The sequence below is a fragment of the Acinetobacter sp. GG2 genome (assembly GCF_000292385.1).
In the GTDB taxonomy this organism is placed as follows: Bacteria; Pseudomonadota; Gammaproteobacteria; order Pseudomonadales; family Moraxellaceae; genus Acinetobacter; species Acinetobacter seifertii.
Genome location: NZ_ALOW01000032.1, coordinates 57,672 through 154,198, shown reverse-complemented (window position 1 = coordinate 154,198; position 96,527 = coordinate 57,672). Strand labels below are relative to the sequence as shown.

Here is a 96,527-nt window from a genome sequence, read left to right as displayed (position 1 = left end):
GGTGGGAGAGCCAAGATTCTTAAAAACCCACTCATTACGAGTGGGTTTTTATTTGTATGATGTTGTCACATGTTCGAATCGAGTCATTTATTTTTTATTGTTTTAGGCTGCTTAAGCACCTGCATTTTTCTTGTCGTTTGTTTACGTCCCTATTTATTTCAAAAACAAAAATTCTTTGCCCGCCCTGTCATTACTAACTTTGAAACTCAGATGTTTATCCGTTTGAAACAGAGTTTCCCTAGTTACCATGTTTTAGCTCAAGTGGCTTTTAGTGCTTTGATTACAAGTAATGATTATAAGGTTCGTAGTCAGTTCAACCGTAAAGTTACCGACTTTGTTGTGCTAAACGACAAAATGGAAGTCATCGCAATCATTGAGTTAGACGACCCTACCCATCTTGAGAAAGTAGAAGAAGACCGTATGCGTGATCAAATGCTTACAGAAGCAGGATATATCGTAAAACGTTATACAAGCATCCCTAGCGTACGCCAGCTACAAAAGGATATTCATTAACAGCACTGCTATTATTTCTTTTCAGAACCTGCAGCTTCTTTCTCCGCTATTCTTTTTTCCATTTCTAGACGTTGCTGCTCATACTGCTTTTTATTCTTAGCATCACTCTTTGCAGCAAAGAAAAGTATCCCAATAATCAAAAAAGGAATAAGCAAACCTAATCCCATTAATAACCAAGGAACAGACTTTTTTTCAACAGGTTGCTGGCTCATAAGTGTTTTAAACTCGAACGGTATCAATTTTCAGAATGCGTAACAATATAACAAAAAGGGCCCTCTTTTGGACCCTTTTAATTTGAATATTTTAAATACACACTTATTGTGCTAATCCTGTACATTCAACATTTTTACTAGCATCTATTACCGATGGATCAAGCACTATATTTGTTTTAGCTGGCATCTTAGATTGAACAAATTGATAAATTTCAGCATTTCTACATACAATCGCTTGAGTGTGAGCAGCCCCTAGAACAGGTACAAACGTCACATCAGTTCCCATTTTTTTAAGACCATTTTGCAAGGCATCTGTAACTGGATATGGTACAGCCATATCAGCAGTACCTTGAACGATCATGACAGGTGAATTAATTTTTTTAGTCGCAGGCTGGTTATCAGCCAAGAATTTTTTCACAGTTGGATTTTCTTGGAAATTACCCGCTAAACCTGGATAATCTGTAACTATTTTACCAGCATTAGTCGCAAGATAATCACGAATATCAGCCGCAAATTTATTATGTAAATCGGTTAAGCACATACCATTTTCGCCTGTAGTACCTTCTGCGAACTCAGCTATACTTTGTGACCTTTGTTGGAAAATCTCACGATAATTAAATTTAGGCTCATAAGCCGTAATACCTACTGTGGTATATGCAGCATATGCAAGTAGCTCAGCATAAACTTCGACAGCCGTACCAATAGGTGCTGTACCAGCTTGCTCTTTTTTAAGAATATCTTGAATTGCTTGTGGTGCAACTACAGAAATAATATAGCCAAGACTAGAAGCTGGTGCCGTTGCAACTGCACCTTTATAGTTGGTGTCGTTATTTGCAAATTCCGCAGTACCTAGAGAAGCATGCCCACCTTGAGACTGCCCAATCGACATCCATGCACCGTTTAGCTGATTACCATAGTGATCTTTTGCCGCTTTAACTGCTGCAATTGCAGATTTAGCTTCACTTCCCAAATTAAGGTATGGATGCATTCCACGCGTACCTAAACCTTCATAATCTGGGGCAATCACAACATAGCCTGCTGCCAATAATGTATCCGCTAAAATTTTGAAACGTGGATTAATTGTATTATTGCTTGGTGCGCAGCCATCTCCTACACCTACTGTTCCATGCTCCCACACCACCACCCGATAGCCATCTTTAGGTTGTGCAATTTTAGGGAACATAACAAGAGCTGTTGCTTGAGCAGTTTTGCCTTGTACATTCTCCATGTTATAAGTCATAACTTTAATAGATGCGGCACCGCTTAAACTATCTTGAGAATAAGTTTTCTCAGAAATATATGTTTGATCAGGATTTACACCAATATAGTCATCATTATTGTCATTACACGCTGTAAGAAATAATGCTGAAACTGATAATGTTATAGCTAAAGCAATGTTTGACCGTTTCATAAAATATCCTTTTTATGTGTTATTTATTCCGCATATTTTTTATGCACAAATATTAAGACATAAAAAAAGTGCTCTGCATAGAACACTTTTCAACCTTACGGTCATTTTTACTATATGAAATTTAAAAATATTCCTAGAAAAATGATTAATCCAACCCAGCGATTGTGACGGAATGCCCAGAAACAAACCTGAGGATTGCGGTCTTTGGTTTTAATTGTTTGATATACAAAATCGAATGCCACTAAAACCAAAGCAATGATCGCCCATGGAAATAAAATATTTTCTAAATATAATGCGCTTCCAATCAAAACAAGGCTGGCTACTTGTAAAAGTGCAATAATTTGGATGTCATAACGCCCAAAAAGAATAGCGGTAGATTTCACGCCAATTTTTAAATCATATTCACGGTCTGTAATTGCGTATTGAGTGTCATAAGCCACTGTCCAAGCCAAATTTCCAAAATAGAGCAACCAACAAGTTAGATCTGGAGTTTTACCTACAGCAGTAAAAGCCATAGGAATCGACCATGAAAATGCCGCTCCTAAAAATACCTGTGGCAAGTTGGTATAGCGTTTCATAAATGGATAAATAAACGCTAAAAATAATGCTCCAAATGACCAGTAGAAAGTTTCTATAGGTAAAAAAAACAAAAGACATGCGCTTGCTAAAACAAGGCCCAAGAAGACATATACAGCTTCCCTTGCACGGATAACACCCGTTGCTAAAGGACGTGTTTTTGTACGCTCTACATGACCATCTACTTTACGATCAGCAAAGTCATTAATAGCACATCCAGCAGCGCGCATAAAAATGACGCCTAAAATCATGACGAATAGAATATCTAAATGAGGTATTCCTTTTGATGCAACCCAAAGTGCCCACATGGTTGGCCAAAACACCAGTTCGGTTCCAATTGGCTTATCAAATCGACATAGATAATAATAAGCTTCTAAACGCTGACGCCATGTTGTACCTGTTGCAGTCGTCATAGTAATTCCTTGTCGTGCTGCTGATATAAAAAAGCTTCAAAAGCTGGTAAGAATGTTTCTTGAACAATAAATTTACACCCATGCCAAGTATAGCAACTTTGTCGCGTCCAGCCTTCTGGTAAGCGAATAACACGGCGATCACACAGTGGAGTTGTTCTTTGAAATAAAAACCGGCCTATCGGTTTAGAACCAATATGCTGAAATATACGGGCTTTTTTTTGTAAGCTTTGAATTGGAAAAATACTTTTTGCTTTAACCCACGGCTCTACTTCACAACCATATAAATAAGTTTCCCTCACCCATGAAGTGTGGGTATGAGGCATATTCATCCATTGACTGTCTGCAAAAGTTAACCGTTGAAAATGTTCTTTGAAAGGTTTTACGCTGAACTGTCCACCGCCAAGTTCAGTCAATTGTTGTGTCAGAGAACCAGACGCATACAACCATGTTTTCAATGCAGGATTTAAAAATTGTTCCTGTTTAAGTACTGGTTGACGTTTACGCATAATCTGCTCACATGAAAACTCGCACCTAGTTTACCCCAATTTTTTGATAAAAAACGTAGAGAATTCAATCAACATTCCAAGCAATAAAAAAGCCTGCATAAGCAGGCTTTTTTACGAAATACGTATTACAAGCTGTAGTACATATCGAATTCAACTGGGTGAGTAGTCGTGTTAAGACGACGTACATCTTCAGTTTTAAGTTCGATGTATGCATCAAGCATTTCTTTAGTGAACACGCCGCCTTTTAACAAGAATTCGTGATCTGCTTGAAGTGCTTCAAGAGCCATATCTAAGCTATGAGCAACTGTTGGGATTTTTGCTTCTTCTTCTGGAGGAAGATCATACAAGTTCTTGTCAGCAGCTTCGCCCGGATGGATCTTGTTTTGGATACCGTCGATACCAGCCATTAACAATGCAGCGAAACCTAAGTACGGGTTCATCATTGGGTCTGGGAAACGAGCTTCGATACGCTTACCTTTAGGGCTAGAAACGTATGGAATACGGATAGACGCAGAACGGTTACGTGCTGAGTAAGCAAGCATAATTGGTGCTTCGAAGTGAGGAACCAAACGCTTGTACGAGTTTGTAGATGGGTTTGTGATTGCATTCAATGCACGAGCGTGCTTGATGATACCACCGATGAAGTACAACGCCATTTCTGAAAGGCCTGCATATTCATCACCAGCAAACAAGTTCTTGCCATCTTTAGAGATAGACATGTGAACGTGCATACCAGAACCGTTATCACCTACCATTGGTTTAGGCATAAACGTAGCTGTTTTTGCATATTGATGTGCAACGTTCCAAACAGCATATTTGAACTGTTGAACTTCGTCAGCTTTACGAACAAGAGTATTGAAGCTCACACCAATTTCTAACTGACAAGAAGCAACTTCGTGGTGATGTACTTCTACACGACCTGGACCCATGATGTCTTCGATTTTTGCACACATTTCTGCACGCATATCTTGTGAAGAATCAACTGGAGGAACTGGGAAGTAACCGCCTTTCACACGTGGACGGTGACCAGAGTTACCAGACTCATAGCTGTTACCAGTAGACCAAGCAGCTTCTTCAGCGATTAATGTATGACGAGCGCCAGACATATCGATGTCCCACTTCACTTCGTCAAATACAAAGAATTCTGGTTCTGGACCGAAGAATGCAGTATCACCGATACCTGTAGATTTTAAGTATTCTTCTGCACGGCGAGCAATCGAACGTGGGTCACGCTCATAACCTTGACCAGTTGAAGGTTCAATAACGTCACAAGTCACAACTACAGTTGGTTCAGCAAAGAACGGGTCGATGAAACCAGTTTCTGCATCTGGACGTAAGATCATGTCAGACGCTTCAATGCCTTTCCAACCAGCGATTGAAGAACCATCAAACATTTTACCGTCTTCAAAAGTATCTTCATCAATAGAATCAGCTGGGTAAGTTACGTGCTGTTCTTTACCCTTAGTATCAGTAAAGCGAAAATCGACCCATTTTGCGCCACTTTCTTGTATGAGTTGAAGGACCTTGTTCGCCATGCTCATTTTGCTCCAATGAAATTTTGTTGCACTTGTTAAGTGCGTGTTAGTTGCTGGTATTTATTAAGCAATTCTCATACCAACTTCATAAGACTTACCTAAAACATTGAATTACTTATATCTATTCATGATTTAGGCCCCTTGTCTTGAACCCATTATACTGTTTGCTTGTGCAAATGCACCATATTCACACATTTTCAAATTATGGCATATTTAAACAGCTCATTATTGCCCTAATTTAGTGCAAAATTGTTGCACTGATATAACCCACTGCATCAATTTCTAACAGTCATTTCTGATCATAATACTTTCTTATATATAATGTTGAGATTGTTATCAGATTACACAAAAAATTTTACGGGTCTTAAAGTCACAGATCTCACTCATTTTTACGATGCTTAAATGAGTCAAGCTAACTCATTAAGTAATCCAAATAATCTTTCTGTTGTTTACCTACAATCTTATAAATAGTTTTCATTTTTATGAATTCTTATCTTTCATTTCAGCACTATACAGTTCTTTGATTCAGCAAATGAACACTGATCATAATTAACACCTAATAACTAACTCCACTATTCATGTTCTTTTTCATTCACTTTTTTTATACAAGGTAAATTTGCTTTTATTATTAAAAATAACTAAAAAATAAAATATAAATTTTGGTTATAAATAATCAAACTAAAAGTTATGTTTATAAAAAAACAGAAAATCATTCAAGGATTTGAATAATGAAACATGAACTTAAACAGCCAGATAAAGCATTTTTTGGTCATCCTAAACCGCTACAAGGCTTATTTTTTACAGAGCTTTGGGAAAGGTTTTCTTATTATGGTATCCAGCCTTTACTTATTCTCTACATGATTGCTATGGTCAATGAGGGTGGCCTAGCACTCGACCGACCAACGGCTGCCGCTATTGTTGGGTTATTTGCAGGTTCAATGTATTTAATGACCGTCTTTGGTGGATGGGTTGCAGATAACTGGTTAGGGCAAGCACGTGCTGTCTGGTATGGATCAATTATTATTGCCTTAGGTCATTTATCAATTGCACTTAGCTCTCTGTTTAATCAGTCTTTCTTTTACTTAGGTTTAGTACTGATTGTTTTAGGTACCGGATTATTTAAAACCTGTATTTCAGTGATTGTAGGAACACTATATAAAACTCATGACGCAAGGCGTGATGCAGGTTTTTCTATTTTTTACATGGGAATTAACATGGGGTCTTTTATTGCCCCACTCATAACGGGACTGTTGGTACAAAATCATGGCTGGCATTTAGGCTTTGGTATTGGTGGCATCGGGATGTTAATTGCTTTATTAATTTTCCGCTTTTTTGCACTCCCGCAACTTCAAACTTTTAATGAGTTACGTCAGGAAACCAACACCTGTAATAAACCTGTTGTAGATAATAAAAGTGCACCCAAAATTGTATTTAGTTTTTTATTCGTAGTTGCGATGATTATTGCGTTAACTTTGCTTGGGATTATCCACATTAACCCAGTCGTGGTAGCAACCTACTTAACCATAGGAATTGGCCTAGGAATTATTGCTTACTTTGCTTATTTATTGCTTTTCCTTAATTTAGATCAAAACGACAAATTTAAAATTATTATTTGTTTTGTACTATTGATCACTTCCGCTCTTTTTTGGTCTGCTTTTGAACAAAAGCCAACATCTTTTAATTTATTTGCTCAGGACTATACAAACCGCAATGTTTTAGGCTTTGAAATTCCAACCGTATGGTTCCAGTCTATTAATGCCTTTTTTATCATTATTTTTGCCCCAATTGCCGCATGGCTGTGGGCAAAACTAGGCAAATCGAATAAAGACCCCAATTACATTTCAAAATTTATTATTGCGCTTTTACTTGCGGCAGGCGGATTTTTAGTAATGTCGTTTGCTAGCCGTTTTGCGATTAGTGATGGTTTGGTTTCGCCGTTTTGGATTGTAGGCAGTTTATTTTTACTTACACTAGGAGAACTCTGCCTAAGTCCGATTGGTTTATCGACCATGACCAAACTTGCACCAAATGTAATTCGTGGGCAAATTATGGGACTATGGTTTACAGGTACTGCTTTAGGTAATCTCATGGCAGGTCTAATTGGCGGACAAGTTTCAGCAGACGCGATCGAACATTTACCTAGTTTATTTATGCGCTGCGTATTGGCGTTGGTTATTGGCGCAATCGTGTTATTTTTATTAAAGAAACCCCTGAATAAATTAATGAATAAAACTAGCAACAAAGTTCAACCTAATTTGGAAACGATATGACCGACTTAACTGTTCCAGAAAAACTAGCAAAACTTCGTGAACTCATGACCACTCAACACGTTGATGCTTTGATTGTTATGAGTGCAGATCCTCATATGTCAGAGTATTTACCTGACTACTGGAAAGCAAGGCAGTGGTTAAGCGGTTTTAGTGGCTCTGTTGGCACCTTAGTTGTGACCCAAAACTTTGCTGGACTGTGGGCTGATGGTCGCTATTGGGTGCAAGCCGAACAACAACTCGCTGGAACTGGATTTCAATTACAAAAGCTGACCAGTGATGAGTCTTCAACACATCTTGCATGGATTGAGAAAAACTTATCAACTAGTTCGGTTATTTCAGTAAACGGTCAAACGCTTTCAATCCAGCAATTTAAGGCTTTAGAAGCTACAGCAAAACAACGCGGTTTTATACTTGAAACACACCAAGATTTAATCGGTTCAATCTGGTCCAACCGCCCTGAACTTCCTTCAGAGCAGATTCATTTAATGCCCGAAGACTTAAATGCACTATCTCGTAAAGAGAAAATTCAGGCTATTCGTGAAACTTTACATAGCAAGAATATTGCGGGTCATTTTATTTCATCTTTAGATGATATTGCATGGGTCTTAAATGCACGCGGGCAAGATGTAGAATATAACCCAGTATTCCTTTCGCATTTATATATCAGTGCTCAACAAGCTGTTTTATTTGTTGATAGCAACAAAGCTGATTCAACCACTCAACAAGCTTTCAAAGCAGATGGCATTGAGATTCGTAACTACCAAGATACGACTCAGTTTTTAGCGAATATTTCAGATGTCTCGGTACTTTTAGATCCAGCCAAAGTATCGGTTTTTCATGAACAAGCCATCGCAAAAGATATTCGGATTGTCTACGACATCAACCCAAGTACACTTTTTAAATCGCGTAAACATGAAAGTGAGATAGCTCATATCCGTCACGCCATGGTGAAAGATGGGGTTGCACTATGTCACTTTTTTCACTGGTTGGAAAAAGCACTTCATCATGGTGAAAGCATTTCAGAACTCACTATTGATGAAAAGATTACAGCTTTCCGTGCGCAGCAAGATGGATTTATAGGGCCGAGTTTTTCAACGATTGCTGGCTTTAATGCTAATGGTGCTCTACCCCACTACCGTGCAACTGAAGAGCACTATTCATTTATTGAAGGTGATGGTCTGTTACTGATTGACTCTGGCGGGCAATATGTTGATGGAACAACCGATATTACTCGTGTTGTTCCTGTAGGCACGCCAACAGAGCAACAAAAACGTGACTATACTCTGGTTTTAAAATGTCACATTGCTTTGGCAAAAACGATTTATCCAGAAAGTTTAGCTGCACCGCTACTCGATTCAATTTGTCGTAATACTTTATGGCAACATGGTTTAGATTATCGACATGGAACAGGCCACGGCGTAGGCTTTGCACTTAACGTTCATGAAGGTCCGCAAGTGCTTTCTTATTACGCGCCTATTCATGCCTATAGTAAGTTGCGTAAAGGAATGATTATTTCTAACGAGCCGGGCTTATACCATGAGGGACAATACGGTATTCGTATTGAAAACCTCGTTGCAAACCGTCTCCACTCTGGATTTGAAAAAACTTACGGTGAATTTTTAGAGTTTGAAACACTAACCCTTTGCCCGATTCATTTAGATTGTATCGTTATTGATCTGCTAACGAATGAAGAGAAAGATTGGTTAAATGGTTACCATCAAACTGTTCAAGAAAGACTAGCTGAACACGTGTCTGGCGATGTTTTAGATTGGCTAATTTATAACACACGTAAGATTTAAATATTTAATAGCATTAAATCAAAGCCTTGAAAGAGTCAAGGCTTTGATTTAAATCCTATAAGATATGTGAATAATCAAAAACCATACTAAATACTTATTCTAATCCGTTTATTATTTTTGATTTAGTTACAGTTTCTGTCTAATAGAATTTTAGGAACTTTTTTCTTATAGAGTTCAAACTTTTTTGTAATTTGTCTGTCTCTGTTTCCAACAAATGACTTATTAGCTATTAATTCCATATCACCTTTATTTGATTTTTTACTATCATCAGCAATAAGATCATCCAAGTCATCATTAGTTTCTATCAAACCATTCTTATATCTATATTTTAAATAATTTGTATTAATCAAATTATCCTTCTTAAAATTGAACTTATATTTTTCTTGTCCAGATTCTCCATAAAGACTCAATATAAGAGAACAATAATTTTTCTCTTTTTTCAATTCAATCCCACCACCTTCAGGACTAATTCCCTGATCGGTTAAATCCAGCTCATAGATTTTCTTTGGAGACATGTTAGTTTTAGCAGATAAGTTGCATCCTGTTAAGAGAAAGAAAAAGCTAATAATAAGTTTTATTATGGTACCTTGTTTATTTAACATCATATATTACCTTTAATGGATCACTACCTCATTTGATCTATAATTACATTCGTGTCAGACAGGTCAAAGGCTTGCTTTACATATTGAAAATCTGCTTTTAATTTCATCTACTATGTTTAAATGACTAAACATCTAATTTAGAAGTACTTATTTTGGTATACTTCTATGTAAAAGATAAAGTCGAAGAATATAAAAATTCTGATATAGTAGCTATCTATTGATGGTGGCTTTATTTTATACATGAGTACTTTAGCAATCCTGAGTACCAAATTGAGTATCAAAACCACATCAAAATAGAATCCCCTTATTTATTAGCGAGTTGAATCTAAAATGCTTCTAATGATCGACAATTACGACTCTTTTACCTACAACATCGTCCAGTATTTTGGCGAGTTGAATCAGGAAGTAAAAGTAGTTCGCAATGATCAAGTCACATTAGAGGATATTGAACGATGGCAACCTAAATATCTGGTTATTGGTCCTGGTCCTTGCTCCCCAAGTGAAGCTGGTATTTCAATTCCTGCAATTAACCACTTTGCTGGAAAAATTCCTTTGCTTGGCGTGTGTTTAGGACATCAAAGTATTGGGCAAGCTTTTGGCGGAAACATTGTAAGAGCCAAAACAGTGATGCATGGACGTTTATCTGATATGTACCATAGCAATAAAGGTATTTTCAGTAATCTCCCTATCCCATTCTCGGCAACTCGTTATCATTCATTGGTGATCGATCAGCAAACTCTGCCTGACTGCCTTGAAGTAACGTGCTGGACTAATGAAGCAGATGGCTCAATGGAAGAAATTATGGGTGTTAAACATAAGACATTGCCTGTTGAGGGCGTGCAGTTCCATCCTGAATCAATCTTGAGTCAACATGGCCATCAAATCTTTAAAAACTTTTTAGATATTTATGCATAAGTGATCCCTATGAATATTCAACAAGCACTTAACCATATAACAAAAAATATTCACCTGACTCAGCCGCAAATGGAAGACATTATGCGTAGCATCATGCAGGGTGAGGCAACCGAAGCACAAATTGGTGCTTTGATGATGGGCCTTCGCATGAAAGGTGAAAGTATTGACGAAATTACTGCTGCTGCACGTGTCATGCGTGAATTTGCCATCAAAATTGATGTCAGTGATATCAAATATTTAGTTGACATTGTCGGCACGGGTGGCGATGGTCAAAACTTATTTAATGTCTCTACCGCTTCGAGCTTTGTAATTGCGGCGGCAGGTGCAACCATTGCCAAACATGGTAACCGTGGCGTTTCAAGCAAATCAGGTTCATCTGACCTACTTGAGCAAGCAGGTATTAATCTTGATTTAGACATGCAACAAACTGAACGCTGCATCCGTGAGATGGGTGTAGGGTTTTTATTTGCTCCAAACCACCACAAAGCAATGAAATATGCTGTTGGACCACGTCGAGAGCTTGGTGTTCGCAGTATCTTTAATTTACTTGGCCCGCTTACGAATCCGGCTGGTGTAAAGCGTTTTGTGATTGGGGTATTTTCAGATGAACTTTGTCATCCAATTGCCGAAGTGATGAAGCAACTTGGTGCTGAACATGTGATGGTGGTTCATTCAAGAGATGGGCTTGATGAAATTAGCCTTGCAGCGCCGACAACTGTTGCTGAACTCAAAGACGGTGAAATTACTGAATGGACACTTACCCCTGAAGATGTCGGAATTGAGTCACAAACTTTAAACGGTTTAGTGGTTGCGGATGCTGCTTCCAGCTTAAAGCTGATTAAAGATGCATTGGGTAAAAATAAAACTGATATTGGTGAAAAAGCAGCAAATATGATTGCGCTTAATGCAGGCGCAGGAATTTATGTGGCGGGTATTACCAAAACTTATGCTCAGGCTGTTACCTTCGCTCAAGATATTATTTACGGCGGACAAGCTTTAGAAAAAATGAGTGTTTTGGCTGAATTTACCAAAACATTAAAACAATGTCAGGCAGATTAAGGATTTCTCATGATTAATATTCAAAATACCATTTTAGGTAAAATTGTTGACCGTAAACATGAGGAACTTGCTGCGCGATTAAAACAACGTAATTTGCAAGACGTTGAAGAATTAGCAAAAGCTGCGACTCCAATACGTGGCTTTGCAAATGCTTTACAACATAAACGTCCGGGGGTGATTGCTGAAATTAAAAAAGCATCTCCATCAAAAGGAGTTATTCGCGCAGACTTTAATCCTGCTGAAATTGCCCAGCAATATGAACAAGCTGGAGCTGCCTGTTTATCGGTACTGACTGATGTTGATTTCTTTCAGGGTGCAGATGAAAATATTGCGATTGCTCGCAATCATTGTGCTTTGCCTGCTTTACGTAAAGACTTCTTGGTTGACCCATACAATGTAGTTGAAGCACGTGCTTTGCATGCTGACTGTATTTTATTAATCGTTGCTTGTTTATCTGACCAGCAACTCGAAGAAATGTCAAAAACTGCGTTTGAACATCAACTAGATGTATTGGTTGAAGTTCATGACGAAGAAGAAATGGAACGCGCGTTAAAGCTTTCTGAACAATGTTTATTAGGTGTGAATAACCGTAATTTAAAAACGTTTGATGTAGATTTAAATACGTCTATCCGATTGAAAAAATTACTTCCAGCCTCACGTTTATTAATTACTGAAAGCGGTATTGCGACGCCAGACGATGTGCATATGATGCAAGAGCATGATATTCACAGCTTCTTGGTCGGCGAAAGTTTTATGAAACAACCACGTCCAGATCAAGCTTTTACTGCTCTTTTTGGACAACCTCAAACGGTTTAATGAAGATATATGAGTAATAAAGATTCATCGCTTTCTAAAGAGCAACAAAAATTATTGAAGCAATTTAAAAAGCAAATCTCCAATCCTCATTCAAGCAAAATCGCAAATCAGCCTGAGACTAAAAAATCTCAGGCTGAGCCTGAAGAATTGGAAGATACACATTTGTTTCAACAAGCTGTTGCAGGTGTTAAACGCATCAACAATAGTAATGTGGCTAATGTCAAACCACCTCGTGCCAAAAAAGTCGATGCACAAACACTAGCTAAACGTGCAGCTGCCGAAGGTGGCCGTGATACCGAACATGCTGAATTGTCAGACACTCAAGCTGCTTTAAATCCAGTCGCAAGCCAAGCTTCATTAAGCTATCGCATTGCAACACTTCAACATAAGGTGTTTGAAGACTTAAAAGCAGGCAAGATGCGTTGGTTTGAAGCTGTAGATCTACACGGCTGTACCATTGAACAAGCGCGTGACGCAGTTTTACAAATTATCCAGATGGCAAAAGATGAAAATCAAAATGTCATTAAAATTGTGCATGGTAAAGGCCCAGAAGCGGTCTTAAAAACCTATGTCAACGGATGGTTACGCCAGCATCGTGATGTTTTAGCTTTTGTAAGTGCTCCAGAAAATCAAGGTGGCACAGGTGCAGTTCTCGTGCTGCTTAAACGCGCAGAAAAAAATCCAAAGTTCGAACAAAAAAAATGATCCTTTGGGATCATTTTTTTACATCAAACACCTGCAATAATTGAGCAACTACTGCAATGGCAATCATTGCAGGTTGTTTCGATGAAATTCCTTCTACCCCGATCGGGCAAACCAAACGTTGTAATGTTTCTGGGGTATAACCACGTACTTGCATACGCTTTTCAAAAATAGCTCTTTTACTTTTTGAACCAATCATTCCGACATAAGCAAATGGTTTCGCCGTAGGTTTTAAGGCTGTAAAACACAATTGCAAATCTAGTTGATGATCGTGCGTTAAAATTAAAATTGCCCCCGAACGATCAAATTGCTCGATCTCGGCGTCTAAGGTATCAGTCGTTATACATTGTACCTGTTGCAGTAAATCGGATGGAAAAATATCATCACGCGGATCAATCCATTTCACCCGAACTCCAATAGGCAATAAACAACGAACAATTGCTTCACCCACATGCCCGGCGCCACAAATCAGCACTTGCATAGCATAAGGTTTTATCTGCTGGCTAAATTGCCATTCTTCGCTGCTGCCAGAATGAAACTCGAAACTTGGTTGTTGTTGTATATCCATAGTCTGCCAAGTGGACACATATTGATGTGAGACCTTACGCCCTATACGCTGACCAGCTCGCCATGCTTGCAAAATCTCAGATAAATCCGATGCGATCGCAGCGGGTGATATTTTTTCAAATAATAACCACATCACTCCGCCACAACACTGCCCTAGCCGAGCACTGAGGTTAAAGCGTTCAATACGCCTCACGCAAGTTTCCATTTCACTTAATATTGCTTTAGCAATTTCAATGGCCTGAAACTCTAGATGCCCGCCACCAATCGTATCTGACTGCTGCCATTGCTGTTGAAAATTAAACCGCAATAACATGGTTGCACCCACTTCTCGTGGTGTTGAACCATTTGCACGTACCACTGTGACCAATACCATAGGCAGAGCTTCGACTTGCCACGTCACAAAATCAGTCCACCATTGTAAATATTGCATAATCTTCTACATTTTAGCTTGTGGGCGGTCAGCCAAAGCTTGTCCGCGTCCAATCGCAATCGCGCGTAAAATTTCTTCGGCAGTTGCTGGAGCATTGAGTACGAGCGGTGCTTTTTCTGGAATAGCCGCCTGTACTGCCTGACGAATTGCAGAGAACACTGATAATGCCAACATGAATGGAGGTTCGCCTACCGCTTTTGAGCGATAGATGGTGTCTGCCTGATTTTGGTTATCAAACAGTTTGACATTAAAAATATGAGGAATGTCTACACTGGTCGGGATTTTATAAGTTGAAGGCGCATGGGTAAACAAACGGCCTATGTGTGGCCCCTGCGGCTGCCAATACAACTCTTCTGTCGTGAGCCATCCCATCCCTTGTACAAAACCACCTTCAATTTGCCCAATATCAATTGCTGGGTTAATTGACTGCCCGACATCATGCAAAATATCGGCACGTAATACTTTCATTTCCCCAGTTAGCGTATCTATTGCGACCTCACTGACCGCTGCACCATAGGCATAATAGAAAAAAGGACGTCCTAAATGGTTGACCTGATCATAGTGAATTTCAGGCGTTTTATAAAAACCGCTGTCCCATAGTTGTACACGCGCCATATATGCCCGTTGAACCAAATCAGGAAAAGTCCATGAATGACCATTTGCTGTTGAAACCATACTATCTTCAAACTGGACTTGATGAGCAGCACTTTGACTTATTTCTGCTGCAAGTTTTGCCAGACGCTCACGAATTTTAATACAGGCATTTTGCACAGCTTTACCATTTAAATCTGCTCCACTCGATGCTGCAGTTGCCGAAGTATTTGGCACACGAGAAGTATCCGTTGCAATTAAGCGAACACTATCGATTGGTAGACCCAGCTCATGCGCAGCAACCTGACGTACTTTGGTATATAAACCCTGTCCCATTTCTGTACCGCCATGGGTAATAGAAACAGTACCATCCATATACACATAGACCAGTGCACCCGCCTGATTGTAATGTACAGCATTAAACGAAATACCGAACATTAATGGGGTTAACGCAATACCACGTTTAATGATGTCATTGTTCTGATTAAAAGTATGAATGCGCTGTTTGCGTTTCGCATAATCACTACTTTGCAATAATTCAGCTACTAATTTTGGCGCAACATTATCACGGACTTCTGCCCCATAGTGCATACGGTCACGTCCAGCACCGGGCTGCTCGGCAAAGAAATTACGTTGACGAATTTCAACTGGGTCACAACCTAAATAACGAGCAATGTCATCAATAATATTTTCAATGACAAACATGCCTTGCGGCCCACCAAAACCACGATATGCCGTATTAGAAACAGTATTGGTTTTACAACGTAAGTTACGTAGCTCAACTGCATTTAAATAATAAGCGTTGCCAATATGGCAAATTGCTCGTTCATTTACTGGCCCAGAAAGATCAGCCGAAAAACCGCAGTTTGAAGCCAGTTGCACCTTTAAGCCTTGCAGAACACCACTGTCATCAAAGGCTACAGACCACTCATAGGCAAAACCGTGACGTTTACCTGTAGCGCTCATATCATCATCACGATCTAAGCGTAATTTACACGGACGGCCTGTTTTTTGTGCTGCCAAAGATGCAATGCATGCCCACTGCGCCGACTGCGACTCTTTACCACCAAAACCACCACCCATACGGCGGCTTTCCACACTCACCTGATGCATATTCATGCCTAATGCATGACAAATCAGTAGCTGCATTTCGGTTGGATGTTGCGTTGAGCAATAGACTTTTAAGCTCTGATTCTCTTGTGGAATCGCATAGGAAATCTGACCTTCTAAATAAAAATGCTCTTGCCCACCCAGCTCAATAGCACCTGAAAGATGATGTGATGCATTTTGAAATGCCTGTTCAACTTCACCATGACTAAATTTAACAGGTGGTAACACCCACGATTCTTTTTCAATCGCATCTTGAATGGTTAAAATTGGAGTTTCGGCCACATATTCAATTTTTGCTAAGCGAACTGCCTGACGGGCTTGCTGATAACTGTCAGCAACAACCACAAACAGGGCTTGTCCATAAAATTCAACCTGATCTTCGGCAAAAATTGGATCATCTTTAACAATGGGTCCCCAATTATTTTCAACATCAATATCCTTTGCCGAAAAAACTGCATGCACACCATCGGCCTGACGTACTGCATCCAAATCAAAATTACTAATTTTGCCTTTTGCACAACTTGAAAATCCGACAGCTAGATGCATGGTATTTTCAAGCTCAGGTAAATCATCAATATATGTTGCCTGCCCCGTTACATGTAAGTGGGCACTCTCGTGTGGAATCGAGTCGCCAGCTTTAGCTGATTTTTTAGAAATGCTTAAGTTAATGGTTTGATTCATGTCAGATCTCCACCATAGCAATCAAGTCATTCACACGAGTGATCATTTGAGACAGGATTTTTTCTACATAGAAACGCTGTACGCAGTTTTTCGCGACGTATAAACGATATGCCGAGCTAGCCCGTCCATCATCTAAAGGTTGATAGTCTTGCGACAATGCCTCCTGTGCCTTAGCTATCAATTCTGCTGTAAGTTGTTGGCCTTCTAATATAGCTTCTGCATACTTTGCGCGTTTGGGAATAGCAGCCATGCCACCAAAAGCAATTCTGACATTGTGAGCGACATGATGAGTATCTAACTCGCATGAAATAGCCGCACATACCGCAGAAATATCTTGTTCAAAACGTTTAGCAATTTTATAGCTGGCAAATTTAAAACGTGGCTGCCCTTCACGAAGTGGAATAACAATCGACTCTACAAACTCACCAAGCTGTAATGCTGTTTTTTGATAATCTAAATAAAAGTCTTCCAGTCCAATTTCACGAGTCTGTTCACCTAAGCGCAAAATTAAGCGTGTACCTAGCGTAATTAATGCTGGCATTGAATCGCCAATCGGCGAACCATTGGCAATATTTCCACCTAAAGTTCCAGCATTTTTAATAGGCATGGAAGCAAAACGGCGCTGTAATTCTTGAAAGTCAGTATAAAACTCTGAAATTTTGATGAGTGCATCACTCAAACTGACATTGGCCCCAATTGTTAAAGCATGGTCTTTGACTGCGATCTTTTTCAGTTCTTCCACCTGACCGATATAAAGCATATCTCCTAAATCACGGCCCTGCTTTGTGACCCACAAACCAACATCTGTACTACCTGCAACAATACGGGCTTGTGGCAACTGTAAACGTAGAGCGGCAAAATCCCGCAAAGTTTTGGGTGCAAAAAATTGCTGAACATGATGATTTAAATGCAATGCTGGTAATGCTTGAATGTCTTTTAATACATTAAGTACTTTTTGACGTTCTAATTGAACACGCGGATAGTCATATGCTTTTTTTGCTGCATCTAAAATAGGTCGATAGCCCGTACAGCGGCACAAATTTCCAGAAAGATAATCACTGATTTTATCTTTGCTTGGTGGTTCTTGCTCATTTTCATACATTGCCCATAACGACATAATAAAACCGGGCGTGCAAAAACCACATTGTGAGCCATGCATATCCACCATTGCCTGTTGTACAGGATGCAATGTCCCAGCTTGTGTAGGTAATAAATTATGAAGATCTTCTACTGTAAATAAAGCTTTACCATCTAAAGTCGCTAAAAACTGAATACAGGCATTCACGCTCCGTAATTGCAGGTTGTCATTAATCAACTCACCAATCACTACTGTACATGCACCACAATCGCCCTCAGCACAGCCCTCTTTTGTACCAGTCTGACGAGTCTTACCAGTTTGGGTATATTCTCGGAGAAATTGTAAGACCGTCATGGTGGGTAATACATTTTCTACTTGTTGCTGACTGCCACGAAAAAAAAAGGTAATTGGACGTTCTGACATTTTTTATCCTTATGCTCTATAGTACGGCATATTTGCAAATATGATGCCATGAGGCGATCATTTATAACTTAACTGTATTAGTCGCACATTTCATGTTCAAATACTTGACTATTAACGATAAAAAACATGAAATTTATTCACCATTTATCTAATGCGTGCCGAACAGGATAAATATAGTGCGACGAGTTATGAACATCAGGTCATGTTTCTGATACAATGCCGAGCTTGTCTAATAGAGTAAATTTATACGCCTTATGTCAATGCAGCAATCGTACGCAAACATTCTGACTGCCGTCGGTGAAGACCTTAATCGTCCCGGCCTTAAAGATACGCCTGTGCGTGCGGCTAAAGCTTTTTCATATTTAACTTCTGGCTATAGTAAAACTTTAGAAGAAGTCACCAATAATGCTGTTTTCCCATCAGATAACCATGAAATGGTATTGGTGAAAAATATTGAATTTTATTCGCTTTGCGAACATCACCTCCTTCCATTCTATGGCCGTGTTCATGTTGCCTATTTACCAGAAGGCAAAGTTCTTGGCTTATCTAAATTTGCACGTATTACCGAGATGTTTGCTCGTCGTTTGCAAATTCAGGAAAATCTAACTCAGCAAATTGCTGAAGCTGTGGCTGAAGTGACTGGTGCTCGCGGTGTTGCTGTCGTAATTGACTCTGCACATATGTGTATGATGATGCGTGGTGTAGGTAAACAAGAGTCTACAACCCGTACAGTTTCATTTGTCGGAGATTTTAAAACTGACAAAGAAGCACGTCGTGAATTTTTAAGTGCAGTACCAGAAAGTTACTAATTTGGATTTACTACCAAAATAAGAGCCCGACGAAGTTGGGCTTTTTTATATCTAGTTAAATCACTTAACCTATAAAACATAACAGTTAAATTAGGTGATTTTTGTTATAAAAGCTCGCATCTTTCTTTTTAGATAATTTATGAGTTAATCATGCGACTTAAAAAAATTTCTTACTTACTTTTACCTTCTCTTGTTATTTTGAATACTTCAATTTATGCAGGTAATACTGCTAAAGACCAACAAATTAAACAACTTGTAGATCAAAACTTTAAACCGTTATTAGAAAAATATAATGTGCCGGGTATGGCAGTAGGTGTTATTCAAAACAATAAAAAATATGAAATGTATTATGGCCTTCAATCTGTTCAAGATAAAAAAGCTGTGAATAGCAGTACCATTTTTGAGCTAGGTTCTGTTAGTAAACTATTTACCGCTACAGCAGGTGCTTATGCTAAAAATAAGGGAAAAATCTCTTTTGAAGATAAGCCAAGTAAATACTGGAAAGAGCTAAAAAACACTCCGATTGATCAGGTCAATTTACTTCAACTTGCTACTTATACCAGTGGTAATCTTGCGCTACAGTTTCCAGATGAAGTACAAACAGACCAACAAGTTTTAACTTTTTTCAAAGACTGGAAGCCTAAAAATCCAATTGGTGAATATAGACAATATTCTAACCCAAGTATTGGCCTATTTGGAAAAGTTGTAAGCTTGTCAATGAATCAGCCTTTTAGTCAGGTTTTAGAAAAAACCATTTTTCCAGACCTTGGCTTAAAACATAGTTATGTCAATGTACCTAAAACTCAAATGCAACATTATGCATTTGGCTATAACCAACAAAATCAGCCGATTCGAGTCAACCCTGGTCCCTTAGATGGTCCAGCTTACGGCGTTAAATCGACTCTTCCAGACATGTTGGGGTTTGTTCATGCCAACCTGAACCCGCAGCAATATCCTGCTGATATTCAACGTGCAATTAATGAGACACATCAAGGTTTCTATCAAGTAGGTACCATGTATCAGGCGCTTGGTTGGGAAGAGTTTTCTTACCCTGCAACCTTACAAACTTTATTAGACAGTAATTCTGACCAGATTGTGATGAAGCCTAATAAAGTCACTGCTATTTCTAAAGAACCTTCAGTTAAAATGTTTCACAAAACTGGTTCAACCAATGGCTTCGGAACATACGTTGTATTTATTCCTAAAGAGAATATTGGTTTAGTCATGTTAACCAATAAACGTATTCCAAACGAAGAACGCATTAAGGCGGCTTATGCTGTGCTGAATGCGATAAAGAAATAATCATCTTTAGCTAAAACAAAAAAGAGAAATAGATGAAATCTATTTCTCTTTTTTTATGAATATACGATTTAAAAGAACCAGACATATCCTAAGCTTGATTTCATCCAGTCCAGATGATTTTGTTTTTCATAATCCCAATTCAGGCGAATAGCATTATTGCTATTAATGGCATATTGCCACTGGGTATTTAAGCGTAAGTTCCATTGGTTTTGGTCTTCCCAATAGGGTAGTTCAACTTGTATTAATGAGTTAAACTTTTCAAACCACTGATTCATACAGCCTATAGTTGGCCCCATTCCTACACGCCAACCTTTATCTAAATTTGAACCTGCTTGAACATAAGCTTGGACTTGTCCATAGCACACATGTTTACGCTCATAGTCCGCAACACTATAGCCAACTTGGGTATTAAAACTCGCTACGCCATGCTGTTTTTCATCACTATAAACGCCATCATGAACTGCTTCTTGACGCCAGCCTAAGTTAAATCCCCAAGTGAGAGGTGTTTTGAATGGTTGGATTGGGTTGTAGGAGTTCACTTCTAGTAGATCAAGACGTTCTAGCTTTAAATGATCATCTCTCCACTGGGCATTACCATTTAAAAAAAGCAATTGAGTACCAGCACGATACCCTCCTTGAGGGTCAATCAAGTCATGGTAAGCCTGTCTATGCCCAATCTCAATAAACTTATCACCTTGTACTTCGCCCAATTTTAGCGAAACATTACGTGCATTATGGCCTTGTGTTGGCTCGGTAGAAGGTCGTTTAGGTTCTTGACGTTGTTTATCTAAATCAATCTGACTTCTTAAAGCCAAAAGCTGCCTTAGCTGTGGTTGAGCAAAACTTTCTTCAACTTTTCGACTAATGAATTGTAGATATAAATCATCGTAAGCCATCTCAAGAATTTTGGCCTGATCTGGCTGACTATACGACTTAAGTATTTCGGAGGACTCTTTAGTTGGCATCATGGCTACCTGATGAGCAACTTTTGCCAAAGACGCGCCATGCTGATGAGCTTGAGCTAATAATTGAGTCTCTAAAGCTGGTCGATACACAGGAGGATTCGTAAGCCCTTGCTGCTGCATCGCTTTAATCGTTTCCATTGGAATAGAAGCGTAATTAAACTTTTCTTGTAAGTTAGACTCAGGTTTAACCAAATCAACCAATCCCAATAAACGATAGGCGCAGTTGTCACTCACAAAGTAATAAGGGAAGCTCACATGTTGCATTTCCCAAATATGAGACACTAAAAAGCGTGTTTCCTCAGGAGATAGATTTAACTCATATTCCCATAAATCACGGCTTTCAAAATCACCATACTCTTTTACCTTACGATAATAAGGCATTAGTGAATATTCACCCGGATACTGCCCTGTTAAGCCTTTCCAAGCATATGACCAGTTGTCATTGCCTGCGACAGTGGCTGCATAATTTACAGCGTAAGAAACGAGGTTTAACTGTTTTTGATCTTTAGGGTCTAAGCGTAATAAGGTATGTCCAAACATTGAGCTTGGATTTCCCATAAAGTCTGTAGCGTAAATTAGCGTCGCTTTATAAGGTTTAATCTGGCCAATCCAGTTTTCAAACTCTGAACATTTTACTTGCGGTAATTCATTTTCTTGAATGCCTAATTGCTTTATAAGCCATTGACTTCGTGCAGGAAACTTACAACGAATTGATTGATTGTCTGGAGCTGGTGCAAATAATGCTGTGATATCTGCTTTCTGTTCTTCTTTTAAATTATTTTTCCCATTTGGCGCCATAAAGTAACCAGAGTAACTTACTTCACTCTTCTGGTTTTTATTGGCATACATCAGACGTTGCCATGTGATGTCTTGATCTAACTTTTTTTGTTCTGCAATAGACCAGTAGTTTTGAATAGATGGATTTATTTCTGCTGAATACGCAATATTAACTGCCAATGAGGCAAAAATTAAAACAACCGATTTCATTAAGCTCATCAATTTTTATCATTAAATATAAGAAAAACCCTGCCAAATGACAGGGTTTTCAATTTCAAACTTATACGTAAGCTTTTAAAACGTCGTCTTTAGCCATTACGTTTTGTAATGATGCTAATACTTGAAGTGTGTTTTGGTTGTCTGCTGAATAGATTTCACCAAAGTTTGCTTTTGAAACTTTGAAGAAACGATCTTTGTCTTGTGGTTTAATTTGCATTAACTCAGCAAGTACATTCAGGCTTTCACCTTGGCCTACAGCCATATCACGCGCTAAAGTTTCTGCATTTTCATTTGTGAAAGTAACAACTTGAGCTGTTACTGTTCCGCCTTGACGGCAGCCTAAAGTACCAAAAGTAATACCTAATAATTGGTTAGTAAAAATACCGTTTGTTGTTGCAGCAAGAATTTTAGGCACCACTCCTTTTTGGCCAGCCCATACTTGCGTACCCACACCACAACCTACATCGTTATCAGCCATAGCAACACTTGAACCAGCTGCTAACAAAGCAGCTAAAGCTAATTTTTTTAACATAGATGTATATCTCCAAAAATCATTATTGATTTGTTTCTTATGTATTGTTATGTGTAACTATTATTACACCCTTTAAAGATAGCGATAAGCCAGTCATTTAGCAATTAAAAATTAAATAATATGATAAAAAGTGAAAATGAAATTTTTACTTTAAATTCCAATTACCTTGATTATCTCGATGACCTAATATTTTAAGAACTAATACTAAACTTAGCAGTAATAATAAATACCACGAACCCAGTTTACCCCATCCCACCATATGCCAAGCATTAATCTGACTTGGGTAAACCCAAATTTTATAAAATGTACTAATATTTTCAGCAACCCAGATAACAAATGCGAGTGTCACCAACACAGGGAGCATTGGCGTTTTAAACTTACGTTCATTTATTTGAAAATAAAGTGTAGTTTTCCAGAAAATATAAACACTAAATGCAAATAAAATATAGCGAATATCAGGAATAAAGAATTTACTCATAAAGTTAATATATGAGAAAAATGCGAGAAAAAGCATGCTTCTAAAGCTTGGCAGTTTCTCAAAGGAAACTTGAAACAGTCGTATTGAGCGAGCAAAGAAACTACCTACAGCAGAGTACATAAAGCCTGCAAATAAAGGCACAGTAATAATTTTAAATACCGCAGGCTGCGGATATTGCCATGAAGCAATGCCGGGATGTGTCAAAAAGATTTCCATGACCATTGCCATGATATGAAATAAAGCAATGACTTTGGCTTCTTGCCATGACTCCAGCTTTAGATATAACAAGCAAATTTGAATAATGAGTGCATAGATGAGTAAATAATCATAACGATAAAAACCCATATATTCATGGCTACCCATCGGTGCTGTCAGGGCAAAAGCTATTAAAAGCAAAATACCAAACAAGGCTGCCGAAACAGCCTTGCCGATAAAATGAATTGGTAAAGTTAGGTGGCGCACAAAGAACTATCCTAGATATTTAGCACTATACTCATGCACTGTATCTACAAAGATTTTTGGTTGCGCAGGATCTACCCACTGGGTAATGCCATGACCCAAGTTTGCAACATAACCAGTCTTCTCACCATTTGCGTAAGCGTCATCTAACATCGCTTTTACGGCTTTTTCAATCGTAGCTGCTGAACCATATAAAACAGCCGGATCAAGGTTCCCTTGTAGAGCAACACGACCTGCTACAGTTGTACGGGCTGTATTTAATGGTGTAGTCCAGTCTAAACCTAATGCATCTGCACCTGTTGTGATCATTGGTTCTAACCACTGACCGCCACCTTTGGTGAATACAATGACAGGAATACGGCGCCCATCTTTTTCACGTTGCAGACCCGCAATAATCTTTTTCATATAGTTCAAAGAGAACTCTACATATTCACGGTGTGCTAAAGCACCGCCCCAACTGTCAAAGATTTGAATTGCTTGAGCGCCCGCATCAATCTGAGCATTTAGATAGTCAATCACTGAATCTGCTAAATGGTCGAGTAGCGCATGCAAAACTTCCGGCTGTGCATACATCATTTGCTTGGTAAAACGGAACTCCTTACTTGAACCACCTTCAACCATGTAAGTTGCTAGCGTCCAAGGACTACCCGAAAAACCAATGAGTGGAACCTGACCACCCAAAGCAGAACGAATTGTACTTACTGCGTTCATGACATAATCAAGATCAGATTTAGCATTTAACTTTGGTAAATTTGCTACATCTTGTTCAGTACGAACCGTTTTATGAAACTTAGGGCCTTCGCCTGTTTCAAAGTAAAGACCTAAACCGAGTGCATCTGGAATAGTTAAAATATCTGAAAATAAAATTGCTGCGTCTAAATCATAACGACGTAAAGGCTGTAAAGTTACTTCACAAGCAAACTCTGTATTTTTGCATAAAGATAGAAAGTCACCCGCTTTTGAGCGTGTTTCGCGATATTCAGGCAAATAACGTCCTGCTTGGCGCATCATCCATATCGGTGTGGTGTCTACAGGCTCACGTAATAAAGCACGTAAGAAACGATCATTTTTAAGTGTCGTCATTGCCGATCTCTATCTTTTTCATGTGGCAGCATCATATCAAAACGTAGATGTTTTTATAATTTCAATTTCATACAAAAAACTTGTCAATCCACTAAAAAATGCATATTTACACAAAAGTCTACTGCAAGAAGCTCGGTTTTCTGCAATACTTGCAACATGTTACATCGGGTTTATTGATATTCCTTTAATGATTAAATTCACCAATATTGAATGCGCAAAAATTGCGTTGTTGGTGATTTTATAAACGTTAGGATCAGTCTCCTTGCCCTATTGCTTATATGAAAATTCTTAAGGTTGAATTACATGTTTGTTCGCTCATTACTCGCTATGAGTTTAAGTTGTATTATTGCTAATGTTGCTTTGGCTGCGTCAACAACTGAGCAACCACTGAACCCTAAAAAAGTATCTGCTCCTGTAGAAGATCCAATTGATCCGCTTGCTGTAGATGCTGCTTCAACTGCAAAAGCCCAAGCGCAGACACAGATTACTGCTCAAGAACAAAATGATTTAAATCGAGCGTCTACAACATTACAAAATTTGCAAAAAGCTGAAGATCCAAATGCTGATTCAGGCATTGCTGCTTCAGAACCAACTGCACCAGCTAAAACAGCGACAGCTACTAAGACTTCTGCTCCTGCTCCAGCTGTTTCATGGACATTAGATAGCTTAAACAATGCTGACTGGTACGAAAACATTGGCAAAGGCCAACTTCCAGTTTATGCACGTGCTCACGTTATGTTGAACAATGCACATGCTTCGCCGGGTGCGATTGATGGCATGAGCGGTAAAAATACCCTAAAAGCAATTGCATCTTTCCAGCAAATGAATGGTTTATCTCCTACTGGCGAGTTAACTAAAGAAACTTGGGATGCACTTGTTGCAAAACAAACAAAACCAGCATTTATTGAATACACGATTACTGATGCAGACCTAAAAGGTCCATATGCCGAGTCAATTCCTTCTGACTACGCATTACAAGCCAAAATGAAAGGTTTGTACTACACACGTGTGACTGAAATGTTGGGCGAAAAGTTCCATATTGATGAAGGTTTCTTAAAGAAATTAAACCCGAAAGCAACCTTCAAAAAAGTTGGTGAGAAAGTTATTGTTCCAAACGTACGCAATGACTTACCAGAAGACATTCATTTAATTATTGCGCATAAAGGTGCTAAACAGTTGTATCTGTTTAATAGCCGCAATCAAATGATTGCCTCATTTCCTGCAACAATTGGCAGTACTGATACGCCATCTCCGACCGGTACTTATAAGGTAGTTGGTGTTGCGCGTAACCCTTGGTATAGCTACTCACCTTCGAACTTCGTACAAGGTAAAAACTTAAAACCACTTTCTTTACCACCAGGTCCTAACGCTCCTGTAGGTAATATCTGGATTGGTTTAAGTAAAAAATCATTCGGTATTCACGGTACGCCAAACCCGTCTTTAATTTCTAAAACTGCATCACACGGTTGTATCCGTTTAACCAACTGGGATGCTAACGATTTAGGTAATAAAGTACGTTCTGGTGTTACTGTTAAATTCTTAGAATAATCTTTAAAAAAAAGAAAGCCTGCTTTATGCAGGCTTTTTTTATATCTTAAATTTAAAACGAATATTTATAGACATTTCATCATATTAAAAACGCAACAATATGTTGCATCTACTCTATTTTTAGCTTGATTCTACAGGTTTAACATAGTCCTCAAGAGATCAATAATAATTTGAGGAGATCAAATCATGAATGCTTTTTTGCATCGTAGTGAAGATCGTGGTCATGTTAAAGCGGGTTGGTTAGAGTCTTATCATAGCTTTTCATTTGGTAACTGGTATAACCCTAAATATATGGGTGTCAGTGCATTACGCGTTATTAATGATGACCGAATTGATGCCCATAATGGTTTCGGCACGCACTCTCATGACAACATGGAAATTTTAACCTGTGTGCTGGATGGTGCAATTTCACACCGTGATACCATGGGAAATGAAGGCCAAATTAAGGCTGGTGAATGGCAACTCATGAGTGCTGGTACAGGCGTGGCGCACAGTGAAATCAACAACACTGATACCCCCGTACATCTATTACAAATCTGGATTATTCCAGATGTAAAAGAAGCCGAGCCAAATTACCAACAAATTAATTTGGACCCACGTAAAGATCCAAATAAATGGCATTTAATTGCAGGCCCAGATGCAAATGCACCGATGCATATTCGCCAAAATGCAGAAGTAAAATCTGCTGTATTGGAAAAAGGAAATGAACTTCCTGTTGAAACATCAAAACGGGTAAATTACGTTCATGTGATTTCAGGTGTAATTCGTATTGGTGATCAAGAAGTTAAAGCTGGTGATGCTTTAGTGTTTGAAGATAATGCCGTGATTCATGCACTTGAAGACAGTCAATTTATTTGGTTTGATTTACCTTAAACAGCTAAAAGCCCTTTTATATAAAAGGGCTTTTTAGTCACTACCACCACCACTATCGCAGCTGCTTGAGTCCGAAGATGACGAACAATCATTTGAATAGCTTGAGCTATGATGATGGCTATTGTCATAAACATGATGGTTTGCTGACGATGAATAATCATGCTCACTCGATGATGAATAATTCTTTCGATAGCGAAGAGCTGCAATTAACAGAAATAATCCCACACTGGAAAAAATGGTAATAAATACAATAAAAAATACCTTCAAATAACGACCTCCTAAATAAATCTATATAGATGATTGCTGTATCACCTACTTCTTTATTTAAATGAGCCATGCTGATTAAACAAGTTATTTTTTGATAAATACCATAAAACTTTTAAAGCAAAAAACTGGATGAGTAACCTTTCAAAAAGCACGAAGGTTACGCAGTACCTAGTTCAACACACACTATGTCTAATCTTATAAATGATGAAAAAGCTTTTAAGTTTCCTTTACATATAAATAAGCACTTGCTCTAGATATACCTAAATGCTGAGCAACCGTCTCGACAGCCTTTTTAATGTCTAATAAGCCATTATTCTTGAGTTCATGTATTAACTGTTTTCGCTCATTGAGTTTTAGCATACGCGGTGTCGTAGCATGTTTTGAGGCAAATTGATCGATATATCTTCGAATTGCTTCTGTACCATTCGGTTCCAGATTTTCAATAATGTTGTCAGTTTCAATTTTAGTGAACTGGTCTAAAGCACTTTGCATTCCCCTAAATAGGGTTAAATCTATATTCATACATAAAGCGGCCACATATTGCCCTTCTTCATCTTTAATTCCTATAGACGTACTTTTGGCAGGACGACCATCTGCAAACTGGTTTGCGTAGTTTGAAATGAGGTTTGGAAATTCTGGAGACATGATTCTAGCCAGCCCTAACTCGGTTGCTGGATCACCAATTTTTCGACCAGATAAATTGTTATGTATAGAGAGTATGGCATGCTCAGGATTTGTTAAGTCATGGACAACAACTTCGCAAAAAGGAAATAGCGTTTCACTTAGCCCCTTCGCGATAGTATCTAGTTGAGTGAGTAAATGTTTATCACGATTGCCCAATGTATTTCCTCCTAATGACTTAGTTACTATTTCAAACCCTAACGTAAAGCATGCAATAGTAATTTAGACTTTTTATCTAATTTTAAACTTAATGTAAATCAAAATCTTATATCTCATTGTTATCACATTAGAAAATAAAATTAGACATTTTATCTAAAAATATATATTTTATCTAAACAAGGTCAGTATATTGTGCGTTGCTTGAGCAATAGTAAATCTTGCATCCGAAAACATTGAATAGAATTAGGTTTAATTATGAAAAATTTAACCCTTCCCACTTATGACGATGTGGCAGCCGCTGCTGAACGTATAAAAGGTTTTGCAAATAAGACTCCTGTTTTAACTTCACGTACTGTGAACAATGAGTTTGAAGCAGAAGTATTTTTTAAATGTGAAAATTTTCAGCGTGTTGGCGCTTTCAAATTTCGTGGTGCAATGAATGCGCTTTTGCAATTTAGTGAAGCTCAAAAAAAAGCGGGTGTGGTTGCTTTCTCTTCAGGAAACCACGCGCAAGCAATTGCACTTTCAGCAAAAACTCTTGGTATTCCAGCCATAATCGTTATGCCACAAGATGCACCTGCCGCAAAAATGGCAGCAACGCGAGAATACGGCGCCGATATTGTTGAATTTGACCGCTATAGAGAAGATCGAGAAAAAATTGGAAAAGAAATAGCTGAAAAAAATGGCCTGACACTCATTCCATCTTATGACCATCCTCATGTAATTGCAGGTCAAGGAACGGCTGCAAAAGAGTTATTTGAAGAAGTCGGCGAATTAGATTACCTGTTTGTATGTTTAGGGGGCGGTGGTTTATTGGCAGGTTCTGCCCTGTCTGCTCACCATCTCTCTCCAAACTGTAAAATATATGGTGTTGAACCTGCTCTAGGAAATGATGGACAAATGTCTTTTAGAAAAGGAGAAATTGTCCATATTGATACGCCACAAACCATTGCCGATGGCGCTCAAACTCAATATTTAGGTAAATTAACATTCCCTATTATTCAAAAGAATGTTGATGACATTTTGACAGTAGAAGATGAAGACCTCATTAGCTGTATGAAGTTCTTTGCTGAAAGAATGAAAATGGTGGTTGAACCGACAGGATGCCTCGGATTTGCTGCTGCACGTAATTTAAAGCATGAGTTAAAAGGCAAACGTATAGGCATCATTATTAGTGGTGGCAATGTCGATATTTCTAAATATGTAGAGTTTTTATCTGCTTAATAAAAGTTAGTGCCTATCTATGAGTTCAGTTAATACATCATAGATAGGCATTACATGCTACTCGCCTCTCAACATGTTCGTGTCTTAATTTAAATAAACTTTTGGAGATATGATGAGATTTATTTCTGAGTCTGAATCTGCTGCTCTCATCAATCATGAACTGGCTTATGGCGCCATTTACCAAGCTTTAATTGCTGCAACTCAACCCGACACTAAAAGTTTTCCTGTGGTTCACGGTCAAGGTTCCGATAGTAAAAATACCTTTAGCGTTAAGTCATCGGCGACCGAGCATTTGGCTGGCCTTAAAGTTGGTTCTTTTTGGGAAGATAACCCTAAAAATGGTTTGCCTCGTCATAACGCGCTCATTTTATTATTTAATCAAGCCAATGGAAAAATGGCAGCGGCCATCGAAGCAGGCAAAGTCAACGCGTTTCGTACAGCGGCATCTAATGCTGTTGCAACCCACGTACTTGCAAGAAAAGATTCAAAAGTCTTGGCGATATTTGGTACAGGAAATCAGGCCAAATATGAATGTGAGGCTTTAGCGAGAATTAGAAATTTCGAGCAGATTTTGATAGTTGGACGTGACACAACGAAAGCTGAAAAAATGGCAGAAGACTTAAAACCATTAGGTATTCAGCTTCACATTACGAGTGCAAAAGAAGCCTGTGAACAAGCCGATATTATTGTGACCGCGACTTCTTCAAAGACTCCCCTTTTTAAAGCTGAATGGGTTAAAGCTGGCACACATATTTCATCTATGGGTTCAGATAAACAAGGCAAACAAGAGCTTCCGCCAGAACTATTTTCACATAGTGATTTATTTTGCGACCTTAATGTTCAGTCTAAAGTCATTGGTGAATTTCAACATGCGTCTGAGACTGCAACCTTAATCAATATAGGTGATGTGCTTTTAGCAAACGCTCAAGGTAGACAGTCTCAGGAACAAATCACAATTTATGATAGTTCAGGCTTATCTATACAAGATTTATATATCGCTCAGAAAATTTTAGAAATTTCTTAATATTGATCATTTAACTGCATCGTTCAGGCTGATGCAGTTAAATTAAAATCATGTTCCTTTTTATAATGCTTTACTGAATTTTGTTTTTAAAATCAGAATGAATCTTAAATAAAAACTTTGGCAAAAGACGCTATATATTGCTCGGCCTTGACCTCATAATTTTGAAAACCCGAATCAAAAACCCATCTTTCAATTTCAGATTTTTTGACTAAATTTTGCAAATAAAGCTGATGATGTCGGTCTAATTCTTCTTTTAAACTTCTTAGCATGAGTTCATTTAAACCAGTGGGAGGATTGAGACCTGTATCTAAAAGACTCGGCGCAAATGCCACACTTTTGAGTTCCAATTGATGCGCTGTTCTTACAACACTTTTTATCGCAGTCTCGATTCGCTCTAACGTGAAATCTTCTGGCGCTCCCATGCCTATAAGCAAAACTTTAGAAGCTTGTATGGTTGAGGGAGTTTGATTTATTAAAAGAGAGTCATTGAGTTTCGCACTAAACCAGTTATTTTTCCGTATTTCATATAGTTTGCCGTTTAGAGCTTCATCTAAATGTGCCAAACCACCCGAAAAAGAACGGTTATTCATTTCATGTTCAAAAATACAAGCACAGGAAAGCTCAACCACAGCCGTGGCGCAGTCCCAAGTCACGAGTTCAATGTTTAAATTTTGGTAACGCCCAATTTTAGTTTGCTTTATATCTGTGCTCATATTTTTACTCTTCTCGTTTTACCAACCATATTTCAGCTCAAGGCCTAAATAGTTTGCGTCTTTACCACCCGCTTTCTTAATGGTATCTCCAACCTCAAAGTGCACGCCTTCGGCCGCCACAGACAGATTGGAATTAATTTTTCGATCTGCTCTGAGTTGAAGATATGCCCCAGTCCAACTTGAACCTTGCCCCGCAGTATTTGCCATGCTGTTATTGCCTTGGAAATAAATCGCATCTTGGGTGGTTTCACGCCACTGAAAACCTAAGGCACTTAACAGAGTAAGCTTCTCGGAAGGCTTGAGCGTCAAAGAAGGTTTTAGGTGAATAATATTGCTATAACCACTATAACCCGCCAAAGTAAAATATGAGCCATTTGCAAAAAGCTGGTTAAAGGTATTAAGTTGATTATCGTTGGTACTTTTGTCGCCTGTGGCAATATCAAACTGCACCCCTAAACGAGGTGACCACGGTTGATCAGCAAAAGTGTATCCCGTAATACTACTGAGCGCCCAAGCCTGAATTGTTTGTCCACCAATTTTTCCATGCTGAAGCATGCCTTCAACATCCCAATCGACATTATTCTTTTTACCCATATGACGAAGGTCATATAAGTCTCGAACCTCATTCCCTTTAACACTTGGAAAAGACGCATTATCTCGTTCATAACGCGAGTAATAACCTGATAACTCACCATCCCCTACATTTTGTTTATCTACACGAAAGCCGCTAAAACTTAAATTGCTTTTTGAGTGGTCATTAAACGTTGAATCTTTTTCTATCTGAACAGGTCTGGTGAGATAACCTAAAATTCTCCAGTCGCCATATTCATAACCTGACCATACGCCATCAAAGGCTTGCCGAACGTTTGGGCCTTCTCTATTTGAAATAAAGCGCTGTAAGTCAAAAGCCATTTCTTGACGGCCTACTCTAAATTTAAAAGTTCCATTGTTTAAAGGACTCACCCATGCAATAAAGGCTTGCTCTATATCGATTCTATTTTGGTCGGTACTGGAAATATTTTTTTTATCAAACGCGCGGGCATCACTTAGCTGAGTAAATAATTGTAAATGATCACCTATTCGTACATCTGCATGCGCTTGTAATCTTTGAATTAAATAACTATCGGCCTGATTATTTCCAGTACCAAACTTGGCATTATTATTGACTTCAAAACGTTCACGAATATTTGCCCCCAGTGATAAATAATTATTATCACCAAAAGGTATATATTTGAAGTCGTCCCCTATTTTCTTTGGCACACACGGATTTTTTAAAACATCCCAATTTTCTTGCCAACGATTCGTTGAGATTTTTGGACGAGTTGGACATGCATTTGTATTTGAGGCTTCATTTTCTGCATAAGCAGATTCGTAGAAAAATAAACTGCTGGTTAATAACAGACTCATTTTTATTATTTTCAGGTAAGTCTCTGAGTGCTTAGTTCGATATGTTCTATCTTTAAAAACATGCGAGGCCATCAAGTGTTATCCATGGTAATAAATAGGTCGTTGCAGAGACTTGGTTTTTTGCACTCATACTGCTCTTAGGCAACATAAGTGCAAATTTCAATCCATCATTTAGGCTATAAATTATTTGATAGACGCATGAATTTCAGCGATATAACCGCCCGGGAACTGTACCATTGCTGACTCACGACCATCCGACTTATAAGCATTCACCAAAACAGATGCACCTGCTTTTGTGGCTTTATCTAAAGTTTCAGATAAGTTTTTAACTTCATAACCCGTCATATCACGCCCATACGGATAAGGAAGATGACCATTGGTCACGAACACTGTCATTTTGCCGAAGTCAGACTCAACGCGAATACGTCTATAGGTTTCGTTTGGGCGACCAATTTCTATACCTGCAGCTTTAGGATTATCGGAAACGACTTTACCGTGCGAGAAACTCACGAACTTCTTAACAAACGAGTCGGCACTTTGTTTTGAAACATAAATACGATTTTCTGGAACAGTCTCTAACTGGTTATAGTTAGGCTTAGTCGTGTGCCAATAGAGTTGCATATTTACGCCACCCGGCCATTGGACAATCGCATCACGCCCAATTGGGTCTGGGAAAGCATCTACAATGACATCTGCCCCATTTGCTTTGGCAGCCTGCACTGCTGCATCCATGTCTTTGACTAAATAGCCTGTTCTTTCCAAACCAAACGGATATGGAATTGGGGTTTTAAAACCAAATACAGACAATGTGCCTACTGGGGTCAATACAAGCTGAGACATCGTCTGGCTCGGGGTTGGTGTGACTTGGAAAACACCTTGTTTCGACTTGGTACCACCGAATGTTGCGACCAAGCTATCGGTAAATTTGTCAAAGTCTTCAGGGTTTACATAAACATGCGTTGTATCGTATTGGGCGGCTACACCAGGCGCCTCACTTTTTATAATTGTTGTTGTTTTGGCAAAAACTTGAGGAACTAGGGCAACATTTGTGCCCACTAGCATGGTGCTTAAAAGCAATGCTGATAATGATTTACGCATAAAATGCTCCTGTTTAAATGAGATGCTTAAACTTATTGTGATTTTGAAGATTGATTAGAAAGAATGGTGACCATCACCAACGCAGCGATGAGCCCAAGATGTTCGAAGAAACTATTAAATGTACTAAAAAATGCTGGGCCTGTATGATTCCAAAAGTCGTTTGCAACGAGCATCGCAACTCCAGTTAGACAACCTAAAGCCCCTGCTCCTAACCAGACAAAACGATTAAAAATAACTAAGAGCGAACCAACAATTTCAATAAAAATCGCTGTAGCTGCCCAGAGCCAAGCAGGCTGTAAACCAAAACTCGCCTGCTCTTCAATAGCCGCATGAAATCCGATGAATTTATTAATTCCCCCGACTAAATAGGCTGAAACAAGTGCAAGTCGAAGTAGCGGAAGCAATCCATGAATTGATAAGATCTTTTTTACCCATACTGGGTTATTATTAATCAAGTCACTCATCTATTTACCTTTTTGAAATCTCATAGTTTTAATATTTAAAAAATATAAGTTTCATGCATTAATAAAAGTTTATAAAATATGCAATATTCATGATCTAATTTATAAAATTATCTTTATATAAATAAGACAATTTAAATAATTTTAAATATCTTATTAACCTTTAAAAAACCAAATAACTTACGATATATAAAATCAAAAATCCGTGTAAACTACTAGATATTTATTTAAATACAAACTGTATTCTAAAAAGATACAATGATTGATATACAGATATTCCTCATATAATTTAGCGGCAAGATCATTTAGCCTTTAAAATTTGATGGATAAAATAGACTGTATTAATACTTTTATAAGTGTGGTTGAGAATGGAAATTTTAGTCATGCTTCTAGAAATCTAGGCATTACGAGAGATCAAGTTTCAAAAAGAATTTTTTATTTAGAAAGTCTATTTAATACATCATTATTTATACGCAACACCCGAAAGATGGACCTGACTCGCTCTGGAGAAAAGTTCTATGAGCGATGCAAAGTGATTGTAAAAGAGTTAGATTTAGCAGCTCATGACTTTGTATACGACCAGAAGTACCCTGAAGGCTTACTCAAAATTAGTGCTCCACATGCCTTTATCCAAACGTGCTTTTCAGATGTTATTTCTAATTTTCTAATCAAATATCCTCATATTGAAATTGATCTTATGTTTTCAGACCACTCCACTCATATCAATCAGCATAAGTTTGATGTGATTTTAAAAGTTGAAGAAAATATTGAAGAGCAAAATACTTTTATTTTAAACACGTATAAAAGAAGCTTTTATGCAACAGATGCATATTTAAATAAATATGGAAAACCGAAAAATATAGAAGAGCTTAGAGAGCATAGCATTTTACTATATTCTAAAGATGACTTAAAAAATAATATTATTAACTCAATACCAAAATTAACATGTAATAATATAGAAATTCTTTTAGAACTTTGTAAGAGAAATCAGGGTATTTTATTTGCACCTGACTTTTTAGCAAAAAAATATGAAGATGAGGGAATTATTATTAATTATTCAAAAACCCTTTTAAACTCGGATCTTTATTTTTATGCAACCACACCTTATGGATCGAGAGTTCCAAAGAAGGTAGAACTTTTTTTAAATTCTTTAAAGCAGCATTTTTCAAATTATCATTAAGTTAATAAAACTTTAGCCGCTAAATTACTCTTTTCCTTTATCTACATTTCTCAAAAACTCTATTTATCTCTGCTCTAAAAAGCCTTAAATTACTTTAATTTAGGGCTTTTCAGTCATACAAAGCTATCAAGTTTATTTGTTATAAGTTAGAGTCCGCAGAAAATATTCAAGCATCTGCTCTTTGTCGTCTGCTCCATCCGAACCTAAAAGTTGAATAATTCCGCCTTCAATCATATATAAAAAGAGTTTGGCATCGGTAAATGAAACATCGGTTTTAACTAATCGAAGCTGGCTATAAATTTCATTGGTGAGCCATGTTCTGTACCTCACGGCTGTTAGGTACGCGTTTGGGTAGCTATTTTTAGTTTCAAAAATGGCCTTAAATAATAGGTAATACGGCCCTTCTATATCACTATGTAGATAATATAGTTTCTTAAGTTTATCTAACGCGCTTGTGGCATGGTCATATTCGACCATTTCAATGACTTGGTCTTGGAGGCGTTCTTTTTGCACAACTAGACAAATGTCAATAAACCGCTCTTTAGAGTGAAAGTAGTTATAAAACGTCATTCTCGTTATTTCAGTTTCTCTCACGATTTTGTCGACACCGACTGTGTGAAAGCCACCATGATGAAATACCTGAATCCCGTTATTTATAACTTTTACAGCACGTGCTGGGAGAGTTAAATTTGGCATAGTTTTACCGTTATAAATTAAATTTTTGTTGTATATAAATGAGATATAAAAGCCTTTCACTTTTTTAAAGCTGAAAAAAGGCATAGCAAAACCATAAAGACTGTGCTTGGCACATCTCAAGTTTTATAGTGAATGCAAGTTTTTTGAGCCGTAATGACTGAAAGCCCGAAAACCCTATAGGTCATCAAGCTGCTTTAAATTTTTAAGTGGTGTCGTTATAGCTTTTGGCAACGGCTGCCAAGAAATAATGGATGTGCAAAGCCAACTCCTTTTTATTGGGAGTTCTGCCAGACATTTATAGAATTATGGTGGCAGAACGGAAGAAGGTTGACAGACTAGTATTATCTCAAACTAGCACACCCGAAGGTGTCCCTCTCCCGTCCTACCGCTACGGGAAAGAGACGAGTGGCACACCACACACAAAACTATTCCTCAGAAGGAAAAGCTCTGATGCGGGAGATAATATTCAGCCTGTCAAAGCCGGCTGGCAATGTGGCCAGCAGGCAAAGAATAGTGCCCAACCCTGTTGCAGTCAAGCACACAAAATGACATTTGTTTTAAATTAGATCATTAAAAAGTAAGAATAAATAATGAATAAGTGATTGTTTAAGTGGGGTTTATAAAGGGGGGTTTTTAAGGAATTAAACTTTAAAAGAGTAAGCTTTTGAGGGTGTAACCTTTCTTAAAGGTGAGAAGGTTACACACCCAATTAAGTTATAGATAGAAATTAGACTTCATCTATTTTCATAAAATATAAATCAGTGCCTTTTGCAATTGTTTGTTCTTGAAAAGGAACCATCACAATACAATTCGCTTTAACAAATGGCTCTATCTGATATGGCTGCTGTTGGTCGATAATTTCTAATATATATTCCCCATTTTCTTGAGCCTTATAATGCCCCCATAACAACTTTCTGTTTGTCATATCAGGAACAATCTCTATATCAACTTTACCCTTAAAGTAAGCATGATCAAAAAAGTCTGAGATATGCTTATTCAAAATATATTTCACGAAAGCATGCATCAGAATCGCAATATCTTGGATATCACCCGGTAAGTTAATAATAGTCGCTTTGTCTTCTGTAACGACTACTCTCATACCTTTATGATTACCGCTTTCATCATAAATTTGCACTGTCTCACGACTAGGTGGAGTCCTATCTTTACCTTTAAGAATTTTAATTTCATGGGCTGGTATACAACGTGTATTCAAAGCCGATGACATGCTGCTTTGATCAAAGATTGGAAGTTTTTCAAGCTGGAATAAAGAAGAACGATTATTTTGATATGTGCAGCAAAGAATGACATCAAAGTTTGAGGTTTGTTCTTCAAAGAAGTTTATATAATCGTCCCTGCTCGTCGTTAATGAGTCATCTAAAGCTGGGTCATTATCTTTTTTAAGATTATTAAATGCAGCATCATAACGTTCAGGTTTAAGTGATTTGATTTCTACCTGTTCATAGCCCCATGTTTTCAAGAGATCTTTAACATATAGACTTTCCTCACTCATTTCATTTTTATCGAAGGAATGCATACTTACAACGAGAATTCTGGGATTTGTATATATAGATAATTCTTTGATTCCCGCTCGTCTTAAAACAATTAATTTTTCAGGAGTCAGTTTCTCATCTTTTTTTAGAATCACATCGCCTTGTTTAAATATACTGCCTTTAGAAATGACACCATGCATGGCTGGAATGGAGCCAGTAATTTTTTTAGCCTCGGTATCAGAAAGATCTAATCTTTCATCTTGTTCGTCAACGACTGAATCTAAAGAGTCTGGCAATTTTGTATAGGCAGGAATTTCTAACAAGCTCGGAGCTTTTAGGTCTAATTTATATGGATTAATAGATCTATAAAGTTGTTGCCCCCAATAGTACCAATGAGTAATTAATAAAGGGCTTTCTTTACTTGCAGATTGAGTTATTTCTGAGTTAATAGCCCATCCTGAATAGGCTGATAAATTATGTAGAGGATAATCCTGTAAAGCATATACATCACTTGCGTTAACTTGATTTAATGCTTCATCAAGCTCTACAGTTTCTTTTAAATCACCTTTAGGCAAATTTATATTGATGTGGTAAAAAATGTCCGTTAAATGATTTGGTAAGTTATCTGGTATTGGAAGTTTTTTTTGCATAAATATAGTTCCTAGAAGTACCTCAAATAAGAGGTACTTCGCTAATTTTAATTATTAATCCACATTAATAAAGAACTTATCGCCATCTAAGACGCGTTCGGTATTAAAGAAAGACCTTCAAAATACCTCACTCATTACATTATTTGCTCTAAAATCTATTTTCTAAAAATTGGCTGTATAGCAAATTATAAGAATCAGAAATACACCTCTTTATTTTGCTTTAGCAAAGACTTTATAACGTCAATAAAAAAACCCTAAACCATTATAGTTTAGGGCTTTTTAAGTCATGTAAAACTATTTGAGCTTATATAAAAATAGGCAGATCTATATATTTTTATTTACCCAATTCATGAAAATAAAAAGCTTAAATCTTCTAAATTTAAGCCTTAAAAAAGCCTCTTATTTCCGCGCATATAAAATCAATCAAGACATCCCTAAATCTCTACTTGGCTCCCCATTTCTACCACTCGGTTAGCTGGTATCTGGAAGAAATCACTAGCAGGACTCGTATTAAGTTGCATAGAAATGAACAGTTTTTCACGCCATGAAACAATACCGTCACCTACGTTATGAATTACACGTTCACGTGATACAAAAAAGCTTGTGTCCATAATGTTATACGGTTGATTCAACTTAGTTAAAGCTTGTTCTAATGCTTGAGGTACATTTGGCTGCTCTTTAAATCCATAATAAGCAGTGACTCGTAAAAAGTGCTTATCTAACACTTCAACATCAATGCGTTCTGATTCATCTACATATGGAATGTCACGAGTATTTATAGTGATCAAAATATTACGTTCATGAAGTATTTTGTTATGTTTTAAATTATGTAGTAAAGCATGAGGAACAACTTTTGGACTACTTGTCATAAATACAGCCGTTCCACTCACCATATAAGCACTAGACTCCAAGCTCTTAATAAATAAATCTAATGGCATAGTGTCATTTTGCAACTTGCTCAGTAGTAATTCACGTCCACGGCGCCATGTTGTCATAATTATAAAAGTGATTGCCCCCATCATTAATGGGAACCAGCCGCCATCTACAATTTTTAGTGAAGTTGAAGCAATAAAGAGGAGATCTGGAATTAGCAAAGGTATCGCAATTAACAACATAACCCACGAAGGCCATTTCCATAAGTGATACATGATGAAAGCAACTAAAATCGTATCGCAAAACATAGTCAAAGTTACTGCAATACCATAAGCTGAAGCTAGATTAGCGCTAGATTGAAACATAAGCACTAAACTAATAATCATGCCAAGCAACATCCAGTTCAATGCTGGTATATAAATCTGACCAATTTCAGATTCAGAGGTATGGTCAATCGCAAAACGTGGTAAATAACCTAATTGCATAGCTTGACGTGCCATAGAAAACACACCTGAAATAACTGCCTGAGAGGCAATTACTGTCGCAGCCGTTGCTAAAGCAATCATAGGATATAATGCTATTTTTGGTACCATCATGAAAAAAGTATTCTCAATGGCCTGCGGGTTTTGCAGAATCAATGCACCTTGTCCTGCATAGTTTAATACCAAGCATGGTAGCGCAACCAAAAACCAAGCTAATTGAATTGGTTTACGACCAAAATGGCCCATATCCGCATATAGCGCCTCTCCACCTGTAATCGTCAATACAACTGCTCCCATAACTACAAATGCAGTCACGGGGTTATTTTCAATGAAAGGAAAAGCCCAATACGGATTAAGCATATTCAAGATAAAAGGGTTCTTGATAATGTGAGATAGGCCAATAAAACCTATTGAGAAAAACCAGAGTAGCATGATAGGTCCAAAAAAACGGCCTACGGATCCAGTTCCCTTCTTCTGGATCATAAATAATCCAATTAGAATCACGATCGTAATTGGTATCACATACGGTGTAAAAATAGGGGTTGCTACCGACAATCCCTCTACTGCTGACAATACTGAAATAGCGGGGGTAATAATGCCATCACCAAAAAATAATGAAGCACCAAATAAACCAATTGTAATTAACCCAAAGCGCACTTTAGGTCCAATTTTCTTATTGTGCATGTTAAGAGCTAATAAAGCTAAAATGCCACCCTCACCATGATTATCAGCACGCATAATTAACATACTAAATTTCAAGGAAACCACGATCATCAGTGCCCAAAAAATCAATGATAAAATGCCTAGAACATTCGCTTCATTTATAGGAACATTATGTGATGTATGAAAACATTGGGTAAAAGCATACAGTGGACTAGTACCAATATCCCCAAAAACCACCCCTAAAGCACCCAATGTCATTGCTGACATTTTTTGACGTCCAATCTCATGTGAACTCATCCATATCTCCTTGATATGAAATTATTATTCTTATTTAAAAAGTACTAACACCTATAGCCCACTATCATTGATCAAAATATAAAAATCAAGAGCATTAATAATCAATAAGATATTACTTCCTATAATAAGGGGGACTATAAACACATTTAGACTCCAAACTTTTTAAATAAGCTTCATGCTCAATTTCATTACGCTTATGCTTCTGTTTAGCGTGATACCAGTCCATTAGAAAACCGCCGATACCAATGATGATACTGACCTAGAAAGTGAGGTCGATTGAACCAATCCGACCTGAAGCAGCTCCTACCATATTTCCTCCATATGTTGCAGCTTTATTCGTCGCCAATGCTGTCGACTTATCAATAAATTGCTGATTATCTATCATGACCAATTTCTCCAAAATTTAAGCAATAAAAAAGCCTGCGAATGCAAGCTTGGTGTCAATATTGTTAACTTAAATAATAAAATCATCTCTATTTAATGGAAATTTACATCAAATATTTATATATCAATATATCCACTACAAACAAAAGTATTGAGATAATAATAAAAAATTCGCCACCCCCAACAAAAAAAACAATAATTGAAAGTAATATCAAAGCAATAGAATTTAAATCACTAATCTGTTAGCTTTAACGAAATTTTAACTTTAACCAAAAGAGCAATGGATAAATTACATTCAGCCGAAAGTATACGCGGTCTAGCTTGTATAGCAGTTGTTTTCTCACATCTATTCGGAACTTTCTATCCACAATTACATAATTTTTATGAATCAGCTTTACCAAAATTTCAGTTAGCAGAGACAATTTATAACTCACCTTTTACTTTTTTATACTCAGGCACTGGTGCTGTTTTTGTTTTCTTTGTATTAAGTGGTTATGTCTTAACCCTTTCATCATTGAAAACTACAGATTACAAAAAGCGTTTCTCAGTTTCTATCACAAAAAGATATCCGCGCTTAGCTATACCTGCCCTATTCTCTTGTTTGTTAATGTATTTAGTACTACAGGTCAATGTAGACGTTTCAAATATAGCTGAAGCAATGCAAAAGATGAAAATACAACCTAACTTTTTTGACGCGGTTTACAATGGCACCATTGGTGCATTTGCCACAGGAGATCAACGTTATAATCGAGCATTGTGGACTATGCGAATAGAGCTTATCGGTTCATTTATCATCTACATTGCTTGCTTGTTGCAATATAAACCTGCACTAAGACATCTGTTTTTATTAATTATTGCAGTAGTTTCTACTAAAATACCTGAACAAATACAACTAGGTTTCTATAGCTTTATTATTGGTCATTATTTTTATTTCTTTCGCAATAAAGTCCCTGAAATTATAAGTATTGGAATATTTGTACTTGGCCTATATTTCTGTGGAGCACATAATACTAGTACTAGCTATACTCTTTTTAGCAAAATATTAGGTGAAAAAACATATGAATACCTTAACTTTTTAGGGGGAATTCTTATTGTCTTAGCTGTATTAAAATCAAAAATTATCGACAAGATTCTGGATAAAAAACCATTAATATGGCTTGGTAAAGTTTCTTTTGCAATTTACCTAATACATATTTCAATTATTTATATTATATGTGTACCTATATTTAATCTATTAATGAATAATGGTTTTTCATTTGTATTTTCCTCACTGCTATCCAGCTTAATAACATTTATTGCAATTCTATTTTTCTCTAATTATTACAGCAAGTATGTAGATGATTTCGCTATAAACTTCTCAAGCAAATTTTCAAAATTCATCTTAGGACTACTTAGTAGAGCAACAAGAGTATTTGCTAAAAACTAAAAACAGGGCTCATAAAGAGCCCTGTTTTATAGGACACCAGTACAGAGCATATTCGTAAAGTTGACAGCTTCTTTGAAGTTTTTAAGCTTCCCAAGAAAAATTAGAAGATCCGAAAATCGTTCAAAAACTGGAGGCGCTGCTAGCTGGACACATCATGAGCATCTATAGAAATGCTAGCCTTAATCCACCTCCACGCGTTTTACATGATGGAGGTTTTATATATGCGGATCCTGCGCCAGAGTAATACGCGAATCATTTGCACGAAGGTATGAAATTGTTTGCTCAAGCAATAGATGAAATGTCGGAAAAAGATGGAGGGAATAATGGCTGAATTTATCGTAACGATTGAAGCGGATTCAGCACCTCAAATCGTTCTCGATCAAATGCTTCTTTGGCTATACTGTTACTGCCCTGAAGCTTGAAAAATGCAAACTCGTATCTGTTAATATATCCCTCAGATGAAACCATACGCACTAAATGCATTACCATCAATCAAGGTATAACGGCAAGCATATGTACAATCCAGATGCTGCTGATGCAATATTAAAAAATCGAAAGATCAGACGCGGAACCAAAAGAAAAAATTAATTATATGTCCGCTTTATGCGGGCTTAGTTTTATCCGTTAAATGTCTCAATCAGATCATTAGCATCAGGGTTACAGTAAATATTAACTAAAACTTCAATTTTCTTATGACCCGTGATTTTCGCTAAAACTTCAACTGGCATTTTTCTAATTCGCATCATTCGAGTAATCGCCTCATGACGAGTGTCATGAAAGTGAAAATCATGAAGTTCTATAAGTATTGTCCGTCTTTCCCGCATAAGTCGAAATGCATTTAGAGACTGAGGGATTACCTTTCATCCATCATGTTTTATCAAATCAAGTAATACTTTAGCATCTTCTGATAATGGTATATTTCTAGCCCCACCATTTTTTGAAGCTGGGATATAAATATGACCGTCATATATTTCATTCTTTTGCTGAGAAGTTCATTTCTACGCGTTGCTGTTTCAATAGCAAATAAAAAGCCCCAAGCCACATAATTTTCCGATAAGGCTGGAGTAATACCCCTTTTATATTCTAAGACTTTTAAAACTAAATCTATTTCAGAAGGATGAATACGTCTGTCACGAGCCTTTGTTTTTTGGTTTTGTAATTTGCATCCAAATATTTTCATTAATCAAAAATAGCTCTTTGTGTGCATAAGTAAACATAGCACTGTAATGAGAAATTTCTTTTAAGACGGTATTAGTACCAACTTCCGTCATACGTCGATTACGCCAGTTAGTTAAATCTTTTGAAGTAATATCATATATGGATTTTTGAGCAAGCGCCCCGAATTTCATTTCAAAATTCTTATACTGACCTTTAATCCATTCCGTTGAAGATTTGGATGGATTTAGCATTCCCACTTCCTGATAATATTTATTATTCAAATCACGGAACAGCAATTTTGGTTTTTCTTCACCATTTTCAATTTTTTTCTGAGCCTTTAACTCTAGCAGTTTGGGAGCAGCCCATTTTTCACATTCTTTTGCAGTATCACTAGGTGCAATAATAGCTTTTCCTTGTTGAGATACTATTATTGTGTATGTCTTCCCCCTTTTACACGGTGTTGGTATCTTCATGTTGTCACAGATGTCGCAGATGGTTTGGAAATATTGCCATATTTGCCAAAATTTCTAACTCTGCCAATTATTAAATGCGACAAATAGGCATAAAAAAGGGCTTACACGTTATGAAACGATGTAAACCCTTTATAAATCTTGGTAGGTATATCCAGACTCGAACTGGAGACCTCTACGATGTCAACGTAGCGCTCTAACCAACTGAGCTATACACCTAGAATGGAAAGCATAATATTCATTTTTCAAAAGCAAAACAAGAGATTTGCCATTGAAAAAAATACAAATGAGCAGACTTTAAGCAAACTTTTTTCATTTTCCAAAAAATAAAACGGTACATGGTTCAACCACATACCGTTTTGTTTAGCTGAATTTAACTCTCAATTTAACAAGGGCATTTCTTTAAAGTACCGCCTGCCGATGGATAACGCACATCAACACAATGACGATAGAAAGTCTTCGCATCCATAGGTGTTAAATCTGGATGATGGGCTTTCATATGCTCCAAATACGTTTGATAGTCCGGCACGCCTACCATAAGTCGGAAGCTTTGCTGCAAACGCTGCCACAAGGTTGCTATACGCGACCAGTTCTTTGGAGAAAGTAATAGCTCTTTTTGCGAGAGCACTGTCATTTTGATGATTTTCGCAATAATGACAGTTCCATTTTTTGCAAATTTAAAATTCATCTTTATTCTCCTCGAGTGGTAACCACTTCAGGATCGGCATATACCGCAGGTGCTTCATTTACAGTCGGAGTACGACTCGCTAAAGCACGGCGAACAATACCAATTGAGGCAATAATCATGACAATCGATACAATCATAAAGAAGCCACAAAGCGCAGCATTAATCTGATTCGACATCACAATGTTTTGCATCTCAGCAATAGTTTTGGCTGGTTTAATAATTTCACCGCGAGCAATCGCATCAGAGAACTTATGTGCTTGCGCCAAGAAACCAATTTTTGGGTTTTCGTGGAAAATCTTTTGCCAACCGGCAGTCATACAGGTCACGAACAAGAAAATAGTTGGGATAATCGTTACCCATACATATTTTTCTTTTTTCATTTTAAACAGAATGACTGTACCTAAAATGAGTGCCATAGAAGCCAGCATTTGGTTACCAACACCAAACAGAGGCCATAATGAATTAACGCCACCTAATGGGTCAATCACACCTTGATAGACGAAGAAGCCCCATCCACCAACTGCAACGGCTGTACCAACCAAATTACCAAAGAATGAACCTGATGCTTTAACCGCAGGAATAACAATACCTACCGTGTCTTGCACCATAAAACGACAAGCACGAGTACCGGCATCGACAGCAGTTAAAATAAACAATGCTTCAAACAAAATGGCAAAGTGATACCAAAATGCCATCATTTGGCGGCTATTAAAAATTTCAGAAATGATATGAGCCATACCAATAGCAAAAGTAGGCGCACCACCTGTACGTGAAAGAATAGAGCTTTCACCTACTTCTTGAGCCAACACAGTCAACATTTCTGGAGTAACGACGAAACCTAAGTTACGTACAGCTTCTGCCGCAGACTCTACAGTTGTTCCAAGTACTGCCGCTGGCGCATTAATCGCAAAATATACACCTGGGTCTAAAACTGTCGCACAGATCATGGCCATGATCCCGACAAAAGACTCCATAAGCATACCGCCGTAGCCAATCACACGAATATCAGCTTCGTTATCGACGAGTTTTGGTGTTGTACCACTTGATACAAGCGCATGGAAACCAGAAATAGCACCACAGGCAATGGTAATAAATAGGAATGGGAATAAACTACCTGAGAAAACTGGACCTGTACCATCAATGAAGTGAGTTACAGCAGGCATTTTCAATTCAGGTAATGCAATGATAATACCCACCGCTAAACCGAGAATCACCCCGATTTTAAGGAAGGTAGATAAATAATCACGCGGTGCTAACAACAACCAAACTGGTAATACCGATGCGATAAAACCATAAATGATGAGACACCAAGTGAGTTGTGTACCAGTTAAAGTGAAGAACTCACCCCAGTACGGGTCAGCTGCAACATGTCCACCATAGACAATTGCCAGCATCATTAAAACAAAACCAATAATTGAAACTTCGGCAATACGTCCCGGACGGATAAAACGCATATAAACGCCCATGAACAATGCAATTGGAATGGTTGCTGCAATACTAAATACACCCCACGGACTGTGTGCAAGTGCTTTCACAACCACCAACGCCAGTACTGCAAGGATAATAATCATTACCCCGAGTGCACCGAGCATTACCACAACACCAGCAAAAGAGCCAAGCTCCTGCTTTGCCATTTCACCAAGTGAACGACCATCACGGCGTGTCGATATAAATAAAACTAAAAAGTCTTGTACCGCACCTGCCAGAACCACACCAACCAGTAGCCAAATGGTTCCCGGTAAAAATCCCATTTGTGCTGCCAAAATTGGTCCGACTAGCGGCCCTGCTCCAGCAATTGCAGCAAAGTGGTGACCAAAAAGCACATATTTATTGGTGGGAACATAATCCAGACCATCGGCTAAACGATGTGCTGGGGTTAAACGTCTTGGGTTTAATTCAAATACTTTAGTTGCAATAAATAGACTATAAAATCGATATGCGATGCTATATACACATGCTGCAGCTAGTACAAGCCAAACCGCGTTAACATGTTCACCACGACTGAGTGCCAGCATCCCAAAAGAAATTGCACCTATAATTGCCACTAGGCTCCAGACCAGCTTGGAGGGAAGCGTAGATTTCGCTTGCATTGTGTCCATTCTTAACCTCTCAATAAATAACTACAGCATTTTTATATTGTTATGTACTGTTTCTCTTAATCCCTGTGACTCTACTCCTCCTTTTTCTTTTTTCCTCTTATACTTTCGCATAAAAAAAGGGATGATTTACATCATCCCTTCGATAATAGTGTATTTTTTAACTATTATGCACGCTCTAAATAATCGCCAGTACGAGTATCTACACGAACGCTTTCTTCTTGCTGAACAAATAACGGAACACGAACAACCGCACCTGTTTCAAGCTTAGCTGGTTTACCGCCACCGCCAGATGTATCACCACGTACGCCCGGATCAGTTTCAACGATTTTTAATACAACGAAGTTCGGTGGGCTTACTGTTAAAGGTACGCCGTTGAACAACATAATTGTACATTTTTCATTTGAATCGTCTTTTAACCATTTAGCAGCATCGCCCATTGCAACTTTGTCTGCAGCGATTTGCTCAAAAGATACAGGATCCATGAAGTTCCACATTTCACCATCGTTGTATAGGTATTCCATTTCAACTTCAACGATGTCAGCTGCTTCTAAAGAGTCACCTGATTTGAAAGTTTTTTCTAATACTTTACCGGTTTTAAGGTTACGTAATTTTACACGGTTGAACGCTTGACCTTTACCTGGTTTTACATATTCGTTTTCCATGATAGAACATGGGTTACCATCAAGCATAACCTTAAGGCCAGCTTTGAAATCATTTGTAGAATAATAGGCCATGAAAGGCACACTCCAAACTTAACAAGTCAACTATGCGATATAATGCGTTGTTGCATTATCTTAATCGTGTCAAATGATAAACTATTTATACCAAGAGCAAAACTGGCAATCACAACTCAGTGACCTTATTACTGATCCTTCTGAACTGCTAAGCCTACTCGAGTTATCCTCAGATCAGCTATTATCGGGTGCGATTCTAGCTTCTGAAAAGTTTAAATTACGTGTGCCTCGTGCGTTCGTCGGAAAAATGAACGCTAAAAACCCACTTGACCCGCTTTTACTACAGGTATTGCCTCATCATTTAGAACTTGAAGAACATCCTGAGTTTGTAACCGACCCTTTAGGTGAAGAAGCAGCTAACCAGTTACCGGGTGTATTACACAAATATAAATCACGTTTTTTACTGACTTTGACAGGTGCTTGCGCAGTTCATTGTCGTTACTGTTTCCGTCGTCACTTTCCCTATCAGGAAAATTTGCCAAAAAATGACGATTGGCTAAACATTAAAAACTATATTGAAGCGAATCCTGACATTAATGAAGTGATTTTAAGTGGCGGTGACCCACTTACTTTGTCTAACCGAAAATTAGCACTTTGGTTGGAACGTTTATCATCTCTCAAACAAGTGAAGATTCTGAGAATTCATTCACGTGTTCCAATTGTTATTCCAAACCGTATCGACGAACAGCTTATTTCTTTATTAAAAAACAGTAGGCTGCGTATTGTTCTGGTGGTACACTCGAACCATGCTTCTGAACTCGATGACTTTACTTGTTCAAAATTGTTGCAGTTATCTGACGAGCACATTACTGTACTTAATCAGGCGGTGTTGCTTAAAGGTGTTAATGATTCTGCCGAGACACTCGTTGATTTAAGTTATCGTTTATTTGAAGCTCGCGTTATGCCTTATTACTTACATGTTTTAGATAAAGTAAAAGGTGCACAACATTTTGATTTAATACCATCTGAAATAGATGCAATATATCAAGACGTGTTAGCGAGCCTACCGGGGTATTTGGTTCCTAAACTCGTCAGGGAAATTGCGGGCGAAAAGAATAAAACACCGCTTTTTGGGGCTACAACTTTTTGAGTTATATAATAAGTGATGATGAATAATGCACTTTCGGACATTTTTCACAATCAAACCGCACTTACTCGTGAACGGTTAAGCTTTTGTGAAGCCAATATTAAAGACCTTAATGAATGGGTTACTACCCTTTCTATTATGCAATTGGGTGATACCTCAAAGGCGTTATTTACAGCACTTTTGGAATTGAATGAATTAAATTGCAGTGAAACGCTTCGCTTCGATTTAATTCAAACACTTCACCCAACCATTAATAATGTTTTGGCGAGTCTAGAAAAAAACTTTTTTAACCAAGGTGTGATTAGTACAGACCGTAACGAGCACATTATTGAACTGGCAATGCTTCTACGTTGTTATTTTGCGAGTATTTATTTAAATATCGCAAGGACAAGCCACGGACAGCTACAAAGACAGAAGTTTTCTTTATTTTCATTTAAACAAAAGAAAAATTTGCAAACTGCGCGTATTTTGGCGACTTTCCATGCATTGCAGCAACTCACCAACCTTTTATATCAGCAGCACATGCTCTATAGCGAACCTGTCAAAGGTCAATGGTTAATTGCTCATGAACTTTATGAAACCGCAGTCCAATATAAATATCATTTAACCAATATTAATCATATTCAAGGCGTACAGCATCCTTTAGCCAATATTACGCAGGCATACGCTCAGCTTATTTTATTAGATATTTTTAATACCAATCAGATTCGTCAATCGGAAATTCAAGCGCTATTCCAGTGTAGTTTCGACTGGGCACGTATGATTCAGATTTTACCTAAAGATAGTGCTTTAACTAAGTATGTGGTCGACCCGACTAAAGACCACCCACCGGTATATAACAAAAAACAAAGCTCAAATTTCAATCCAAGCATTTTTATTAGCACTCAAGCGTTACTTGAGCATGTTACTGCCACCATGCATAAAAATGCTCAGTACATGTCTAAAAATGAAAAGATTTATTTAAGCCCTGCGTTAAAGTTTCACGTTCAAACCATTTTAGGCACGACCGCACAGCGCCGTCATGAACGTTATGAATATAATGCCGCTCTCCAAATTTGCTTCGGATTAACTACCGCACATTTTTATCTATCTAAAGCAAAGAACTTTGAAGAAACGCTACAACTCAACAATAACTATAATTTACAAAGTGAGTCGAAAGTTTTATCAAACCTAGAGAAAAAAGAGCAACAAACCAGCTCTTACCAACGCTTAAGCCGTGAAAGTAAAACCATTTATCAAACCACAGTGCTTGATATCAGTGTTAATGGCTATCGTATTAAATGGTCTGGTGAAGCTCCGAAAAACTTACGAACTGGCGAATATATTTTAGTTAAAGAAACATTGCATGGTCAGTGGCGTGGCGGTGTGATTCGCTGGATTAAACAATCAACAGAAAAAAGTTTGGAACTGGGTTTAGAAATTCTTTCACAAGCCATGTTCCCTTGTGCTGTACATATTCAGGCTGAGCGCCATACCCGTAATTATCACCCTGCACTATTACTACAAACTCAAAACTTAGAAGAAATACAAAACACGCTTATTTTACCGGGGTCTCAAATTTTTAGAGAGCAACAAACAATTCATTTACGATTGGGGACAGAAGAAATCAAAGTGTATCTACTCAAAGCACAACTCATTACTCAGAGTTTCATTCAATTTCAATTTGAACTTTTAAATGATCAGCAACAACATTTGCTTGATCAGTTCATGTTGAAAAAGAATAGTAACGCGAATAGTCAAGATTTATGGGAAGCATTAAAGTGAGAAACTCTTTACTATCTAAAAAGTTAAGACGTACTGAAATACGTTTACTCATTATTGATGATAACCAGTTACGTTATAACCAAATTTTAAATCTATTATCGGGGAATCAATATCAAGTTAATGCTTTATTACTTGATGATTTAAAAAGTTTTGAAAAGCAGCTCAATACATCATGGGATGTGATTATTTTTGGCCGCGCGTACGATTTGAAAATTGAACAAACTCTCTCCCTCGTTCAAGCGTCAGAACAGCCGCAGCTTCCAATTTTACTTTTGCAACCCGATGATTATCAAACACAGCAATACCAAAGCTATATTCAAAAAGGTATTTACGATGTAGTTCCATTAGAACCACTGGACTATTTCTACATCACACTTGTTCGAACCTTATCGTATAGCCGCCTTTTACAAACGGAACAACGTTTGTTAGCAGAGCTTGATACCATTCATAGTCATACGCAAACTCTAGTCGACAACAGCCATAAAGCAGTCGCTATTTTTCAAGAAGGCATACATATTAAGGCAAATCCTGAATACCTTAATCTTTTTGGCTTTAAGCAAGAAGAAGATATTATTGGTTTGCCAATTTTGGATGTCTTACAACCGAACGATTTAAATATTTTCAAACAACGATTTAAGAAAATTTCTTTAGGTCAGTTTGATCAAGCTCGTTTTGAAATTCAAAGTCAGCATCAGGCTATTTCTGGTAATAATGCTTTGAAACTGGAATTTATTCCAAGCCAAGAAGAAGATGCTGTACAACTGACCATCGATTATCAAGTTGATTTAAGCATTCCAGCAAACAGGTCTCCATCCGAAAAAAGTGTCGGATTAAGTACGGCTTGGCAACAAATCAATCGACATTTATCAACCCATCCTGCGCAAGCCAATGCTGTAGTATTATTTAAGCTCGCGCAATGCCCAGAACGCCTCTTTCAACAAGGTTGGCAGACCTTGGGACTATATTTCAATCAGCTTCATGGTTTTTTAAAAGATCATGCACAAATGCCAATTTTCCAAGTCGATTTGGGAACTTATGCTGGGATTTTACAAGCTGAAAATAGTTCAGTTTTAAATTCGCAGTTAACAAGTCTACAAACTTTGCAAAAAGAACACTTGTTAAAAGTGAATGAACAAAACTTCTCGGTACAGTTAAAGCTTGGCTATGCTCCGCTTAACCAACCACTCACTGAGATTTCTTTTAGCTCATTACTCAATGAAGCTGAAAAGCAGAATCTACCTCGAGTTACACCTCAACTTGAAATAGCACCTATTGAAGAAAAAATCGTTTCACCGACTGTTGAAACTGTTCCTCTAGATTTAACAATTGACCATTTCGAGGTGAGTTCTCAGTCATCTTTGCTACAGCAGTTAAAACAAAAACTTGCTAAAGGTGAGATACATCTGAAGTATCAGCAAGTGTATGACAAACATGATGAAGAAACTCATAACTATGAAGTGACGAGTGGCTTTATTGCTGATGAACAATGGCATGATTTAAACGACTTAGCTGACTTAAAAGAAGATGCTGAGCTTTCAATTCAAGTGGATCGCTGGATATTGGTTGAAGCATGTAAACAGCTTCACAATTTTATTGCTCAGTATCCTAAAGCAAGACTCATTATTAACCTGAATATTGATATTTTGCTGAAAGATAAATCATTCCCAGAGCTGATTTCAAAGCTGCTTACCATTATTGGTAGCAAACTTGAAAGTCCATTGATTTTACAGTTTTCAGAACAAGCACTTCAGCACTACCTTCCAACGGTTCAGCCATTGATTGGTCGTTTACGTCAACATGGTGCAGAAGTTTCAATTCGAGATTTTGCTTCTTCTATGCATAGTGATTCAATTTTACAGCAGCTTGATATTCAGCTTGTAAAATTACAGTCTAGCAAAACGGCTTTGTTAAGTTCAGATCAAGGTCTGAACAGCTTGCAAGAAAAGGTATTGAACTATCTGACTGTAAAACCAATTGGAATTTTATTGGCTAACTTAAATGATATGAACCTATTTGCAAATGCATGGAATGTGGAAGCACGTTTCTTACAAGGTGATTATTTCCAGAAAAAACTTGATCGCTTAACCGATGTACAAGACCAGTAATGGTCTTGTTATTTAAAAAATAAAAAACGGGCATAAGCCCGTTTTTTATTTCGTTCTGAAGTATTAACGCTTGATAGAGCGAGACATACCAGAGAAACGTTGTTTGAATTTGTCGATACGACCACCAGTATCTACATTCTTTTGTTTACCAGTGTAGAATGGGTGGCAAGCTGAACATACGTCAAGGTAAATAGTTTCTTTACCTAAAGCAGAACGAGTTTCGATTACGTTACCGCATGAGCAAGTTGCAACTAATTTTTCATATTTTGGGTGAATATCGGCGCGCATCGTCGATTACTCCTAATTGAAGAAAGGCTTAAGCTGTCATCGCAATTGATCACTCTCAATTAAATTGAGGAAAGCTTTTTCAAGCAGATCAACACCACAACAGACCATTCTTTTGGCCCACCGAAACCTCTAGGGTTAGAGCTAAGCACAACAAGTGGACAGTATTATACGCCATATAAATCTTTTTTGCGAATTAATCTTGGGATTTAGCCCAGTAATTTGCGATTACTCCACACACCATTAGCTGTATTTGGTGAAATATCATAATTGGCAAAACAATCATTCCTAACGGCTGACCAATAAATAAGATTTGTGCCATAGGTACGCCGCTTGCCAAGGTCTTTTTTGAACCACAGAAGAAAACTGTAATCTGATCGGCACGGCTAAAACCAAAAGCACGCGGTAAATACAGCGCAAGCAACATAATAATGGTGAGTAACACAGAACAAGCGAGCGCCAAAAGCAGTAAAGTTTTCCAGTTTACCTGATGCCAAAGTCCAGCAACTACTGCCCCACTAAACGCGCCGTAAACCACCATCAAAATTGAGCCTTGATCAAATGCTTTTACAATGCTTGGTACTTTTGCCATATATGGAAAAACGTAGGGACGAAGCAATTGGCCTAAAACAAATGGCACTAATAGCAACAGCGTAATTTCAATAATAGACGACGTAGGATCAAACCCGTGCTGACTTTGCCCTAAAATAAAAAAGCTGACTAAAACTGGCGTGATAAACATACCCACCAAGTTTGAGAAAGATGCACTACATACCGCCCCTGCCACATTTCCTTTTGCAACTGAAGTAAATGCAATAGAAGACTGAACAGTAGATGGCAAGAAGCACATAAACAGAAAGCCCCAATAGAGCTGCTGTCCTAATAAGGGTAAAAGAATAGGTTTAGCCAATAACCCCAGGGCAGGAAAAATAAAGAACGTAATTGCAAATACTAGTAAATGCATTTTCCAATGCAAAATACCTTCAATTACAGCCTCACGAGACAATTTAGCACCGTGCAGAAAAAATAAAATTGCTATCGCGACTGTAGTTAATGTATTGAAATACTGCGCAGCTTGACCACTGACTGGAAAAAACGTTGCTAGTAGTACCATGCCAACCAACAAAACTGTAAATCGATCAAGTGCCAAGAACTTCAGCATATTCACATCCTATGATTATTTTAGACAAATAAAAGCCCAGTTGATAAATTGACCATTTGGTCAGGTCTTCATCATACTGGGCTATAAAAATAAAGCTAGACTTTTAAGAGCTAAATCTTAAAGCACTTAAGTCATTTACTTAATTATTTCTGGCATCTGCATCTTGCTGAATGAGCTCGATTTTGTAGCCATCTGGATCTTCAACAAAGGCAATAACCGTAACACCACCCTTCATTGGGCCAGCTTCACGCACAACTTTACCGCCACGTGCTTTAATTTCTTCACATGCTTTGTAAGCGTCTTCGACACCAATTGCAATGTGACCATAAGCATTACCTAAATCATAACTTGATGTATCCCAGTTATGAGTAAGTTCAAGCACGGTATTATTTTCTTCATCGCCATAACCAACAAATGCCAGTGTAAAACGACCTTCTTCATAATCACGCTTACGAAGTAACTTCATTCCTAATACTTCGGTATAGAACTTTAAAGATTGTTCTAAATTGCCTACTCGCAACATTGTATGAAGCATTCGCATGTTTATTCACCTGCCTTTTCTGATTCATGTGTTTGATGATCTTTGAGTAGTTTTCCAACCCAAACCACTAAAATTAAGATTGGAATCCCGATCAGTGTGGTCATCAAAAAGAAGTTTGGGTACCCAATATTACTCACTATGGTACCCGAATATCCACCTAAAAGTTTTGGTGTAAGGGTCATGAGTGAACTAAAGATCGCATATTGAACAGCAGTAAATGACACACTGGTTAAACTCGAAAGGAATGCAATGAATGCTGCACCAGCAAGACCCGAAGCCATATTGTCTACAACAATTGCGAAGTAGAGCCATAGCGAACTGTAAGGCTTAATGACTTTACCGCTAATCTCAACTTCTTTACCTGACTGAGTGTCAATGTATGGTAGAGGCTCGATATTTACATCTAATTCAGCTTTTGGTGCAGAGTTTGAAGCGACTTCATATTGATGTGAAACTGATAATACTTTTTGGTTTCCTTCAACCACCGCAGCAGTTAATTGCTTGGTTGGTGATGACAATAATTTTTGCATATCAATTGCAGCGTTAAACACGCCTTTTTGATCTGTCATTTTTGCATCAAAGTTTTGCCCATCCAAACTCACTACAATCTTTTGGTTAGGTGACAAAGCCTTGCCAAAGTACTGACCACGAACAACAACACTTCCCTCAGAAGATTTAGCAGTAATTTGGTCACTTCCCATTAAAGGTAAAATCTGTATAGGTGAATGTTCAGCATGCGTTGTTACTAATGGTTGAACTCGGACTATGCTCTCTGCTTGTTGACCTTGCAAAGCATAGCCTGCTTTAACATCAATTTGTTTTGTGCCATCAAAAGTAGAACTTGGGACTTTAACTTTCCAATACCCTACTTCATCTGGCTGAGCTTTATAATGTTTGTCTCCCACTTGAACATCAACCATATCAAGCGGTTTGCCAGATTTTACTAAACCAATGAAAATGAGGTTAGTAGAACTAGCTAATACGGCACCAACAAACATCAGTTTCATGATGTTCATGCGCTGCGCTAGTAGGCCGCCTAAGAAGCCACCAACTAAGCTAAAGATAACCCCATAAACTTTTACTGCTTCGGCAATTTGTTCTTTGCTAAAGTTCAAATCTTGATAAAAGACGTTTGAAATTACACCCGCAATAATGTCTGAAATACGGAAGAAACCAATCAAAAATAAAAGCACTAACGCAAGTTTGACACCATAACGTTTAAAGAAATCAAGAATTGGAGCAATCCAAGTTTCTTTTGCCATTTGCTGGTTTACAACGCCCATTTTAACCAGTATGTAACCGACTAAAATGGCAGTACCTGTTGCGGTTAAAAATCTTAAAGCTTCTAAGCCAAATAAACTTGCACTATCTTGAATATTGCCAGCTTTTGAAATTGCCTCAGTAATTTGACCTGAATAAATATAAGTTAAAACAAACGAAATGACCGCTATAAAGAAGACTAAAACTAAACGGTAATAATCAGTAGTTTTATAGTTTTTATATACTCGACTAACTTGAGGTTCACGAACAAGTAAGGTTGTAATAATACCGACCGACATGACTGCTGCCATTGTTAAGTAGGTGGTTTTCCAAGCCTCGTAAATATAGTTACCTTTCGCTGTTCCTAAATGTGCAGCTAAAAACAATGCACCAGCACCAGCCACAATCATACCTATACGGTAACCCGCATTATAAGTAGATGCTAAAACCGTCTGCATTTCAGTTTCAGCTAACTCAATACGATAAGCATCAATCACGATATCTTGGGTTGCCGCCGAGAAGCCAAGTAAAACTGCACCTGCTGCCATTTGAACGAGATAACTATGACCTAAAGCTGGGTCGGCAAATGCCATCGTACAAATCGCAAGCACAATCAAACACTGTGCAATTAGCAACCAAGCACGTCTTCGGCCTAAAGCCTTAGTCAAGAACGGTACTGGCAACTCATCAATTAAGGGTGCCCAAACAAACTTAAAGGAATATCCCAAAGCTGCCCAACTGAAAAAAGTGACTGCACTTTTATCGATACCCGCTTCGCCTAGCCATAATGAAAGGCTAGAGAAAATCAATAAAATAGGTATTCCGGCAGAAAAACCCAGAAATAGCATAATTAATGCACGACGGTCTAAAAATGCTTTAAACGCCGAGACCCAACCAGAGGTTTGTGTGGTCATTCGTTTTTTATTTTCCATAAATTATAAATGTGCCTATTCAATCGCTTCTTACCATTCCTTTCAAGATTCTTTATGCAATCAAATTTGGTTTTGATGATAAAAACGGCAAGTTTGCTTGATATTTTATGCTAAACCTGTATACCTTTAACCCTCAACCTTCGTTTTCTTTTGCTGGATACCAACAGTGACACAAAAACTTGATCAAGTGACAACTTCAACTTTATCACTCGCTAAAACAAACACCACAAACGTCACAATAAATGCATTTCCTTCAGCTCTTGAGCAACCTGATATAAAAATGACTTTAGATAAAACAGCCTTAAAACCGGAACAACTTACCCATATTCCAGATTTTGAAAATATTCCAGCTTCAACAAAACGTATCAAACCACTCAATAATTTTTTAGGTCAAGACCGCGCTAAAGCGTCGGTAGAAGCGGGCATTTCTTTACCCTACTCAGGTTATAACATTTTTGCAGTAGGAACGGCAGGCTTAGGCAAACGCACCATGATTAAGCGTTTACTACAGCAACATGCCAAAACAATGCCAACCCCTGACGACTGGGTATATGTCTATAATTTTAAACACGCGCGTCAACCAATTGCCTTACGCTTCCCTGCTGGCCAAGGCACCAAGTTCCAACAAGCTCTTCATCAAGCTTGGCAAATTATTTTAAAACAGCTTGAACGTCGTTTTAGTGCCGAAACTTATCATAACCGTATTGAACGTATCCGTGAGGAAACCGGAGATGAACAACAACAAGCGCTGGTTGAGTTAACCAAAGAAGGCGAAGAGCTCGATTTAAAATTGATTTCTCGAAATGAGAAACATGGTTTTGTGCCTGTACAAGTAAAAGACGATCAGGTGCAAGAGCTCACTCAAACAGAAATTGATGCTTTAAATACGAAACAACGCGCTGAAATCGCGGCTAATGTTCGCTACATGGATAAAAAACTTGAGCGTCTTGGTTTGCATTTAGGCGATTTAGAAGATGATGCACGCGACAAAGTTTCTGTATTAAATCGAGATATTGCGACTCAAGTGGTTATGCCACGAATAGATTTAATTTTAAATAAATATGGCCAAGTGAAAGGCCTTGAAGATTATTTAAAACAATATGCTCAAGATGTAATTGATAATGTTGAACTCATTTTAGAGCAAGAAGAAGACGACTTTGCTCCTGCTATGTTCAATCGCGTACCAGCACGTTATCAAGCAAATGTGATTGTCTCAAATAAACCAAACAGTGGTGCTCCGGTTATTTTTGAAGATTTCCCAACGCACTACAACTTACTTGGTCACGTTGAGCAACTTACTCATAACGGCACAATTACCACAGATTTTACTCTCATTCGTCCTGGTGCTCTTCATCAAGCGAATGGTGGTTTTCTAATGCTTGAGGCAGAGCAATTACTTGAGCAACCTTATGCATGGCAAGGTTTAAAACGTGCCTTAAAATCAGGCCAACTCAAGCTCTCTTCTCTTGAACACATGTTGACGTTAACAGGCTCTATCTCGATTGAGCCTGCTGCGGTTCCACTGGATATTAAAGTGGTACTTATGGCAGAGCCTGAAATTTATTATGAAATTTTAGAAGTAGAACCAGAACTTGGCAGCGTATTTAAAATACGCGCAGATTTTACCGATACATTACAACGTAATGACGAAAATGAACAAGCTTACATGCAGTTAATTGCTGACTATGTTCAAGCCGACAAACTGCTTCCATTTGACCGTAGTGCTTTAGCTGCTTTACTTACCGACTCAAGCCGTCAAGCAGAAGATCAAAGCTCGCTATCGTTACATGCTTCAACTTTGGGTGACCTGATTCGTGAAGCACATCACCATGCTTTTAAAGCCAATGAAAAGCTTGTAACTGATCAGCACATTAACCTTGCGCTACAACATAGACAGTATCGCTTAGGCTATTTAAGAGAGCTTTATTGGCAGGATTTATCACGCGGAACCCAGCTAATCGAGACTTCTGGTCATCGTTTAGGTCAAATTAATGCCCTCTCCGTTATTCACTATGCAGATGTCGAGTTTGGTTTACCTTCACGTTTGACTGCATCAGTCTATCAAGGTGGCGGCGATATTCTTGATATCGAGCGTAGTGTAGAGCTTGGCGGTTCACTGCATGCTAAAGGCGTTTTACTTATGTCGAGTTTCTTGAAAGCTCACTTTGGTCGTGAACAGATTTTACATTTTTCTGCTGCGCTTGCATTTGAACAAAGCTATGGCCAAGTAGATGGCGATAGCGCCACGGTTGCCGAACTTTCTGCGTTAATTTCTGCAATTAGCCAAATTCCAATTGATCAATCATGGGCGATTACCGGTTCTATGAACCAGTTAGGTCAAGTTCAACCGATTGGCGGTGTAAATGCAAAAATTGAAGGCTTCTATGATGCTTGTAAATTACAAGGTTTAACGGGTAAACAAGGTGTCATTATTCCTCGTCAAAACATGCAGCATTTAATGCTACGCCAAGATGTAATTGATGCGGTACAAAGTGGTCAATTCCATATCCATGCGATTGATACGATTGATCAAGCACTTGAAATTTTAATGGCTCGCCCTGTTGGTACACTGGATAAGAAAGGTAGATACAGCAAACATTCAATTTACGCCGCTGTAATGGAACAGCTTGAATATTGGCAAGCGATTGAAGATGGCGAAGAAATTGAAGAGGAGCCAAAGAAGAAAAAGAAAAATAAGAAAAAAATTAAGAAGCACGAAGAGCTCACAGCAAATGATCTTCCACAGGAAACTCAGGAAGAAGTTGCGACTCTCAAGCAAAAATAATACTCATATAAAAAGGGCTTGTAATCACAAGCCCTTTTTATACATCAATTAAAAGTTAGCGAACGATCTGCATCGCTCGTCCACCAGCCAACTGACTAAAATATTGTTTAAGTGCTTCAACACAGCGTTGAATTTTCATTGGCTGTTGATCGTGTTTGGCAATCTCTGCATACAAAGTAAAAGCTGGTAGTTTCCAATCTGGTAAGATTTCAATTAAAGAACCAGCTTTCAATTCTTTTTGAGCATCTAAATATAAAATTCTAGCAATACCATGTCCTTGCTGACATAAGGCTTTAGCAACTTGCAAATTATTGCTTTGCAAACGGCTTGCCATTTCAATATGCAATTTTTCACCAGTTTTGGCATGTTGAAAATGAAAACTGCGTGATTCATTCATTGCATTGATTGAAAGCAACTCATGGTTGTTTAAATCGTTTGGATGCAAAATCGGGCTCGATTGATTCAGATAGCTGGGAGAAGCTACCAAAATCTGATCTACAAAAGCCATAGGAACGACAGAACTACTCTCTTCTACTGGTGTAGAACTCATACGCACTGCAACATCAATTCGTTCTTCAATGAGGTCAATATAACGATGACCTACTTCGAAATGAACAGATAAACCGCGATGAGCTGACATCCAATGAGATAGAGCAGGAATAATGTGCTGAACCGCTAAGTCTGGTGTGCTTGCAATCCGCAAATCTCCAATCAAATCATCTCGCAATTCATTGATTCTGATTTTGCCTCTTTCTGCAGCTGCCAACATTTCTTGACAACTTGAAAAAAAAGCCTGTCCGGCCTCTGTCAAACTAAGTTTCCGAGTAGAACGGTGTAATAAAATCACATCCATTTCATGCTCAAGAGAACGTATTTGCTGACTTACAGCACTTGTTGTAATGCCTAATTCACGTGCCGCACCACTAAATGAACTTTTTTCAACCACACAAGCAAAAACACCCATCGCACGAAGCTGATCTAACATAGGTTTCCTCAAATCTAATTTTAAATTTATAAAAAATGCTTATTGTTGTAATGAAAGCAACCAATTACATTATACGAGGAAACCTATATTTATTGCATTAGCTAATTAGGTAAAAGATTTGCTGGGTTGATTGGTTTACCATCAAGGCGAATTTGGAACTCAAGCATAACTCTCGACGCACCTGAAGAGCCCATTTCTGCAATCTTTTGACCTGCGGTTACATTGTCTCCACTCTTCACCATCATCTTGCTATTGTGGGCATACGCACTGATATAGCCATCAATATGTTTAATTAAAACTAAATTACCATATTCTTTTAAGCCATCGGCTGCGTATACGACTTGACCATCTGCTGCCGCATAAATTGGATCACCTTGATTACCACCATAACGAATTCCTTTGACATTATTCGCCAAATTAAACCCTTGAATCACTGGTCCGTTATTTGGTTTGACCCAACGTAAGCTTGAACTTGGAATAGCAGTTCCCACTGTTGTATTGGTGGTTGGTGCAACTGTTCGTGGCGGGGTTGTTGTTGGTGCCGTTGTTGTCGTAGTCGGTAATGCTATTGTTTGGCGCTTAATTGGTTCAGGTTGCGCCATGACTTGTGTCGACACAGTTCTTGATGAAGAAGATTTTTTTAATCGTAATGATTGATTAACATAAATACGATACGGTGGAGCAATGCCATTCATTTCAGCAATACTGACATAGTCCAGACCGTAACGCATTGCAATACCACTTAAAGTATCGCCCGAACGAACTGTATAATAGTTAGGAGCCGTCGCATAGCGAGAACTATTATTAATTTGTGGTCTAGAAGCACATCCTGCCATTGCAACAGTAAAACCCACAGCTAAAGACAACATCATAATTTTCATTATTTTGTCTCTTTGAATATGCAATCTGCTTTGTTGCTCAGTTAAATGCATCGATCTCCCTCACTAAATGCTACAAATCATTTCGGCTAAGAGTACCAAAAAAGTAAGAGGAAACATGTTCCTCTTTTTCTTTATTCACAAAGTTATAACATTCGACCTAGATTATTCGCCCAAACTGGCCTGTAAATCCTCTAATACCGCATAGTTTGTTGCATCCATCTGAATTGGAGTTACACTCACAAAACCATTTGCAACTGCAAAAAAGTCAGATTGAATCTGGCTAGCAATACGCTGTGGGTCAGTAACGGCCTCACCTGCTAGACCAATCCAATAAACCTGTCTTCCTCTTGGGTCGACATGACTGGTGATTGGTTTAGATTGAGCACGGCGGCCTTGATAGGTAATTTGAGTCCCTTTAAGCTGCGGCACATCTGGAATATTAATATTAAAAATATGTCGCGGCGGTAGCGCGGGTAAACCTTTGGCAATAAAGTCATGCACCCACTTGGCTGCTTGAGCATAATCATCTTTATGATTGTATGAACGTACATCCGACCCAGCTAAAGAAACCGCAATTGCAGGTTGTTTCATTAAGCGGCCTTCAAACGCAGCACCGACTGTTCCCGAGTACAGAACATCGTCACCTAGGTTTGCGCCACTATTGATTCCACTCACGACCAAGTCAAATTCGAAATCGAATAGTCCATTCATAGATAAATAAACGCAATCCGCTGGTGTTCCATTCACAGCCCACACATCTTCGGCAATTTGAATAGGACGTAAAGGACGATCAAGTGTTAACGCACTTGAAAAACCACTTCTCTCACTTTCTGGAGCAACCACGACAACACGGCCTAATGGTTTTAACGCTTCAGCTAAAGCTTGTATACCTGGTGCAAAGACACCGTCATCATTCGCAATTAAAATATTCACTAAAAATCTTTCTCGACAAATAAACCCGAAGGTTTTCTCAATTGAATTATTTGTTGAATTATATATATTTATGCCTCCATAGCATTATAAAATTGTGAAAAAATGAAAACTTTCGCTCCTTTTTTTCAAGTATTGGGGATCAGTATCACACTGTGTACACAGACGGTTTTTGCTGATGAGGGTATCTCGACACAAGAAGCTGATAGCTTAATTAAAGATGACATTGCATCTACTCAAGTTTTACAAGAAATTTGCCCGACTTTTGTTGGTGCAAATAAAAATCTTGAAACCAATACTAAAAAGATTATTGCAATGTACCTTGGCGGTTATTCCAATAAATCAATCACCTTCTCTGCACTTCAAAATGATTCAGAATATAAAACACTGCTAGACGAAGCTCGTCAGGCTGCAAAAGAAATGGATCACCATGAACAACATGAGCTTTGTGAAGAAGTGGTAAATTACAAAGACTAAGCCTATTTCACTCGATATGCTTTTCTTTAAAAGGTTTTCTGTTGATGTAAAGCAGAAAACCTACATAACAATACATTTTTTCCATTTTTTTAGCCCTTAAATTGTTTAAGCTATCGGCATATTTCAAATTTTTGTTTCAGGTTATACATGTTTATGAAAAAAAGCTTAGTTCAATCTCTTTCTGTTGTTTTACTTATGACAATGGCAACAGTGGGTTATGCTGCTGACAAGAAAAAACCAACTGAAAATGAAAATGTTGTTGAAGTTACCCCAAATAAAGGCACTACACCGGAAGAGTTGGCAGCAATTCAGGTACTTTCTGAAATTTGCCCAAGTTTGATTGGCAAAAAAGATGCAGAATTTGCTCAAGGTTATGAACGTCTTGTAAAAGACTATTTGCCAAATGAAGCAGACCCAGTTGCAGCTTTAGAAAAACGTACAAAAGACAAAAGTTTCAAAAAAGTCTTAAAAGAAGCGCGTAATGATGCAAAAGCTGCTGGTAACGAGCAAAATACGTTAGTTTGTCAAGACGTAAAAGCTTATCAATCGCAAAACTAAATTAGTTAAAAACTCTCTAGTTACAATACTGTTCGAAAAAGCCGACTTCCCCCATAGAAGTCGGCTTTGCTTTGTCCTAAAATGCTAGGTTCTTCTGCTTCATACAAGATATTGGAATTACCTAGAATGACTCGAAAAAGCGCTATTGCTGCACTCCTCCTCTTACCAAGTTTTTCTTATGCAGCAACTGTCTTATCAGCTCCGCCAGAATTAAATAATAAGTCTTATGTATTAATGGATTACGAGACAGGACAAATTCTTGCTTCTAAAAATGAAAATGAAAAGCTTGCTCCTGCTTCTATGACTAAAATGATGACAAGCTACATCATTGAACAAAAACTATTAAAAGGTGAACTTACCGAGAATGAAAAGGTTCGTATGAACGAATCTGCTTGGTGTAAAGGCAGTAGTTCCGAATCATGTATGTATGTTCCATTAAATGGTACAGCAACTGTTTTAGAGATGCTTCGAGGTATTATCATCCAGTCTGGTAATGACGCATCAAAAGCAATGGCTGAGCATATTGCTGGAAATGAAGGTACTTTTGCTCACCTGATGAATCAGGAAGCAAAACGTATTGGTATGACGAATACCCAATTTATGAACTCTACGGGCTTACCTGCAGAAGGTCATTATTCAACTGCAAAAGATATGGCAGTTTTAGCTCAACATATTATTAAAGATAGCTCAAGATACTATCCAATTTACTCTGAGAAAGAGTTTACATTTAACGGTATCAAACAAGGTAACCGTAATGCTTTACTTTACACAGACCCAAGCGTTGATGGCCTAAAAACAGGTCATACCGATGAAGCGGGTTATTGCTTAACAACTTCGAGTAAGCGCGGTCCAATGCGTTTAATCTCAGTTATCTTTGGTACAAATAGCGTTAATGAACGTGCAAACCAAACACGTGCATTGTTGTCTTGGGGTTTTGCAAACTTTGAAACTGCAAATGTTCAACCTGCAAATCAAGTTCTTGCGAAAGCTAAAGTATGGTTTGGTAAAGAAAATGAAGTTCAAATTGGTTTAGCAGAGAACTTTAACGTTACTATGCCTAAAGGCAAAGCAGGCGGTATAAAAACTCAATTGGTTGTTCAACCAAATTTAAATGCGCCTCTTCAAAAAGGCCAAGTGGTTGGTAAACTTGTTGCAAGTTTAGATGGTAAGGTCATTGCTGAAAAACCGTTAGTTGCATTAAAACCTGTTGAAGAAGCAGGCTTCTTTGCACGTATGATCGACCATATTAAACAATTCTTTAGCAACTTATTCTAATTTTAGAGTAGTTGGATTAAGCACTCATGCTATTAGCTTGAGTGCTTTTTTATTTTATAATTTGATTAAATTTTATTTTGATACTTCTTATGACAAAAAACATCCGTCCCTATTTAGATCATCATCCACAAATTGATCCAAGCTGTTACATTGATGATATGTCAGTGGTTGTTGGTGATGTTAAATTGGCCGAAAATGTTTCAGTTTGGCCTTTTGCAGTCATTCGCGGAGATGTAAATAGCATTCAAATTGGTAAAAACAGTAATGTACAAGATCATTGTATGTTACATGTCAGCCATAAAAATGATGCAAAACCCAATGGTTCCCCGCTTATTATTGGTGAAGATGTGACTGTAGGTCATCATGTTACTTTACATGGCTGTACCATTGGTAACCGCGTACTAGTTGGTATCAATACCGTTATTTTAGATGATGTTGTTATTGAAGATGACGTGATGATTGGTGCAGGCAGTTTAGTTCCACCTCGTAAAGTCTTAAAAAGTGGTTATTTATATGTTGGAAGCCCTGTACAGCAAGTACGTCCTCTAACTGAAAAAGAATTGGCATTTTTACCTTATTCAGCAAGACATTATGTAAAAGTGCAAAACAACCATAAAGATACCCAAACAAATTAAAATGTACTGAGTTTTTTCAAACGATAGCGTTTTACATTCCTCTATCGTTTGTAAGATCACCGTAGCCAAAAACCCCTAAATTTCGTATCATACGACTTTTAAATTCATGGTGCTTTTTTATGGCCGCATGGACTCCTCATGTCACTGTCGCTACAGTCGTAGAAAAAGATGGACGCTATCTTTTTGTTGAAGAACATAGCGAAGGTTTTGTACACACAGTGTTTAATCAACCTGCTGGTCATGTGGAATGTGGTGAAACGCTAATAGAAGCTGCCATTCGTGAAACTCTTGAAGAAACGGGTCATCATGTTGAGATAGATGCTTTACTTGGCATTTATACATATACCCCACCCATGTTTCCGGACCGGACTTACTATCGCTTCTGCTTTTTAGCGCACGTCACTCATGTCGAAAGCGATCCTAAACTTGATACAGGTATTGTTTCTGCTGTCTGGATGACTCTAGATGAGCTTCAAGAATCTGCCCGTGCTCGTAGCCCTTTGGTGATTAAAGCCCTTGAAGATGCTATAAAAGGTCACCATTATCCTTTAGCTCTTATTTATGAGCACCCTTTCTCTCCCTCATTAACTTCACATTTGGATGCCTAGTCCTATGCAACAACGTGTCATCGTCGGTATGTCTGGTGGCGTAGATTCATCTGTTTCTGCGGCGCTTTTACTTCAACAGGGTTATCAAGTTGAAGGCCTTTTCATGAAAAACTGGGAGGAAGATGACGGCACGGAATACTGTACAGCAATGGAAGATTTAGCCGATGCTCAAGCAGTAGCTGACAAAATAGGTATTAAACTCCATACCGCAAACTTTGCTATGGAATATTGGGATCGTGTATTTGAACTTTTCCTAGCTGAATATGCCGCGGGCCGAACCCCAAACCCAGATATCTTATGTAATAAAGAAATTAAGTTCCGTGCATTTTTAGACCATGCCATGACTTTAGGCGCAGATTTTATTGCAACAGGTCATTATGCTCGTCGTGCTGAAACTGCTTATAACTCTAAAGGTGAAGCATATGCACCTTTATTACGTGGTTTAGATAACAACAAAGACCAAACTTATTTCTTGCATGCAGTGCATGGCCGTGAAATTAATAAAACCCTATTCCCCGTTGGTGAAATTGAAAAGCCAGAAGTGCGTAGAATTGCCGAAGAACTGGACTTAGCAACGGCGAAGAAAAAAGATTCAACTGGTATATGCTTTATCGGCGAACGCCGCTTTAATGACTTCCTTAAACAATATTTACCCGCTCAACCAGGTAAAATCGTGCTGGATAACGGTAAAGAAGTTGGTGAACATCACGGTCTGATGTACTATACGCTCGGTCAGCGTGGCGGTATTGGTCTTGGTGGACTAAAAGGTGCAGCAGAAGGTGCATGGTTTGTACTTCATAAAGACCTTGCCAACAACCGATTAGTTGTAGGTCAAGGACATGAACACCCACTTATGCAAAGTACACAGCTTTGGAGTGAGTCAATTGACTGGGTAGCTGGAGAACAACATATTCCGACTGAAGGACTACGTTGTACTGCCAAAACACGCTATCGCCAACCTGATCAGGCTTGCACAGTGTTTATTGATGAAAATAGTGAACACGGTATTCGTGTTGAGTTTGATGAACCTCAACGCGCAGTCACACCTGGCCAAAGTGTTGTATTTTATTCGGATGAAGTTTGCTTAGGCGGGGGTGTGATTCACCATACAAATGCCCCTACACCAGATTTTATTTAAGGGAATGGATGGCATGGTGGAGTTACCCTTTCAACAATCACAAGCCTTGAATGTTCGCCAAAACCGTGCCCTTGCTTTGGCTGGGGTATTCCAAGCGACCCAGCTTACGCATATGACTGCCATGACTGGACAACAAAGTATTGGTGAAAGCGGTAATTTCTATTTTGAGTTATTAATAAAGGCGAGTTTAAATATTCGCCCTACAATAAATAATAATAATGTTCAGACTTTAGATTTTTTTAATCAACTGGCTGATATTTCATTAGGTCTTAAGACACTCGAAAATTGTATTACTCAGCCTTTTACCAATGCGCCTAAATCTCGTTTGCCTAAAATGCGTAGTGCAAAACTTCCCATGTCTTATGCGATGTCACTTTTGCAATTAGAAAAAAAGGTCTATAGCAATCCTGAATATGTAGCGATTATTGAAAAAGCACAGCAGAAAATTTTAAAACAGCTTTCTTTTTTCGATAATAACTATTTACACCCAAGTATTTTAGCCAATTTGGCGCAAACCTATGTAGATACCGCTGGGCAAATTAATCCACGTATTCTTGTTCGTGGTAATGCTGAGGCATTTAAAGATACCAACCATACTAACCGTATTCGTGCTTGTCTGTTTACAGGGCTTCAAATGGCCCATTTATGGCGACAACTCGGCGGTAGTTCATGGAACATGATTTTTAGCAAACGTAAATTGCTACAGGATATTCAAGCACTTGCTCGTTTACAGTACCAAGTTATCTAACGCTGTAACGAGATTATTTTTGTTTTATGTTTATTCCAGCATTAAGGAATCGTTATGAACGCTTTAACCGCACTATCACCATTAGATGGACGTTATGCCAGCAAATGTGATGCGCTACGCCCTTTTCTTTCTGAGTTTGGTTTAATTCATGCTCGTGTCACTGTAGAAGTGCGTTGGTTACAAGCGCTTTCTAACCGTCCAGAAATTATTGAAGTTGCTCCTTTCTCAGCTGAAACAAATGCAGCTTTAGATGCAATCGTAAGCAACTTCTCTGAAGAAGATGCGAATCGCATTAAAGAAATTGAGCGTACAACTAACCATGACGTAAAAGCAGTTGAATATTTCTTGAAAGAGAAAATTGCTGGTATTTCTGAATTACAAAATGCTGGTGAGTTTATTCACTTCGCTTGTACATCAGAAGACATCAACAACTTGTCTCATGCGCTTATGCTTAAAAACGGTCGTGAAGTTTTAGTATCAAGCATGAAGCAAATTTTAAATGCAATTTCTGCTTTAGCAACAACTCATGCTGAACAACCTATGTTGTCTCGTACACATGGTCAAACTGCTAGCCCAACAACTTTGGGTAAAGAAATGGCAAACGTTGCATATCGTTTAGCTCGTCAAATCAAACAGTTTGAAAATGTTGAGTTATTAGGCAAAATCAATGGTGCGGTAGGTAACTACAATGCTCACCTTTCTGCTTATCCAGATGTTGACTGGGCTGCTCATGCACAAGCTTTTGTTGAATCTTTGGGTTTAACATTTAACCCATACACAACTCAAATCGAGCCACACGACTACATGGCTGAGTTGTTTGATGCATTACGTCGTTACAATACAATTTTGATCGACTTTAACCGCGACGTATGGGGTTATATTTCTTTAGGTTACTTCAAGCAAAAACTTAAAGAAGGCGAAGTTGGTTCTTCAACTATGCCACACAAAGTTAACCCAATTGACTTTGAAAACTCTGAAGGTAACTTAGGTATTGCAAATGCAGTGTTGGCTCACTTAGGCGAAAAATTACCAATTTCTCGCTGGCAGCGTGACTTAACTGACTCAACTGTACTTCGTAACATGGGTGTTGGTTTTGCTCAAAGCTTAATTGCTTTTGATGCTTGCTTAAAAGGTGTTGGTAAACTTGAGCTTAATGCAAATCGTTTAAATGAAGATCTTGACCAAGCTCAAGAAGTTCTTGCAGAGCCAATTCAAACAGTTATGCGTCGTTACAACATTGAAAAACCATATGAGAAGTTAAAAGCTTTAACTCGTGGTCAAGCAATGACTCGCGACATGATGGTTGATTTCGTAAATGGTAACGAACTTGCTCAAGTACCAAGCGAAGAGCGCGCTCGTTTAGCTGAGCTTACTCCTGCAACTTATACAGGTAACGCAGCTGAACAAGCAAAACAAATTAATGACTTAATTAGTAAAATCTAATTAAAAAGTTAATCAAAAGCGAAGCCTAGGCTTCGCTTTTTTATTACACTTATACCCATCAAAATAAAGTTTTCCATAAAATGATCGAAAAAAAATTTCAACTTAAACACTATATTGCAATCAGCCTGCTTTTGATTGCCATTATTGTTTCAGGTATCAATCCTCTAGAGTTTGAAGCTTACTTACTTCATCAATCCGGCACTGTTTTAATGCTGATTTTACTTTTTATTATTTTCAAAAAAATTGGTCTCGATTTTTTAAGTTTTTGTTTTTATTTACTGTTTCTTTTAATCCACGTAATTGGTGCTCATTATCTGTATTCATACGTTCCGTATAACAACTGGATTCAGCACATCTTTCATTTTAATTTAGATGAATACATGGGTTGGTCTCGCAATATGTATGATCGACTTGTGCACTTTTCATATGGTGCTTTGCTCTACCCTCTTATTTATCGCGTTTTTCAAGTTTGGTTGCCGACTGCACGTCCGTTTTCCCTATTTTTACTTGTAGTTCAATTCGTGATGGCATCGAGTGTTTTTTATGAACTGATCGAATGGCTCATTGCTATTGGCTTATCACCTGAACAAGCTGAAAATTATAATGGGCAACAAGGCGACATGTGGGATGCCCATAAAGACATGTTACTCGCCACAATTGGATCAATTGTTTATGGAGTTATTACTCTTATAACAACACCGAAAATCAAAAATTAGCCATAAATAAAAAGCGCTCATTGAGCGCTTTTATATTTTACATAGAGTCTTTTAAACAACTGGATAAGTCTGTTCTAAAATATTTTGCAAAGGTGAAGAAGTCGTATTTGGTAAAATTTGATCAAGATTTGTTGTCTGGTTAACTGAAGTATTTACATCAGTTTGTTCAGGTGCTTGTGTAGGCTTTAATGCTGTCGATGCTAAAAGCTTTGCCACTGGATCTGAGTCACTCGCAGAAGAACTTTTCAATAAATCATCTATAGAAACAGTTTTCTGCTGGGTATTGGTCTCAGGTGTTGTATTTTGTGCGACTTTTAAAGTACTCAGTCCAACACTATCTGCCAAAGCTGGTTCATGTGTACCTAACGTATCTACTGAGGCATCAGCTAAACTTGCAGTTTTCGGTGCAACTACATAAAAGATAAATGGAGAGCTTGCTTCACTCGTAAGCCCTGCCGCATCAGTTTGAGTCAAAGTAATGCTATGCTTACCCAAAGCTAAGTCTTTATCAAATGTAAATGTCCATGATTTACCAGTTGATACAGTCACTACTCCAATTGCAATACCATTATCATAAATCGTAAGCGTCGCATTTGCCTCGCCTGAACCTGTAAGTTTTGGTCTAGCATCATCCGTTTCTGAGCCAGATCCAATAGTGCCTTTTACATCACCGACATCATCTTCTGCGCTATTTAATATAGGTTTTGTTGGAGGAATAGTATCTTTCGTACCCACAATATCGAAGCTTTCAGATCGGTTTCCAGCGTTATCGATGGCTGAAACAGAACCATGATTGTTATCAGTTAATGCTGGTGAAATGCTAATAGTAAATTTTCCATTCGCATCTGCTGTTCCACTACCAATGACCTTACCTGTCACATCTTTTATTTCAATTTTGGCATTTGCTTCGGCTGTACCAGTTACCGAATTACCCTCTGCATTAATTTGAGCAGTTGGTTTATCAGGAGCAATCGAATCAAAACCTGGTTTAATTTCGACAGGCTTAGACGCATTACCAGCTGCATCTTCAACAACTACTGTCCCTTTTTGAGACTCTTTTAAAGCAGGCGACAGCGTAATTTGAAACTCACCTTGGGCATCCGCCATGCCAGTTCCAATGACTTTGCCATCTACATCTTTAATTTGAACTTTTGCATTTGCTTCGGTTTTACCATGTATTACCGACCCTTCTTTGTTAACTTCAACAAAAGGTGAAGCTGGTGGTACAGTGTCTTTACCCGCAATAATTTTAACTTCTTCAGATTTATTACCAGCAGCATCTTCGGCAACTACTTTGCCTCCGGCTTCACTAGTTAATGGTGGAGTAAGTTTTAAAGAATAAATACCATCTTTATTTGCAAAAACAGTTCCTAATACTTTGCCAGTGGCATCATAAACTGTGATTTTTGCATTTGCTTCAGCCTTACCAGTTACCAATGTTCCATCATCGTTCAATTGGGCCTGTGGAGCATCTGGGGCAATTGTATCTTTTGTTCCTGTTACAACAGTCGCTTTTGAATTATTTCCAGCTCCATCCTGAGCAATAACATTTAATTTATCACCATTCACGAGTGGCTTATCTAATTTAATCGTGTAGTTACCACTTACATCTGCAACACCTGATGCAACCGTATTGCCTGCGGCATCTTTAAGATAGATTTTTGCATTCGCTTCAGTTTTACCAGTCACTGTCACGGTATCATCAGCAAGCGTAGCTGTAGGAGCAGCAGGTGCGATTAAATCAGGCGCACTTGATGAATCCTCCTTATCATCTTTCTTAAAAGCCCAAAGATATAGTCCTTCCGCAGCTAAAACTGCTAGACCTGCTTTAAGTACGCTTCCCATTGAAAAACTTGGATCACTATCAACCGCGATGTTTGCAGCGGCTGGACTAGTACTGCCGTAACCTAAATCTGTAACGTGATTTAAGCCTTTATAGTCGATTACTTTACCTTGGGCATCGAATTGTGCTTCAACAAATTTTCCATGTTCAGTCGGAAAAACAAGTGAATGCTCTGTTGTATTTGTTGCTTCGTTAAAGAAATTTTCTAAGACAATTGTCTCGCCATTCTTTAAGTGAATGACTAGGCGCCCACCCTGTTTTTCCATCGATGCAATATCTTTTTGACTGATACCAATTTGAATGATCGTAGGTTGATTCAAAATTACTTTATTGAGCTGACCATCTTGCAGAACGTCCAAACCCTTTTTTGATGCTACAATTATTCTTGTCATTATTTCCTATCCTGAATTTCAGTTATATTTTTAAATGTTTAACTTTTTAAATGAGTCATCTAAAAGCTATTTTATTGTTGCCTAAAATATCAAAATCACTTACTCATCACAATTCAATAAGTATATTTATCAATAATATTTTTTTACTTTCCATTCAAAATATAACTAAACAGGACAGACATAAAACGTATATATTACATTCCTAAGTAAAAGTAGCTAAATCCACCTATAAGGACTAAAACAAATAAAGCCATATAATTCGTTATTTTCTTATCAGCAAGTGTCATCTTAAGCATAGTCCAACCCTGAAAGCGTTTCGCAAGTATGCTATTTAAAACAAGTGTCGAAAGATGCACGATAACCAAAGCTAAAAATAAGTTTGCGAAAAATGAATGTAAGTCTCTCAAAGAATAAGTAAAGTGCTCTGTTCCGTATCCAAGTGCTACAACAACAGGAATGAGTATGAAAATAAATACAATCGAAGCTTGAAATAGTCCAATGCTGAACAGTTGAATTGAATTTTTCGAAAAAATACTTGCTGCATTTGCATGACTAAATGATTTTTTAATTGCATTGAATGCCATACTGCTCCGCTTTTTTATGCCAAATGGTGCGCTATTTGAAACACGCGGACTTAAAAAATGCCAAATAACTCGTATGGTAATACTGATGAGAAGTATATAACCAAACATCATATGCACTTGATGTAGGTCTTCATTATCGCCTGTAAAGTAAGCTCCAGTAAAAGCAATCATAATAATGATGTGTAAAATTCTTATGAGAATATCAATATGCGACAAAGTCTTTGACATCACAAAACTCAAAACTTAGGAATTAACTCCTACTTTGGCAATTGAAACTTAAACAAATATTAAGCAGATTCTTTTAATCATCGATATAAAAAGAGCACCCATTAAGGTGCTCTTTCTTTTATAAATATCTTAATTAAAATTTTGTATCACGCATTTGAACTAGCGTTGAATTCGCTTTTGCCAAAGTGTCTGCAACTTTATTCATTACCGCCGGAATCAGGCTATCCGCCATTTGAGCAGCTTGTAAACCCAACTTTTCACCCAAAGTTGCCTTTTTACGTGTGTTGATCACATAGACATCATGCTGAGGTAATAAAGCTAATAAATACTCATCAGATGTTTCTAGTTTATCTACAAGGTTTAAATCAAGCGCATCTTGTCCATACCAATGCTCGCCTGTAGCAACTTTGTCTACATTCAGCTGTGGACGATACTTCTCTACAAAGTGCTTAAATAAGACATGCGTTTGTTGTAGCTCTTCTTCAAACTTAGCTTTCCCTTCAGGCGTATTTTCACCAAACATGGTCACAGTACGCTTATATTGCCCTGCTGTATAAAGTTCGAAGTCAACGTTATGCTGTTTTAAAAGACGATTGAAATTTGGAACCTGAGCAACTACACCAATAGAGCCAACAACAGCAAATGGTGCAGAAATAATTTCATTGGCAATACAAGCCATCATATAGCCGCCACTTGCAGCAACCTTGTCGACACAAATTGTTAAATGAAAACCTGCGTCACGCAAACGAACCAACTGAGCTGCTGCCAGTCCATAACCATGAACCATACCACCAGGACTTTCAAGGCGTACCACAACACGGTCGCGTCCGGCTTTAGCCGTTGCTAAAATAAGTGTGATTTCTTCACGAAGATTTTCAACCGCAGATGCCTGAATATCACCTTTAAAATCTAAAACAAAAATTTTCTGATTGTTCTTACGGCGGATTTTAGCTTCTTTCGCAAGTTGTTGAGCTAATTGTAAAAGCTCTAAACGACTTGCTGTAGTTTGTGCAATTTTTTTTCTCTGTTCATTTACACGTGCATTTAAATGGCTGACACGTATTTCCGCAGGGAGTTTAGGCAAATGGAATAACATAAAATTCTATGCTCATAAGTTTGTCTTTATAGCCTTAAGATGTGGTTCTTTTGATTAAAATTCAATAGCGATTTTGCAAAATAGATTCATTTTCATTTATTAAATAAAAAAAAGAGCACAAGGCTCTTTTTCTTTCACAGCTATAAATTAACCGAAACGTCCAGTAATGTACGCTTCTGTCAATTGATGGTCAGGTTGCGTGAATACTTTTTCTGTAGAGTTTACTTCGATCAGATCACCTAAATGGAAGTAAGCTGTACGGTCTGAAACACGTGCTGCTTGTTGCATTGAGTGCGTTACAATCACAATCGTATATTGATCAGAAAGTTCTGAAATAAGCTCTTCCACTTTTGCTGTTGCAATTGGATCAAGTGCAGAACATGGTTCATCCATCAGAATAACTTCAGGACTTACTGCAATCGTACGTGCAATACATAAACGTTGCTGCTGACCACCAGATAAACCTGTACCCGGCTGATTCAAACGGTCTTTCACTTCTTCCCATAAGCCCGCTTTACGCAAGCTATTTTCAACGATTTCTTCTAGGTCGTATTTATCACGTGCTAGACCGTGTAGCTTTGGTCCATATGCAACGTTATCAAAAATAGATTTAGGAAATGGGTTTGGCTTTTGGAATACCATGCCCACCTGAGCACGTAGCAATACAACGTCCAGATTTGGATCATAGATATTTTTATTATCTAAAGTGATCTTACCTGTTACACGGCAACCATCAATCGTGTCATTCATACGGTTTAGAGTACGTAGGAAAGTCGATTTACCACAACCTGATGGTCCAATGAATGCAATCACTTCATTTTGATAGATATCTAAATCAATGCCTTTAATTGCTTCAAAGTCGCCATAGTAAACATGAGCATCTTGTGCACTAATTTTGATTTCAGTTGAGTTCTGCTTTTTTGAAGTTTGCGGTTCAAAATGCGAAACATATGAAGTGCCATGGTTCAGCGGCTTATCTGTAAATTGAGACTGTTCAGTATTCACTAACTTATCCTTTTCTAAGGAATTCGTAATATCAATAGTATTCATTATTTATCCTCTATTACCAACGCACTTCGAACTTTTTACGTAACCAAATTGCAAGGCTGTTTAAACCAATCATTAATGCAAGAAGTACGATAATCGCAGCAGCAGTACGGCCTTCGAAGAAGTTACGCAACTCATTACCCTGCCATAAGTAAACTTGAACAGGTAAAGCAGTTGCTTGATCAAATGGAGTTGTTGGAATACTTGCAACGAATGCACTCATTCCGATTAAAAGTAACGGCGCAGTTTCACCAAGGGCGTGTGCAACACCAATAATTGAACCTGTCATGATCCCCGGCATCGCCAAAGGTAAAACATGATGGAAAACGGTTTGTACTTTTGAAGCCCCCAAACCAAGTGCAGCTTGACGAATTGATGGTGGTACAGCTTTTAAAGAAGCACGGGTTGTAATAATGACTGTTGGTAATGTCATTAAACTGAGTACCAAACCACCAACAAACGGAGCCGACAATGGTAAGTGCATCCAGCCAATGAAAATGGCTGCACCAAGCAAACCGAACACAATTGAAGGAACAGCCGCAAGGTTATTAATGTTGACTTCAATAATGTCTGTAAGAAAGTTCTTTGGTGCAAACTCTTCCAGATAAATAGCACTCGCTACCCCAATTGGGATCGAAATAATGATCACAATCAGCATCATAAATAACGAGCCCATGAATGCACCTGCAAGACCACTAATTGCTGGTGAACTACGAGAGTCCGGATTTGTAAATAAATTGGTATTAAATGTATTTTCGAGAATACCTTTTGCTTTCAAATCATCTGCAAGCTTACGAGTTTCCGGGTCAAGCTGTTGCTGGTCATCTGGCAATGAACGGTCAATGTTACCTTTTAACCATACATCTACGTTAGCATCGCCCAAGAATGTAAGATTCTCTTTTTTACCAATCAGCGATGGGTCAGCAAATACCATGTCACGTAAACGATAAGCTTCAGAACTTGCATATAGACTACGTAAGGAATCGCGCTGTGACTCAAGTGAAGGGTCTTTAGCAACCATACCATTTACGATCAGGCTATCCCAATCCACCATACCCATTTTTGTTTGCCAATCGACATAACGTTCTTGGTAATGCGCTGGTGTTTCACCCTGAGTACGAACAGGCACAGGACCCGCATCAATCACTTTAGGGTCAAAGTAAACTGGAACATTCATGCTGGTTTGCCAAAATGCTGGTAAACCTTTTGCCAAAATACTACCGAACAATAGCGCAACGAATGCAAGACCAATAACAACTGCCGATAAACCAGCAATACGGAAAGCTTTTTCTTTACGGTGACGCTTCGCCAATGATTTTTCAATCACTTTTTTACGGCGATCACGTGCCTGAGCAGCAGCTTGTGGATCAAATACGTTCTGATCCATAGGAGACGATGTATTTGATGTACTCATTCGTATTGCTCACGGTATTTACGCACAATGTACAGTGCAACAATGTTTAATCCCAAGGTAATCACAAAGAGTGTTAAACCCAGTGCAAATGCCACCAAGGCTTGCGGGCTTGCAAAATCGGTATCGCCAGTTAACTGTTTTACGATAGTTACTGTAACTGTCGAAACAGCTTCAAACGGATTTGCATGTAGAAGTGGACTGTTCCCCGCTGCCAAAACCACAATCATGGTTTCCCCTACGGCACGCGATACAGCCAATAAAAATGCCCCAGTAATACCCGGTAAAGCTGCTGGTAAAACCACTTGGCGGATTGTTTCTGATTTGGTTGCCCCAAGCCCGAGTGAACCATCACGAAGTGCACGAGGTACTTGTGTAATAATGTCATCTGACAAAGATGAAACAAATGGGATAATCATGATTCCCATTACGAAACCTGCAGTCAAAGCACTGGTTGCGTTAATTTCGATACCGACATGAGCACCAACAGCTTTAAAGAATGGACCAATAACCATCATGGCAAAAACACCATAAACAATCGTTGGAATACCCGCTAAAACTTCAATGGTTGGTTTTGCCCATGAGCGTAACCATGGAGATGCGTATTCAGCTAAATAAATAGCAATCATTAAGCCAACTGGTACAGCAACCAATAAGGCAATACCACTGACCATGAGCGTACCCCATAGTAATGGTAATAAACCATAGCTACCTTCTGCATTACCTGAAGTACTAAAACCTGGGTTCCATTCAGTTCCAAAGAAAAAGTCAATTGGACTTACAAAATGGAAGAAGTGCATTGCTTCACCAAACATCGACATTACAATGCCGATAGTGGTTAAAATTGCAACACCAGAACACAGGATTAAAGCAACATTAATGGCACGTTCAACTTGGTTACGAGCGCGATATTCTTGATTGATTTTTTTCTTTGCCCAGACCAAGCCTAGTAAGGCAGCACAAACAACAACGGCAAATTTGGCAAAAGAGCCAATAGTTTGAAATTTTGCATATTGCTGAGCTGCAGCCAATTCATAAGCTTCTGGATGATCACTTACCCCAAAACCTGAAGCAATCGATTGAACTCGATCAACAAGAACACTTCTTGCTGCTTCATCTAGAGATGCAGCGACAGAAGCAGGAACATTATTAAAGATAATATGATTTAAAATACTTGGCTCAACCAAGTTCCAAATGATCAAAATTAAAAAAGCAGGGATACCGCACCAAAGCCCAACCAGTGCGCCATAATAACCAGGACGAGAATGTAGTGTCGCCGAGTTGCTTCCCTTACCTGCTAGGTGGCGGCTCTTTCTTAGCCCAAGTTGATATGCAATTGCCACAAGGGCTAACAACACACCGATAAGTAGCAGATTCATGTATTCTCCACTGTTTTCTCAATTGTCATAATTTGGGAAAAACGTGTTAGACAAAAAGGCTGATGATCACTTGGGATCACCAGCCCCTATTCAAAACAAATTATTTAACAGTTTTACCTGCTTTAAAGTCAGCCAAGACTTTAGCGCGTTCTGCATCAGACATTGCGATTAAACCGTCACGCTCAGCTTTAGAACCTTTACCAGTCGCTTTTTTGCTTAGGAAGTATTCTACATACTGTGGTAAACCTTTAACTGATTTTAAGTGTTCGCCTTTCACATAGAAGAACAATGGGCGAGATACAGGGTATGTACCGTTTAACACAGTTTTCTCAGAAGGAAGAACGTTGTTTACTGATGCTACACGTAACTTGTCACGGTTCATGTCATAGAAGCTTAAACCGAACACACCTACCGCACTTGGAGAAGTTTTTAAGCGAGCTAAAGTTTCTGTATAGTCGCCAGCAATTTCAATTACACGACCGTCTTTACGGAAAGTCGAACATGCTTTCTTCTGAGCGTCTTTATCTAAGTTTTTGAAGTATTCGTATGATTCACAACCAGCATCAACCATTTTCTCTTGGAAAACTTCACGCGTACCGTGGTTAGACGCAGGAATTACAAGCGTAATAGGTTCGTTAGGAAGTGATTTGTCGATTTGGTTCCAGTTTGTATATGGGTTTGGAACCAATTTACCTTTTGAAGGTAACTGCGCAGCTAAAGCAGCAAACACATGGTAAGGCTTTAATTTATAAGCTGCTTTGTGTGAGCTAGACGCGAATACGATACCGTCATAACCAATTTTGATTTCTTGAATTTGTTTTACACCAGCTTTGTTACAAGCTTCAATTTCAGTGCTTTTAATTTTACGAGAAGCGTTTGCAACGTCGATTGTGTTGTCACCAACACCTTGACAGAACTGCTTTAAACCAGCAGAAGAACCACCAGAACCCACAACAGGAGTTTTAAATTGAGGGAATGTATTACCAAACTCTTCAGCTACAACGCTGGCAAACGGTAATACAGTTGAAGAACCAGCAATTTGAATCGTATCACGAGCTGCATTTGCAGTCGTAGTTACAGCGGCCCCAGTTACTGCTAACGCAATTGCGATTTGACGTGGATTTAAGCGCATTCTGTTCTCTCTCATTAATGCAATAGGTTGTACGTCACTTTTTGTTTAGTGCTTGTACGCTCTTCGATAGCTGCATTGTGAATAGAAAATATGACAAATAAGTTACAGTATTATGACGCTTTAATGATTTTTAAAATCGGGACTGTCATATTTCTAATTCTATTTTATATCAATCATTTAATCTTATTTTACAAGGTAGCTCGCACTCAAGTTTAATTTTGAATATGACAAACACCCAAATCAACAAATTGATAATTTTGCTTAAATTATAAAAACTTAATGAATTGAGATTACAAAATTATTTTACTAACCCATTTTTTATTTTTTTACATGTCATATTTATTTTGAAAAATTATTTCGCTCAAACATGAAAATATTATGACAAAAAGATAAACGGTTATCTGCTCTTTGTCAGATAACCGCAATATCACTGTAAATTTAAGCTTATTAGTTTGATTGCACTTCTGGCATTGCGACCATTTTTTTACGGTACTTCAAGAAATACATGATAGCTAAAGCCGCTAACCAAATAGGCCCTAAAATAACAGCCAATCTCATATCTGGCGTCATCGCCATAATAATAAGAATAAAGCATACAAAGCTAATGGTTAAATAATTACTCCATGGACTCATAATGCTTTGGAACTTAGTTTGGCGACGTTGCAATTTCATTGCTTTGGTAAATTTCAAATGTGTGACTGAAATCATAAGCCAGTTAATGACAAGTGCTGCCACAACCAACATCATAAAGATCTGAAACGCTTGGCCAGGAATTAAGTAGTTCACTACCACACATACAGCTGTGATTGATGCAGAAACAACCGCTGCCGGAACTGGAATACCACGGCTATTTACTTTCTTCAAAATTGCAGGAGCATTACCCTGCTCTGCTAAACCATGCAACATGCGGCTATTACAATAGATACAGCTGTTATAAACTGAAATAGCAGCAATTAAGACCACAAAGTTAAGAACATTTGCCACGCCATTACTATTGAGTGACTGGAAAATTAAAACAAACGGGCTACCACCTTCTGCAACCATATTCCAAGGGTAAAGACATAAAAGAATACCAATTGCACCGATATAAAAAATCAGGATGCGGTACACAATTTGATTTACTGCTTTTGGAATTGTTGTTTCTGGTTTCTTCGTTTCTGCCGCCGCAATACCAATAAGCTCTAAGCCACCAAATGCGAACATAATGACAGCCAAAGCCATAATAAAGCCATGAATACCATGCGGAAAGAAACCACCGTGTTGCCATAAATTTGCAACACCTGCTTGCGGACCTGCTGAACCGGAAAATAATAAATAAGCACCAAAGCCAATCATGCTTAAAATGGCAACAATTTTAATGCAGGAAAATAAGAACTCGGATTCCCCAAAAAAGCGGACATTTACCAAGTTAATGCCGTTAATTAAAATAAAGAAAAATAATGCAGTCATCCATGTCGGAATTTCGGGCCACCAAAATTGGATAAACGTACCAATAGCACTCAGTTCGGCCATACTCACTAGTACATACAACACCCAATAGTTCCAACCAGACATAAAACCAGCCATTTTGCCCCAATACTTGTTCGCAAAATAACTAAAAGAACCACTCACTGGCTCTTCAACAACCATTTCACCTAAATGTCGCATAATTAAAAAGGCAATAATTCCTGCAATTGCATATCCCAATAAAATTGAAGGACCAGCCAATTTAATTGTTTGTGAAAGACCTAAGAATAACCCTGTTCCGATCGCTCCTCCGAGTGCGATGAGTTGAATATGCCGATTGGATAAGCCTTGTTTTAACTCGTGCTTATTGTTTGCATCCATAACATTATCTCCAATGTTGGTGTCACTTCCTGTACACCTTTATTCAGCACTACATCCGAAGATCAGAAACCGACCTTCGGACATAAGTTGCTTTAATATGAGTCCATTTAATTTTGAGAAGACTTGTCCTATCTTCTATTTAAAACGAGCTTGCATCCTTACATTTAACTGGCTGGGAACGCTCCTTTAAAATTTCGTAGCCACGATCGCCGTAGTCAAAACGTGCAATCACAGAAGCAAATTTTTTCAAACTTACTGGTGCATCCATTGCAGGTAGTTTTAATTCAATAAAAGTTAACTGGTCATTTAAATGAACATTGTCTAAAACGCTCTTTAGCTGTCCTGCGGTTTCAACCACATAAGTGGTATGGCCTTTCTTACCGTTAAATACCGCAGGAATTTCAGTGTATTTCCAGTTTTGCACGTCGTTATAGGCAGCATTTTCACCCATAATTAATCGTTCAATGGTGTAACCGCCATTGTTCAACAAGAAAATAATTGGTTTTAAACCGTGACGAATAATGGTAGAGAGTTCTTGTACGGTAAGCTGGAAAGAACCATCGCCAATAAATAAAATTTGACGGCGTTCTGGAGCAGCCAACAAACTACCAAGCAAAGCTGGTAAGGTGTAACCAATAGAACCCCAAAGCGGCTGTGCAATATATTTAGCTGTAGCTGGGAGCTTTATACCCGACAAAGCAGAGTTTGATGTCCCGACTTCACCAATAATCACGTCATCTTCTTTTAAGAATCCTGAAATGTAATTCCAAAGCACATCTTGGCTTAGTTTTTGTTGAGCTGGAGCTTCAACTACTTTCTGAGGTTGTTTTTCGAGAAGAGGTGTTGACGATTTACGTGGCGCAACTTTTTTATTTAGCTCAACAAGTAATTGTCCAATCTCAATACCTGGAAAATCCTGACCAAAAATATTTAGGCCATAAGATTTAATTTCGATGTAGTTCTTGGTTTCAATTTGATGAGTAAATACAGCTGAACCCACATCGGTAAAACGTGCACCAATACCAATTAGACAGTCGGATTGTTCAATGATATTTTTCACATGCGGCTGGCTTGCCCCACCTACATAAGTTCCAATATAACGAGGTGAGCCTTCATCCATAATATTTTTTGCAGTATTCATACCTGCAAATGGAATCGAGCATTTTTGAGATAAATCATTTAAAAGCGACGTTACACCAAAAACTGAAGCTTCATTATCAATAAGAAGTGCTGGGCTTTGAGCATTCTCAATAATGTCACAAAGTTTTTTTACCACAGTTTGTAATAATTCAGGTTCAACAGCTGGGTAGCTTAAGTCCAGGGGACGCTCAGATACTTCAATTTTAACGTGGGTAATATCGCCTGGTAGTTGAATGTGTACAGGACGGCGTTCAAGGAAACACTGACGTAATACACGGTCAATTTCAAAGGCTGCATTTGCTGGAGTTAAACGAGTTTGGGCAACTGTAAACTCTTTCATACAGTTCATAATATTGTCATAGTTACCATCGACAAGCGTATGGTGTATGAGAGTACCCCTTTGAACTGCATGTAACGGTGGAATTCCTGAGATATGAATAAGAGGTACATTTTCTGCGTAGGCACCTGCAATACCATTAATCGCACTTAAGTCACCTACACCATAAGTGGTTGCCAAGGCAGAAAAACCGTTAATTCGTGCATAACCGTCTGCTGCATAGGCAGCATTTAATTCATTACAATTTCCAATAAATTCGAGTTGTGGGTCTGCTTCAACTTGTTCTAGATATGAGAGGTTAAAATCACCAGGTACACCAAAGAGATGTTGGATACCCATTTGTTTTAAACGAAGATTTAAAAAGTCACCGATTTCTATGAACATTGCTCTATATCCTTTGAGACCAATTTTTATTCCATAGAAAAATAATATTTCATCTACCTTTTAGATTTCGTGCATAATGAAAACGCATTTTAATAAAAATACATGATTTGTGTATCATAAAAGGATTTTATGCAATGGATAAGTTCGACTGGCAAATCATTCAAGCACTACAAAAGAATGGACGGCTCACCAATCAGGAAATAGGAGATTTAATCGGTTTATCTGCTTCGCAATGTTCTAGAAGAAGACAGTTACTTGAGCAAAAAGGCATAATCTTAGGTTATACCGCGCGCATCCAGCAGCAGGCGCTAGGACTGGAAGTTACAGCAATGATTCACATTAATTTAAGAACACACGAGGCAAAGTCACAGCAAGCTTTTCAAGAATTGATTGAAGCCGAAGATAATATTCAAGATGCGTTTTCAATTAGTGGCGATGCAGATTTTATTTTAAAAGTCGTTGCTGAAAACTTAGAACAGCTTTCCCAATTTGTGACTGAAAGATTGCTTTCTTATAATTTTATTGGTCACATAAAGTCTTACATTGTTCTTAAAAAAATTAAAGAACAGAATCATTTTTTAATCAAACCTAAAAGTATGAGCTATCATCACTCCCAATAAGCAAGCCAAGCTTTTCTACCTTATGAATGAAAATAAAAGGCGGATATTAGATCCGCCTTAAAATTAATATTTAGACTTTACTGATATGAACCGTTTGCCCAATCGTATTTTCAAGCAAACCTTCCAAACCAAACTCAGCACCTATACCAGACATTTTCCAGCCACCAAAAGGTGCATGAGGCAGGACTTCTGCATGGGTATTAATCCAAACAGTACCGCATTGAAGTTGAGTAGCATAAGTTTGAGCAGCTTTAATATCGGAAGACCAAATTGAGCCACCTAAACCAAACTCACTGTCATTGGCACGAGCAATTGCATCATTGATATCTGTATATTTTAAGATAGGCAATATTGGACCAAACTGCTCCTCTTGCACCACGCGACAAGAGTCAGAAACTTCAGTCAAAATAGTTGGCGCAATAAAGTAGCCTTGCTCTGGTAGCTGTTGTTGTCCAGAAAGTGCTTTTGCACCTTGTTCAATCGCTTCAGTAATAAGCGCTTTCACTTTGTTATATTGCATTTGGTTTTGTACTGGGCCAAATGTGGTAGAAGACGCCATCCCATCACCGACAACTTGAGCATTGGCAATGTCAGCTAACTTTTGCGATAAAGCCTCATATTGACTTTCATGCACGTATAGACGTTTTAAGGCTGCACATGTTTGACCAGCGTTTAAGAACGCCATGTTAAAAATCTTGGCTGCAATTTCATCGATATTTGCATCTGGCAATACAATACCAGCATCATTACCACCCAACTCTAGAGTTAAGTGTTTTAACTGCTGAGCTGCACCAGCCATAATGTGCTGACCTGTTCGAGTTGAACCCGTAAACACGACTTTTTGTACATCTGGATGAGAAGATAGCGCTTCGCCAATCTCACCAGCACCAACCACAATTGAAATAACACCAGCAGGAACTTCTTGCTGAATGATTTCACATAAACGTAAAGTTGATAGTGGCGTGTATTCAGAAGGTTTGCTAATAACAACGTTACCCGCGCGTAAAGCAGGCATGATATGCCAAACCGCAATCATGAGTGGCCAGTTCCATGGCGTAATTGAAGCCACTACACCTAATGGTTGGCGATGGCGCTCAATACGCTTGGTTTCACTATCTTCAATTACTTCTACAGGTAAATCCATAGCAGCCGCATAACGCGTCCAGCCAATTGCACCCTGCACCTCCATTTGCGCAAGTGCCAGTGGCTTACCTTGTTCAAGTACAACCAACTCTGCAAGCATTTCAGCGTGCTTTTCAATGCCATCTGCAATCTTGTTTAAGATTGACTTACGTTCATCATGAGAAACTTGCTGCCAAGCTTTAGATGCCTGTTTAGCTGCACTCACTGCCTGATTGACCTGTGCAACTGATGCTTTTGCGCAACGTGCAGCAGTTAAGCCAGTAGCAGGGTTTAGAATTTCTAGTTCACCTTGCTCACCTGAACAAAGTTGACCGCCAATAATGAGTTTAAATTCATTGAGCATATTCGCTTGTTGCATTTCTTCTTCCTTGTCTTAATTGTAATTACAGCCACTTACTTTTTTCAGTTAAAGCGGGATTATTTAAAGTAAGTACGATATTGATATATCAATGCGACCCAAAATATCGGGAACATACCAATACAATAAGAAATTTGCTCCCCATAAATCATGCATAATTATTTTTGTTTTTTGAAAATATGCATGTTTTGTGCATATTACTCTCTTGTGATGCACACTTTAAATAAAAATAATATGTAATAAAAAAGCCCGGCAATAAACCGAGCTTTTTTTGTTATCAACTCAATTAGTCGATTGGTGGTACATAGTTACCAGAAGCAATTGCATCTTTAATGCGGTCAGCTTCAGCCAATACTTGACCTAAAAGGTTTTTAACATTTTCAAATGTCACAACAGGGCTTAATGTTGTCATTTTCAATGACTGTACATCACCCACTTTTGTTACACCGATATTTGCTTCACCACGTGCAAACAATTCATCTGCTACGTTTTGGTTCAAGCTATCGATAAACTCAACTGGGTAGCCTTGTGGCACAACACGGAACAATACCGAAGCAAATTGTGGTTCAACTAAAAGCTCTAAACCTTCAGTTGCCTTGATGTAATCTGCAACTTCACGAGTCAGTTTTACACCATGGTCAATCATTGAACCATATAGGTCTTCACCTAGTGATTCAATTGTCATCCACAATTTCAATGCATCAAAACGACGAGTCGTTTGTAATGACTTAGAAACAAGGTTTGGTACACCATGTTCTTCGTCATAAGCAGAGTTCAAGTATTCAGCTTCATAGTGCATGAAACGGTAGTTCGCTTCATCTTTCAACAAGAACGCGCCACAGCTAATGCTTTGGAAATAATGCTTATGGAAGTCGAGGGTAATCGAGTCAGACAACTCAATACCATCAAGCATTGCACGATAGTCATTTGACAAAATCAGTGCACCGCCCCACGCAGCATCGATGTGCATCCATGAACCATATTTCGTTGTAATTTCACGAATTTTCTTCAATGGATCAATTGCACCAGCATCGGTTGTACCTGCTGTCGCAACAACACAAGCAACAACTTTACCTTCAGCTTGAAGATGTGCCATCGTTTTTTCGAGAGCATCAACATCCATCTGAGCATTTTCATTCACAGGAACAGTCACAACTGACTGGAAGCCCATGCCCATCATTGCCATGTTCTTTTGCACAGAGAAATGCGCATTTTCAGAACAAATAACTTTGACGTTTTTCATTGCTTCAGCTGGAATACCATCACGCTGTACAGACCATGGATTACCATTTTCGTCTTTCCAGTTTTTCGAGATGCACCAGTCACGAGCAAGCAAAACACCCATCAAGTTAGATTGAGTACCGCCAGAAGTGAATACACCTGCCTGACCAGAACCATAACCTACTTTTTGACGCAACCAATCAATCAACTGAACTTCCATTAATGAACCTGCAGGGCTTTGATCCCATGAGTCCATAGACTGGTTAGTTGCATTGATTAACACTTCCGCAATCTGGCTCATCACCATAGTTGGGCAGTGTAAATGCGCTAATGAATGTGGATGGTGTACTTTCAAGCTTTTATTTAAGAAAAGCTCAATCATACGTTGAAGTGATTCTTGTACACCCATACCTTCTTTTGAAGGTTGGAAAGAAATTGCTGAACGCAATTCTTTAATACTACCGCCTGTGTACATTTTTTCATTTTGCAACCATGCTGAAACGGCTTTTACCGCTTCGCCCATTGCTGACTCATAGTCAGCAATGGATTGTGCATCATTGCAGAGTAACGCTTTACGATGTTCTGCAAAATCCACCATTCTTACGCGCCTCGTACTGCAACCAATGCTTCTGCAATTGCTTTCTTAAAGCGGGCAATTACTTCCACACACTCTTCTTGAGTAATGATAAGTGGGCAAAGTAAACGAATTACTGTACCGTTACGACCGCCTTTTTCAAGCAATAACTTGTTGTTAAAGCAAGCAGTCTGGATCGCAGCCGCTAACTGAGAGTCAGCAGGATGAGAACCGATACGGTCAGCAGGTTTACGCTCGTCAACGATTTCAACACCAATCATTAAACCGCGGCCACGTACGTTACCGATACATGGGAATTCAGTAGCTAATTTTTTCAACTCAGCTTGTAGGAAGTCACCACGTTCTTGCGCATTTTGAGCAAGATTTTGTTCGCTAATCGTTTTTAATACGACAAGGCCTGTACCCATAGCAAGTTGGTTACCACGGAAAGTACCGGTGTGACCAGCAGGTTGCCAAGCATCAAATTTACGTTTAATACCTAATACTGCAAGTGGTAAACCACCACCTACTGCTTTAGACATTACAACAACATCAGGTTCAATACCTGCATGTTCAAACGCAAACATTTTGCCTGAACGTGCAAAGCCAGCTTGAACTTCGTCTAAAATTAAAACGATGTTGTGCTTTTCAGTCACTTCACGGATTTTTTGCAACCATTTTACTGGAGCAGTAACAACACCACCTTCACCTTGAATTGCTTCAAGAATCACAGCAGCAGGTTTTGTTACACCGCTTTCAACATCTTCAATAAAGTTTTCAAAATAGTAAGTTAAAGCATCAACACCAGCTTCACCACCCAAACCAAGTGGGCAGCGATATTCATGCGGATATGGCATGAATTGTACGCCTGGCATTAAACCGTTAACCGAGTTTTTCGCACTTAAGTTACCAGTCATTGCAAGTGAACCATGGGTCATACCATGATAACCACCAGAAAAACTGATTACTGAACTACGACCAGTGTAAGTCTTAGCAAGTTTAACCGCTGCTTCAGTCGCGTCTGCACCAGCAGGACCACAGAACTGTAAGCAGTACTCTTCTTTACCGCCTGGTAAATATGCTAACAACGCTTCAGTAAACGCATCTTTTAAAGGTGTGGTTAAGTCTAAAGTATGCAATGGCAAACCACTTGCCAATGTGTCTTGAATACTTTGAATCACCGCAGGATGATTATGACCTAAAGCCAATGTACCTGCCCCAGCTAAACAATCAAGGTACTGTGTACCTTCAACATCAGTAACCCAGCAGCCTTGTGCTTTCGCTATCGCTAACGGTAATTTACGTGGATAGCTACGAACATTCGATTCCATCTGACTTTGGCGAGTCAAATAATATTCGTTGGTAGCATTATCGGCAGGGTTGACAGAAGTAACGCTCATATCGGATTACCATCTCTGATAAGGGTAGAAAGAAATAAGTCTGGTGACTTTTGGTCCTTTGACTCGGTGCTTTATAGAACTAGCGAAGACACATATTTTATATCTTGTAACTAGGAGCGCGATGATACCTAATTTTGCAAGAAAAAAAACGTCTTTTGTGTACTTTACTCATCTAATCTTATTGAAAATATGTATTATCCCAATAGTTATGATGAATTATCATCATACTATGTGACAACCTAAAGAAAATATTCTTTTTTTATATTAGTTTGATTCTTTAAGTTACATTGAAACACTTTAATTTTAAGCTTTTATTTTTTATAGTTTTTATTCTTACCAAAAATTAAAAAAAATGATTTAAATATTACAAATACCCCACAAAATCTGCCAAAGTTATGCATAACTTATGTTTAACATTTCTTAATGAAAAAAATTAAATTTATATTAATTTTTAAAGGATAAATTTATGCGTACTTTAGCAATATCTACTCTTCTACTTGGTACGGTACTCAGCCCTATGGTTTTTGCCCAAGATGATAATACCCTTCACTACAATATTGTAAATGTACAAGCTGAAGCTTCTCGTCAGGTATCTAATGATGAAATGCATGCCACTTTGTATATTGAAAAAAGTAACAAGCAGCCTGCTGAACTTTCAAATCAGATTAACCAGTTAATGAATCAAGCGCTTGCAACTTCTCGTAAATACCCGCAAGTAAAAGTGGAAACTGGTGCTCAAAGCACTTATCCAATTTACGATAACGATAGCAATAAGTTAAAAGAATGGCGTGGTCGTGCAGAAATTCGTCTTGAAAGTAAAGATTTTAAAGCCGCTAGCCAGTTAGTGAACGAATTACAGCAAAACTTCCAAACTCAATCGATTAATTTTACGGTTTCTGACGAACAACGTAAAAAAGTTGAAAATGAGTTGATGGTAGAAGCATCTAAAAACTTCCAACAACGTGCTCAAATGTTGACTCAAGCATGGAATAAAAACCAATATACATTGGTCAATTTAAACTTGAACACTAACAACTATTTCCCTCAACCCGTAATGCGTGCCAGCATGGCTAAATTTACTATGGCAGAAGCTGCACCGGCTCAAGACATGGCTGCTGGTGAGTCTAAAATTACTGTAAATGCAAACGGTTCAATCCAGTTTAAATAATTTATTGCTCTAAAAAAGCCCTGAAATTTCAGGGCTTTTTTGACTTATTTTTTAAAAGGTAAAGCATATTTAAAGATACGACCTACAACCTGTCCAAACTGTTTCACCAGACTCGCATTGTTATAATTGATACCATATTTTTCACATACAGCCTCAACTTTTGGAGCCATTTGACGATAACGGCGTGCTGGAACATCAGGAAATAAATGATGTTCAATCTGATGGCTCAAATGTCCACTTAAAATATGTAATGCTTCTGAACCCTTTAGGTTTGAAGAACCACGAATTTGGCGCATATACCAATGTCCACGGCTTTCTTCTTGTAAAACAGACTTTGGAAACACCTCTGCATCTTTTGTAAAGTGACCACAGAAAATAATCGTAAATGTCCACATATTACGCAGACCATTTGCAACTAGGTTTCCAGTAAATACAGGCAACGCTGCGGGCCCTGCAATTAATGGGAAGAACACATAGTCTTTAAAAAGTTGTTTACCAATTTTTTTATTAACTGGTTTTAACTCTTCTAAAAATTTGGCTTTAGTCTTACGTTTGTAAAGAACACGACCAATTTCAAGATTCTGAATTGCTACGCCCCACTGGAACAATAAACAAAACGGAATGCTATAAACAGGTTGGAGTAAGAAACCTGGTTTCCAACGTTGCTCTGGGAATAAACGGAGCAAGCCATAACCAATGTCATCATCAACACCTTTAATATTGGTATAGGTATGATGCTTATAGTTATGCGTTTGGCGCCAGTTATCAGATGTACCTACGGTGTCCCACTCATAAGTTTGACCATTAAACTTAGGGTCGTTCATCCAGTCATATTGACCGTGCATCACGTTATGACCAAGCTCCATGTTCTCCATAATTTTAGAGAAACCTAATAGACCTGTTCCTAAAACCCATGCTGGCGGAAACCATCCAGCAAATAGACAAGCACGACCTAAAAGACCACTGTAACGAACTGCGGCATAGACACGGCGAATATATTTAGCGTCTTTTTCACCCAAATCATCCAATACTTCTTGTTTGATCTGATCAAGCTCTTTTGCAAATGCTTCAAGCTCTGCTGGAGTCAAATCGCGATTTTTAGGATTTTTAAAATATTCGACTTTCACTGGCATATTCATCAGAGTTCTCTCTTAAAGATCAATAACTAGATCGGATTGTGCTGAGTTGACACAAATCTTAAGTAACTGGCTTGGTTCAGTATTTTGACTACCGTTTAGTAAATTACGGGTAGAACCTTGCGCTTTACTACAAACACATTTATTGCAAATTCCCATACGGCAACCATGTGTTGGCTTAAGCCCTTCATGCTCAAGGCTGACTAAAATAGATTGGCCTTTAGGAATTGCAATCACTTTATTAGACTGGGTTAATGTGACATTTACATAACCAACATCATCTGCAGAACTTTCATTAGTTAAACTAAAAGCTTCAGTCAGTAAGGCTGGTGCTTTTTCAAAAAGCTCTTCGACAGTTGAAACAAAGCCAGATGGACCACATGCGTAGACCGTGCTGTTTTCAATATCATCAACTAACGCAAGATGTTCAGCATTTAAACGCTCATCATTAGGTGTTTCTTGCGTATAAAACACCTGATAGCTAAAGTTTGGATTTTGTTCAGCAACTTGCTCAAAATATTCTGTAAAAGCAGCATCAGAGCGCTGTTTTACCCAATATAAAAGCTGAACTTGTACTTTTTCTAACTGCTGGCTTTGCTTAATTGCTGTAATTAAACTCAACATTGGTGTAATGCCACTGCCTGCAGCCAACATAATTAATTTCGGTGTCTGAATATTTTGTTGCATGTCACCATAAGGTTGACCAAGCTCAAAAATATCGCCAATTTTACTTTCAGCAATAAACCAGTTACTGACAATACCATCCGCAACTTTTTTAACTGTTAAACGTAAGTGCTCAGCATCGATTTGCGTCAAGCTATAAGTACGTTCGTAACGGCGGCCAGCAATTTCAACAATAACTGGATGATGCTGACCTGCTGCGCCCGTTTTGACCAAACGGTTGCATTTTAGAGTAAGGCTCACAGTGTCATGAGCCACGAATTCTTTTTTTACAATTTGAACTAGTCCGTGCTGTACAGACCATAAAGGATTTATTTTTTGTAGCCAGAAACTCGCTATATTTTTGTCAAATACAGCTTGTGTTAATGAATTGAATAGAGAATTTCTCTTTTCGATTGCTTGCATAACTGAGGGCTCTGTCGCTCTTTTTTAATTATTATACACATGTATATATATTTGTATATACACCCGTACTTTTAATTACAATTTCACAAGTTACCTGTCTAACGCTATAATCCAGACAGTTTAAGAATATATTGAAAAGCATGACCCAAACCTCACTTTCTCAGAGCCAAAATGACACAGCCTCTTCACAAGATGTCATTGAAATAAAAACAGCAACGCGTTCTGTTGGAAGAAAAGCGACGATTACCAAAGACGAACTTTTTCAGGCCGCTCTTAACCTGATCGGTCCACAAAAAAGTATCGCCTCATTAAGTTTACGTGAAGTCGCACGGGAAGCTGGTATTGCACCAAATAGCTTTTATCGTCACTTTAAAGATATTGATGAGTTAGCCATTTCACTGATTGACCGCGCAGGTATCGTTTTACGTAAGATTATTCGTCAAGCTCGTTTGCGTGCATCTTTCCAAGACAGCATTATTCGTAGTTCTGTAGAAATTTTTCTTCAACAGCTTGATGCAGACGAAGGTAATTTAAGCCTATTGTTACGCGAAGGCTTTACAGGTTCAGCTTCTTATAAAGCTGCGGTAGACCGCCAGCTCAATTTCTTCCAACAAGAACTACAAGAAGATTTAATCCGTCTAGAGCGTTTAAATAACAATCACCTATATCATCCTGAGCTTGTTGCAAAAGCAATTACACAGCTTGTATTTCATATGGGTGCTAAAGTGCTGGATCTTCCAGTCCATCAACGTGCAGAAGTCGCAGAACAAACCATGATCATGATAAGAATGATTTTAGAAGGTGCTCGTCATCTAGACGAAGCAAAGATACGATAAGATAAACACAAAATGGTTTGTAATTGTACAAGCCATTTTTTATACAGACATACTTATTTCTTGATAAAAATATAATTCACAGATTGAAGCAACCAACATGCAAGAGTATAAGTAATTATTATTCTAGCAATATATACCCATATTTCCCCACGATATTTAGGGATTCACATGCAAAGTTTGAGTAATCGTCAAAGCCTGATTGCAAGCTATATTCTGATGGGCATTTTTTTGCTTTCGGTTATCCCCTTGCATCTCTTAGCAAGCTTTTTTGCTGGCTTTCTCATTTATGAAATTATTATTAGTTTAAGCTCTATTGTTGAACGTTATATTGATGGTCAAAGAGCCCGCATTTTTATTAGTATTTTACTGAGTATTATCACGGTTTCACTCATCGCCTTTTTTATAACAAGTTTAATTAGCTTTGTCGTTTATGACTTAAAAGGTGTAGGTATTCATAATATCAACAATAAAGTCGATCAAACGCTATTGCACTTACAAACCGAAGTTGGCAAATATCTTCCAGGTTATATTCCAGATAGCGTTACAGAACTAAAAGATGAAATTTTTGCATTTATGAAAGATAACGTGACGACATTAAAAAATGCCAGTTCCGATATCTTACATAACTTTGTAACGATGATTATGGGCCTTATTATTGGTATTTTGGTGGCGATTCATGGCTTTCATCGTCGTACACCACAGCCTGTATTTAAGTCTTTACTCATCCAACGTATTCAAAAGTTATCAATTTCTTTTAGAAATGTCGTTTTTGCCCAAATTAAAATTTCGGCAATTAATACACTGCTCTTTATCTTATTTGCTTTTGTAATATTGCCGATTTGGGGTGTTCATCTCCCTTTCGCTAAAACATTAACCATTCTTACTTTCTTGTTTGGTTTAATTCCGATTTTAGGCAACTTAATTTCAAATACGCTCACATTTATTGCTGCGCTTACGGTTTCACTGGGTTTAGCAGGTGTTGCTCTGCTCTATCTCGTATTAGTACATAAGTTAGAATATTTTATTAATGCGAAAATTATTGGACATAAAATTAATGCCAATGCATGGGAAATTTTATTAGCCATGTTAATTTTTGAGTCAATTTTCGGTTTAGGCGGCCTTATTGCAGCGCCAATCTTTTATGCCTATTTAAAATTAGAATTGAAAGATGCCAGAATGATTTAATTAAAACTTACTCAATAAAAAAGCGCCTTAAAGGCGCTTTTTTATGACTCATCATTTATGGTTTAACAACAACAAGTACTTGAATTGCTTCCGGAGTTACCGTTAAGCCATCAAGCAAGCTCAAGCCTTCTTTTTGCAACTTCTGTAAGCGCTCAATTTCGTCTTGACGAATACTTGGGTTGAACTGTTTCAAATACGTTAAACGGTCAATCTCGTATTGCCATTTATTGCCGTAATGCTCTTTTGCCTGCTGTTGAAGCTGTGGCAAGCCGATTTTAGCAATATCAAGTGCTTGTCTATAGCGCTCTTCAATCACTTCACGACGAGCTTTAACCACTTGGCGACAGCTATTGCCATCTAAATGATGCAAATATGGTTTTAAAATGGTTGGATCAATCTTTTCAGATAAGTCCTGACCATTTTCACTTAACAACACGCGAATGAGCTGTTTCGGTAAGCTTGATGGCAAGTTCAAAGATTTTGGTGCAACTACATCAACTTTAAACCAAACTTCAAGTAATACAGAACCTTGCTTTAATGCGTTTGACTTAAGAACAGCAACATTAGTACTACCAAATGATTGTGTACGGATCATTTCCATGACACTTTCAATGAACGGATGTTCTAAAGTCAGATATTGAGCATCTTCACGCATTTGCGCCTGATCACGATAGAACGTCGCAGTCATGCCCTCTTCGTCTAATGCCAAACCTTGCACTTGCATTTGGTCTGTCGGACGAATAATCACAGTACCGTTACTTTGCTCATCAAAATCAATATTAGTTGAAGACATAAAGCGCTTCACAAACATAGGTAATGTTGTGTTGTCATCGTAGTCTTCTAAGGCTTGAACAATTTCTTGTGCAACGATAGGACGGCATGAGTTGTATTCAAGCAAGCGATCTCGACCAGCTTGTAACTCTGTTTCTAAAGCCTGACGTTGAACATTGACTTCTTCAAGTAAATCTTCAAAGGTTTGACCTTGGTCTGAAAGTAAGCAGTCTTTTAATTCAACAATAAAGTTCTCTTGCAGCGTTTGAGCTGTCGGAGAAATATTGCTGAAAATATTCAACGCTTCGTTGTACCAACGGAACATACGCTCTTGAGCAGTGCCCATTAAGTAAGGTACATGAATTTGGATACGGTTTTCTTGACCAATACGGTCTAAACGGCCGATACGTTGTTCTAAAACATCAGGGTTTGCAGGCAAATCAAATAAAATCAGATCACTTGCAAACTGGAAGTTACGGCCTTCTGAACCAATTTCAGAACATAGTAGAATTTGAGCACCATAGCTTTCTTCTGCAAAGTAAGCAGCCGCTTGGTCACGCTCAAGTAGACTCATGCCTTCATGGAACATTGCAGTACGAATACCAGCATGCAAACGAAGTACACTTTCTAAAGATTCAACAACAGGACCACTACGTGCAATTAAAAGAACTTTTTTGTGCTTAAGTTCTTTACGCAAGATTTCCATTAACCATGGCACACGTGGGTCATTTTGCATCCATGAACCATCAAGTTGTGCTTCTTCTGGCCACATTTGCTCACGTAATTTACCGTCTTTTGACCAGTCTTCTGGCGCTTGCAAAGGCGCTGGTTGGCAATCACGGCCTGGGAAGCCTTGAATCGCTTCACGCGTATTACGGAATAAAATACGACCTGTACCATGACGGTCTAACAACTCATGAATCGCTCTGAAACGTTGCTCAGGCTGATCTTCAATTGAATGACCCAATAAACCTTCTAAAGCAGTTAAATGCTCTTGGGTTAAAGGTTCATCCGACATGAGCACTTCTGCAACTTGAGCAGTTTGCTGATATTGTGCTTCTTCATCTAAGAAGCGTTCTAAACTACTAAAGCGCTGTGGATCTAACAAGCGTAAACGTGCAAAGTGACTTTCTACACCAAGCTGTTCAGGTGTTGCTGTAAGCAACAATACACCAGCGGTGTTTTCAGCAAGCTCTTCAACCAAGTCGTAACGATCATTACCGCCTTCTTCTTCACTCCACATTAAGTGATGCGCTTCATCGACAACGAGTAAATCGAAACCAGCTTCTAATGCTTGCTCACGTAAATCGTCATGGTCCACCATCAAATCTACGCTGGCAATAATGCATTGCTCAGTCAAGAACGGGTTAAGCTCTGGATCATGTTCTTTAATAGATGCAGTACGGGTTAAGTCGAACAGAGAAAATTGCAAGTTGAAACGGCGACGCATTTCAATCATCCACTGATATTGCAGTGAATCAGGGACTAAAATCAGAATACGTTCAGAGCGGCCAGTTTTAAGCTGTTGGTGGATAATTAAGCCAGCTTCAATTGTTTTACCTAAACCTACTTCATCGGCAAGTAAAACACGTGGTGCGAAACGTTTACCGACTTCATGTGCAATATAGAGTTGATGTGGGATTAAACCTACACGCGCACCAACCAAGCCACGTAAAGGACTGGTTTGCATTTGCGATTGCATGAGCATTGCTTCAATGCGTAAGTCATACCACTCTTTATAATCGATCTGGCTTGCCAGCAAACGATCTAAAGGTTTTGACAACTGAATTTGTGCACCAATACGAGTTTCATTGAGCGCTTTACGCTCTTGTTCGCCATTTTCTAAAGTACGAACCACGTTATAACGCAAAACACCATGACGGTCTTCAACCGACTCAACAATCCACTTCTGGCCTTCTTGATCTTGAACTTCATCGTTTGTGTTGAAGATGATGCGAGATAGCGGTGCGTTATTACGTGCATAGACACGCGTTTCATCACTTTTGGGGAATAAAATGCTGACAGATCTTTCATCTACATCAATAAGAACGCCTAAACCGAGCTCAGTCTCTGTATCTGATAGCCAACGTTGACCAATAGCATACTGCTGCAATTTTTCCACCTTTTTCTCAAGTTCGCACTACATATTGTACGATGCAAATTAGCTTATTTTTGCATCTTTTTATGTAGTCTTTAAAGCAAAATTTTGCAGCAGAAACCAATTAAATTGTTTCGCTACAAAAATTACTCATTGAAAGTTTTTACATTAAAACGGTACAGGACAGTTAAACGTTAATGATTCCCCTGTCACAGGGTGATTAAAGCTTAACTGTTTA

General features: G+C 38.3%; 80 protein-coding genes, 1 tRNA gene and 2 pseudogenes (1 of these 83 only partly in view). 32 read left to right on the top strand and 51 right to left on the bottom strand.

All coding sequences use genetic code 11. From position 1 onward, the window contains the following. Nucleotides 1-69 precede the first annotated feature (69 nt). On the top strand, nt 70-513 hold the full coding sequence (locus B554_RS0108765; RefSeq protein WP_019457770.1) for a DUF2726 domain-containing protein: 444 nt from the start codon (nt 70-72) through the stop codon (nt 511-513). 11 nt (nt 514-524) lie between these two features. Here the strand turns inward: B554_RS0108765 and B554_RS0108760 are convergent, their stop codons facing one another. The 5 genes from B554_RS0108760 to glnA form a co-directional block, all read right to left on the bottom strand. Continuing rightward, nucleotides 525-725 carry a hypothetical protein gene (locus tag B554_RS0108760; RefSeq protein ID WP_025465164.1) on the bottom strand — a complete coding sequence of 67 codons (201 nt, stop codon included), beginning with the start codon at nt 723-725 and terminating at the stop codon, nt 525-527. A 103-nt stretch (nt 726-828) separates the two neighbouring features. Further along, on the bottom strand, nt 829-2,136 hold the full coding sequence (locus B554_RS0108755; protein ID WP_019457769.1) for an alpha/beta hydrolase family protein: 1,308 nt from the start codon (nt 2,134-2,136) through the stop codon (nt 829-831). A 110-nt stretch (nt 2,137-2,246) separates the two neighbouring features. Beyond that, complete coding sequence (gene ubiA / locus B554_RS0108750; protein ID WP_019457768.1) at nt 2,247-3,125, bottom strand: 4-hydroxybenzoate octaprenyltransferase; 879 nt, start codon at nt 3,123-3,125, stop codon at nt 2,247-2,249. Then, the gene (locus B554_RS0108745; RefSeq protein ID WP_019457767.1) at nt 3,122-3,631 is read right to left on the bottom strand and encodes a chorismate--pyruvate lyase family protein; all 510 of its coding nucleotides are present in this window, start codon (nt 3,629-3,631) and stop codon (nt 3,122-3,124) included. Before B554_RS0108745 ends, ubiA begins: the two co-directional genes overlap by 4 nt. Before the next feature lie 125 nt (nt 3,632-3,756). After that, nucleotides 3,757-5,172: a type I glutamate--ammonia ligase gene (glnA, locus tag B554_RS0108740; protein WP_171057781.1), complete on the bottom strand. Its 1,416-nt coding sequence runs from the start codon at nt 5,170-5,172 to the stop codon at nt 3,757-3,759. A 702-nt stretch (nt 5,173-5,874) separates the two neighbouring features. On the opposite strand from glnA, the pseudogene B554_RS0108735 reads away from it, so the two are divergent. Together B554_RS0108735 and B554_RS0108730 are read left to right on the top strand one after the other, a co-directional pair. Further along, nucleotides 5,875-7,436 (top strand): annotated as a pseudogene (locus tag B554_RS0108735) (peptide MFS transporter). Continuing rightward, nucleotides 7,433-9,235, top strand: coding sequence for an aminopeptidase P family protein (locus B554_RS0108730; protein ID WP_019457765.1), 1,803 nt, complete (start codon nt 7,433-7,435; stop codon nt 9,233-9,235). The pseudogene B554_RS0108735 and the gene B554_RS0108730 overlap by 4 nt, the downstream one beginning before the upstream one ends. 122 nt (nt 9,236-9,357) lie before the next feature. Here B554_RS0108730 and B554_RS0108725 read toward each other — a convergent pair whose 3' ends face one another. Then, nucleotides 9,358-9,837, bottom strand: a complete 480-nt coding sequence (locus B554_RS0108725; RefSeq protein ID WP_019457764.1) for a hypothetical protein — start codon at nt 9,835-9,837, stop codon at nt 9,358-9,360. A 330-nt stretch (nt 9,838-10,167) separates the two neighbouring features. Here B554_RS0108725 and B554_RS0108720 point away from each other — a divergent pair, with 330 nt between their 5' ends. Genes B554_RS0108720 through B554_RS0108705 form a run of 4 tightly spaced genes read left to right on the top strand, consistent with a single transcriptional unit; the run spans nt 10,168 to nt 13,332 of the window. After that, nucleotides 10,168-10,752, top strand: coding sequence for an anthranilate synthase component II (locus B554_RS0108720; protein WP_019457763.1), 585 nt, complete (start codon nt 10,168-10,170; stop codon nt 10,750-10,752). A 9-nt stretch (nt 10,753-10,761) separates the two neighbouring features. After that, on the top strand, nt 10,762-11,811 hold the full coding sequence (trpD, locus tag B554_RS0108715) for an anthranilate phosphoribosyltransferase (protein WP_019457762.1): 1,050 nt from the start codon (nt 10,762-10,764) through the stop codon (nt 11,809-11,811). Nucleotides 11,812-11,820: 9 nt separating this feature from the next. Next, on the top strand, nt 11,821-12,627 hold the full coding sequence (gene trpC, locus B554_RS0108710) for an indole-3-glycerol phosphate synthase TrpC (protein WP_019457761.1): 807 nt from the start codon (nt 11,821-11,823) through the stop codon (nt 12,625-12,627). 9 nt (nt 12,628-12,636) lie between these two features. Next, a complete protein-coding gene (locus tag B554_RS0108705; protein ID WP_019457760.1) occupies nt 12,637-13,332 on the top strand; it encodes a Smr/MutS family protein in 696 nt (231 codons plus the stop codon). Between the two features lie 10 nt (nt 13,333-13,342). Here B554_RS0108705 and xdhC read toward each other — a convergent pair whose 3' ends face one another. From xdhC to xdhA, 3 genes are read right to left on the bottom strand one after another with little or no spacing between them, the layout of a single operon-like run. Beyond that, nucleotides 13,343-14,326 (bottom strand): xanthine dehydrogenase accessory protein XdhC, encoded by a 984-nt coding sequence (xdhC, locus tag B554_RS0108700; protein ID WP_019457759.1) that lies wholly within the window; start codon nt 14,324-14,326, stop codon nt 13,343-13,345. A 6-nt stretch (nt 14,327-14,332) separates the two neighbouring features. Then, nucleotides 14,333-16,708 carry a xanthine dehydrogenase molybdopterin binding subunit gene (gene xdhB / locus B554_RS0108695; RefSeq protein WP_019457758.1) on the bottom strand — a complete coding sequence of 792 codons (2,376 nt, stop codon included), beginning with the start codon at nt 16,706-16,708 and terminating at the stop codon, nt 14,333-14,335. Nucleotide 16,709: 1 nt separating this feature from the next. Then, nucleotides 16,710-18,209 carry a xanthine dehydrogenase small subunit gene (gene xdhA, locus B554_RS0108690; RefSeq protein WP_019457757.1) on the bottom strand — a complete coding sequence of 500 codons (1,500 nt, stop codon included), beginning with the start codon at nt 18,207-18,209 and terminating at the stop codon, nt 16,710-16,712. A gap of 260 nt (nt 18,210-18,469) precedes the next feature. Here xdhA and folE point away from each other — a divergent pair, with 260 nt between their 5' ends. Continuing rightward, nucleotides 18,470-19,018 carry a GTP cyclohydrolase I FolE gene (gene folE, locus B554_RS0108685; protein ID WP_001187844.1) on the top strand — a complete coding sequence of 183 codons (549 nt, stop codon included), beginning with the start codon at nt 18,470-18,472 and terminating at the stop codon, nt 19,016-19,018. A gap of 150 nt (nt 19,019-19,168) precedes the next feature. After that, nucleotides 19,169-20,320 (top strand): ADC family extended-spectrum class C beta-lactamase, encoded by a 1,152-nt coding sequence (gene blaADC, locus B554_RS0108680; protein ID WP_019457756.1) that lies wholly within the window; start codon nt 19,169-19,171, stop codon nt 20,318-20,320. Nucleotides 20,321-20,388: 68 nt separating this feature from the next. On the opposite strand, the gene B554_RS0108675 is transcribed toward blaADC, so the two are convergent. The 4 genes from B554_RS0108675 to hemE all read right to left on the bottom strand — a co-directional run bounded on the left by B554_RS0108675 (nt 20,389) and on the right by hemE (nt 24,833). Then, nucleotides 20,389-22,281: a DUF4105 domain-containing protein gene (locus B554_RS0108675; protein ID WP_019457755.1), complete on the bottom strand. Its 1,893-nt coding sequence runs from the start codon at nt 22,279-22,281 to the stop codon at nt 20,389-20,391. Nucleotides 22,282-22,342: 61 nt separating this feature from the next. After that, nucleotides 22,343-22,813: a DUF3015 family protein gene (locus tag B554_RS0108670; RefSeq protein ID WP_004700201.1), complete on the bottom strand. Its 471-nt coding sequence runs from the start codon at nt 22,811-22,813 to the stop codon at nt 22,343-22,345. A gap of 145 nt (nt 22,814-22,958) precedes the next feature. Then, on the bottom strand, nt 22,959-23,753 hold the full coding sequence (locus B554_RS0108665) for a DUF817 domain-containing protein (protein WP_019457754.1): 795 nt from the start codon (nt 23,751-23,753) through the stop codon (nt 22,959-22,961). A 6-nt stretch (nt 23,754-23,759) separates the two neighbouring features. Beyond that, nucleotides 23,760-24,833, bottom strand: coding sequence for a uroporphyrinogen decarboxylase (gene hemE / locus B554_RS0108660; RefSeq protein ID WP_004700197.1), 1,074 nt, complete (start codon nt 24,831-24,833; stop codon nt 23,760-23,762). A gap of 303 nt (nt 24,834-25,136) precedes the next feature. On the opposite strand from hemE, the gene B554_RS0108650 reads away from it, so the two are divergent. Both B554_RS0108650 and B554_RS0108645 read left to right on the top strand, forming a co-directional pair. After that, nucleotides 25,137-26,381 carry a L,D-transpeptidase family protein gene (locus tag B554_RS0108650; protein WP_019457752.1) on the top strand — a complete coding sequence of 415 codons (1,245 nt, stop codon included), beginning with the start codon at nt 25,137-25,139 and terminating at the stop codon, nt 26,379-26,381. 186 nt (nt 26,382-26,567) lie between these two features. Beyond that, the gene (locus B554_RS0108645; RefSeq protein WP_019457751.1) at nt 26,568-27,254 is read left to right on the top strand and encodes a pirin family protein; all 687 of its coding nucleotides are present in this window, start codon (nt 26,568-26,570) and stop codon (nt 27,252-27,254) included. Here the strand turns inward: B554_RS0108645 and B554_RS18890 are convergent. Both B554_RS18890 and B554_RS0108635 read right to left on the bottom strand, forming a co-directional pair. Then, nucleotides 27,251-27,415: a hypothetical protein gene (locus B554_RS18890; RefSeq protein ID WP_019457750.1), complete on the bottom strand. Its 165-nt coding sequence runs from the start codon at nt 27,413-27,415 to the stop codon at nt 27,251-27,253. The genes B554_RS0108645 and B554_RS18890 overlap by 4 nt on opposite strands. Before the next feature lie 322 nt (nt 27,416-27,737). Then, nucleotides 27,738-28,361, bottom strand: coding sequence for a transcriptional regulator (locus tag B554_RS0108635; RefSeq protein ID WP_019457749.1), 624 nt, complete (start codon nt 28,359-28,361; stop codon nt 27,738-27,740). Nucleotides 28,362-28,616: 255 nt separating this feature from the next. On the opposite strand from B554_RS0108635, the gene B554_RS0108630 reads away from it, so the two are divergent. Beyond that, complete coding sequence (locus tag B554_RS0108630) at nt 28,617-29,585, top strand: threo-3-hydroxy-L-aspartate ammonia-lyase (RefSeq protein WP_019457748.1); 969 nt, start codon at nt 28,617-28,619, stop codon at nt 29,583-29,585. Nucleotides 29,586-29,697: 112 nt separating this feature from the next. Continuing rightward, entirely contained in the window at nt 29,698-30,609 is a 912-nt protein-coding gene (locus tag B554_RS0108625; protein WP_019457747.1) for an ornithine cyclodeaminase family protein, read from the top strand. Between the two features lie 104 nt (nt 30,610-30,713). Here the strand turns inward: B554_RS0108625 and B554_RS0108620 are convergent, their stop codons facing one another. The 4 genes from B554_RS0108620 to B554_RS0108605 form a co-directional block, all read right to left on the bottom strand. Next, the gene (locus B554_RS0108620; protein WP_019457746.1) at nt 30,714-31,322 is read right to left on the bottom strand and encodes a M17 family peptidase N-terminal domain-containing protein; all 609 of its coding nucleotides are present in this window, start codon (nt 31,320-31,322) and stop codon (nt 30,714-30,716) included. A gap of 18 nt (nt 31,323-31,340) precedes the next feature. Continuing rightward, the gene (locus B554_RS0108615; protein ID WP_025465161.1) at nt 31,341-32,801 is read right to left on the bottom strand and encodes an alginate export family protein; all 1,461 of its coding nucleotides are present in this window, start codon (nt 32,799-32,801) and stop codon (nt 31,341-31,343) included. A 111-nt stretch (nt 32,802-32,912) separates the two neighbouring features. Beyond that, entirely contained in the window at nt 32,913-33,827 is a 915-nt protein-coding gene (locus B554_RS0108610; protein WP_019457744.1) for a hypothetical protein, read from the bottom strand. Nucleotides 33,828-33,859: 32 nt separating this feature from the next. Continuing rightward, entirely contained in the window at nt 33,860-34,291 is a 432-nt protein-coding gene (locus B554_RS0108605) for a DoxX family protein (protein ID WP_019457743.1), read from the bottom strand. Between the two features lie 319 nt (nt 34,292-34,610). Here B554_RS0108605 and B554_RS0108600 point away from each other — a divergent pair, with 319 nt between their 5' ends. Further along, complete coding sequence (locus tag B554_RS0108600; protein WP_019457742.1) at nt 34,611-35,468, top strand: LysR family transcriptional regulator; 858 nt, start codon at nt 34,611-34,613, stop codon at nt 35,466-35,468. 132 nt (nt 35,469-35,600) lie between these two features. On the opposite strand, the gene B554_RS0108595 is transcribed toward B554_RS0108600, so the two are convergent. The 4 genes from B554_RS0108595 to B554_RS19230 form a co-directional block, all read right to left on the bottom strand. Next, nucleotides 35,601-36,164: a TetR/AcrR family transcriptional regulator gene (locus tag B554_RS0108595; RefSeq protein WP_025465160.1), complete on the bottom strand. Its 564-nt coding sequence runs from the start codon at nt 36,162-36,164 to the stop codon at nt 35,601-35,603. A gap of 727 nt (nt 36,165-36,891) precedes the next feature. Then, nucleotides 36,892-38,304: a MoeA protein gene (locus B554_RS0108585; protein ID WP_019457739.1), complete on the bottom strand. Its 1,413-nt coding sequence runs from the start codon at nt 38,302-38,304 to the stop codon at nt 36,892-36,894. Between the two features lie 434 nt (nt 38,305-38,738). Next, entirely contained in the window at nt 38,739-40,619 is a 1,881-nt protein-coding gene (locus tag B554_RS0108580) for a potassium transporter Kup (RefSeq protein ID WP_019457738.1), read from the bottom strand. A gap of 259 nt (nt 40,620-40,878) precedes the next feature. Further along, entirely contained in the window at nt 40,879-41,004 is a 126-nt protein-coding gene (locus B554_RS19230; protein ID WP_019457737.1) for a hypothetical protein, read from the bottom strand. 279 nt (nt 41,005-41,283) lie between these two features. Here B554_RS19230 and B554_RS0108570 point away from each other — a divergent pair, with 279 nt between their 5' ends. Next, nucleotides 41,284-42,429, top strand: coding sequence for an acyltransferase family protein (locus B554_RS0108570; RefSeq protein ID WP_019457736.1), 1,146 nt, complete (start codon nt 41,284-41,286; stop codon nt 42,427-42,429). Nucleotides 42,430-43,046: 617 nt separating this feature from the next. On the opposite strand, the pseudogene B554_RS0108560 reads toward B554_RS0108570, so the two are convergent. From B554_RS0108560 to efp, 5 genes and pseudogenes are all read right to left on the bottom strand, one after another. After that, nucleotides 43,047-44,060 (bottom strand): annotated as a pseudogene (locus B554_RS0108560) (tyrosine-type recombinase/integrase). Between the two features lie 139 nt (nt 44,061-44,199). Then, a tRNA-Val gene (locus B554_RS0108555) sits at nt 44,200-44,276 on the bottom strand. A 166-nt stretch (nt 44,277-44,442) separates the two neighbouring features. Further along, a complete protein-coding gene (locus tag B554_RS0108545) occupies nt 44,443-44,745 on the bottom strand; it encodes a YbdD/YjiX family protein (RefSeq protein ID WP_002052430.1) in 303 nt (100 codons plus the stop codon). Nucleotides 44,746-44,747: 2 nt separating this feature from the next. Beyond that, complete coding sequence (locus B554_RS0108540) at nt 44,748-46,844, bottom strand: carbon starvation CstA family protein (RefSeq protein ID WP_019457733.1); 2,097 nt, start codon at nt 46,842-46,844, stop codon at nt 44,748-44,750. A gap of 164 nt (nt 46,845-47,008) precedes the next feature. Then, nucleotides 47,009-47,578 carry an elongation factor P gene (efp, locus tag B554_RS0108535; RefSeq protein ID WP_004700171.1) on the bottom strand — a complete coding sequence of 190 codons (570 nt, stop codon included), beginning with the start codon at nt 47,576-47,578 and terminating at the stop codon, nt 47,009-47,011. 73 nt (nt 47,579-47,651) lie between these two features. Here efp and epmB point away from each other — a divergent pair, with 73 nt between their 5' ends. Genes epmB through B554_RS0108520 form a run of 3 tightly spaced genes read left to right on the top strand, consistent with a single transcriptional unit; the run spans nt 47,652 to nt 52,534 of the window. Continuing rightward, on the top strand, nt 47,652-48,668 hold the full coding sequence (gene epmB / locus B554_RS0108530; protein ID WP_004700170.1) for an EF-P beta-lysylation protein EpmB: 1,017 nt from the start codon (nt 47,652-47,654) through the stop codon (nt 48,666-48,668). Nucleotides 48,669-48,683: 15 nt separating this feature from the next. Further along, on the top strand, nt 48,684-50,429 hold the full coding sequence (locus B554_RS0108525) for a hypothetical protein (RefSeq protein ID WP_025465158.1): 1,746 nt from the start codon (nt 48,684-48,686) through the stop codon (nt 50,427-50,429). Continuing rightward, complete coding sequence (locus tag B554_RS0108520) at nt 50,426-52,534, top strand: EAL domain-containing protein (RefSeq protein WP_081400339.1); 2,109 nt, start codon at nt 50,426-50,428, stop codon at nt 52,532-52,534. Before B554_RS0108525 ends, B554_RS0108520 begins: the two co-directional genes overlap by 4 nt. A 63-nt stretch (nt 52,535-52,597) precedes the next feature. Here B554_RS0108520 and rpmE read toward each other — a convergent pair whose 3' ends face one another. The 4 genes from rpmE to B554_RS0108500 all read right to left on the bottom strand — a co-directional run bounded on the left by rpmE (nt 52,598) and on the right by B554_RS0108500 (nt 56,714). After that, nucleotides 52,598-52,822 carry a 50S ribosomal protein L31 gene (gene rpmE, locus B554_RS0108515; RefSeq protein ID WP_004652835.1) on the bottom strand — a complete coding sequence of 75 codons (225 nt, stop codon included), beginning with the start codon at nt 52,820-52,822 and terminating at the stop codon, nt 52,598-52,600. A gap of 193 nt (nt 52,823-53,015) precedes the next feature. Then, nucleotides 53,016-53,987 carry a bile acid:sodium symporter family protein gene (locus B554_RS0108510; protein ID WP_085945699.1) on the bottom strand — a complete coding sequence of 324 codons (972 nt, stop codon included), beginning with the start codon at nt 53,985-53,987 and terminating at the stop codon, nt 53,016-53,018. A 133-nt stretch (nt 53,988-54,120) separates the two neighbouring features. Beyond that, entirely contained in the window at nt 54,121-54,522 is a 402-nt protein-coding gene (gene gloA, locus B554_RS0108505; protein ID WP_019457730.1) for a lactoylglutathione lyase, read from the bottom strand. A 2-nt stretch (nt 54,523-54,524) separates the two neighbouring features. Further along, on the bottom strand, nt 54,525-56,714 hold the full coding sequence (locus B554_RS0108500; RefSeq protein WP_019457729.1) for an AmpG family muropeptide MFS transporter: 2,190 nt from the start codon (nt 56,712-56,714) through the stop codon (nt 54,525-54,527). Nucleotides 56,715-56,880: 166 nt separating this feature from the next. Between B554_RS0108500 and B554_RS0108495 the strand changes: the two genes are divergently transcribed. Further along, nucleotides 56,881-59,499, top strand: coding sequence for a Lon protease family protein (locus B554_RS0108495; RefSeq protein ID WP_019457728.1), 2,619 nt, complete (start codon nt 56,881-56,883; stop codon nt 59,497-59,499). 55 nt (nt 59,500-59,554) lie between these two features. Here B554_RS0108495 and B554_RS0108490 read toward each other — a convergent pair whose 3' ends face one another. The 3 genes from B554_RS0108490 to surE all read right to left on the bottom strand — a co-directional run bounded on the left by B554_RS0108490 (nt 59,555) and on the right by surE (nt 62,298). Beyond that, complete coding sequence (locus B554_RS0108490) at nt 59,555-60,484, bottom strand: LysR family transcriptional regulator (protein ID WP_004700160.1); 930 nt, start codon at nt 60,482-60,484, stop codon at nt 59,555-59,557. Between the two features lie 101 nt (nt 60,485-60,585). Then, complete coding sequence (locus tag B554_RS0108485; RefSeq protein ID WP_019457727.1) at nt 60,586-61,416, bottom strand: peptidoglycan DD-metalloendopeptidase family protein; 831 nt, start codon at nt 61,414-61,416, stop codon at nt 60,586-60,588. Nucleotides 61,417-61,527: 111 nt separating this feature from the next. After that, the gene (surE, locus tag B554_RS0108480) at nt 61,528-62,298 is read right to left on the bottom strand and encodes a 5'/3'-nucleotidase SurE (RefSeq protein WP_004700156.1); all 771 of its coding nucleotides are present in this window, start codon (nt 62,296-62,298) and stop codon (nt 61,528-61,530) included. A 102-nt stretch (nt 62,299-62,400) separates the two neighbouring features. Between surE and B554_RS0108475 the strand changes: the two genes are divergently transcribed. From B554_RS0108475 to B554_RS0108435, 9 genes are all read left to right on the top strand, one after another. Then, the gene (locus B554_RS0108475) at nt 62,401-62,772 is read left to right on the top strand and encodes an MCR_0457 family protein (protein ID WP_019457726.1); all 372 of its coding nucleotides are present in this window, start codon (nt 62,401-62,403) and stop codon (nt 62,770-62,772) included. A gap of 147 nt (nt 62,773-62,919) precedes the next feature. Beyond that, entirely contained in the window at nt 62,920-63,330 is a 411-nt protein-coding gene (locus tag B554_RS0108470; RefSeq protein WP_004700152.1) for an MCR_0457 family protein, read from the top strand. 126 nt (nt 63,331-63,456) lie between these two features. Continuing rightward, nucleotides 63,457-64,605 (top strand): D-alanyl-D-alanine carboxypeptidase PBP5/6, encoded by a 1,149-nt coding sequence (gene dacC, locus B554_RS0108465; RefSeq protein ID WP_004700150.1) that lies wholly within the window; start codon nt 63,457-63,459, stop codon nt 64,603-64,605. A gap of 89 nt (nt 64,606-64,694) precedes the next feature. Then, nucleotides 64,695-65,240 carry a gamma carbonic anhydrase family protein gene (locus B554_RS0108460; RefSeq protein WP_004700148.1) on the top strand — a complete coding sequence of 182 codons (546 nt, stop codon included), beginning with the start codon at nt 64,695-64,697 and terminating at the stop codon, nt 65,238-65,240. Nucleotides 65,241-65,359: 119 nt separating this feature from the next. Then, complete coding sequence (locus B554_RS0108455) at nt 65,360-65,848, top strand: NUDIX hydrolase (RefSeq protein WP_004700146.1); 489 nt, start codon at nt 65,360-65,362, stop codon at nt 65,846-65,848. Nucleotides 65,849-65,852: 4 nt separating this feature from the next. Then, nucleotides 65,853-66,986: a tRNA 2-thiouridine(34) synthase MnmA gene (mnmA, locus tag B554_RS0108450; protein ID WP_004700144.1), complete on the top strand. Its 1,134-nt coding sequence runs from the start codon at nt 65,853-65,855 to the stop codon at nt 66,984-66,986. A 13-nt stretch (nt 66,987-66,999) separates the two neighbouring features. Then, nucleotides 67,000-67,734 carry a high frequency lysogenization protein HflD gene (gene hflD, locus B554_RS0108445; protein WP_004700142.1) on the top strand — a complete coding sequence of 245 codons (735 nt, stop codon included), beginning with the start codon at nt 67,000-67,002 and terminating at the stop codon, nt 67,732-67,734. Nucleotides 67,735-67,788: 54 nt separating this feature from the next. Further along, a complete protein-coding gene (gene purB, locus B554_RS0108440; RefSeq protein ID WP_019457723.1) occupies nt 67,789-69,177 on the top strand; it encodes an adenylosuccinate lyase in 1,389 nt (462 codons plus the stop codon). Nucleotides 69,178-69,257: 80 nt separating this feature from the next. Then, nucleotides 69,258-69,893, top strand: a complete 636-nt coding sequence (locus B554_RS0108435) for a DUF2238 domain-containing protein (protein WP_019457722.1) — start codon at nt 69,258-69,260, stop codon at nt 69,891-69,893. A 51-nt stretch (nt 69,894-69,944) separates the two neighbouring features. Here B554_RS0108435 and blp2 read toward each other — a convergent pair whose 3' ends face one another. The 9 genes from blp2 to B554_RS0108390 form a co-directional block, all read right to left on the bottom strand. Further along, complete coding sequence (gene blp2, locus B554_RS0108430; protein WP_019457721.1) at nt 69,945-72,128, bottom strand: Ig-like repeat protein Blp2; 2,184 nt, start codon at nt 72,126-72,128, stop codon at nt 69,945-69,947. Between the two features lie 194 nt (nt 72,129-72,322). Beyond that, a complete protein-coding gene (locus B554_RS0108425; protein ID WP_019457720.1) occupies nt 72,323-72,940 on the bottom strand; it encodes a cytochrome b/b6 domain-containing protein in 618 nt (205 codons plus the stop codon). 133 nt (nt 72,941-73,073) lie between these two features. Continuing rightward, nucleotides 73,074-74,036, bottom strand: a complete 963-nt coding sequence (gene sohB, locus B554_RS0108420) for a protease SohB (RefSeq protein WP_019457719.1) — start codon at nt 74,034-74,036, stop codon at nt 73,074-73,076. Between the two features lie 147 nt (nt 74,037-74,183). Next, a complete protein-coding gene (gene pstB / locus B554_RS0108415) occupies nt 74,184-75,086 on the bottom strand; it encodes a phosphate ABC transporter ATP-binding protein PstB (protein ID WP_004700130.1) in 903 nt (300 codons plus the stop codon). A 13-nt stretch (nt 75,087-75,099) separates the two neighbouring features. Then, nucleotides 75,100-76,497: a phosphate ABC transporter permease PstA gene (gene pstA, locus B554_RS0108410; protein WP_004700128.1), complete on the bottom strand. Its 1,398-nt coding sequence runs from the start codon at nt 76,495-76,497 to the stop codon at nt 75,100-75,102. Further along, nucleotides 76,494-77,873, bottom strand: a complete 1,380-nt coding sequence (pstC, locus tag B554_RS0108405) for a phosphate ABC transporter permease subunit PstC (RefSeq protein WP_019457718.1) — start codon at nt 77,871-77,873, stop codon at nt 76,494-76,496. The genes pstA and pstC overlap by 4 nt, the downstream gene beginning before the upstream one ends. Before the next feature lie 100 nt (nt 77,874-77,973). Next, nucleotides 77,974-79,005 carry a substrate-binding domain-containing protein gene (locus B554_RS0108400; protein WP_004707648.1) on the bottom strand — a complete coding sequence of 344 codons (1,032 nt, stop codon included), beginning with the start codon at nt 79,003-79,005 and terminating at the stop codon, nt 77,974-77,976. 447 nt (nt 79,006-79,452) lie between these two features. Then, on the bottom strand, nt 79,453-80,832 hold the full coding sequence (locus B554_RS0108395; protein WP_019457717.1) for an amino acid permease: 1,380 nt from the start codon (nt 80,830-80,832) through the stop codon (nt 79,453-79,455). A 139-nt stretch (nt 80,833-80,971) separates the two neighbouring features. Then, nucleotides 80,972-82,693, bottom strand: a complete 1,722-nt coding sequence (locus B554_RS0108390) for an alpha-keto acid decarboxylase family protein (protein WP_019457716.1) — start codon at nt 82,691-82,693, stop codon at nt 80,972-80,974. Between the two features lie 134 nt (nt 82,694-82,827). Between B554_RS0108390 and B554_RS0108385 the strand changes: the two genes are divergently transcribed. Continuing rightward, nucleotides 82,828-83,313 (top strand): Lrp/AsnC family transcriptional regulator, encoded by a 486-nt coding sequence (locus B554_RS0108385; RefSeq protein ID WP_004700117.1) that lies wholly within the window; start codon nt 82,828-82,830, stop codon nt 83,311-83,313. Nucleotides 83,314-83,383: 70 nt separating this feature from the next. Here the strand turns inward: B554_RS0108385 and B554_RS0108380 are convergent, their stop codons facing one another. From B554_RS0108380 to B554_RS0108370, 3 genes are all read right to left on the bottom strand, one after another. Next, nucleotides 83,384-84,814, bottom strand: a complete 1,431-nt coding sequence (locus B554_RS0108380; protein WP_019457715.1) for an aldehyde dehydrogenase family protein — start codon at nt 84,812-84,814, stop codon at nt 83,384-83,386. Nucleotides 84,815-85,100: 286 nt separating this feature from the next. Then, the gene (locus tag B554_RS0108375) at nt 85,101-86,633 is read right to left on the bottom strand and encodes a pyridoxal phosphate-dependent decarboxylase family protein (RefSeq protein WP_004700113.1); all 1,533 of its coding nucleotides are present in this window, start codon (nt 86,631-86,633) and stop codon (nt 85,101-85,103) included. Nucleotides 86,634-86,635: 2 nt separating this feature from the next. Continuing rightward, complete coding sequence (locus B554_RS0108370) at nt 86,636-88,009, bottom strand: diaminobutyrate--2-oxoglutarate transaminase (protein ID WP_004700112.1); 1,374 nt, start codon at nt 88,007-88,009, stop codon at nt 86,636-86,638. A 466-nt stretch (nt 88,010-88,475) separates the two neighbouring features. Here B554_RS0108370 and B554_RS0108365 point away from each other — a divergent pair, with 466 nt between their 5' ends. Next, nucleotides 88,476-89,177 carry an SIMPL domain-containing protein gene (locus B554_RS0108365; RefSeq protein WP_019457714.1) on the top strand — a complete coding sequence of 234 codons (702 nt, stop codon included), beginning with the start codon at nt 88,476-88,478 and terminating at the stop codon, nt 89,175-89,177. Between the two features lie 44 nt (nt 89,178-89,221). Here the strand turns inward: B554_RS0108365 and B554_RS0108360 are convergent, their stop codons facing one another. Next, nucleotides 89,222-90,316, bottom strand: a complete 1,095-nt coding sequence (locus B554_RS0108360) for a fatty acid desaturase family protein (RefSeq protein WP_004700103.1) — start codon at nt 90,314-90,316, stop codon at nt 89,222-89,224. Between the two features lie 12 nt (nt 90,317-90,328). Continuing rightward, nucleotides 90,329-91,399: a ferredoxin reductase gene (locus B554_RS0108355; protein WP_019457713.1), complete on the bottom strand. Its 1,071-nt coding sequence runs from the start codon at nt 91,397-91,399 to the stop codon at nt 90,329-90,331. 140 nt (nt 91,400-91,539) lie between these two features. Here B554_RS0108355 and fabR point away from each other — a divergent pair, with 140 nt between their 5' ends. Together fabR and B554_RS0108345 are read left to right on the top strand one after the other, a co-directional pair. Beyond that, nucleotides 91,540-92,235 (top strand): HTH-type transcriptional repressor FabR, encoded by a 696-nt coding sequence (fabR, locus tag B554_RS0108350; RefSeq protein ID WP_019457712.1) that lies wholly within the window; start codon nt 91,540-91,542, stop codon nt 92,233-92,235. 168 nt (nt 92,236-92,403) lie between these two features. Further along, nucleotides 92,404-93,420, top strand: a complete 1,017-nt coding sequence (locus B554_RS0108345; protein WP_019457711.1) for an AI-2E family transporter — start codon at nt 92,404-92,406, stop codon at nt 93,418-93,420. A gap of 55 nt (nt 93,421-93,475) precedes the next feature. On the opposite strand, the gene rapA is transcribed toward B554_RS0108345, so the two are convergent. Further along, the gene (rapA, locus tag B554_RS0108340) at nt 93,476-96,313 is read right to left on the bottom strand and encodes an RNA polymerase-associated protein RapA (RefSeq protein ID WP_019457710.1); all 2,838 of its coding nucleotides are present in this window, start codon (nt 96,311-96,313) and stop codon (nt 93,476-93,478) included. 144 nt (nt 96,314-96,457) lie between these two features. After that, on the bottom strand, nt 96,458-96,527 hold the 3' portion of the coding sequence (locus B554_RS0108335; protein WP_019457709.1) for an RluA family pseudouridine synthase. It continues 569 nt past the right edge of the window; the window shows 70 of its 639 coding nt (coding positions 570-639); its start codon lies off the right edge, out of view; its stop codon occupies nt 96,458-96,460.

Coding starts and splice junctions, on each gene's coding strand:
- B554_RS0108765 (WP_019457770.1), top strand. CDS start 70: ATGTTCGAATCGAGTCATTTATTTTTTATTGTTTTAGGCTGCTTAAGC.
- B554_RS0108760 (WP_025465164.1), bottom strand. CDS start 725: ATGAGCCAGCAACCTGTTGAAAAAAAGTCTGTTCCTTGGTTATTAATG.
- B554_RS0108755 (WP_019457769.1), bottom strand. CDS start 2,136: ATGAAACGGTCAAACATTGCTTTAGCTATAACATTATCAGTTTCAGCA.
- ubiA (WP_019457768.1), bottom strand. CDS start 3,125: ATGACGACTGCAACAGGTACAACATGGCGTCAGCGTTTAGAAGCTTAT.
- B554_RS0108745 (WP_019457767.1), bottom strand. CDS start 3,631: ATGCGTAAACGTCAACCAGTACTTAAACAGGAACAATTTTTAAATCCT.
- glnA (WP_171057781.1), bottom strand. CDS start 5,172: ATGAGCATGGCGAACAAGGTCCTTCAACTCATACAAGAAAGTGGCGCA.
- B554_RS0108730 (WP_019457765.1), top strand. CDS start 7,433: ATGACCGACTTAACTGTTCCAGAAAAACTAGCAAAACTTCGTGAACTC.
- B554_RS0108725 (WP_019457764.1), bottom strand. CDS start 9,837: ATGTTAAATAAACAAGGTACCATAATAAAACTTATTATTAGCTTTTTC.
- B554_RS0108720 (WP_019457763.1), top strand. CDS start 10,168: ATGCTTCTAATGATCGACAATTACGACTCTTTTACCTACAACATCGTC.
- trpD (WP_019457762.1), top strand. CDS start 10,762: ATGAATATTCAACAAGCACTTAACCATATAACAAAAAATATTCACCTG.
- trpC (WP_019457761.1), top strand. CDS start 11,821: ATGATTAATATTCAAAATACCATTTTAGGTAAAATTGTTGACCGTAAA.
- B554_RS0108705 (WP_019457760.1), top strand. CDS start 12,637: ATGAGTAATAAAGATTCATCGCTTTCTAAAGAGCAACAAAAATTATTG.
- xdhC (WP_019457759.1), bottom strand. CDS start 14,326: ATGCAATATTTACAATGGTGGACTGATTTTGTGACGTGGCAAGTCGAA.
- xdhB (WP_019457758.1), bottom strand. CDS start 16,708: ATGAATCAAACCATTAACTTAAGCATTTCTAAAAAATCAGCTAAAGCT.
- xdhA (WP_019457757.1), bottom strand. CDS start 18,209: ATGTCAGAACGTCCAATTACCTTTTTTTTTCGTGGCAGTCAGCAACAA.
- folE (WP_001187844.1), top strand. CDS start 18,470: ATGCAGCAATCGTACGCAAACATTCTGACTGCCGTCGGTGAAGACCTT.
- blaADC (WP_019457756.1), top strand. CDS start 19,169: ATGCGACTTAAAAAAATTTCTTACTTACTTTTACCTTCTCTTGTTATT.
- B554_RS0108675 (WP_019457755.1), bottom strand. CDS start 22,281: ATGAGCTTAATGAAATCGGTTGTTTTAATTTTTGCCTCATTGGCAGTT.
- B554_RS0108670 (WP_004700201.1), bottom strand. CDS start 22,813: ATGTTAAAAAAATTAGCTTTAGCTGCTTTGTTAGCAGCTGGTTCAAGT.
- hemE (WP_004700197.1), bottom strand. CDS start 24,833: ATGACGACACTTAAAAATGATCGTTTCTTACGTGCTTTATTACGTGAG.
- B554_RS0108650 (WP_019457752.1), top strand. CDS start 25,137: ATGTTTGTTCGCTCATTACTCGCTATGAGTTTAAGTTGTATTATTGCT.
- B554_RS0108645 (WP_019457751.1), top strand. CDS start 26,568: ATGAATGCTTTTTTGCATCGTAGTGAAGATCGTGGTCATGTTAAAGCG.
- B554_RS18890 (WP_019457750.1), bottom strand. CDS start 27,415: ATGATTATTCATCGTCAGCAAACCATCATGTTTATGACAATAGCCATC.
- B554_RS0108630 (WP_019457748.1), top strand. CDS start 28,617: ATGAAAAATTTAACCCTTCCCACTTATGACGATGTGGCAGCCGCTGCT.
- B554_RS0108625 (WP_019457747.1), top strand. CDS start 29,698: ATGAGATTTATTTCTGAGTCTGAATCTGCTGCTCTCATCAATCATGAA.
- B554_RS0108620 (WP_019457746.1), bottom strand. CDS start 31,322: ATGAGCACAGATATAAAGCAAACTAAAATTGGGCGTTACCAAAATTTA.
- B554_RS0108615 (WP_025465161.1), bottom strand. CDS start 32,801: ATGGCCTCGCATGTTTTTAAAGATAGAACATATCGAACTAAGCACTCA.
- B554_RS0108610 (WP_019457744.1), bottom strand. CDS start 33,827: ATGCGTAAATCATTATCAGCATTGCTTTTAAGCACCATGCTAGTGGGC.
- B554_RS0108605 (WP_019457743.1), bottom strand. CDS start 34,291: ATGAGTGACTTGATTAATAATAACCCAGTATGGGTAAAAAAGATCTTA.
- B554_RS0108600 (WP_019457742.1), top strand. CDS start 34,611: ATGGATAAAATAGACTGTATTAATACTTTTATAAGTGTGGTTGAGAAT.
- B554_RS0108595 (WP_025465160.1), bottom strand. CDS start 36,164: ATGCCAAATTTAACTCTCCCAGCACGTGCTGTAAAAGTTATAAATAAC.
- B554_RS0108585 (WP_019457739.1), bottom strand. CDS start 38,304: ATGCAAAAAAAACTTCCAATACCAGATAACTTACCAAATCATTTAACG.
- B554_RS0108580 (WP_019457738.1), bottom strand. CDS start 40,619: ATGAGTTCACATGAGATTGGACGTCAAAAAATGTCAGCAATGACATTG.
- B554_RS19230 (WP_019457737.1), bottom strand. CDS start 41,004: ATGATAGATAATCAGCAATTTATTGATAAGTCGACAGCATTGGCGACG.
- B554_RS0108570 (WP_019457736.1), top strand. CDS start 41,284: ATGGATAAATTACATTCAGCCGAAAGTATACGCGGTCTAGCTTGTATA.
- B554_RS0108545 (WP_002052430.1), bottom strand. CDS start 44,745: ATGAATTTTAAATTTGCAAAAAATGGAACTGTCATTATTGCGAAAATC.
- B554_RS0108540 (WP_019457733.1), bottom strand. CDS start 46,844: ATGGACACAATGCAAGCGAAATCTACGCTTCCCTCCAAGCTGGTCTGG.
- efp (WP_004700171.1), bottom strand. CDS start 47,578: ATGGCCTATTATTCTACAAATGATTTCAAAGCTGGCCTTAAGGTTATG.
- epmB (WP_004700170.1), top strand. CDS start 47,652: ATGATAAACTATTTATACCAAGAGCAAAACTGGCAATCACAACTCAGT.
- B554_RS0108525 (WP_025465158.1), top strand. CDS start 48,684: ATGATGAATAATGCACTTTCGGACATTTTTCACAATCAAACCGCACTT.
- rpmE (WP_004652835.1), bottom strand. CDS start 52,822: ATGCGCGCCGATATTCACCCAAAATATGAAAAATTAGTTGCAACTTGC.
- gloA (WP_019457730.1), bottom strand. CDS start 54,522: ATGCGAATGCTTCATACAATGTTGCGAGTAGGCAATTTAGAACAATCT.
- B554_RS0108500 (WP_019457729.1), bottom strand. CDS start 56,714: ATGGAAAATAAAAAACGAATGACCACACAAACCTCTGGTTGGGTCTCG.
- B554_RS0108490 (WP_004700160.1), bottom strand. CDS start 60,484: ATGTTAGATCAGCTTCGTGCGATGGGTGTTTTTGCTTGTGTGGTTGAA.
- B554_RS0108485 (WP_019457727.1), bottom strand. CDS start 61,416: ATGCATTTAACTGAGCAACAAAGCAGATTGCATATTCAAAGAGACAAA.
- B554_RS0108475 (WP_019457726.1), top strand. CDS start 62,401: ATGAAAACTTTCGCTCCTTTTTTTCAAGTATTGGGGATCAGTATCACA.
- B554_RS0108470 (WP_004700152.1), top strand. CDS start 62,920: ATGTTTATGAAAAAAAGCTTAGTTCAATCTCTTTCTGTTGTTTTACTT.
- dacC (WP_004700150.1), top strand. CDS start 63,457: ATGACTCGAAAAAGCGCTATTGCTGCACTCCTCCTCTTACCAAGTTTT.
- B554_RS0108460 (WP_004700148.1), top strand. CDS start 64,695: ATGACAAAAAACATCCGTCCCTATTTAGATCATCATCCACAAATTGAT.
- B554_RS0108455 (WP_004700146.1), top strand. CDS start 65,360: ATGGCCGCATGGACTCCTCATGTCACTGTCGCTACAGTCGTAGAAAAA.
- mnmA (WP_004700144.1), top strand. CDS start 65,853: ATGCAACAACGTGTCATCGTCGGTATGTCTGGTGGCGTAGATTCATCT.
- hflD (WP_004700142.1), top strand. CDS start 67,000: ATGGTGGAGTTACCCTTTCAACAATCACAAGCCTTGAATGTTCGCCAA.
- purB (WP_019457723.1), top strand. CDS start 67,789: ATGAACGCTTTAACCGCACTATCACCATTAGATGGACGTTATGCCAGC.
- B554_RS0108435 (WP_019457722.1), top strand. CDS start 69,258: ATGATCGAAAAAAAATTTCAACTTAAACACTATATTGCAATCAGCCTG.
- blp2 (WP_019457721.1), bottom strand. CDS start 72,128: ATGACAAGAATAATTGTAGCATCAAAAAAGGGTTTGGACGTTCTGCAA.
- B554_RS0108425 (WP_019457720.1), bottom strand. CDS start 72,940: ATGTCAAAGACTTTGTCGCATATTGATATTCTCATAAGAATTTTACAC.
- sohB (WP_019457719.1), bottom strand. CDS start 74,036: ATGTTATTCCATTTGCCTAAACTCCCTGCGGAAATACGTGTCAGCCAT.
- pstB (WP_004700130.1), bottom strand. CDS start 75,086: ATGAATACTATTGATATTACGAATTCCTTAGAAAAGGATAAGTTAGTG.
- pstA (WP_004700128.1), bottom strand. CDS start 76,497: ATGAGTACATCAAATACATCGTCTCCTATGGATCAGAACGTATTTGAT.
- pstC (WP_019457718.1), bottom strand. CDS start 77,873: ATGAATCTGCTACTTATCGGTGTGTTGTTAGCCCTTGTGGCAATTGCA.
- B554_RS0108400 (WP_004707648.1), bottom strand. CDS start 79,005: ATGCGCTTAAATCCACGTCAAATCGCAATTGCGTTAGCAGTAACTGGG.
- B554_RS0108395 (WP_019457717.1), bottom strand. CDS start 80,832: ATGGATGCAAACAATAAGCACGAGTTAAAACAAGGCTTATCCAATCGG.
- B554_RS0108390 (WP_019457716.1), bottom strand. CDS start 82,693: ATGTTCATAGAAATCGGTGACTTTTTAAATCTTCGTTTAAAACAAATG.
- B554_RS0108385 (WP_004700117.1), top strand. CDS start 82,828: ATGGATAAGTTCGACTGGCAAATCATTCAAGCACTACAAAAGAATGGA.
- B554_RS0108380 (WP_019457715.1), bottom strand. CDS start 84,814: ATGCAACAAGCGAATATGCTCAATGAATTTAAACTCATTATTGGCGGT.
- B554_RS0108375 (WP_004700113.1), bottom strand. CDS start 86,633: ATGGTGGATTTTGCAGAACATCGTAAAGCGTTACTCTGCAATGATGCA.
- B554_RS0108370 (WP_004700112.1), bottom strand. CDS start 88,009: ATGAGCGTTACTTCTGTCAACCCTGCCGATAATGCTACCAACGAATAT.
- B554_RS0108365 (WP_019457714.1), top strand. CDS start 88,476: ATGCGTACTTTAGCAATATCTACTCTTCTACTTGGTACGGTACTCAGC.
- B554_RS0108360 (WP_004700103.1), bottom strand. CDS start 90,316: ATGAATATGCCAGTGAAAGTCGAATATTTTAAAAATCCTAAAAATCGC.
- B554_RS0108355 (WP_019457713.1), bottom strand. CDS start 91,399: ATGCAAGCAATCGAAAAGAGAAATTCTCTATTCAATTCATTAACACAA.
- fabR (WP_019457712.1), top strand. CDS start 91,540: ATGACCCAAACCTCACTTTCTCAGAGCCAAAATGACACAGCCTCTTCA.
- B554_RS0108345 (WP_019457711.1), top strand. CDS start 92,404: ATGCAAAGTTTGAGTAATCGTCAAAGCCTGATTGCAAGCTATATTCTG.